Origin of the sequence: Pseudomonas sp. EpS/L25, assembly GCF_001512295.1 — a bacterium.
Classification (GTDB): domain Bacteria; phylum Pseudomonadota; class Gammaproteobacteria; order Pseudomonadales; family Pseudomonadaceae; genus Chryseomonas.
In genome coordinates this window covers 115513-217614 of record NZ_LNUP01000013.1, presented here as the reverse complement: position 1 = coordinate 217614, position 102102 = coordinate 115513, and the positions used below count along the sequence as shown (strand labels likewise).

Below are 102102 nucleotides of genomic sequence, written 5' to 3'. Positions count from 1 at the left end.
GCGTGGAAAACCCGCCAAGGTAGCCCTGATCGCCTGCCTACGCGTCTTGCTGATTCGGCTCAATGCCATGCTCAGGGACGGTACTCCTTGGCGATCTGAGCCCGCTTGAGAAGACAGTTGCTCCTACAGGAGGTGATGCTTTTGTAGGAGCGGCCCATGGCCGCGATCAGGGTTCCAGGACCGACCTTTGCCGCAACTGAAAACGAAAAAAGCGCCCGAAGGCGCTTTTTCTGCACGACCTAGAGACCTCAGGCCGGCGCGTTGACCAGCGCCTTGCAGGTATCGAGCATACGGTTGGAGAAGCCCCACTCGTTGTCGTACCAGGCCATGATCTTCACCAGCTTGCCGCTCACCTTGGTGTGATTGGCGTCGAAGATCGACGACAGGCGATTGTGGTTGAAGTCGATGGAGACCAGCGGCTTGTCGTTGTAGCCCAGTACCGGCGAAGCTTCGGCCGCGGCCTTCATGAAGGCGTTGATGGTCTTGGCGTCGGTTTCCTTGGCGGTCAGGATGGTCAAGTCGACCAGCGACACGTTGATGGTCGGTACGCGCACCGCCATGCCGCTAAACTTGCCTTGCAGCTCCGGCAGTACCAGGCCCACGGCTTCGGCGGCACCGGTCTTGGTCGGGATCATCGACTGGGTGGCCGAACGCGCGCGGAAGGGGTCGGAGTGGTAGACGTCCGACAGGTTCTGGTCGTTGGTGTAGGCATGGATGGTGGTCATCAGGCCATTCTCGATGCCCAGCTCGCGCTGCAGCACCTGGGCGACCGGCGCCAGGCAGTTGGTGGTGCAGGAAGCGTTGGAGATGATCTGGTGCGACTGACGCAGGATGTCGTCGTTGACGCCGTAGACGATGGTGGCGTCCACGTCCTTGCCGGGCGCGGAGATGATGACCTTGGCGGCGCCGGCTTCCAGGTGGGCGGCGGCCTTGTCGCGGCTGGTGAAGAGACCGGTGCACTCGAACACCACGTCGATCTTCATCTCCTTCCACGGCAGCTCGGCCGGATTGCGGATGGCCGTCACGGCGATGCGATCACCGTTGACCACCAGCTTGTCACCCTCGACGGACACCTCGGCAGGGAAGCGGTCATGAACGCTGTCATACTGTAGGAGATGCGCATTGATGGCGGCGTCGCCCAGGTCGTTGATCGCGACGACCTCCAGGTCCTGGCGATAGCCCTCGGTATACAGCGCCCGCAGCACGTTGCGGCCGATGCGTCCAAAACCATTGATGGCAATACGAATACTCATTGAGAGAAACCTCGCGATAGCTGGGTTTTGTTGTAAAAAACATTACACATGACGCGTGCTAAGCGGAATAATAGCGCCAATTTGGCTGTGAATGTTTTAAATAACAACAAATTTAGCCCGGTGGAGAATCAAAACCATGCATCCTCGCGTCCTCGAAGTCACACAGCGGTTGGTGGAACGCAGTCGTCCGACCCGTGAGCGTTACCTCGCCATGATCCGGGCCGCCGCCAGCGACGGTCCGCAACGCGGCAAGCTGCAATGCGCCAATTTCGCCCATGGCGTCGCCGGATGCGGCTCGTCGACGGACAAGCAACGCCTCCGTTTGATGGACCAGGCGAACGTCGCCATCGTTTCCAGCTACAACGACATGCTGTCGGCTCACCAGCCCTATGAACACTATCCGGAGATCATCAAGCAGGCCCTGCGCGAGATCGGCTCCGTCGGTCAGTTCGCCGGTGGCGTGCCCGCCATGTGCGATGGCGTGACCCAGGGCGAGGCCGGCATGGAGCTTAGTCTGGCGAGTCGCGAAGTCATCGCCATGTCCACCGCGGTAGCGCTGTCGCACAACATGTTCGATGCCGCGCTGCTGCTGGGCATCTGTGACAAGATCATCCCCGGCCTGATGATCGGCGCGCTGCGCTTCGGCCATCTGCCGATGGTCTTCGTCCCCGGCGGCCCCATGCCTTCCGGTATCTCCAACAAGGAGAAGGCGCGCGTACGCCAGGCCTTCGCCGAGGGCAAGGCGACCCGCGAAGAGCTGCTGGAATCGGAGATGAAGTCCTACCACAGCCCCGGCACCTGCACCTTCTATGGCACCGCCAATACCAACCAGGTGGTGATGGAGATCATGGGCCTGCACCTGCCGGGTTCCTCCTTCGTCAATCCCTACACCCCGCTGCGCGACGAACTCACCCGCGAAGCCGCCCGCCAGGTGACCCGTATCACCCGTCAGGGTGGCAACTTCATGCCGCTGGGCGAGATCGTCGACGAGAAGGCCATCGTCAACTCGGTGGTGGCCCTGAGCGCCACCGGCGGCTCGACCAACCACACCCTGCACATCCCGGCCATCGCCCAGGCCGCCGGTATCCAGCTGACCTGGGACGACATGGCCGAGATCTCGGCGGTGACCCCGACCCTGGCCCAGGTCTACCCCAACGGCAAGGCCGACGTGAACCACTTCCACGCCGCAGGCGGCGTCAACTTCATGGTCCGCACCCTGCTCGACGCCGGGCTGCTGCACGAAGACGTCAACACCATCATGGGCCACGGTCTGTCGCACTACCTGCAGGAACCCTTCCTGGTGGATGGCAAGCTGGAGTGGCGCACCGGCAGCGCCCAGAGCCTGGACGAAGACATCCTGCGCCCGGCCAGCCGACCGTTCAACGAGGAAGGTGGTCTGCGCGTGATGCAGGGCAACCTCGGGCGTGGCGTGATGAAGGTGTCTGCCGTGGCGCCCAAGCACCAGCTGGTGGAAGCCCCGGCGCGGGTCTTCCACGACCAGAGCGAGCTGGCCGAGGCCTTCAAGGCCGGCGAGCTGGAGCGCGATTTCGTCGCGGTGGTACGCTTCCAGGGACCCAAGGCCCTGGGCATGCCCGAATTGCACAAGCTCACCCCCTACCTCGGCGTGCTGCAGGATCGTGGCTTCAAGGTGGCGCTGGTCACCGACGGCCGCATGTCCGGCGCCTCGGGCAAGGTCCCGGCGGCCATCCATGTCTGTCCGGAGGCCGTCGATGGCGGTCCCTTGGCCAAGGTCTGTGACGGCGATCTCATTCGCGTCGACGGCCGTACCGGTGAACTGAAGATTCTCGTCGCAGCGGACGAATGGACGGCGCGCCAGGCGGTCGAAGCGCCCCAGGGCACCGGGGTGGGTTGTGGTCGTGAGTTGTTCGCCTTCATGCGCGGCGCCATGAGCACGGCCGAATCGGGTGCCAGTGCATTCACTTCCAGCCTGGAGGCGCTGAAATGAGTTTGGCTTTGGTCGGAGACATCGGGGGCACCAACGCGCGTTTCGCGCTCTGGCGCGAAGGTCGGTTGGAGGCCATCGAGGTCTTCGCCTGTGCGGATTACGCCTGCCCGGAAGACGCGGTACGCAAGTACCTGGCGCAGACCGGCGTGGCGCTGGACGACATCACCGCCGTCTGCCTCGCCTGCGCGGGGCCGGTGGGCGAGGGCGACTTCCGTTTCACCAACAATCACTGGGTGATCAAGCGCGAACAATTCTGCCGCGAGCTGGGCCTCACCCATCTGCTGCTGATCAACGACTTCACCTCCATGGCCTGGGCCATCGCCCGCCTGGACCCGGCGGACTGCGTGCAGGTGCGCGATGGTATCGCCTTGCCGACCCGGCCGCGCCTGGTGATCGGCCCCGGCACCGGCCTGGGCCTCGCCAGCCTGGTACCCAGTGGCAAGGATCGCTGGATCGTGCTGCCCAGCGAGGGCGGTCATGTCGACCTGCCGATCAATACCCAGCGCGAATTCGATATCTGGAAGATCCTCAAGCGCCAGTTCGGTAACCACGTCTCCGCCGAGCGGGTGGTGTCCGGCAGCGGCCTGGTCAACCTCTATCACGCCAGCTGCGAACTGGACGGCCGGACCGCCGCCCTGCACAGCGCGGCGGACATCTGCGAGCTGGCGCTCAAGGGTGATCCCTATGCCGACGCCGTGCTGGAACAGTTCTTCATCTGGCTGGCACGGGTCGCCGGCAACGCCGCCCTGACCCTGGGCGCCCTGGGTGGCGTCTACATCGCCGGCGGCATCCTGCCGCGCTTCGTCGAACGCTTCCAGAGCGGGGCCTTCGCCCATGCCTTCGCCGACAAGGGCAAGACCAGCAGCGCCTACCTCAAGGACATTCCCGCCTGGCTGGTGACCGCCGAGTACCCGGGCCTGTTCGGCGCTGGCGTCGCCCTGGATCAAACCATCGCCGAAGCGCGCCAGGTCTGATCCGCTGGAGCCGGGCGACTACTCAAGGTCGCCTGGCCCCGGTATGCTGCCGGCACTACCGGTAGCTGGCCCCTGGCCAGAACAACAAGAGCGAACATCGCCATGTCCACCTTGGGCAAATCCCTCCTGGTCGTCGATGACGACGGGGAAATCCGTGAGCTTCTCGACGCCTATCTCACCCGTGCCGGCTATCGGGTGCGCGCCGTTGGCGATGGCCGCGAACTGCGCCGTGCCCTGGGCGATTTCATCCCCGACCTGCTTATCCTCGACGTCATGTTGCCCGGCGAAGACGGCTTCGCCCTCTGCCGCTGGATGCGCGAGCAGTCGAGTTGCCGCCAGGTGCCCATCATCATGCTCACCGCCAGTTCCGACGAGGCCGACCGGGTCATCGGCCTGGAGCTGGGCGCCGACGACTACCTGGGCAAACCCTTCAGCCCCCGCGAGCTGCTGGCGCGCATCAAGGCCTTGCTGCGCCGCGCCGGCTTCGGCGAGACGCGTCCGGCGGCCACCGGTCTACTGACCTTCGACGACTGGCGTCTGGATCCGGTCAGTCATCGGCTGTTCCACCGCGATGGCGAAGAGGTGATTCTCTCCGGCGCCGACTTCACCCTGCTCAAGCTGTTTCTCGATCATCCCCAGCAGATCCTCGACCGCGACACCATCGCCAACGCCACCCGCGGCCGCGAGGTGCTGCCGCTGGAGCGTATCGTCGACATGGCGGTCAGCCGGCTGCGCCAGCGCCTGAGGGACACCGGCAAGTCGCCGCGGCTGATCCGCACCGTGCGTGGCTGCGGCTACCTGCTCGCCGCCGAGGTCAGCGGACTGGTCGCCGATGCGGTGTAGCTGTCTCCTGGCGCGGCTGGTGCCGCGTTCACTGCTGGCGCGGATGCTGCTGCTGACCTTGCTGGCGGTGCTGCTGGCCCAGGGGGCCTCGGCGCTGTTCTGGTCCGCGTCCCTGCGCAGCGATCGCAACCAGGGTCTGCAGACGGCGGCCCGCAGCCTGGGTTACTCCATCGCCGCCAGCGTGCGCTATTTCAGCCTGCTGCCGCCGGCCTATCGGCCGCTGGTGCTGGAGCAACTGCGTAACATGGGCGGCACGCGCTTCTTCGTCTCGCTCAACGAAAAGCCGCTGACCATGCAGGCACTGCCAGACACCCCCGGCCGCCGTGCGGTGCTCCAGGAGGTCGAGACGGTGCTGCGCGAACGCCTGGGCGCCACCATGCCCATGTATGTGGAATTCATCGGCCCGCAGCAACTGCGCCTGTTCAACGGCGCCGTGGCACTCGACGAACTGCCGCGCTCCTGGGCGCACTACGCCCTGAGCCTGGAGCCCCTGGAGCCGCCGGTGCTGGTGACCCAGATCCGCATCGGCGAGGGAGAGTGGGTATACCTGGCGACCCTGATGCCGGCGCCTTACTACAGCCTGGACGAGTCCTGGCTGCCCTTGCAGCAGCTGCTGTTCATGGTCTTCAGCAGTGCCTTCCTGCTGCTGTTCATCGGCCTGCTGATCCGCTGGCAGAGTCGTCCGCTCAAGCGGCTGTCGCGCGCCGCGCGGGAGCTGTCGCTGGAGGTCCATACGCCACCGGTGCGGGAGGAGGGCGCCCAGGAGATCCGCGAGGTCACCCGTGCCTTCAACGCCATGCGTGAACGCATCGCCCGCTACCTGGACGAGCGCGCCCAGCTGTTCAGCGCCATCTCTCACGACCTGCGCACTCCCATCACCCGGTTGCGCCTGCGCGCCGAACTGGTGGATGACGAGGTGATGCAGGCCAAGCTGGTGCGCGATCTCGACGAGCTGGACCTGCTGGTCAAGGGTGCCCTGCAGTGCGTCAAGGATACCGACATCCACGAGAACCTGGAGCCGGTCGATCTGCAGGCACTGCTCGAACAGCTGGTGGAGCCCTTCACCCAGGAGCACTCGCCACGGGTGACCCTCACCGGCGAGGTCCGCGGCAGCCTGCTGGGCAAGCCGCTGGCGCTCAAACGTTGCATCGGCAACCTGCTGGACAATGCCCTCAAGTACGGCCACCGCGCCCACCTGCAGGTGGACGACGACGGCCATACCCTGGTGTTGCACGTGGACGACGAAGGTCCTGGCGTACCCGAACAGGAGCTGGAGCAGGTCTTCCAGCCCCATGTCCGCCTGGCCACCGACCGCCAGGGCTACGGCCTGGGCCTGGGCATCGCCCGTAACCTGGCGCACGCCCATGGTGGCGAGGTAGAGCTGCGCAATCGCCGCGAAGGCGGGCTGCGGGTCACCCTGACCCTACCGCGCACCTGAACCAGAGCGACTGATAAAACTGCTGCGCGTCCGCCAGGCACGCGTGTGCGGTGCTCGAAGTCCTCATGTACCGCTCGTGCACTCGTGCACGAGCCTGGTGCTGTTCCTGCGCGCCGCGCGCACCTGCCCGCCATCCGCTCGCCACGTTTTCTCAGCCGCTCTCACCCCGGCGCTATGTCACCAGTCCGTGACAAATCTCTTTCCCTTCGTTACCCACAGCCGTACTCGTCTGACTAGACTCGGCCCAGCTCCAATACAAAAACAACAAGGAACGACCCCCATGAATGCGTTGAATCGTCTCGCTCTCGCCGTTTCCCTTTCCTGCGCCGCCATCGCCGCCCCCCTGACCGCCCATGCCGGTGAGGTCGAGGTGCTGCACTGGTGGACCTCCGGTGGCGAGGCTCGCGCCGTCGATGTCTTGAAGCAGCTGATGCAGAAGCAGGGCGATACCTGGAAGGACTTCGCCGTGGCCGGTGGCGCCGGTGAGGCGGCCATGACCGTACTCAAGACCCGCGCCGTTTCCGGCAACCCGCCGTCCGCCGCCCAGCTGAAAGGCCCCGACATCCATGAATGGGCCAGCATGGGCTTCCTGGCCGACATCAGCGACATCGCCAAGCAGGGCAACTGGGACACCATCCTGCCCAAGCGCGTGGCCCAGACCATGCAGCACGATGGCGAATACGTCGCGGTGCCGGCCGGCATCCACCGCATCAACTGGCTGTGGATCAACCCCGCCGTGTTCAAGAAGGCCGGCGCCAAGGTCCCCACCACCCTGGACGAATTCTTCGAGGCCGCCGACAAGCTCAAGGCCGCTGGTGTCGTACCCCTGGCCCATGGCGGCCAGAACTGGCAGGACGGCACCATCTTCGAATCCCTGGTCATGGCCATCATGGGCCCGGAGGGCTACGACAAGGTCTTCGTGCAGACCGATGCCGACACCATCCGCAGCGACAAGATGGTCGAGGTGTTCAAGACCTTCAAGCGCATCAAGGGTTACGTCGATCCCAACGCTGCCGGCCGCGACTGGAACCTGGCCACCGCCATGGTCATCGAGGGCAAGGCCGGCATGCAGATCATGGGCGACTGGGCCAAGGCCGAATTCGCCGCCGCCGGCAAGAAGCCGGGCGTCGACTACGAATGCGTGGTCATGCCGGGTACCCAGGGCGACTTCATCTACAACATCGACTCCCTGGCCATGTTCAAGATCAAGAACAAGGACAACCAGAAGGCCCAGGACGACCTGGTACGCACCGTCATCGACAAGCCCTTCCAGGAGGTGTTCAACCTCAACAAGGGCTCCATCCCGGTGCGCAACGACATCGACCTCGCCAAGTTCGACAGCTGCGCCCAGCAGTCCACCAAGGACTTCCAGGCCGCCAACGCCGATGGCAAGGCCGAGCCGAGCATGGCCCACAGCATGGCCAACACCAGCTACGTGCAGGGCGCCATCTTCGATGTGGTGACCAACTTCTTCAATGACGCGGGCGCCGATCCGAAGAAGGCCACCGAGCAACTGGTCGCCGCCATTCAGGCTGCCAAGTAAGGGCCACCCGTTTGTCGCAGCCATGGCGGTCCGCCGCTGCGGCCGCGCCTACAGGCACATGACCTCCTGTAGGAGCGGCCCATGGCCGCGATCCCCGAGAAACCCAGCCCCTGGATAATACCACCCCTGGAAACGCCCTCATGGCTCTTACCGAAACCCATCCCGTCGCGACCGTCAGGCGACGCCCGGACCGGCTGCAGCGCCTGCTGCCCAAGCTGGTGCTGGCGCCCACGGCCATCGCCATGGTCGTCTGCCTCTATGGCTACATGCTGTGGACGGCGGTGATCTCCTTCACCAACTCGCGCTTCCTGCCCAGCTACAGCTTCGCCGGCGTCGCCCAGTACGCGCGGCTGCTGGAGAACGATCGCTGGCTGGTGGCCTGCAAGAACCTGGCGATCTTCGGTGGCCTGTTCATCCTGCTGAGCCTGGCCATCGGCGTCTTCTTCGCCATCCTGCTGGACCAGCGCATCCGCCGCGAAGGCTTCATCCGCACCATCTACCTCTATCCCATGGCGCTGTCGATGATCGTCACCGGCACCGCCTGGAAGTGGCTGCTCAACCCCGGCCTGGGCCTGGACAAGCTGCTGCGCGACTGGGGCTGGGAAGGCTTTCGCTTCGATTGGCTGGTGGACCCCGACCGGGTCATCTACTGCCTGCTGATCGCCGCCCTCTGGCAGGCCTCGGGTTTCGTCATGGCCATGTTCCTCGCTGGCCTGCGTGGCGTGGATTCCTCCATCCTGAGAGCCGCCCAGGTGGACGGGGCAGGGCTGCCGACCATCTACTTGCGCATCGTCCTGCCGAGTTTGCGGCCGGTGTTCTTCAGCGCGGTGATGATCCTCGCCCACATCGCCATCAAGAGCTTCGACCTGGTGATGGCCATGACCGCCGGTGGCCCCGGCTACGCCTCGGACCTGCCGGCGGTGTTCATGTACCAGCACACCTTCACCCGCGGCCAGATGGGCCTGGGTTCGGCCAGTGCGGTGCTGATGCTCGGCGCGGTGCTGGCGGTGCTGGTGCCCTATCTCTACTCGGAATTGCGGAGCAAGCGAAATGGCTAAGGCTCTGAACGTCAATCGCTTGGCCATCCACGCCACCCTGATCGTCTCCTGCGCGGTCTATCTGGTGCCGCTGGTGGTGATGCTGCTGACCAGCTTCAAGACCCCGGACGATGTCCGCACCGGCAACCTGCTCAGCCTGCCGCTGGACTGGACGATCATCGGCTGGCTCAAGGCCTGGGACGCGGTCCACAGCTACTTCTGGAACTCCTTCATGATCACCGTCCCGGCGGTGCTCATCTCCACCTTCATCGGCGCGCTCAACGGCTACGCCCTGTCGAAGTGGCAGTTCCGCGGTTCGAACCTGCTGTTCAGCCTGCTGCTGTTCGGCTGCTTCATTCCCTTCCAGGTGGTGCTGCTGCCGATGTCCTTCACCCTCGGCCAGCTCGGCCTGGCCAACACCACCACCGGCCTGGTGCTGGTGCACGTGATCTACGGCCTGGCCTTCACCACACTGTTCTTCCGCAACTATTACGTGGGCATCCCCGATGCCCTGATCAAGGCGGCGCGGTTGGACGGGGCGGGCTTCTTCACCATCTTCTTCAAGATCCTGCTGCCGCTGTCCACGCCCATCGTGATGGTCAGCCTGATCTGGCAGTTCACCCAGGTATGGAACGACTTCCTGTTCGGCGTGGTGTTCGCCAGCGGCTCGTCGCAGCCCATCACCGTGGCCCTGAACAACCTGGTCAACACCAGCACCGGGGCCAAGGAATACAACGTCGACATGGCCGCGGCCATGATCGCCGCGCTTCCGACCCTGCTGGTCTACATCTTCGCGGGTAAGTATTTCGTCCGGGGCCTGACCTCGGGCGTGGTCAAAGGATAAGGAAGGCCACCATGGCAGCTCTCGAACTCAAAAGCGTACGCAAGACCTATGGCAACGCCGCCCAGGAAGCCCTCAAGGGCATCGACATCCGCATCGACGCCGGCCAGTTCCTCATCTTGGTCGGGCCCTCCGGCTGCGGCAAATCCACCCTGATGAACGCCATCGCCGGCCTGGAAGACATCAGCAGCGGCGCCATCTGCCTGGATGGCGAGGACGTCACCCAGGTCGAGCCCAAGGATCGGGACATCGCCATGGTGTTCCAGTCCTATGCCCTGTACCCGACCATGACCGTGCGCGAGAACATCGCCTTCGGCCTGAAGATCCGCAAGACCCCCAGGGAGCAGATCGACGCCGAGGTGGCGCGGGTTGCCAAGCTGCTGCAGATCGAGCACCTGCTCGAGCGCAAGCCGGCACAGCTCTCTGGCGGCCAGCAGCAGCGCGTGGCCATGGGTCGTGCCCTGGCGCGGCGGCCCAAGCTCTACCTGTTCGACGAGCCGCTCTCCAACCTCGACGCCAAGCTGCGGGTAGAGATGCGCACCGAGATCAAGCTGATGCACCAGCGGCTGCAGACCACTACCGTCTACGTCACCCACGACCAGATCGAGGCCATGACTCTGGGCGACCGGGTCGCGGTGATGAAGGACGGCGAGGTGCAGCAATTCGGTACCCCGGAGGAGATCTACAACGACCCGGCCAATCTCTTCGTCGCCAGCTTCATCGGCTCGCCGCCAATGAACTTCGTACCGGTACGCCTGGAAGCGCGCGAGGGCAGGGTGGTGGCCCGCGTCACCGGCGATACCGGCGACAGCCAGGTGGAATTGCCGGCGCTGGATCCGGCACTGGCCGGCAGAGAAGCTATCCTTGGCGTTCGTCCGGAACAGATCCAGTCCGCGCATCCGGCGGACAACGCCGTGCCGGGCATCCTCACCCGCGTCCAGGTGGTCGAACCGACCGGGCCGGATACCCTGCTCTATGCCGAGTGGAACGGCACCAAGGTCTGCTGCCGGGTAGCCCCGGGCGAGGCACCGCGCGCCGGCGACCAGGTGCTCTGGCGCATAGATCCGCGACGGGCGGTGCTGTTCGACCCCGCGAGCGGTCGTCGACTTTCTTGATGGGTGCTCATGGCTGAAACGTTACAGCAATGGTAAGGTCCGCCCGCCGCCGCGCCTGACGCCGGGTCGCGGCCCTACCAGAGACCAGGAGTAGCCCTGGTCGCCGTGACAGACAGGAGAACAACAATGGCACTACCCCGCGTCGTGGTCTTTGGCGAAGCTCTTACCGACATCGTCCAGGGTAATCCTGGCGAATGGCGCGGCTATCCCGGCGGTGCGCCCTGGAACGTCGCACGCGGCCTGGCCCGTCTCGGGGTGGAAAGTGCCTTTGGCGGTGCCATCAGCCAGGACGGCCTGGGCGACGAGATCGCCTGGCAGTCGGAAACCGCCGGTCTGGACTGCCGCTTCCTGCAGCGGGTCGCCGCCGACCCGCTGGTGGCCATCGTGCCGTCGAGCCGTCCGCCGCGCTATTTCTTCGCCGGCGAAGCCGATCTGCAATTCGATCCGGCGCTGCTGCCTGATGGCTGGCTGGAGGCCGCCGAGGTCTGTCATTTCAGCTGCATCAGCCTGGCCCGCTATCCGCTGGCCGACACCCTGCTGGAGCTCGCGCGCCAGGCCAAGGCCGCTGGTAAGCGGCTGAGCTACGATCCCAACTGGCGCAACCTGATGGACGAGCGCTATCGCCAGCAGACCTTTCCCGAGCTGGTGCGCCTGGCCGACGACATCAAGCTGTCCGACGAAGACATCCGCCAGATCTATCCCGGCCTCAACGAGCGCGCCGCGCTGGACGAACTGCGCGCCCTCAATCCCCAGGCGCGCATCCTCTTCACCCGTGGCGAGCACGGCCTGGTGCTCTACACTCCCGAGGGTGAGTGGCAGCAGGCCGCCATCGCCGTGGACGTGGCCGATACCGTTGGCGCGGGTGACGCCTGCATGGCCGGCTGGCTGGCCTCCGGCCTGCTGGGCCTGAGCGATATGCAGCAACGGCTCAGATTCGCCGCGGCCAGTGCCTCGGTCTCCTGCCGCCATGCCGGTGCCTACGCCCCGACCCGGGCCGACGTGGAGGCCCTGCTGCAGCTGAGCCCCTACTAGACGCTTTCCCCACAACAACAATAGTCGCCAAGGAAACCCGATGGACTTCCCCGATTTTCGTCGTCGCGAGACCCTGCTGGAGCACGTCCGCCAGACCCTGGCGTTCTACCACCCGCGTTGTGTCGATCCGCAGGGCGGCTTCTATCACTTCTTCAAGGACGATGGCACGGTCTACGACAGCCAGACCCGCCACCTGGTCTCCAGTACCCGCTTCGTCTTCGATTTCGCCATGGCCTATCGGCACTTCGGTGACCCGGCCTTTCTGGAGGCGACCCGCCACGGCCTGAGATACCTGCGCGAGCGGCATCGCCAGGCCAACGGCGGCTATGCCTGGCTGCTCGACGGCGACACCGTGGTGGATGGCACCAACCACTGCTACGGCCTGGCCTTCGTGGTGCTGGCCTACGCTCATGGTCTGCAGGCCGGCATCCAGGAAGCCCGCGGCTGGCTCAGCGAGGCCTGGGAATCCCTGGAAACCCATTTCTGGCGCGAAGCCGACGGCCTCTACGTCGACGAGATCAGCGCCGACTGGCAGACCGTCTCGCCCTATCGCGGCCAGAACGCCAACATGCACGCCTGCGAAGCCCTGCTGGCGGCCTTCGAGGCCAGCGGCGAGGTGCGTTACCTGGATCGTGCCGAGATCCTGGCGCGTAACATGACCCAACGCCAGGCCGAGTTGACCCTCGGGCAGGGTGGCGTGGCCGACCAGGTCCCCGGCGGCCTGATCTGGGAGCACTACCACAGCGACTGGTCCATCGACTGGGACTACAACCGCGACGATCCGGCCAACCTGTTCCGCCCCTGGGGTTTCCAGCCGGGGCACCAGATCGAATGGGCCAAGTTGCTGCTGATCCTCGAACGCCACCGTCCCCAGCCCTGGCTATTGCCGCGCGCCCAGGCGCTGTTCGACGTCTCCTGGCGGCTGAGCTGGGATGGCGAGAACGGTGGCCTTTATTACGGCTTCGCCCCGGACGGCTCGCCCTGTGACCCGGACAAATACTTCTGGGTCCAGGCCGAGGCCCTGGCCGCGGCGGCGCTGCTGGCCGAGCGCAGCGGCGAACCCCGCTACTGGGAGCATTACGAGGCGCTCTGGCGTTACAGCTGGGAACATTTCATCGATCACGAGCACGGCGCCTGGTGGCGTCTGCTTGACCGTCGGAACCAGAAATACTCCGACGACAAGAGTCCGGCCGGCAAGGTCGACTACCACACCATGGGTGCCTGTTACGAAGTCCTCAACGTCCTGCCGTAAGAAGCTGTCCACGATCTCGCGAACCGGAGCAAACAAGGCCTTTTCAACGCAGTTTGGCCGACGCGCGGCAGATCGTGAGCAGCTTCTAAGTAATAGAGACGCGGGTTTCGGGCCCTGGGTGTCATCACTTCAATAAAAAGGGATCTCAGTAATGAACAGTCAGAACCACAAGAATCGTCGGGGTATCGCACTGCCCCTGGTCTCCGCGCTCGCCCTCGCGGTAGCCGGTACCGTCCATGCCGCACCCCAGGCCAACCCGGGTGGCAACTTCAGCGGCGTCAACAACACCGAGGCCGCCTTCCAGCCGCTGGGCAACACCATGACCGGCGACTGGGGCGGCGTGCGCAAGGACCTGCGCGACAAGGGCTGGGACATCAAGCTCGAATACGTGGGCGAGGGCGCCACCAACCTGCGCGGCGGTTATGACGACGACCGCACCGGCCGCTGGAGCTCCCAGTACATGTTCGGCCTCTGGGGCGACATGAACAAGATCGCCGGTTGGGAGAACTCGGTGTTCAAGGTCGCCATCACCTCCCGTGACGGCCGCAACCTCACCGACGACCGCATCACCGATCCGCGCGTCGGCGGCTACTCCTCGGTGCAGGAAGTCTACGGCCGTGGCCAGACCTGGCGTCTGACCCAGCTGTGGCTGTCCAAGGGCTTCTTCGACGGCCGGCTGGACATCAAGGCCGGTCGCTTCGGCGAAGGCGAGGACTTCAACTCCTTCGAATGCGACTTCCAGAACCTGGCGTTCTGCGGCTCCCAGGTCGGTAACTGGGAAGGTGTCTGGTACAACTGGCCGGTCAGCCAGTGGGCCATGCGCGTCAAGTACAGCCTGACCCCCGAGCTGTTCGTCCAGGTCGGTGCCTACGAGCAGAATCCGTCGCTGCTGGAAACCGGCAACGGCTTCAAGCTCAACGGCAGCGGCACCAAGGGTGCGGTCCTGCCGGTGGAAATGGTCTGGTCGCCCAAGCTCAATGGCCTGCCGGGCGAATACCGCGTCGGCTACTACTACAGCACGGCCAAGGCCGACGACGTCTACGAAGACGTCAACGGCAACGCCGCGGCCCTCACCGGGCTGGACTACAAGGAGCACTCCAGCAAGCACGGCTATTGGGTCGTGGCGCGCCAGCAGATCACTGCCCACAACGATGACCCGAGCCGTGGCCTGTCGGTATTCGCCAACTTCACCGCCCATGCCAAGGACGTCAACAAGGTCAGCAACTACGTCCAGGCCGGCCTGGTGTACAAGGGCCCCTTCGATGGCCGTCCCAAGGACGACATCGGCTTCGGCGTCGCCCGTATCAGCACCAACAGCGACTTCCGCGACAACCAGCGCGCCCTCAACCAGGCCGCCGGTGCCACGGACTACGACGATCCGGCCTACACCCCGCTGCAGCACAACGAGTACGACGCCGAGATCTACTACGGCGTCCACGTGACCAACTGGCTGACCCTGCGTCCCAACCTGCAGTACATCAAGAATCCGGGTGGTGTGCGTGAGGTCGACAATGCCGTGGTGGGGGGCCTGAAGGTTCAAGCAGTCTTTTAAATAGCCCCCATAGCCCGCCTTCCAGCCGGATGGCGCTGGCCAAGGCCCTGCAGTCGTTATACTGCAGGGCCTTTTTCATTTCCGAGGTTGCCGTGGGTAAGGTCGAAAGTCCCTGCATCAGCCAGTGCAAGATCAAGGACGACGTCTGCCAGGGATGTGGCCGCAAACGCTCAGAGATCAAGGGATGGAAGGAGCTGAAGGACCGCGAGCGCAAGGAAGTCATCGACAAGTCCAGGAAGCGCCTGAAGAAGCTCAAGAAGGGGTGAGGCTATCGTAGAGGCCATCCCTGTCAGCGCGGCCATGGCGGTCCGCGGTTGCGGCCGCTCCTACAGCCTCTGATTTGACTGTAGGAGCAACTGTCTTTATCGCGGCCATGGGCCGCTTGTGTCTTGGCTTGCCGTTAGGATGGAGGTGAGAGCAGCAGGGGGCAGGCTGTAGGGCCGCAGTGTTTCGAGCACGTGTAGGAGCCGGTCCCGCCCCCTGCTGACCTCTGACGTCCCAGCGCGTGGAAAACCCGCCAAGGTAGCCCTGATCGCCTGCCTACGCGTCTTGCTGATTCGGCTCAATGCCATGCTCAGGGACGGTACTCCTTGGCGATCTGAGCCCGCTTGAGAAGACAGTTGCTCCTACACAGCTTCCCGGGTAACCGTAGGAGCGGCCCATGGCCGCGATAGTCCAAGCCAGAGCGGCCGCATCGGCGGACCGCCGTGACCGCGATAGATCGAGCGGGGCCGTTGGGCTTCGCGACGCTCAACCCAACCTAAGCAAGCCGCTGCGCCTCGAATAGCTCCCCTGGCCGCACGATCTGCTCACGCGCGGCGATCAGCGGCAGGTCGCGGCTGCCGGGTCCGGTGCGGGCGACCAGGGCATAGAGGGCGCTGACCGCATGGGACGCCGCGGCGGGCGTGGACTGGCCATTGAGCAACTGGCCCAGCAGCACCGCGGAGAAGACGTCGCCCATGCCGTTGGGCAGCGGCTGCAGATCCAGGTAGGGCGTCTGCACCAGCCAGGCATCCGCCGCCTCCACCACCAGGGTGCTGAGGACATCGGCGGGCAGGTCCGGGGTGCGCAGGCTGGTGATGACGATGGTCGTAGGGCCCGGCTGGCCGGGGCGACCGAGCAGCAGCCGGGCGGCACTCACGGCATCGTCGGTGTCGACCAGCGGCTGGCCGTGCAGCAGCTCGAATTCGTACTGGTTGGGGGTGATCAGGCTGGCCTGTTCGATGGCGCGGCGGCGCAGGAAGTCGGGGATGCCGGGACGCACGAAGATGCCGCGGCCGACGTCGCCCATCACCGGATCGCAGAGGTATTGCAGATCGCCACGCTGGCGACGGATCTCCTGCACTACGCCGAGGATCACCTCGCCGATGGCGGCATCGCCCAGGTAGCCGGAGAGCACCGCCACGCAGCGCTCCAGCACCCCGCGGGCGCGCAGGCCGTCGAGTACGTCGTGGATGTGCTCGGGCGGAAAGACCTGGCCCTTGAATTCGCCGTAGCCCGTGTGATTGGAGAATTGCACGGTGTTGACCACCACCGGCTGCAGGCCGAGCAATTGCAGCGGCAGGGTGGCGGCGGCATTGCCGACGTGGCCGTAGGCGACATGGGACTGGATGGACAACACCAGCGGCGGCTGGGCGGGCAGGGCGGCGGGCATGGCGATCTCTCGGGCGGCGGGCTCGGGGCAGGAGCCGGAAGGGTGGAGGCCTGCAGCTTACCCCAGCCCTTCCGGCGAACCCTAACCCACCTGCGGCGGTCTGCATCGGCAGTGCGGACCGCTACCGGCGCCGGGCGCTCCGCCTGGCTACACTGGAGCGGCTGTCATCCACCCACGGCCCCAAGGAGAAACGGGGAATGTCCGAGCTTCGCTTCGCACGTCTGGTGTTGGGTCTGCAGGCCCTGGTCTGGTTGGGACTCGCCCTGGCGCACTGGTTCTATCCCTACGAGATGGCCAATGCCCGCGGCATGGTACTGATGGATTCGGCGTCGGTGGCCGAGGCGCGGGTCTGGTACGGCGGCATGCAATTCGCCCTGGCGCTGTTCGCCGTGCTGGCCTTTCGCCGGGCGGAATGGCTGTCGGCCGGCCTGCTGCTGGTGGCCTTCGTGCAGCTGACGCTGTTCGTGGTGCGACTGGTCAGCGGCGTACTGGGCGAGTCGGCCACCGCCGAGCTGGATCTCTACTCCCAGGGCTATCGCCTGGTGATCGGCATCCTGGCCCTGTTGGCCCTGCGTGCCCACCGCCGCCACGAGCAGCGGGAGCTGGAGAATCGGCGGATCTACGAGGGCCAGTGATCGCACCAGTGCCAGCAGCTAGCGCTAGGGGCGGGGCCGCGCGGTGTCGATCTGATCGCTGCGGGCGAGGCCCAGGGTCAGCTGGCGGCAGAGGTCGAGGAATTCGACCATGGCCCCGGTCTGGTATTTCTGCTTGTGCCAGATGAAGCAGAACTGGCGGCGCAGGTCCAGGGTCGGGGTGGCGATGGGCACCAGGGTGCCGCGGGCGAAGGCATCGCGCAGCGCCAGCCGCGACAGGCAACCGATCCCCAGCCCCGATTCCACCGCGCGCAGGATGGCCTCGGTGTGCTCCAGCTCCAGGCGCACGTCCAGCGGCTGGGCGTGGTGGCGCATGGCCTGGTCGAAGGTCAGGCGGGTACCCGAGCCCTGTTCGCGCAAGATCCAGGCCTGGGCCTCCAACTCGGCTTGGCTGGCCTCGGTCTGGGCCAGGGGATGCCCGGGCGCGCAGAACACCACCAGTTCATCCTCGATCCAGGGCTGTACCTCCAGATCGGGATGCTGGCAATCGCCCTCGATCAGGCCGAGGTCGATGTCATGGTTGGCGATCCGTTGCACCACACTGGCGGTGTTGTGCACATGCAGGCGCACCCGGCAGTCGGGATGGCGCTGCATGAAGTCGCCTAGCAGCAGGGTAGCCAGGTAGTTGCCGATGGTGAGGGTGGCACCGACCTCCAGGGAGCCGAAGCCAGTCTTGCCGCGCAGCAGGTTTTCCACCTCGGCGCTGCGATCGAGCAGGGCCACCGCCTTGGGCAGCAACTGGCGCCCCAGGGCGTTGAGTGTCAAACGCTTGCCGGCGCGGTCGAATACCCGGCAGTCGAATTGCCGCTCCAGTTCGCCCAGGGCGGTACTGGTGGCCGACTGCGACAGACTGAGCGCCTCGGCCGCCCGGGAAACGCTTTCCTGGCGGGCCACGGCGACGAAGACCTCGAGTTGACGCAACGTGAATCTCATATCTGCCTTTTGGATAACCTATATTCGAATTATTCATTTCACGGATATTTTCCCCCTCTATAAACTGTCGCGCAATTTCTATCCAGCCCCGGGCTGTACCGATTTTTCCTGGAGTCATCGATGAGCAACCTGTACACCGAGCGCGTCCTGAGCGTTCATCACTGGAACGACACCCTGTTCAGCTTCAAGACCACCCGTAATCCGGGCCTGCGTTTCGAGAACGGACAGTTCGTGATGATCGGCCTGGAAACCGAAGGCGGTCGTCCGCTGATGCGCGCCTACAGCATCGCCAGCCCCAACTACGAAGAGCACCTGGAATTCTTCAGCATCAAGGTGCCGGACGGCCCCCTGACGTCGCGCCTGCAGCACCTCAAGGAAGGCGATAACCTGATGGTCAGCCGCAAGCCCACCGGCACCCTGATCCTCAGTGACCTGAAGCCCGCCAAGCATCTCTACCTGCTGAGCACCGGCACCGGCATGGCGCCCTTCCTGAGCACCATCCAGGACCCGGAAACCTACGAGCGCTTCGAGAAGGTGATCCTGGTCCACGGCGTGCGCTACGTGAACGAGCTGGCCTATGCCGACTTCATTACCAAGACCCTGCCCGAGCACGAGTTCATCGGCGACCTGGTGCGCGAGAAGCTGATCTACTATCCCCTGGTGACCCGCGAAGAATTCCGCAACCAGGGTCGCCAGACCGACCTGATGCGCAGCGGCAAGCTGTTCGCGGACATCGGCCTGCCGCCGATCAATCCGCAGGACGATCGCGCCATGATCTGCGGCAGCCCGAGCATGCTGGACGAGACCAGCGCCGTGCTGAACGAGTTCGGCCTGACCATCTCCCCGCGCATGGGCGATCCGGGCGACTACCTGATCGAGCGCGCCTTCGTCGAGAAGTAAGAACCTGTTCACGATCTGCTGCGCGTCGGCCAAACGGCGTTGAAAATGGCTTCGGAATGCTCATTTACCACTCGTAAACTCCGCTTCCTCAGCCATTTTCGCCTTGTTTGGCTCTAGCTCGCGAGATCGTGAACAGGCTCTAACGCCACTAGGCTCCCCGAAAACCCGCCCTCCGGCGGGTTTTTCGTTTCCGCGGCCCGGCGGGCTGAACTCCCACCGCGCCGGGCCGGTCGGTTGCTGCGAGGCGTGTCATGGCGACGCGCCATTGCCGGGAGCCTCCATGAAGCCCTATGTGATCTGCCATATGATGTCGTCGGTCGACGGTCACGCCCTTACCGATGGCTGGGATCGTGCGGTCAAGAAACAGGCCGATGCGACCTACGAGCGCCTGGCCGAGCGTTTCGAGTTCGACGCCTGGGCCTGCGGCCGGGTGACCATGGAAGAGATCGCCCATGGCGAGGGCTATCCCACCGGCGTCGCCCAGGCGCCCATCCCGCGCACTCACCATTTCGCCCAGCGCGACGCCGCCAAGTACGCCATCGCCATCGATCCCCAGGGCAAGGTCGCCTGGAAGAAGAACGAAGCCCTGGATTCCCATGTGGTGGCGGTGCTCACCGAGGGGGTGAGCGACGACTACCTGGCGCACCTGCAGAACATCGGCGCGTCCTATGTCTTCGGGGGCAAGGACGAGCTAGATCTGGCGGCGGTGCTGGAATTGCTGAACGCCGAGCTGGGTATCGAGCGCCTGGTGGTGGAGGGCGGTCCCCACGTCAGCGGCTCCTTCGTCGCCGCCGGGCTGGTGGACGAGATCAGCGTGCTGATCATCCCGCTGGTCGATGGCCGCGGCGCCCATCCGGCGTCCTTCGAGATCGCCGAGCAGGCCTGGCAGCAGCCGCTCTACCTCAAGCTGGATGTGGCCGAAGCCCAGGACGACGGCAGCGTCTGGCTGCGTTATCGGCGCGGCTAGCCGAGCGCCTTGGCCAAAGCCAGGGCGTCGGCGTCGACCTGGGCTTGGGCCTGCAGCGGACAGACCCCGGTGGCATAGCGGGCGATCACCTCGGGCACCTGGTTCAGCGGTACCGGCCGGCTGATGTGGTAGCCCTGGATGAAGTCGCAGCCCAGGGCGCAGAGCAGGCGGAGCTGCTCCAGGTGTTCGACGCCCTCGGCGGTGACCTTGAGCTTGAGCGGCCGGGCCATGCCGATGATGGCCTGGACGATCTGGTGGTCGGCATTGCCCTCGGTCAGCCCGGTGACGAAGGAGCGGTCGATCTTGAGGATGTCGATGGGCAACCGCTTGAGATAGGCCAGCGACGAATAGCCGGTGCCGAAGTCGTCGATGGAGACGGTCACGCCCAGGTCGCGGATGCGCTGCAGCAGCTCGGCGGTGGGCTGCACGTTCTTGACCAGGGCATTCTCGGTGACCTCCAGCTCCAGGCATCGCGGCGACAGCCGATGCTCGTCCAGGCACCAGGCGATCTGGGCCGGCAGCGCCTCGTTGCTCAAGCTTAGCGCCGAGCAGTTGATGGCTATGCGCAGCTCGGGAAGGCCCGCGGCCGCCAGTTCGGCGAGATCGCGACAGGCCCGTCGCAGTACCCAGGCATCCAGTTCCTCGATGAAACCATTGGCCTCGGCGACGCCGAGGAAGACGTTCGGTGCCAGCAGGCCGAGGCGGGGATGATCCCAGCGGATCAGCGCCTCGGCCTTGTCCAGCTGGCCGCTGGCGACGTCGAGGATCGGCTGGTAGTAGAGCTGCAGGCCGCGTTCCTCGACCAGGGCCTCGCGCAGTTCGGCCTCCAGCTCCAGCTGCAGCGAGATCTTCTCGCGCAGGGTCTCGTCGAAGAAGCTGAAGGTGTTGCGGCCATTGCCCTTGGACAGGTAGAGCGCGAGATCGGCGCTCTTGAGCAGTTCCTCGCAGCAGCCGCCGTCGCGGGGATAGAGGCTGATGCCGATGCTGGTGGTCATCACCAGGGTACGGCTGCCGATGGTGATGGGCTGGCGCAGCCGCTCCAGGATGCGCTGGGCCAGGTGACGCGCCTCGTCGGGGCCGGCGAGACTGGCCAGGATGCAGAATTCGTCGCCACCGAAGCGGGCCACCAGATCGCCATCGCGGACCGCATCGCGAATGGTCTTGGCCATGGCCACCAGCAACTGGTCGCCGGACGCGTGACCCAGGCTGTCGTTGATGCGCTTGAAGTGATCGATGTCGAGGAACATCACCGCCAGGCTGCGTCCCTGCTGGGCGTGCCGGGCGAGGATCTCGGCGAAGGCCTGATTGAAGGCGCGGCGGTTGTGCAGGTCGGTGAGGGGATCGTAGTGCGCCGCCTGCTGCAGCGAAGCACGGGCTTCGTCGAGCTGGCCGACCAGGGAATTGACCCGCTCCAGGTCGTTTTCCTTGCGCTGCAGCTGGCGATCCGCCCAGGCCGCGCCCAGGCCACCGACCACCAGCAGCAGGGCGATGATGGCGATACCCACGCCGAGCTGCCAGGAATTGCTGGCACCCTGCAGTGCGCCCTCGGGTTGCACCGGGGCGATCAGCACCATGGACCACATGCCGGTGAAGTGCATGGCGGCGATGGCCAGGCCCATCACCAGGGCGGTGGCTATGCGCAGCCAGCGATAGATGCCGGTGTAGTGGCGGCGAAAGATCTGGATCAGTTGCAACGCGGCGAAGCTGGCGCCCACGGCGATGAGGATCGACAGCAGGAAGGGGCCTGGACGATAGAGCACCACCGCGTCGGTGTGCACGGCGGTCATGCCGGTGTAGTGCATCAGCACGATGCCCACGCTCAGCACCGCGCCGGCCTTGAGGCGCTGGCCGAGGCTGAGGTCGGGCTGGCTGAGGGCCGGCATGGCCATGAGCCCGGCCAGCACCACGATCAGCAGCGAGGCCAGGGTGATCAGCAGGTCGTAGTGCACCTGGGTGGGCACGGTGAAGGCCAGCATGGCGATGAAATGCATGCCCCAGACACCGAAGCCGAAGCTCAGGGCGCCCATCAGGCTCCAGGCCCGCCGCCGCGACAGGGTGCGGGTCTGGCCGATGCGCTCGGCGAACACCAGGGTGACGTAGCAGGCGCTGACGGCGACCAGATAGGCGAGTGCCACCAGCCAGGCGTCATGCTGGCCGTGCAGGTGCACCTGGTCGTGGGCGAGAGGGGCGACGAGGAAGTCGAGTCCCAGCCAGTTATTCATTCCGTGGCCTCGGCAGGAAATCCGGCGTGACGGGGTGAAGCCGTTCCGGCGGGATCTCCGCCCCGGTCAGCATTCGACACGTCAGCCACCGCTTTGAGTTTAGCTTGCCTTGCCCTATCGGCGTGGTGAAGAGGGGCTTTAGCGCGGACCCCGGCAGTTAGCGCGCGAGGTTTTTTTCCGAATGCAGGGGGAGCGAAAACGAAGCATCGCTGTACCGAGCGAAGCGCTCTGGATAGCTGGCTAGCGATTGCCTGATATTACTTGGCCAGCTACCCGACCGTTCGTCGATCAGTAACAGATGAACGATCATGAAGGCGGAAAACCGGCCGAAGTGGCCGGTGGGAAAGGATTCAGCTCACCACACGATAGCAGGGCTCGTAGGCCGCGCCGCCGGGGAGCTTCATGCGGTGCTGTTCGACGAAGGCCTGCAGCAACTGGTCCAGCGGACGCATGATGGCGGGATCGCCATTGATCTCGTAGGGGCCTTGCTCCTCGATCAGCTGGATACCCTTGGCCTTGACGTTACCGGCGACGATGCCGGAGAAGGCCCGGCGCAGGTTGGCGGCCAGCTCGTGGGGCGGCAGGGCATGGGTCAGTTCCAGCGCGGCCATGTTGGCGTGGGTGGGATCGAAGGGCCGCTGGAAGCCTTCCTCGATGCGCAGCAGCCAGTTGAAATGGAAGGCGTCGTGGCGCTCGCGGCGGAACTGCTTGACCGCCTTGAGCCCCTGGGCCATCTGCCGGGCCACCTCGGCGGGATCGTTGACGACGATCTGGTAGTGGCGCTGGGCGGCCTCGCCCAGGGTCGCGCCGATGAAGGCGTGCAATTGCTCGAGGTAGGGCGCGGCGCTTTGTGGGCCGGTGAGCACCACCGGCAAGGGGATGCCCTGGTTTTCCGGGTGCATGAGAATGCCCAGCAGGTAGAGGAACTCCTCCGCCGTGCCGGCGCCACCGGGGAAGATGATGATGCCATGGCCGACGCGCACGAAGGCCTCCAGGCGCTTCTCGATATCCGGCAGGATCACCAGTTCGTTGACGATGGGGTTGGGCGCCTCGGCGGCGATGATGCCCGGCTCGGTGAGTCCCAGGTAGCGGCCACCCTGGATGCGCTGCTTGGCGTGGGCGATGGTGGCGCCCTTCATCGGGCCCTTCATCACGCCTGGGCCGCAGCCGGTGCAGATGTTCAGGCTGCGCAGGCCCAGCTCGTGGCCGACCTTCTTGGTGTACTTGTATTCCTCGGTGCTGATGGAGTGGCCACCCCAGCAGACCACCATCTTCGGCTCTACGCCGGCGCGCAGGGTGCGGGCGTTGCGCAGCAGGTGGAAGACGTAGTCGGTGATGCCCTCGGAGCTATCCAGATCGATGCGCAGGCTGCTCTGCTCGCTCTCGGTGTAGACGATGTCCCTCAGGGCGCTGAACAGCATTTCGCGGGTGCTGGCGATCATCTCGCCGTCGACGAAGGCGTCGGCCGGGGCGTTGACCAGTTCCAGGCGCACGCCGCGGTCCTGCTGGTGGATACGGATCTCGAAGTCCTGGTAGGCCTCGAGGATGGTCTTGGCGTTGTCGCTGTGGGCGCCGGTGTTGAGGATGGCCAGGGCGCACTGGCGGAAGAGTTGGTAGAGGTTGCCCGAGCCGGCGGCGCTGAGCTGCTGGACCTCGCGCTGGGAAAGGGTCTCCAGGCTGCCCTTGGGGCTGACCTGAGCGTTGATGACCTGTCTGCTTGGAGCCATAGATGTTTCCCTAATCGATCGGTGATACGGCCGAACGGCGACCGTAGCCGCGTGCGGATCGCCTCATGCGACCCGGCAGCCCCATTGTTGGGGCCTTGCGCGGTGGAATGCAAACCGGCCGCTCTCAGGACGCGGCGGTCACATCCAGAACGTGGATCTGGGTCGCCGTCGGATAATGCCAGTGCACTTCCACGTCCCACAGGCGTACCCCGTAGCGGCGCTCGGGTGCCGGCGCCTGGTAGGCCGGGCGCGGATCCTGGGCCAGGCACTGCTCGATCAACTCGGCCAGGGGTTCGCCCAGGCGCTGGCCATGGACTTCGGCCTGGCGGCGCGCCGCGTCCGCCCAGCTCACCGCCAGGGCCGGCGGCGGCGCCTCGGCGATGGCGTTGTAGGCACCCAATGGGCTGTCGGCGTAGGGCACATAGGGCTTGATGTCCAGCACCGGGGTGCCATCCAGCAGATCGATACCCGACAACGACAGCCGCCCCGGTTCGATGCCGTCCAGGCGGACCACCGACTGGCCGATCCCATTGGGCCTGTGGGTGGCGCGGGTGGCGAACACCCCCAGGTAGCGGTTGCCGCCCAGCCGCGGCGGACGCACGCGCAGGCGGGGTTCGCTTTCCAGCGCCTGGTGGAAGAGGAACAGCAGCCAGACGTGGCTCACCTGCTCCAGGCCCTGGACGGCCTCGGTGCGGTCGAACGGCGGCAGCAGCTCCAGCACGCCGCGGGCGGCCGGGGCCAGGGCGGGCTGCCGGGGGATGGCGAATTTCTCCTTGAAACAGGAGCGGACGTGGCCGATGGGGGAGACGCGGTAAGGCATGGCGGTGGGTCGTCTGACGCGGGGCCGGCCATTATGCCTGGCCCGAGCGCTAGGGAAGCGTCGCGGCGGCCGCGTCCTGGGCATTGCGCCGCACGCCGCGCAGGTTCATCGCCGCCAGGCCCAGTTGCAGCACGATCAGGGCATAGGCCTCGGCCTGCAGGCCCCAGGCGATCCACAGGCCATTGCTGAGCAGGAAGACCCAGAAGCCCAGGTTGCGCCGACCCTGGCGCTGGGAGGCCACCAGCCAGGCGGCGAGCAGGGTGATGGCCATGGCCGGCCATTGCAGCAGGTCGAGCACTTCCATGGAAAACCTTCGATTGCATGATTAATGAAGGTGAGTTCCTGGGAGCGATCAGAGTTCCTGAGCCTGTCCTCAGAACCTGTTCACGATCTGCTGCGCGTCGGCCAAACCGCGTTGAAAATGCCCTGGGGCGCCAGCCCGGTCGGAATGCTCATTTACCACTCGTAAACTCCGCTTCCTCAGCCCTTTTCGCCTTGTTTGGCTCTAGCTCGCGAGATCGTGAGCAGGTTCTCAGGGCGCCGGATGGTGCGCCCGGGCGTAGGCGATGAAGCCCTCGATGTCGCCGCTGCAGAGCTGCTTGCCGGCGGCGAGGATGTCCGCCTCCGGCCAGTCCCACCAGGCGATGTCGAGCAGCACCTCGCGGACATCTTCCGGGAAGCGCCATTTGATGAAGCGCGCCGGATTGCCGCCCACCACCGCATAGGGCGGCACGTCGCGGGTCACCACGGCACCGGCGGCCACCACGGCGCCATGACCGATGGTGACGCCGGAGAGCAACAGGGCATTGGTACAGATCCAGCAGTCGCTGCCGATCACCACGTCGCCGCGGCTGCCGCCGTAGTCGGTGATGTGCGCCAGGTCGTCGACGAAGGCGGGGAACGGATAGGTGGTCACCCAGTCCAGCCGGTGCAGGCCACCCAGGAGGATCTGCACGCCGCTGGCGATGGAGGTGTAGCAGCCGATCCTCAGGGTCGAGCCTTCCTGCAGGTCCGAGACCTCGGGCATGCCGTAGGTGCCGGCGCCGATTTCGTAGTTCGGCAGGGCATTGCGCAGCCGGGTGGTGCGCTGATGGAGCTTCGGCAAGGCCTTGATGGCCTTGCGCTCGCGTTTCTTGCGGAGTCGGTCGAGAAAACCCATGGGAGCGCCCTGGCGGAAAAAGTATCGGCGAGGATACCGAGCGCCCGGGCCCCCCTCAATCGACCTCAGAACCTGTTTACGATCTCCTGACCGTCGGCCATACGGCGTTAAAAGCAGCTTCGGAATGCTCATTTACGACCTGTAAACTGCGCTTCCTCAGCTGTTTTTGCCTTGTCTGGCTCTAGTCCAAAAGATCGTGAACAGGTTCTCAGGCCTCCGCAAGGTCCTCGGCATCGCTGGCGGGCAGGCCGAGCTGGTCGGCCAGGTCCTGCAGGTCGCTGGCCTCCAGATCCCAGCCGCCGCGCGATACCTCGCCCCCGGCAGGCCCCTTTTCCCGGGGTCGCTGGATGAAGGCGGTAGCCAGCCCCAATTCCTGGGCGGCCTGCAGATCGCCGTTGTGGGCGGCGCAGAGCATCACCTGTTCGGGTTGCAAGTCGAGCAGGGCGCAGGCGCCGAGATAGACCTCCGCCGCGGGCTTGTAGCGCCGGAACAGATCGGCGCCGAACAGCATGTCCCAGGGCAGCCCGGCGTGGCGAGCCATGTCCAGCAGCAGGCCGACGTTGCCGTTGGACAGGGCGCAGACCGGATAGCCCCGGCGCAGGCGCTGCAACCCCGGCACCGCATCGGGCCAGGGTGCCAGCTGATGCCAGCGGCGGTTGATCCAGGTCACCTCCGCCGCGGTGAGCCCGGCCAGGCCATGGCGCGGCAGCAGCTCGTCCAGCGCCAGCCGATGGACCTCGTCGAGGGGCAGCCAGGGCAGGGTACGGGCCTCGATCTGCGGCAGGATGGCCTCGTAGGCCTCGGCCCGCCAGGCGTCGGCCAGGGCGCCCCAGTCGGCCTGCACGCCGTGCTTGGCGGACAGGCCCTGCAGCTGGTCGACCAGGCTGCCGCGCCAGTCCACCACGGTGCCGAAGACATCGAAAAGCAGCGCACGAACGGTCGTCGTCATGGGTAGACTCCTGCAGATGATTGTTTCCACCAGACGGAGCGCGCAGGACGAGGGTTCCCCCCGTGCGCCCGGAGGTCACCCTTTTTCCCTGCAGGATACTGCCGATGACATTGCGCAAACGCCGCCACTGGGTGTTCGACCTGGACGGCACCCTGACCCTGGCCGTCCACGACTTCGCCGCCATCCGCCGGCACCTCGGCATCCCCGAACAGGCCGACATCCTGCACCACCTGGTCGACCTCCCGGCCACCGAGCGCGCGGCCAAGCACGCCTGGCTGTTCGCGCACGAGCGCGAACTGGCCGTCGCCGCCCGCCCGTCGCCTGGTGCGCTAGCTCTGGTGCTCCATCTGCGCGAGGGCGGCTGCCGGCTGGGCATCCTGACCCGCAACGCCCGTGACCTGGCGCTGCTGACGCTGGCCGCCATCGGTCTGGAAGACTGTTTCGAGCCGGCCGCCGTGCTCGGGCGCGACGAAGCGGCGCCCAAGCCCGATCCGGGTGGGCTGTTGCACCTGGCCGATCTATGGCAGGTGGCGCCGGCCAGCCTGGTGATGGTCGGCGATCACCGCTACGACCTGGAGGCCGGGCGGGCCGCCGGTTGTCGCACCCTGCAGGTCAACCAGCCCGGCGATCCCTGGCCGGCGGCGCGCGACCGGCGCTTCGAGGATTGCCATGAACTGCTGGCGGTGCTGCAGGCCGGAGACTAGCCGCCGAACAGCGCCTGGCGTCCTTCCGGCGAGGTGAAGATGGCATCGCCGTCGTGGCCCACGCCCGGCACCTCGACCAGACGCTGCGGCAGGCCTGGGTGTCGGCCTTGCAGATAGTGGTAGTAGTTCAACCCACGCGCCAGGCGGTAGGGCCCCTGGGCCTCGGCGGCGCAGCTCTTGTCCAGCGCCGGATGATTGGGGTTGGTGTCCTCGGCGCCGAGCAGATAGGTGATCGGCAGGGCCGCATAATGCCGCTCCAGCGTCGTCGCGTCACGGCCCTCGGCATAGGCGGGCAGCCCCTGCATGCCGTACTTCCAGGTATCGAAGTCCGGGCAGCTGGCCGCGTCGGCGAAGGCCGCGGGACGACCCTGGGCATCGGGCCGGCTGGCGTCGAAATAGGCATAGGACGACGGATTGGCGATCACGAATCTCAGACGAATGCCGCTGGCCGCCAGCGGGCGCTCGCCCTGGCCGAGGACGGCGTAGCGCTGCATCACCTGGCCCCCGCCGGAGTGACCGGCGATCACCACCTCCTGCAGGTTGGGCAGCAGGCGGCGATCCGCCAGGCGGGCGAGGAGGGCGTCGAATACCGCGAAGCTGCTCAGCGGCTGCGGCCCCAGGGCGGGTTCGCCGCCCATCCAGGCATTGCCCTGCCAGCGCAGTAGGTTGTCCGGCAGGTGATGACGCTTGACGTCGGCTGCATTGAGGAATTGCGGCGCGATCACCAGGGTATCGGCGCTGGCCCCCGCGGCCTGGGTGGCGGTCTGCCCGGAGCGGAAGTAGGTGGCGGCGTTGCGTAGCCGGCCATGGACGATGATCAGGGCGCGATGGATTTCCGGGTGGGGTCTATTCCAGTCGGTCGATAGCTGCAGCGCCGCCTGCGCCGAGCCGATCGGCAGGCGGTCGTCGACGATGCGGGCGACGCCGGCGTGGGGCGCTGCCAGGGTGGCGCAGGAGACCAAGACCAGGCACAGCGCGAACAGGCGACGCATCGAGGAACTCCTGGGCAGGTCAGAGCGCCTGCGTAGCGAAGGTATTGCAGCTTTCCACCTTGCCGCTGTCGAAGCCGGTGCGGAACCACTTCACCCGTTGCGCCGAGCTGCCATGGGTGAAGGAATCCGGCACCACGCGTCCCTGGGCCTGGCGTTGCAGGCGATCATCACCGATGGCATTGGCGGCGTTCAAGGCTTTCTCCAGGTCGCCCGGGTCCAGCCAGTTCAATCGCTGCTGGGCATCGTTGGCCCAGACCCCGGCGTAGCAGTCGGCCTGCAACTCCAGGCGTACCGACAACCCGGTGGCGCCCTCGGTGGGGATGCCACGGCGGCGCGCCGCTTCCATCTTGCTGGTGGTGCCGGTCAGGTTCTGCACATGGTGGCCGACCTCGTGGGCGATCACGTAGGCACGGGCGAAGTCGCCGTCGGCGCCGAAGCGCTGCTGCAGCTCCTGGAAGAAGGTCAGGTCCAGGTAGACCTTGCCGTCCACCGGGCAGTAGAAGGGGCCGCTGGCCGCCGTGGCGCCGCCGCAGCCGGATTGCACCTGGCCGTTGAACAGCACCAGCTTGGGCGGCTGGTACTGCTCGCCATGGGCCTGGAAGATGCGCGTCCAGGTGTTTTCGGTCTCGCCCAGCACCACGCGGACGAAGTCCACCTGGCGATTGTCGGCCGGGGCGGTGGTCTGCTGCTGGGTGGGGGCGCCCTGGCCGCTGAGGCTGATCAGGGTGCCGAGGATCTGCGTCGGGCTCTGGCCGCTGAGCAGGCCGAACACCACCACGATGGCCACGCCGCCCAGACCCAGGCCGCCGCCGATCTTGAGGCCGCGTCCGCCGCTGGCCTGCTCGACGTTGTCGCTACGTTGTCCCTTGTCCCATTGCATGGCGGCTGTCTCTTGGTTGTCGTCAACGCTAGGACCGCGAAGCGTAGCGAAAATGCGTTACCGGAAATGACAACGCCCGCGACGGGCGCGGGCGTTGTGGCTGGGGCGACGAACGCGGATCAGGCCGCGGTCTGGCCCTGCTTGAGGCTCTGCATGTCGATCACGAAGCGGTACTTCACATCGCTCTTGAGCATGCGCTCATAGGCGTCGTTGATGTCCTGGATGGCGATCTGCTCGATGTCCGAGACGATGCCATGCTTGGCGCAGAAGTCCAGCATCTCCTGGGTCTCGCGGATGCCACCGATGAGCGAGCCGGCCAGTTGGCGGCGCTTCATCACCAGGTTGAACACGCTGGGCGCGGGGTGCGGCTCGGCGGGTACGCCGACCAGGGTCATGGTGCCGTCCCACTTCAGCAGGGTGAGGAAGGCGTCCAGGTTGTGCGGCGCGGCCACGGTGTTGAGGATGAAGTCGAAGCTGCCTGCGTGGGCGGCCATCTCGTCCTCGTTCTTCGACACCACCACCTCGTCGGCGCCCAGGCGCAGGGCATCGTCCTTCTTGCCCGCGCTGGTGGTGAAGAGCACCACATGGGCACCCATGGCGTGGGCGATCTTCACGCCCATGTGGCCGAGGCCGCCCAGGCCGACGATGCCGACCTTCTTGCCCGGACCGACCTTCCAGTGGGCCAGCGGCGAGTAGGTGGTGATGCCGGCGCACAGCAGCGGCGCCACGGCGGCCAGGTTCTCGGTGTGGCTCACCTTGAGCACGAACTTCTCGTTGACCACGATGTGGTCGGAGTAGCCGCCCTGGGTGTTCTCGCTGCCACCGTAGAGGTTGCCGTTGTAGGTGCCGGTGAAGCCGTTCTCGCAGTAGGACTCCTCGCCTGCGTCACAGGGGGCGCAGTGCTGGCAGCTGTCGACCATGCAGCCGACGCCGACGGTGTCGCCGACCTTGAAGTTCTTCACGTGGGCACCGACCGCGGTCACCTTGCCGACGATCTCGTGACCGGGCACGGAGGGGTAGAGGGTGTTGTTCCACTCGTTACGGGCGGTGTGCAGGTCGGAATGGCAGACGCCGCAGAAGAGGATGTCGATCTGCACGTCGTGGGCGCCGGGTTCGCGCCGCTCGAAGGAGTAGGGCGCCAGGGGCTGGTCGGCGGACTGGGCAGCGTAGCCTTGGGCTTGGCTCATGGGATACCTCATCTAGGTGGTGGAACGGTACAGCCAGGTTGGCCTGGCCGAATGACAAACCATCGATCCTGCGGAGCCGAAGCCCGGGTCGCCAATCGATCGTCTCGATAATCGTCATGTCGCCCATCGATGGAACTTGGCAACTGTGCAGGTACGACGTTTTACGACTTGGGGTGGTGAAGGGATGTTCCCGTGTCGCGGGGCCGGCCTGAGGCCTTGGTCGACGGGCGAACGTCAGCGTGGAATCTTCGGCGCCACCGTCGCGAGCAGCCGGCTGGCCAGGTGGTCGAGCAGCACGCGTACCCGCGGCAGGGTCTCCCGGCTGCGCGGCCATACCAGGTTGATCGGCGAGCCCTCGACGCCATGCTCGGGCAGCACGTCCACCAGGGCACCGCTGGCCAGGTGCGTGGCGATCAGCCAGGTCGGCAACTGGGCGATGCCATGGCCGGCCAGGGCGGCCAGGACCTCGCCTTCGCCGTCGCCCACCACCAGCCGCGGCTGGAAGATCCAGCGTTCGCTGTCGCCGGGCTGCTCGCCGCGCAGTTGCCAGGGGCTGACCAGGCCGTCGGCCTGGCGAAAGCCGATGCACTGGTGATCGACCAGGTCGGTAGGGGTCCGGGGTCGCCCGTGTCGGGCGAGATAGGCCGGAGCGGCGCAAAAGACCTGGCGCTGGGTGCCCAGGAAACGATGCCCCAGGCTGGCTGGCCAGGCGTCGGAGCCGCCGATGCGCACCAGGATGTCGATGCCCTCGTGGACGGGATCGACGAAACGATCCGACAGCGACAGATCCGGTTGCAACAGGGGATAACGGTGCAGCAGTTCCAGGATCAACGGCAGCACATGCAGCCGGCCATAGGAGGCGGGCAGGTCGATGCGCACCCGGCCGTGGGGTTTCTCGTCCTGGGCGGTCAGCCCCAATTCGGCCTGTTCCAGCTCGGCCAGCACCTCCGTGCAGGTGCGATAGAAGCTGGCACCCGCTTCGGTGAGGCTCAGCCGCCGCGTGGTGCGCTGGAACAGCCGCACGCCCAGCCGGCTTTCCAGCCGCGCCACGCTCTTGCCGACGGCCGAACCGGTGAGATTGAGGCGCTCGCCAGCGGCGGTGAAGCTGCCGAGGTCGGCCACGGTGACGAAGACGTCGAGGCCCTTGAGGCGTTCGGAGGAATACAAGGCCGGCTCCTGATTATGGAATCTGATTCCTGTGAAAAAGGAATTTATACCCAGGATACGCCGTTAATTCTCCAATAGGCTGGAATCAACCCTGAGACAAGGCACTCCCTTATCTACAGCGCCTGCACCGCTGCAGGCCCCTTTCCTTTCCTATCTGGAGGTTTCATGCGCAAGGGCACCGCTCTCATCGTCGGCGTCACCGGCATTTCCGGCTACAACCTGGCCAACACCCTGGTCGCTTCCGGCTGGACCGTCTACGGTCTGGCGCGCAAGCCGGTGGCCCAGGAAGGCGTCATCCCGGTCGCCGCCGACCTGCTCGATGCCGAGTCCACCCGCCGGGCCCTGGCCGGCCTGCCGATCAGCCACGTGTTCTTCTGCACCTGGACCCGCCGTGCCACCGAGAAGGAAAACGTCGAGGCCAATGGCGCCATGATGGATAACCTCTGTCAGGCCTTGGACGGCGCGCCGCTGCAGCACCTGGCGCTGGTCACCGGCACCAAGCACTACCTGGGTTCCTTCGAGGAATACGGCAGCGGCAAGGCCGAGACCCCCTTCCGTGAAAGCGAACCGCGCCAGGCCGGCGCCAACTTCTACTACACCCTGGAAGACATCCTCTTCGCCGCCGCCGAGCGCCATGGCTTCGGCTGGAGCGTGCATCGCTCCCACAGCATGATCGGCCAGGCCAAGGGCACCAACGCCATGAACATGGGCCTGACCCTGGCGGTCTACGCCTCGCTGTGCAAGGCCACCGGCCAGCCCTTCGTCTTCCCCGGTTCCCGTACCCAGTGGGACAGCCTTACCGACGTCACCGACGCCGGCCTGCTCGCCGAGCAGCTGGAGTGGGCGGCCCTGGCGCCGGCGGCGCGCAACCAGGCGTTCAACACCGTCAACGGCGACGTCTTCCGCTGGCGCTGGCTGTGGGGCGAGATCGCCGCCTTCTTCGAGCTGGAACCGGCGCCCTATCCCGAGCAGCCCATGCCGCTGGAAGCGCGGATGAAGGACAAGGCGCCGGCGCAGTGGCGCCAGCTGGCCGAGGAGCACGACCTGGTGGAAGCCGACGTAGACAAGCTCGCCTCCTGGTGGCACAGCGACGCCGACCTGGGCCGCGAGCTCGAGTGCCTCAACGACATGACCAAGAGTCGTGACCTGGGCTTCTTCGGCTATCGCGACACCCGGGCGAGCTTTCTCGACCTCTTCACCCGGCTGCGGGCGCAACGCCTGATTCCCTAGGCCGCTCCCGGGGCGCAGAATGCGGCATCTCGTCGCAGGATGCGCCCCATGCTCGAAACCCTCGCTGCCCTTACTCCCGCCTTCAGCCCGCTCGACTGGCTGTTCATCGAGGCCATCGTGGTCCTGGCCTATCTGATCTTTGGCGTCGCCGGCTTCGGTAGCGCCCTGGTCGCCGGTCCCTTGCTCACCAGCTGGATGCCCCTGTCGCGCATCGTGCCCTTGCTGGTGATGCTGGATTTCCTCGCCTCCTTCCACAACTGGCTGCCGGATCGCCGCGCCATCGCCGGGCGCGAACTCAGGCGACTGCTGCCCATGCTGCTGCTCGGCGCCGCCCTGGGCACCTACCTGCTGATGCGCACCGATGCGCGGCTGCTGATGCTCTGGTTGGGGCTCTTCGTGGTGGCCTATTCCACCTACAGCCTGCTCACCCCCAAGGGCTTCCGCCAGCTGGCGCCGGCCTGGTCGATCCCGGCGGGCGGGGTAGGGGGCCTCTGCGGCGCCCTGTTCGGCAGCGGCGGCTTCCTCTATGCGCTCTATCTCAACGGCCGCCTGCAGGACAAGAACGCCATCCGTGGTACCCAGAGTTTCCTCATCGGCTGCAGCGCCTCCATCCGCATCGCCCTGCTGCTGATCGCCGGGGCCTACAGCGACGGCAGCCTGCTGCTCCTCGCGGTCTGCCTGCTGCCGGCCATGCTGCTCGGCGGCTGGATCGGCCGCCACCTGCAGCGCCGCCTGTCGCGGGAACGCTTCACCCGGTTGGTGACCTGGCTGGTGCTGGTGTCGGGGGTGACGCTGATCGGACGGTATCTGGCGGGGTAGCGGGGATATCGCGGCCATGGCGGTCCGCCGATGCGACCGCTCCTACAGGAAGAGGCACGCCGGTTTGACGTGATCTTGCCGTGGCTGATGAAACTGAACGCCTGCTCGGATAGCCCTCTGTCCCTCGGGGAGAGGGTTGGGATGAGGGCCTCCTCGCCACCAGGTCTCCAGTGGAAAAGGCTGCGCCGTTTTCCACGCTACGTGAGGTATCCCCGCAGCGATAAGACAGCCTGGTAGGGTGGAAAACCGCGCAGCGTTTTCCACGCGACGCTGCCAGGTCGGGAACTCCCTCCGTCCACACCGATCCGCTCTACAACGACCCCAGGCGGAGATCCCCATGCTCACCTCCATCCAGGCCGGCGTACTGGACGTGGCCTACCAGGTCCAGGGGCCGACAAATGGCCATCCGGTCCTGCTGCTGCACGGCTTTCCCTACGACGTCCACGCCTACGACGAGGTGGCGAATGAGCTGGCCACCAGTGGCTGCCGGGTCTATGTGCCCTATCTGCGGGGCTATGGCGCCACCCAGTATCGGAGCGCCGACACCCCACGCTCCGGTCAGCAGGCCGCCCTGGCCCACGATGTCCTGGCGCTACTCGACGCCCTGGGCCTGGACCGTGCGACGCTGGCCGGCTACGACTGGGGTGGGCGGGCCGCCGGTATCGTCGCCGCCCTCTGGCCGGCGCGGGTGAGCGGACTGGTGCTGGGCGACGGCTATCCCATCCAGGACATCGCCCGCGCCGCGACCCAGCCGGCCGCACCGGCAGCGGAGCTGCGCTACTGGTATCAGTACTACTTCCACGGCGAGCGTGGTCGTGCCGGCCTTGCGGCGCAGCGCCGGGAGTTCTGTCGCCTGCTCTGGTCGCTGTGGTCGCCCACCTGGCGCTTCAGCGATGCCATCTACGAGCGCACCGCGGCGGCCTTCGACAATCCCGACTTCGTCGAGACGGTGATCCACTCCTATCGCCACCGCTACGGCCTGGCGCCGGACGATCCGGCCTATGCCGAGACCGAAGCGCGCCTCGCGGCCCAGCCGCCGATCACGGTACCCACCACGGTGCTGGCCGGGGCGGACGATGGAGTGAGCACCTTGCAGGACGAAGCGGCGATGGCACGGCATTTCCGCGGCCCCTTCCGCTACCAGGTGCTGCCCCGGTGCGGGCACAACCTGCCCCAGGAAGCGCCCGCCGCCTTTGCCGCCGCGGTGCGGGAACGGCTGCCGTAGGTGGGCCATGCCAGGACAGTGGAAAACGCTGCGCGGTTTTCCACGCTACAAGGGTGCAAGCGTAGGGTGGATAACGGCGCAGCCTTATCCACGCGCACCAACGTCTACCGACCCAACACCTCTGGATTGGCGACGCCCGTGGGTTCGCCGGCGAAGAAGCCCACCAGGTTGGCGAAGGCCTCGCCGAAGTAAAGCTCGTAGCTGTGCTTTTCCACGTAGCCCAGGTGCGGGGTGCAGAGCACCTGCGGGTGGGCGAGCAGGGGATCGTCCGGCGCCACGGGTTCCTGGTCGAAGACGTCCAGCGCCGCCTGGCCGGGATGGCCCAGTTCCAGGGCGGTGAGCAGGGCGCCGGGCTCGATCAGGCCGGCGCGGGCGGTGTTCACCAGCAGGGCGCTCTTCTTCATGCGTGCCAGGTCCTCGGCGCGCACGCAGCCGCGGCTGCGCTCGCTGTATCTCAGGTGCAGGCTGACGACATCGGCCTCGGCGAAGAAGGCCTCCTGGCTAGTCGCCGCGCGATGGCCGTCGGCTTCGGCGCGAGCGCGCGAGTCCTCGCTGCCCCAGACCAGCACCGGCATGCCGAAGGCGTGGCCGTAGCGCGCCAGGCGCTGGCCGATCTTGCCGTAGCCCCAGATGCCGAGGATCTGCCCATCCAGCCGCTCGCCCAGGTTGACCTGCCAACGGCCGGCATAGAGCGCATCGATGGCCGGCTTGAGCTTGCGGCGGGCCATCAGGATCAGCGTCCAGGTCAACTCGGCGGTGGAGACCGGCGAACCGCTGCCTTCGCAGACCGCTATCCCCCGGTGGGTACAGGCGGCCACGTCGAGGTGGGCGGTGGCCTTGCCGGTCTGGCTGATCAGCTTGAGGCGTGGCAGGTGCGCCAGCAGGTCAGCGTCGATGCGGGTGCGCTCGCGGGTCAGCACCAGGGCATCGGCGTCGCGGAAGCGCTCCACCAACACCTTGGGGTCGCGCTCGGCGTCGTGGTAGAGCGTCACCTGGTGCCCGGCGCGCTGGAGCAGGGGATAGCAGTCCAGGGTTTCGACGACGTGCTGGTAGTCGTCGGGAATGACGATGTGCATGGCGGGCTCCGGTTGTTGTTCTCCAGCGCCAGTGGAGCACTTGCGAGGTCGTCCGACAAGCATGAAGCAGGGTAGTGGACAAGGCTGCGCCGTTGTCCACCCTACGCGTAGCCTGGAAAAGCGCGCAGCGTTTTCCGGGGAGGGACTAGTAGGGAATCACCAGCGGCGTACCCGCCAGCGGATTCTCGATCACCGCGCACCTGAGGCCGTACAACGCCTCGATCAGCGCGGGGGTGACGATCTCCGCCGGCGGCCCCTCGGCGAGGATGCGGCCGGCGCGCAGGGCGATGATATGGTCCGCGTAGCGGCAGGCCTGGTTGAGGTCGTGCAGCACCGCCACCAGCGTCCGGCCGCCGTCGCGATTGAGCCGGCAGAGCAGGTCCATCAGCTCCACCTGGTGGGCGATGTCGAGGAAGGTAGTGGGTTCGTCGAGCAGCAGCAGGGGCGTTTCCTGGGCCAGCGCCAGGGCGATCCATACCCGCTGGCGCTGGCCGCCGGACAGGCTGTCCACCGCCCGCTCGGCCAGTTCCAGGGTGTTGGTGGCTTCCAGCGCGTGCTGCACCGCGCGTTCGTCGGCATCCGTCCAGCCGGCGAAGGCCTGGCGATGGGGATGACGCCCGCGAGCCACCAGGTCGCTGACCCGGATGTCCTCCGGCGCTACCGCGCTCTGCGGCAGCAGGCCGATGCGGCGGGCCACCTCGCGGGTCGGCAGCTCCTGGATCAGCCGGCCGTCCAGGCGCACCTCGCCGGCCGTGGGGCGGATCAACCGTGCCAGGCTGCGCAGCAGGGTCGACTTGCCGCAGCCGTTGGGGCCGATGATGACGGTGAAGCGCCCATCGGGCAGGCGCACGTCGAGGTCGGCGCAGATCGGCAGGCCGCCGTAGCCCACGGTGAGACGGTGGGCAGCGAGGCGACTGGGGGAGGCGTCTTGGCTCATGAGGTCCGCCGCCATTCGCGGCTCAGCAGGAAGATCAGGTAGAGGCCGCCCAGGGCGCCGGTGAGCAACCCGACCGGAATCTGGAAGGGGGCCAGCAGCCGCTGGGCCAGCAGGTCGGCCAGGGCGGTGAGACAGGCGCCGAGCAGCGCGGGCGCGAGGATGCCGAGATCGGCGCTGCGGGTCAGGCGGCGCGCCAGCTGGGGTGCCGCCAGGGCGACGAAACCTATGGGCCCGGCGGTGGCGATGGCCAGGGCGGCCAGGGCCACCGCCACCGCCAGCAGCAGGTTCTGGCTGCGCAGCACCGGCAGGCCCAAGGCGCGGGCCAGGTCGTCGCCCAGCTCCAGCAACCGCAGGCGCCGGGCCAGCAGGGCGGCCAGCGGCAGGAGCAGCAGGCAGCCGGCGAGCAGGGTGAGGGTGCGGCTCCAGGTCATGCCGTCGAGGCTGCCGAACAGCCAGAGCCGGGCTTCCTGGGCTTCGTCCAGCTCGGCGCGGGTCAGCAGGTATTCGTTGAGCGAGGCGAGCAGGGCGCTGATGGCGATGCCGAGCAGGATCATCCGCTCGCCGCGGATGCCGGCCAGACCGGCGAGCCCGGCCACCAGCACCGCTGCCAGCAGGCCACCGGTGAGGGCCCCGAGCATCAGCGCCGCGCCGCCCAGTTGCAGCCATAGCAGGGTGACCAGGGCGCCACTGGCCGAGCCGACGGTGAAGCCCACCAGGTCCGGGCTGGCCAGGGGATTGCGCGCCAGCCGCTGGAAAATGGCACCACTGGCTGCCAGCGCGGCGCCCACGCCGAAGGCCGCCAGCAGCCGCGGCAGGCGCAGGTCCAGCAGGATCAGGCGGGTAAGGGCGTCGCCGTGGCCCAACAGGGTGGCGGCCACCTGCTGCGGCGCCGGCGCGAAGGCGCCGCCGGTGAGGGTCAGGGCGCAGACACCGACGGCTGCCAGCAGGAGCAGCAGCAGGCAGGCCTTGAAGCGGGCCGAGCGCCGCGGGGCGAAGCGCCGACGACTCAAGGTCGCACCCGCCGTGCGGAACGGATGACCAGTGCCAGCAGCACCGGGGTACCGAGCAGGGCGCAGACGATCCCGGCCTCCAGCTCACCCGGCAGCGCCACGCGGCGGCCCAGGGTATCGGCCAGCAACAGCAGATTGGCCCCGGCCAGGGGCGCCAGCGCCAGGATCCAGCGCCAGTCGGCGCCTACCAGCAGGCGCAGGGCATGGGGTACCACCAGGCCGAGGAAGCCAATGGGGCCGGCCACCGCCGTGGCGGCACCGCACAGCAGCACGATGGCGACGAAGGCCAGCACGCGCAGTTGTCCCGGCCGGGCGCCGAGGGCGCGACCCAGGTCGTCGCCCAGCGCCAGGGCATTGAGGCGGCCGCCCAGGGGTAGGCCCAGCGCCAGGCCGATCAGCAAGAGCGGCAGGATGCCGAGGGCGCCGCCCGGCGTCTGGCCGCTCAGGGCGCCCACTGCCCAGAAGCGGTAGCTGTCGAACACGGCGCTGTCGAACAGGGTGATGATGCCGGTGCAGGCGTTGAGGCTGGCGCTGAGGGCGATGCCGGCGAGGATCAACCGTAGCGGCTGGCCACGGGCCGGGGCGCTGCCGCCGAGCAGGTAGACCAGGCCGGCGGCCAGGGTGGCGCCCGTTAGGGCACAGGCCAGGCGCGTCGGCGCATCGTCCAGCCCCACCAGCGACAACCCGGCGACCACGGCGAAGGCCGCCCCGGCGTTGATGCCCAGCAGACCGGGATCGGCCAGCGGGTTGCGCGTCAGCGCCTGCATCAGGGCCCCGGCGAGGCCCAGGGCGGCGCCCACCAACAGGCCGAGCAGGGTGCGCGGCAGGCGCAGGTCCCAGAGCACCACGGCGTCGGTGGAGCCATCGGGGGCGAACAACAGCTGGAGAATACGCGGGGCCGACAGCGGCCGGGCGCCGATGCCGAGGCTCGCCACCACCGCCAGGGCCAGGGCGATCAGCAGCAGGACCAGCACCAGGCCACCCCGGGCGAAGGAGGTGCGGCGGACGACGGGCGCGGGGCGGGCCGGCTGGGTCATGCCACCCCCAGGGCGCTGGCCACGGTGGTCACCACCTGGCGCGCGGCCACCGGGCCGGCGTTGAGATAGAAGGCGTCGGTGTCCACCTGGATCGCCCGGGCCTGGCTCACTGCGGTCAGCCGTGGCCACAGCGGCTGTCGCGCCAGGCTGGCCAGAGCGGTGCCCTGCTCGGCGTAGAACAGCCAGTCGGCGTCGGCCAGGTCGAGCAACTCGGCGCTCACGTCGCGCGAGGTGCCCTTGAAGCGCTGGGCCGCCGGGCGGGTCACGCCCATGGCCTGCAGCAGGCCGCCGGCGAAGGAGTCCACCCCCATCAGGCGCAGGCGGGCGCCACTGGAAAACAGCAGGGAAGCGGAGGGCGGTTGAGCGCCCAGGCGCTGCGCCGTGCCGGCGAGCTGCCGGTCCAGCGCTGCGAGTTGCCCCTCGGCCTGTTGGCGCCGCCCCAGGGCGTCGGCCAGCAGCAGGAAGTCCGGTCGCCAGTTGCCGCCGGTGCCGCGAGCGACCACGGTGGGAGCGATGCGTGAGAACAGCCCGAAGCCACCCCCGCGCAGCACGGTACGGTTGAGCACGATGAGATCCGGCGCCAGCCGCGCCAGGGCTTCCAGGTCCGGTGCCTGGCGACTGCCCAGGTCGACCATGGCCTTCAGCTCGGCGGACCGGTCGGCGTAGGCCGCGCGCAGATAGGCCGGCGCCAGTTCCCGGTTGTCCACCCGACTGCTGCCCGCCGGGATCACGCCCAGGCTGAGGGCGGCGTCCAGCTGGCCGGTGGAGATCACCGCCACGCGCCGCGGCTCCCTCGGCACGAGGGTGCTGCCCGCCACATGCTCCACCTGCCGTGGAAACTCGCCATCGCCGAGCGCCGCACGTGCGAATAGCCGCGTGGGCAGCCCAGCGAGCAGCGCAGTACAACCGGCGAATTGAAGGAAGGCGCGACGATCGAGCATGGATGGCGACTGCTGACTGGCAGGAAAAGGCCCGCCTGGCGGGTCGAGGCCCCTGGCGGGGCGGCTAGGATAGAGCATCGCCGCCTGGCTGGCACTCATCCGCTATCTCACGCGGAATACCGTGCTAGCCATCGTGCACCATTGCGCCCCCTCTCCCTGAGGGAGAGGGCTGGGGAGCGGGATAGCGCAGCTGATCAGAAGCTGACGCTGGCACTCAGGCGCGCCGTGCGCGGCTCGCCCACGTACACCTGCAGCGGACTGTTGGCGCTCGACGGGTAGTACTGCTTGTCGAACAGGTTGTCGACGTTCAGCTGCAACCGGGTCTGGTAGCCGGTCACCGGCAGGTCCCAGCGCAGGAAGGCGTCGGCCACGGTGTAGCTGCTCATGTAGAAGCTGTTGGCCGGATCGCCAGCGCGTTCGCCGACGTAGCGGGCGCCACCGCCGACATGCCAGCCGCCGAGATTGGACGGCACCAGCAGGTGGTGCGTGAGGTAGAGGCTGCCACTGTGCTTGGGTGCCTGGGGCAGGCGATTGCCCTCGTTGGCCGGGTCGTCGAGCACCTCGGTGTGGTCGTAGGCATAGGTGGCGACCACGTCCCAGCGCTCGGCCAGGCGACCGGTGAGGTCGATCTCCAGGCCCTGCGAACCGACCTTGCCGATGGCCTGGCTGACGTTAGCGACGGGGGTGGCTACTACCACGTCGGTCTTTTCGATGTCATAGAAGGCGACATTCAGGTTCAGACCCGGAGTGATGTCGTACTTGGCCCCCAGCTCGTAGCTCCGACCTTTCGTGGGATCGAACGTATTGCCCGAGGCATCGGGATCGTTCGGCACGAAGGAGCGGCTGTAGTTGCCATACAGCGACAGGGCATCGGTCGCCCGGAACACCACGCCGGCCAGGGGCACGGCGGCATGATCGCTTTTGTCCAGATTGACGACGTAATCGCGGCCCAGGCCCTGGTCGCTGTACTGGTCGAAGCTCTGGTAGCGCCCGCCCAGCACCAGGATCCAGCGATCGTTCAGGTGCCAGTTGTCCTTGACGTAGAGCGAAGTGGATTTCAGGTTGCTGTCCTGGTCGCTCTGGGTCGTGCTCAGCTGGCTCGGCGGCGCCAGGTTGCCGTAAACCGGCGCATTGATGTTGAGGTTGCGCCGCGAGAGGTTGTTGTTGCGGTAGGTGTTGCCGCGGAACTGGTCGTTGTCCTCGTGATCGACGCCCAGCAGCAGGTCATGGCGTTGGCCGAAGAGCTCCTGGCGACCGATGAAGTCCCAGCTGGCGTACGTCGTCTCGTAGTCGTAGTCGGCACCATTGGCGACCCGCAGCAGATTGCCGTTGGCGGCCAGGGAGACCGGCTGGGCGAAGTCCAGGCTGTAGCGGTCGTTGTTCCAGGCATAGGTCAGGCGCGTCTTCCAGTCGTCGCTGAGCTGGTACTCGAAGCGGGCGCTGGCCGTCTCGGTGATGCCTTCGCTCTTCGCCCACTTCTCGTCGAGACGCTTGTCGTAGCTGGCGCTGCTGGGATGCCCATTGACGAACACCGTCCCCCGATCCACCGGACCGGTGTAATCGTTGTAGGAATAGGCCAGGGTCAGGCTGGCGCGCTCGCCGGTCCAGGACAGCGACGGCGCCACCAAGGTGTGCTGGTCCACCCCGTAGTTACGCCAGTAGTCCTCGCTCTGGCGCTCGGCGACCAGGCGATAGGCGAAGCCGCTGTCGCCCAGCGGGCCGGTGGTGTCCAGGCCGAGATTGCCGCCGCCCTCGCTGTAGGCCGAGCCGCTCAGGGTGGTAAGGGGCTGGTACTGCGGCTGCTTGCTGACCACGTTGATCAGGCCGCCCGGCTCCAGGGCGCCATAAAGCAGAGAAGCCGGGCCCTTCAGGACTTCCACGCGCTCGGCGGTGGCATCGAAGTTGTGCGACAGGTTGGAGCGCACGCCATCGCGGAAGATCGAACCGTCGGCATTGGTGCCGAAGCCGCGCTTGACGAAGGCGTCCTTGGTGCCGGCCAGGGTGTTGCTCTGGGTCACGCCGCTGACGAATTTCGAGGCATCGTCCAGGCTCCGCACGTCATAGTCCTGGATCAACTGGGGCGTCACGGTCTGCACCGATTGCGCCTCGTCCTTGAGTGGCACCTCGCTCTTGCTCGCCGTGGAGGCGGTGGTCGCCCGATAGCTGGCGTCCGCCTCGCTGGCCGTGGTGGAGATGTCCATCGGCGCCAGGCTGGTGCTCTCGGCTGCCAGCAGGGCGGGACTGGTCGCCAGGGCCAGGGCGCTGAGGGCGAAGGGAACGAAGCGGCTAAGGGCTCTGGGCTGGGCGTTCAAGGGCGGTCTCGGTGGGTGGGAAGGGGAGGGGCGGCGATTCTAAGTTGATAGCCATTCTCAAGTAAATCGATTCCCGAACCGTTGGTGTCCCGGCGCGTTGCCGCCCATCACAAAGCACAGGTATAATGTCGCGCTCCTAAATTTTCCCGCCCGGGAGCGCCCGCCATGCTGCGCATCAGCCAAGAAGCCCTGACGTTCGACGATGTTCTCCTCATCCCCGGCTATTCGGATGTCCTGCCGAAAGACGTCAGTCTCAAGACCCGCCTGACCCGTGGCATCGAGCTGAACATTCCCCTGGTGTCCGCCGCCATGGACACCGTGACCGAGTCCCGCCTGGCCATCGCCATGGCCCAGGAAGGCGGCATCGGCATCATCCACAAGAACATGACCGTCGAGCAGCAGGCCGCGGAAGTCCGCAAGGTCAAGCGCTTCGAAGCCGGCGTGGTGAAGGACCCCATCACCATCGACGCCGACGCCAGCGTGCGCGATCTGTTCGACCTGACCCGCCAGCACAACATCTCCGGCGTGCCGGTCCTCTCCGGTCGTGACCTGGTCGGTATCGTCACCTCCCGCGACGTGCGCTTCGAGACCCGCCTGGACATCCCGGTGCGCGACGTCATGACCCCTAAGGATCGCCTGGTCACGGTGCGCGAAGGCGCCGACAAGCAGGAAGTCCGCGAGCTGTTGCACAAGCACCGCATCGAGAAGGTGCTGATCGTCGACGCGGCCTTCGCCCTCAAGGGCATGATGACCGTCAAGGACATCGAAAAGGCCAAGGCCTACCCCAACGCCAGCAAGGACGACGCCGGTAGCCTGCGCGTCGGCGCGGCCGTCGGTACCGGTGCCGAGACCCCCGAGCGCGTCGCCGCCCTGGTCGCCGCCGGTGTGGACGTCATCGTCGTCGACACCGCCCACGGTCACTCCAAGGGCGTGATTGAGCGCGTGCGCTGGGTCAAGGAGACCTATCCGCAGGTGCAGGTGATCGGCGGCAACATCGCCACCGCCGAAGCCGCCAAGGCCCTGGCCGATGCCGGCGCCGACGCGGTCAAGGTCGGCATCGGCCCGGGCTCCATCTGCACCACCCGTATCGTCGCCGGTGTCGGCGTGCCGCAGATCTCCGCCATCGCCAACGTCGCCGCCGCCCTCGAAGGCACCGGCGTGCCGCTGATCGCCGACGGTGGCATCCGCTTCTCCGGTGACCTGTCCAAGGCCATCGTCGCCGGTGGCTACTGCGTGATGATGGGCTCCATGTTCGCCGGTACCGAAGAGGCCCCGGGCGAGGTCGAGCTGTTCCAGGGCCGTTCCTACAAGTCCTACCGCGGCATGGGCTCCCTGGGCGCCATGTCCCAGACCCAGGGTTCCAGCGACCGCTACTTCCAGGACTCCGCCTCCGGCGCCGAGAAGCTGGTGCCGGAAGGCATCGAAGGCCGCGTCCCCTACAAGGGCCCGCTGGCGGCGATCATCCACCAGTTGATGGGCGGCCTGCGCGCCTCCATGGGCTACACCGGTTGCGCCACCATCGAGCAGATGCGTACCAAGCCGCAATTCGTGCGCATCACCGGCGCCGGCATGGCCGAATCCCACGTCCACGACGTGCAGATCACCAAGGAAGCACCCAACTACCGCGTTGGTTGATGCCTAAACTGTTTGTACTTCTACGTTGCGCTTCGGGGCTGTCTAGACAGCCCCGAATCGTCTGAACCTAGCGCTCACCGAGACCTGGCCATGTCCCAAGACATCCACGCCCACCGCATCCTCATCCTCGACTTCGGTTCCCAGTACACCCAGCTCATCGCCCGCCGCGTGCGCGAACTGGGCGTCTACTGCGAACTGCACCCCTTCGACATGGACGACGCCGACATCCGCGCCTTCGCTCCGCGCGGCATCATCCTCGCCGGTGGTCCCGAGTCGGTCCATGAGGCCGGCAGCCCCCGCGCACCCAAGGCGGTGTTCGACCTGGGCGTCCCGCTGCTGGGCATCTGCTACGGCATGCAGACCATGGCCGAGCAACTCGGCGGCAAGGTCGAAGGCTCCAACATCCGTGAATTCGGCTACGCCAAGGTCGACGTGGTCGGCAAGAGCCGCCTGCTGCAGGGCATCGAAGACCACATCGACGACGACGGCGTGCTCGGCCTGGACGTCTGGATGAGCCATGGCGACAAGGTCGGCAAGCTGCCGGAAGGCTTCCACATCGTCGCCAGCACCCCCAGCTGCGCCATCGCCGCCATGGGCGACGACGAGCGCGGCTGGTACGGCGTGCAGTTCCACCCCGAGGTGACCCACACCAAGCAGGGCGGTCGTATCCTCTCGCGCTTCCTGAAAGAGATCTGCGGCTGCGAAGCCCTCTGGACCCCGGCCAATATCGTCGAGGACGCCATCGCCCAGGTGCGCGCCCAGGTCGGCAGTTCCAACGTGCTGCTGGGCCTCTCCGGTGGCGTCGACTCCTCCGTGGTCGCGGCCCTGCTGCACAAGGCCATCGGCGACCAGCTCACCTGCGTCTTCGTCGACAACGGCCTGTTGCGCCTGCACGAGGGTGACCAGGTGATGGCCATGTTCGCCGAGAACATGGGCGTCAAGGTGATCCGCGCCAACGCCGAGCAGCGCTTCCTGACCAACCTGGAAGGCGAAGCCGACCCGGAGAAGAAGCGCAAGATCATCGGCCGCACCTTCATCGACGTCTTCGACGCCGAGGCCAGCAAGCTCGACAACATCAAGTTCCTGGCCCAGGGCACGATCTACCCCGACGTCATCGAGTCGGCCGGCGCCAAGACCGGCAAGGCCCACGTCATCAAGTCCCACCACAACGTCGGCGGCCTGCCCGAGGAGATGAACCTCAAGCTGGTCGAGCCGCTGCGCGAACTGTTCAAGGACGAAGTGCGCAAGATCGGCCTGGAGCTGGGCCTGCCCTACGACATGGTCTATCGCCATCCCTTCCCCGGCCCGGGCCTGGGCGTGCGCATCCTCGGCGAAGTGAAGAAGGAATACGCCGACCTACTGCGCCGCGCCGACGACATCTTCATCAGCGAACTGCGCAAGGCCGACTGGTACCACAAGGTCAGCCAGGCCTTCGTCGTCTTCCAGCCGGTGAAGTCCGTCGGCGTGGTCGGCGACGGCCGCCGCTACGCCTGGGTCGTCGCCCTGCGCGCGGTGGAAACCATCGACTTCATGACCGCCCGCTGGGCCCATCTGCCCTACGAGCTGCTGGAAAAGGTCTCCAACCGCATCATCAACGAAATCGACGGCATCTCCCGCGTCACCTACGACGTCTCGAGCAAGCCGCCGGCGACGATTGAGTGGGAGTGATGCTGCGGCTGGTGTAGACCGGTACGCCTCGCAGAAAAAGCCAAAAGCCCGCGTAATTGCGGGCTTTTGTTTTTTTGATGATAGTGAATCCTGGCAATCATTCATGACCGACCGCTAGCGGGCAGAAGCTGCCATTGGCGCAGCCAGCGAACGAATTAAAGCAGGCGTGGCGAAGAATAAAAAATTATGCACTTGGTTGTAGAGGCCAGTTTCGAATATCTGCAGAGGCAACTCGCTAGACGGCGGGTTTCAAGTGCTATCCATCTTCGTGCTTTAGTAGTCAGATAGCCTAGCCTCACTTACGCTTCCTATTTACGTCGATTATTTCCCCGCGCTCCTCATAGGTGCTCACAGTATTTTCCAGTTTAAGACGATTCAAAAGCGCCCGATCAGCAGGCGTGTTCGAAACTCGTAGTTTATTGCGGCCCACCTCAGTGAGTTCAGGATAATCACCGTCAATTGCTTGCAGGATAGTGAAAAGCTGCTCACGATTGATTACATCTAGGTGTGGTTTCAATAGCGGCAATATCTGCTGTCTTGAGACATTCCCTTGCGCCATTATCTGCACCACATTCGCCGGGAGTTCGCACCTAGACTGCGTAGCGAATCGTGCCAGTTCGTTTAACCCTTGTGGGCTGGCTACCTCCGCATACGTCGTTGCTTGCTCGATAACTATACCCTTGATCGCTAAATCGATCCCATCGTCCGTCAAAAGCTCCGCCAGATCGGTGCCTACCATAGCCGGAGTCATAAAGCTCGAAAACTTCCGCGACTCTTGTATAAAGGCCTTCCGCGTCGGCCAATCCGTCGCTGCAAGGTGCTTGTAAGTCGCTGCATCATCCGCAATGATGTTGTGCTTTAGCAGTAGCGCGAAGAGGTCCCCGACTTCCGCCGCGATGTCGTCAACACTGAGATAGTCAGCTAGCCTCAGGCTCGCGACCAGCTCCGCACGCAGCGTTGCGGATGGGATTTGATCCTTTGCCGCCAGGATTGCGGTCGCCAATGCGATCTTCGACTCTTCGTCAGCGGCGTTGGCATCGGCGATCTTGGCGGCGGCCTTCAAGATGTTCGCTAGCTGCGCATCGACCGACCCGAAAGTTTCGACGTAGCGGCTGACGTTACTGAACGTTGCTGGGACGCGCCTATGTTCGGCCAATGTCGGCCACGCACCTTTAGAGACCTCCGAGAGATCTGCAGCCTCACAATCCGGAGCAGCACGCTCGATCACATCATCAAGGAGAGCTGCTTCATGTGCGAGCACATCCTCAATCACCGCGATGAAGTGCTCATTCGCATCTATCGTCGCGGACGCGCCATTAATCGCGTCCAAGTACTTGCTCAAATTTTCTAGTACGTAGTCGTACACCGTCTCGCTCCCAGCACGGATGACGTCGAGCGCCACGGTTGCCGCGTTGTCGATAGCGATTACGAGGTTCTCGTACGTGATTTCATACAAGTTGCGTGACACGAACAACGAACGTACCTGCTGGCTAAGCGGTTCCAGGCAAGGCACGGTGACGCCGGCGTCCCCGAAGAGCACAGTGATACGTTCGGCCTGGGCCAGCGTGGTCGCATCGGAGCTAAGTGCCGTGAGCTCGGAGTAGTGCGCCATCAGATACGAGGAAACGGCAGAATCTATCCGCTGCTTCGACAGCGGCAGGTAGGCTAGTGCCACATCCACCAGCTCTAGCCGTGAAGCCTCGTCCAGGTCTGCCTGGCTTACGAGATAGGTAAGCACTCGTGTGGACACGACCGTGAAGCGTTCGGTAAACCGTTTGCGCTCGTTCCCCGCGGCGAGGTACGCCTGCAGAAAACCTAGCTGACTCTCCCCGAGGCCTACCAGGGAGCGGATCATGATGTCGGCCGTGTAGACGTCTGTTGCCAAAAGACGGTCGAGGATGGCGATGTTGTAAAGCGCAGGTTCCTTCAGCGCATTCTTGCCTCGCTCACGGACAACTGCGTCCACGTCCTCCGGAGCAAGCTCGAAGTGCACGTCCATCAGATCTCGGTCAACGTGGTGGATGATGAAGTTCGTGGCAGCGGAACCCACGCGATCACCATGGAAGGTTGAGGTGTAGAGTGTGAAGTTGCGGTTGATGTAGCTAGCACGGACGATCTGGTAGGCCAAGCCTGGTCTCAAGATCGTCTTGGCAATAGCCTCGAAGGACTGCTTGCTACCCTCGTACTCGACTAAGAACTCCGGTCGTCTCAGGAGATCGCCAAAATCGGCGCTTCGCAGGAACTTGATGTCGCCCGTCTTTTCATCGATCTGCTCGGTGAGCGCATTACGATCCGCTTCGCTCCAGCTGTCGGCGTCGAGGGGATCATCAAGCGCAGCCACCAGACTGTCACGAGTGAACGACATCGTCTGACGGTAGTTGTTGTTGTTACTCCATTGGAGTGGCGAATCTACGTCTGGCGAGACAAAGTTTTTCCAGAATTCCTCGCCCTTGAGGTCCTCCGGGGAGATGTTTGCGTGCGCGAGGGAGTAGGTAGAATACTGGGTCTGGAAGCCCACAGCCTGAGCTGTACGCTGCACATGCGCTAGCAGGCGCTCGCCCAATTGGATGCTGCGGGGGGCGGCCCCGTTGATCCGTCCGATTCGCTGGTGAAGCAGGCGAAGTTCGCCTTCGATTCGCTTGATGTTCTCAGTCACCAAATCACGGCTGAGCTTGTATAGTATGTCCAACTTGCTCTTTCCAAGCCGGATTGTTTCGAAGTCAGCGAGGTGCGTGCTCTTATAGAGCATCATCGCAAACAGGTCGGTTTCACTCAGGTTGAGCTGCTCGCCGTCGCCGGAGAAGATTCGGTCGCGGAAGACGATGAATTCGTTGCGAACGTTCTTGAGCAGCCGCATATCAGGGACATACTGCGCCGCTAAGTCGAGTAGCTCCGGAGCTACCTCATGCTCGATCTGAGCAAGTAGCTGTACAGCCAAGTTGCGCGCGCTTCGATGCGTAATAAAGGGAACCACCGGGATGACCAGATCGAAGAATTTCGTGCGGTTGGAACGTACAGCCTCGACCTGTGCCGGATCGCCCGTCGCCAGCACTTCTGCATCACGCTTGCGGCCGTCAGCCTCGAGGCCGATGCGGTCGAAGATGCTGTCTTTAATGGCATAAATAAAGCGGATCGGCTTTTTGATCTGAGGTGAGACGTTAAGCAAAGTGTTCAGCGCCCGGAGAGTCTCGAAGATGTGTGAGTCGTTGAACCGGTCGATGTCCTCAAAGATGACAACATCGCGATCCGAAACCTCAAAGAAGTAAACGATCTCGTCGAGATATTGGTCAAAGTACGAAACGGAGCTGTCGTCGAGCGTGACAGTTGCCGGTCCTGCCGAGAAGTGCCTGATACGCAGCTTCCCATAGAGTAACCAACTTACGAGTAGGGTAACGAGCGCCGCCGCGCTCCAGATGGCTGTGTGGGCCCAAACACCACTATCTACATATGGCTTGAACACGGAGGCGATCTGCGCCGTCCATCCAGTCAGCAGGAAGATTACGGCAAAGACAAAACCCAGCAGTACCGACGTTCCGATAGCCCGCCACCATTGAAAACGCTCAATACGTCGGAAGCGTGAGCCAGGGGTTCTGCTTGGGTATTCTCGATAGAGCAGCTGTTTGACGATCTCCTGCTGGATGCGGTTAGTCGGGGTTGTGGCCTGGATAGGCACCGAATCATCAAGCTGGGACAGCTCGATAGGCGCAAGCGTAGAGAGCGAAAGTTCCACGATACGATTGTCCTGCCGCCGCGCGACTTCCCGCAAGATGCTGCTCTTACCGACTCCGTAGTTGCCAGATAACGCTATGTTGCGAATTTGATCGTCCGCTATCGCAGCTTCGATAGCGGCAGCATAGCCACCATGCTCTTCCGCTAGGTACTTAGGGGTAAGTGGGACCAGCTTCCACGGTTCCTTGGCAGGCTCCTGTTCAAAACAGAAGCTGCTCCGAAAATGTCTACCTATGGCGTGCAAAAAATGAAAGACCACATGTTCTCCTGACGATATTTCCTTGTTCGCAGCAATGTCACAAATTTTGCCAAATACCGAACGTATCCCCTGGTACTGATGCGCTCGCATTCGTAGATAACATTCATACCCTGAGTTATCGGCGACTATGGCAACTGCTTGAATGCTACGAGCGGGCGTCACGGTCCGCTTCTGGCCGTTTCCGCCTCGGCGGCCGGATGATGGGTCGGATAGCTCCGTCCCATGGTCTGGCCCATGCTTGTACTCCCTCACTGAGGAGAACAAGCCATGAAAGCGATATCAGTCTTCAGACACGAGCCTTGGAACAAGGGAAAGCTCGTTGGTCAGAAAGCCCCGCTACGGATAAGGGATATCTGGGCTATCCGCATCAGACTCCAGCTTGCGCAGAAAACCAGGGACTTGGCTCGCTTTGACCTGGCAATCGATAGCAAGCTGCGCGCCTGTGACCTCACCAGGCTGCGCGTGCGGGACATAGCCCACGGGGAGCACGTCTCACCGAGAGCTATCGTGATGCAGCTAAAAACTCATCGTCCGGTGCAGTTTGAGATCACAGAGCAGACACGCTCAGCGGTGGAGGCTTGGATACGCCATGCCGAGCTTCGAAGCGAGAACTTCCTGTTCCCAAGTAGACTTGCCTACTCCGAGCATATTTCCACCCGGCAGTACGCACGGATCGTCAAAGCCTGGGTGACAGCGATTGGTTTGGATCCAACCTTGTACGGAACCCATACCCTGCGGCGAACCAAGGCGTCGCTGATCTACCGCAGGACAAAGAACCTCAGGGCCGTACAGCTCCTACTGGGCCATACGAAGCTGGAAAGCACTGTCAGGTACCTTGGCATCGAGGTAGACGACGCTCTGAAGATGGCCGAACAGACAGAGGTATAGCCGCATGACCTGGCGACGGCTGCGGGGCCGTCGCTATCCGGCCAGAAGCGACCCTAAGCTACCGTATCGCCGTAGGGCCGCTGGCGGCCAAGATCTGTCAGTATCCGCGAAATCGGGGGCTATTCAGCGGCTAGCTTTTTTCGACAGCTGTCACTTCGAGTAAAGCAGCCGGTATGATGAGGCGAAACGGATGTGACCTATTAGTGATGGGGACTGCTATGAACGTGTTTATCAGTTCTGTAGTACGTAATTTTGAGCACTATCGTGCGGCTGCCAAAAAAGCAGTTTCTCTGTTGGGGCACACCCCAGTGATGTGTGAGGATTTTGGCGCCAGACCCTATTCCTCTGAAGTTGCATGCATGACTGAGGTTGACCACGCTGATGTAGTGGTGCTGATTCTAGGCGCGGACTTCGGCTTCAAAACTCACACAGGTGAGTCCGTCACTCAGCAGGAATTCCATCGCGCCAAAGCTGCCAATAAGCCAATCCTGGCTTTTCTGGAAGAGGTTCCGGTCGAGGATGACCAAAAGCGCTTCCACTGGGAGGTTTCCGATTACGTCGACGGCCTTTTCCGCTCCACCTTCACAGATGATCGCGATCTCTCAGACAAAATCATCCAGGGGCTAAGCCAACTTGCAGCCGCTCGCAGTGCCATTTCCGAACAGGAGTTCGTTCAGCACCTGCAGAATCGTAGCAACAGCCGAAATTGGAATAGCCGGCCTCGTGAAGATCGCCTCGAGCTAGTGTTTCTGCCGCAGCCCATTCTCTCCGGTACATTGCGTTCCATGCACACCCAGCATGATGAATTCTTTATCAAGCTTTCTCAGGCGGGCTTGGTTTCTATCAAAGGCGGTTACAAGTCATTTAACGAGGGAGACGTCACCGGCCTAGACGCGGAGGAGGCCTCTTGGCGGCATCACGATAATGGGATGAGCTGGCTCTCTATTCCTCTGGCAGCCCCAGGAAAGGGCGGCGAATATTTTGCCTCCTATTACATCTCGCCCAGCCGGCTAAAACGCTTTGCGGAAGAAGCTTTTAGTTTGATTAGCCGAGGTAAGGGAGGCTGGTTCCAGCTGGGGATCTACGGAGTTTCTCATCAAGTCTACGCAGAGCCGCCGATCACTCCTGCCTCGTCGATCTCCATGCCTTACCGCAGTGAGAAAAACATTGAGGAAAGAAAACTGCTAATTCCAGCATCGCAGGGCGTTTTCAACCAGTGGCTGGAAGACGCTTTGTTCCGAATTGGACGCAAGCTTTCCTAGAGACTTGCTAGCTAGCCTTCGGGCTAATGAAATGCAGAAATCTACGCCAAGATGGTCAACGCGCTTTTGGACTTCTTCTGCTTGAGGACACTCTACTTTTAGCCGATTTCTGCCAATGCGAACGTCTGCTTTGGGTTGTGGATTCAACCGGTGAACGCAACACACTAAATCCTGCGTAAGCAGGAGGGTGTTGCAGATGAAACAAAGACCTCGGATCTACTACACCGAAAGCCAGAAAGCGTTGATGTGGGATCGCTGGAAGGGGTTTCATTCCCCGGCCCACCCCCTTGAGCAGTGCCAAGCATTGCCCACCTCCACCTGATTGCGAATCGTGCTCCGGCCCTAACGGCTCGGCTCACTAAGGACGTTGTTGCTTGGCTGCTGCAGCCCGTATCGGCTGCAGCCTCAGTTGATCGAGCAGTCCCCCCACGGACGGGGACTGACAAGGAGAAAGGGATGAACATCGAGGGCCTTGGCCTGCTCTACCGTTGGCTGCTGCTCAGCCTGCTGCTCTTGGTCGCCCCATCGCTCCTGGCGGCGCCAGGGCTGGACCATCAGTACGCGCCGCCGCACTACAACACCGAAGCCCTGCAACTGGAGGTGCTCGATCTCCAGGTACAGGCCATCGGTGGGCCCATCCGCATCCTGCGGACCTGGAAAGACGGCCAATGGGTATGGAACGAGCGCTGGGCGGATCTGCAGGTACTGGGCGCGGCCGACCCCAGCGCCCCCCAGGGCGCGGCGGATTCCATCAATGCCGACCGCCCCTATGCGGTGATCCGGGCGGCGCAGACCTACCTGCGGGCCAGCAGCACCGTGCGGGGGCAGGACGTCACCTTCAACAACATGCCCAGGCGTACCCTGGTCGCCCTGCAACGCGGCCTGGCCGGCTATCGCTGGCAGGACGCCGCCGGCAACAGCATCACCTACGATGCCCAGGGTCGGATGACGAGCTACAGCCAACGCAATGGCGTCACCGTCAGCGTCGAGCGGGATGCCCAGGGCCGCATCGTCACGGTCAAGGATCACAACGGCAAAGCTGTGATCACCCTGACCTATGAAGGCAACCAGCTCGTCCGCCTGCAGGACTACAGCGGTCGCAAGGTCACCTACGAATACAGCGGCGACAACCTCAGCGCCGTGACCGATGTCCGTGGGCAACGCTGGCTCTACCTTTACGACGGCAACGGCCTGGCCGGCTACACCGATCCCCTCGGGCAGCGCACCACCTATGTCTTGGTCAACAAGGGCAGCGTTCGGGAATATCGCCTGCCCGACGGCCGCACCTACACCTACACCTACGGCTTCGACCAGAACACCGAACTCTTCTATGTGCGTCAGGTAGACCAGTCCGGGCTGATCGAAGAAACCTGGCATGACCGCCTGGGCCAACTGGTCCGGCGCGCGGTGAACGGCGAAACCCAGCTGAGCCGAACCTATCTGCTCTCGGATCGCTCCAGCGATGTCGCCAAGCTCGCCGAAGCCTACCGGATCACGGGCCGCAGCCTGGCCGTCACCCGCGAGATGTCCGAGCGCCAGGGGCGGGCGCCTTCCCCCTACATCGCCCAGATGATCGAGCAGGACGCCCACGGCAACAAGACCGTCACCGACTACAACCGACTGGGCCAGGTCACCCGCGTCCAGTATGCCGATGGGGGCGAGCAGACCCGCCGCTACGACCCTACCTCCAACCTGCTCACCGAGCTCAAGGATGAAGTGGGGAGCGTTACGCGCTACCGCTATGACGCCCAAGGCAACCTGCAACAGGTGATCCGCGCGGCGGATAGCGCCGAGGCCCTGACCCTCGACTATCGCTACGACGCCTTTGGCCAGATCGTCCAGGAACTGCGTCCCTCGGCGTCCGGGAGTAGCAGCAACCGCTGGGCCTATGCCTATGACGTCCAGGGCAACCGCACCTCCGTCCAGGATCCCCTCGGCCACGAAACGCGCTACACCTACGACGTGTTGGGCAACCCGACCCAGCGCACCGACGCCCTGGGACACGTCTGGCTCAGCACCTACGACCCTGTCGGCAATCGCCTCACCGCCAAGACGCCCCTAGGCCGGGAAACGCGCTACACCTACGATGCCCTGGGACAAAGCATCTCGACCACCCTGCCCAATGGCAGCACCACCACCCTCGAACTCAATGCCGCAGGTCAGCCGCTCAGCCTGACCGACGCCCTCCAGGCCAAACGCCTGTTCCGCTACGACGCCTCGCAACAGCTCACCGAAGTCGTCGATGCCCTGGGCAACACCCGCCAGTACCAATACGACGAGCGTGGCCGCCGCAAGGCGGATGTGGACGAACTCGGCAACCAGACGCTCTTCCAGTACGACCAGGAACGCCTGAGCCAGATCCGCTACCCCAATACCACCCAGGACAGCTATCGATATGACGCCCGCAACCGCCTGACCGCGCAGCGGCAACAGTTCGCCAGCCTCGAGACGACCCAGACGCGCCTCGAACAGTGGGACTACCGCCGTGATGGCCTGGTCGAGCGTCGCCGTGATCCCGCCGATAACGCCCAGCAACGCAGCTATAACCTCCTGCAGCAGCTGGTCTCCGAGACCGACGCAGCGGGCGGCATCACCCGCTTCGCCTACGACGCCCAAGGCAACCTGGCCCAGGTCACCGACCCCGAGGGCCGTATCACCCGGTACCGCTACGATGCCCTCGACCGACTCATTAGCGAAACGCAAGTGGGAGACAGCAGCGCAGGCAATACCACCCGCCTGTACGCCTACGATGCGGTCGGCAACCTCACCCAGGAAACCAGCCCCGACGGACGCACCTACCGCTACCAGTACGACCGCGACAACCGCCTGATCGAGACGCGGCAAGCCTTCCAGAACAGCGAAACCACCACCCAGTACGGCTACGATGAGCTGGGCCTGCTCGCCAGCTACGAAGACGAAACCAGCCGCGGCGCCTACACCTACGATGCACTGGGCCGGCTCACCGCCACCACCGTCACCTACAAGAGCGCGCCCACCGCCTTCAGCAAGACCTTCAGCTACCGCTACGACGCCAATGGCCGGGTGACGGGCTACACCAACCCGGAAGACCAGACCTACGACTACCGCTACACCGCCCACGGCCAACTGGCCGCCCTCAGCCTGCCCAGCGAAGGCACCCTCAGCTACCAGGACTATGCCTGGCTCACCCCACGCGCCGTGCTCTTTCCCGGCGGCAGCGCCTGGGAACTCACCTACGACGGCCTGCTGCGCCAAGTCCTGCGCACCCTGAAGGACCCAGCAGGCAGGACGCTGCTCGACTACCGCTACACCTACGACGCCGCCGGCAACCTCGTCACCCTCGGTAGCCCCCAGGGCGACACCCGCTACCAGTACGACACCCGCTACCACCTGACCGAGGCGCGCTACCCCAGCGGCGATGGCCGTACCGCCGAAGCCTACGCCTACGATGGCGTCGGCAACCGCCTGGATCAGCAAGCGACCACGGCCGAACTGGACCCGAGCCGCTGGCGTTACAACGCCTTCAACCAACTGGTCAGCCGCAACGGCATCGGTTACCGCTACGACCAGGACGGCCACCTGCTCGAACAGGGCACCCTTCAGGCCAATGGCACCCTGGCCCAAGGGAGCGCCAGCCCCTACTGGACCTACCGCTACGACAGCCGCGGCCGCCTGGCCGAGGTGCGCAAGAATGCCACCCTGGTGGCCACCTACCGCTACGACCCCCTGGGGCGTCGCCTCAGCAAGACCCTGCCCGACCAAGGGCTCACTACCTTCTACCTCTATAACCAGCAAGGCCTTGCAGCGGAATACTCGGCGACAGGGGCACTGATCCAGGAATACGGCTACGACCCCACCGCCGCCTGGATGAGCCAGCCACTATTCACCCGCGCCAAGCGCAAGGACAGTGGCGCCTGGACGGTGAGCTACTTCGGCACCAGCCACCTCGGCACCCCGGAAGTGGCCTTCGACAAACGCGGCACCCTGACCTGGCAGGCCACCGCCCAGGTCTTTGGCGCCACTCGCGTCAGTCGCTCGCTGATCGACAATCCGCTGCGCTTTCCGGGGCAGTACTGGGATGCGGAGACGGGGCTGCACTACAACTACTTCAGGGATTACGATCCACAGACTGGGCGGTATGTGCAGGGGGATCCGATTGGGCTAAAGGGAGGTATCAATAGATACGCTTATGTAGGTAGTAATCCGCTTATTGATGTGGATTTGAAAGGGCTCTTTAGGGCGCCAAGGCCGAGGGTCGCAACGCCGGATGGTACCATATTGCCCTACATGGCACCTTGCTTGCTCTGCTCTACTGCCGACATGTATCCGTCAATTGGACCAGAGGTTCGCGATAGTAGTCCTCAAGCATCTATCAATGTTCCTTATCCGGAATGGGTTCCGGCGGGAGGTGAAAGTTGGCCTGATAGAGAAGAACAAAAAGAGGCGCGTTCCTGTAATCCTGATGATCATAATTGTTATGATTTGGCAGTGCAAATTGATATTTTAGTAAGGACAATAAAGATGCGTAAAGAGCAGAATGGTTGGTATGGTGGAGGGGATAAGGGACATAAAGATATTCTTAAGGATCTTCGTGTGGTTCTCGGGAAGTTAGTACGTGCGGCGCGAGCCAGGCATTGCCCCTACAATCCTGAGGCTGATAGGTTGATGTTATGAGAAAAAGGCGGATAGCGCGAAATAAATATTATACGGTAACATATGACTCTAAAAAGTCGTATGCGAATGGTTTTTTGTTGGCAGTATTAAGGAATGATACAGCTGAGCTTGTGTCGACTTGGCGAGTAGGTCAGGATTCAATGCAAAACATAGGTGTAATGCTTGAGGAACTTCCCCCTCCAGAAGACTGGCGCGAGCCATACAGAAAATGTCTAGGTTATTTTATAAATAAGAATGAAATGATCCAGGGGATGATAAATTATAGAGAAAAAGAATCTATTGATTTGCATAAGTTGATTTGTCGTAGGGGTAATTATTACTTTCATGCTCTTAGGATGTTGCATGATTTAGACGCGGAGCAAATAAAAAAGCTGCTTTCGCTGACCGATAGAGAGAGATGTGTGGCTTCATCCAATGCATTGGTTGCCTCAGCTGATATCGAGGTTACATTTGGGAGGGTTAGACTTTATCATATGCTTTTCAAAAAAAGCTTATGGCATAAGAAAAGATTTGCACGATTGATGGGTGAGATTGAAAGAATTTATCCAAGTTGAATTTTTGCAGGTATGCCTAATCTTTATTTGGTATTAATGACGCTGGTCATATGACTGAGATTGAGAATGCTAGAGGGGCTCCTGAGGATTTGAAAGATTTTTACGGAGGTCCTGTGGTGAACAGTGCAGCTGAGAAAAAGCTTGCTCTCTTGCTGAAGGAGTATTCCACTCTTCCTGAGTATAGCTGCATAGAATGCAACGATGTTAATAGTCTAAGCTTGTTCGGGGATAGGCCTATTCATATTGCTGCAACCAGGGGGGATGTTGATGCGCTCAAGTTGTTATTGGATTATGGTGCCAATATTGACTGTAAGGGTGAGCATGGATGTACACCTCTGCATTTTGCAGTCGAGCAGGGTAAAAAAGATGCGGTTGCTTATCTTTTAATGCAAGGTGCAAATGCTGAGATCTTAGACGATGATGGCCTTTCACCAGTTGGGGTTGCTAGTTTGTTAGAGGAAAACGAAATTTTGGATTTGTTTAAAGAAGGTAAGGTTGCTATTTTTGATAAAATAAGCCTATCAAGAGGTCATTGATTATGCGGAGCGCAGAAAGCGTGAGGCTGATACATGTGATCGGCCCTATAGGGTAATAACAGATAACTGTAAAGCTTTTGGTCGTGAGGCAGCGGGCCGATGAATGTGAAAATTTTGCTTATCGTTATTTTGCTTTTTCTTATTGGGTAGCTTGGATGGACCACGCTCAACCTAGCAATCGAAAACGATGGTTTGAGACAGGTTGCCGCAGGACATAGGCAATCGATTGAGTCACTGCTCGACTATGCGAGTGTGGCTACCAAGTGCGACCTGACGCCTCAAGAGCTTAGTGCTGCTTTAGGGGCTGTGCCTCGAAATGGCTCGGCGAATGTGGTATCGCACCTAGCGTTTCAAGCACGCTTTAATGATCGAGGGATCGCTGAGGTTGGTGTCGTGGGCGTGAAAAGGATCTTTGTATGCTAGGCAAAATAGTCCCGCTAGATTTTGCCGCTTTTCTTAGAGGCAAATCGTGCCTTCGTTCGAGTATGAGGAAAGAGTAAAGTTGCTCAAGCTGCAGATGCTTGCGTTTCTGGTTATTGCTTATTTTTCGTTTAAAGGTATGGCTAGTTGGCGACAAGGGTATTCTTGGAATGAAATGGATTGGAGTCAGAAGGGTAGTACTTCGATAGCGGACTTTTTCGCTGCGAGTGACATCGGAAAGAAAGATGTTCAGATAAATGGCATATTGTGTGTCGAGTACTATTCATACAAAGACGGCCTTCCTGTCAAGCAGGTTTGCCCCAAGTAATGTAGGTGTGGCTGACGGCTGACTCAATGCTCTAAGTCTTTGAGGGTCTAACGTAAAATAGTGCGTGAGCACGATATGTAGTGAGGCATATTAATAGAGTGACTAGGGCGGGGATTTTAGATGGCGAGTGGGGCTTGAGGTTTGGATCATTTATTCTGAGCTTATAGTTTAAGGCTCTAGTAGGATCGGCTGGCGCGAAAATAAATAACCTTATCGGGTTTGGGCGAAAAAATGATGAAGCAATGGATTGCAGCACTACTTACCCTCTGGTGCCTGGGCGCCCACGCAGAAGACCAACTCTGCGCCGTGGTCCTGATCGAGATCGCCCAGGAGGCGACCTTCGAGCGCCAGGGGTTCGAAGCCACGATGCGGATCAATAACGGTCTCGATTCGGTGGCCCTGAGCCAGCTCAAGATCCAGGTGTCCTTCGAGGATGACTCGGGGCATGTGGTCAAGGCCAGTTCCGATCCGGACGCGACCGATGCCAGCTTCTTCATTCGCCTGGACGACAGCCAGAACGTCGACACCCTCCAGTCGGGAGCCGATGGTGCCCTGACCAATGGCGTGATTGCCGCCAAGGCCAGCGGGGTGTTGCGCTGGGTGATCATCCCCACCGCCGGCGCGGCGGGTACCAGCCTGGGCGGCAAGCGCTACGACGTGGGCGCCAGCCTGAGCTACAACGCCGGCGGCAAGGTCGAGTCCCTGTCCGTGGCGCCCGACACCATCATTGTGAAACCCCAGCCGCAACTGACGCTGGACTATTTCCTGACCAAGGAAATCATCGCCGATGACGCCTTCACGTCGGTGATCGAGCCGCCCGAGCCCTATACCCTGGGTATCCGCATCCGCAACAGTGGTCGCGCCGCGGCCCAGAGCGTGAAGCTGGAATCCAGCCAACCCCACATCGTCGGTAACGACATGGGCCTGGCCATCAACTTCAAGATCACCCAGAGCTTCGTCGACGAAGCGCCCGCGGCACCGACCCTGCTGCTGGATTTCGGCACCATCGCCCCCAGCCGTAATCGCGTGGGACGCTGGCTGATGGAAAGCTCCCTCTCCGGGCGTTTCATCGACTTTTCCGCTTCCTTCAGCCACCCCGACGAGTTGGGCGGCCGCATGACCTCCTTGGTGGAGGCGACCAATGCGCATTTCCTCGTGCACGATGTCCTGGTCGATCTGGCGAACCGGGATGCGATCCGCGACTTCCTGGCCTTCGTCGGCGATGACCTCTATGTCTTCGAGTCCGACAGTACCGGGCAAGCGAGCAACGCGCCCTGCCAGGACTGTTCGGCGGTGAAGCCGCTCGCCGCCCAGCTCTCTTCAGGAGCGGGGCAACTGACCCTGAGCGTGACGCCGCAAGCCGGCTTCGGCTTCATCAAGGTGCGCGACCCCTTCAGCGGCAGCAAAGGCCTGCAGCGCGTCGCGCGCGCGGATGGCCGCACGCTGTCGGCCAGCAATGCCTGGCTCAGCAAGGAGCGCGCGGCCGATGGCCGTTCCTTCGACTACTACCTGAACGTCTTCGATACCCAGCCGGCGAGCAGCTACAGCGTCGATTTCGGCGAGCTGAGCGCTGAACCCCGCCCCCCGGTCTTCATGCCCTTGGCGGACCGCTCCATTCAGGAGGGCGGGCAGGTCGGCTTCCTGGTCCGCGCCAGCGATCCCAATGGCACCGTGCCGGCCCTCTCGGTGGCGAACTTGCCCAGCGGGGCGACTTTCGTCGACCGTGGCCAGGGTGAGGGCGCCTTCAACTGGTTGCCCCAAAGCGGGCAGGCTGGCCATTACGTGGTCAATTTCAAGGCCAGCGATGGTCGACTCGAAACCACCTTGCCCGTCGGCATCACCGTCTTGAGTCCTGGTGATAGCGGATCGGGAGGCGGCTCCGGCGGTAATACCGGCGGTGGTAGCGGCGGTAGTTCGGGAGGCGGCTCGGGTTCAGGCTCCGACGGTAGCGGCGGTTCGGGGGCGGACGATACCACCCCCTTGCCGCCGACCCTGCTCGAACCCGCGCTCGATGCCCATGTGGCCCTGCGCTATCCCGCCCTGCGGGTGACCAACAGCACCACGCGGCTGAGCAAGGGCACCTTGAGCTACTGGTTCGAGCTCTACGAGGACGCCGCCATGACCACCTTGCTGGCGAAGTCCGCGGCCGTCGAGGAGGGCAGCCGGACGACCGAGTGGCTGGTCAAGGCCGAGCAGTTGCAGTCGGGTAAGGAGTTGCTCGACAACCATCGCTACTACTGGCGGGTCAAGGTCAGTTCGCCCAAGGCGAGCAGTGTCTGGCTCAACGGCAGCTTCTTCATCGATACGGCGAACGATGCGCCCAGCGCTCCGCTGTTGCTCAAACCCACCCCCATGGGCTTGGTGGCCGACCTCAAGCCGGTCTTCAGCTTCAACAACAGCCAGGACGTGGATGAAGACGCCATCACCTACAATATCGTCGTCTACGCCGAGCAGGATGATCACTTCCAGAATCCGGTCGTGAAAGCCACCGGCATCGCTGCGGGCGAGGGCGGTGTCACCTCCTGGCATTCCCCGGAAAATCTCGAAGAGGGTAAGTTCTACTTCTGGCGAGTCGATGCCGTCGATGCCCGGGGCGCCATCACGCCCAGCGAGCCCAGCCTGTTCGGCGTGAGCCTGGCCAACAAGCCGCCCACTGCACCGGGCCTGGCCTGGCCTACCAACGGCCAGCGCCTCTCGCGGACCCAGGGATTGACGCTACGCCTGGAGGCTGCCACGGACCCCGAGCGGCAACCGCTCAAGTACCGCATCCAGGGTTCCGTCGATACCCGCTTCGCACCGGAAAGCAGCATGGATTCCGGCTGGTTCACGGCTCAGAATGGTGTTCTTCAGTGGAGCATACCGGCGACCTTGGTGGGCAATCAGACCTACTACTGGCGCGCCCAGGCCTCCGATGGGCAGCTGGAATCGGATTGGCGGGTAGGCAGCTTCTACATCGAGCCGGAAGGTCCGCCCGCCACGCCGGTGGTCGACAACCCAGGGCAGAACGCCTGGGTGGATACTCCGAGGCCGCCGCTTGCGCTGCACGCTGTCAGCGAAGGGGAAAACCAGGTCGGCTACGAGATCGAACTCTATAACGGGAGCGGTAGCCAACTGCTGGCCGCCCGTAAGGTGTTGGTCACTTCCTGGACTCCGGAACAGGATTTGCCGAACCATAGCTGGTACAGCTGGCGTGCCAGGGCAGTCGATGGCGCGGGACGTTTCTCGCCCTGGACCGATTCCCAGCGGTTCTACGTGAATCAGAACACCGGCGACCGACTGCCGGGAGTACGGTTCATCTACCCGGTCAAGGATCTGAGTGTGGCCGAGGGGGCTATCACCTTCCAGTGGGAAACCACCGATCCGCAAAGCACCGCGGTAATAGATATCTATGCCAATACCACCCAGATCGCCAAGGATTTGCCGGTCACCCGCGGTCGCTATACGCAAACGCTGAATGGCATCCCGGCAGGCAGCTACCAGATCAAGGCTGTGGTCAGGGATGCCAGTGGGATGCGCATCATCGACTCGTGCTGCTCGATAACGGTTGCACCGGCCAGTTCCAAGGTGCAGGTGCGGCCCCTCGATCGTCTCGATGTGGATGAGCAGGGCGAGGCGGTCGCGACCTTCGACGTCAGCCTGACCGAGGCGCCCGCCTCGGGCGGTAGCCTCACCCTGGATGTGAGCCTCGACGACCCCGGCGAGGCACGGCTGCTCAATGAAAAGCCCTATCTGCATTTCGACTCGAGCAACTGGTCGCAGCCGCAGCGGATCTACGTGCAGGGCGTCGATGATTGCAAGATCGATGGTGATCGTTCCGTGGCACTCAGATTGGCTCCCCAGGCGAACGGCGATCAGATCTCCGATATCGGCATACGGGACATCCTGTTGGTCAACAAGGATAACGAGGTACCTGGTCAGAAACTCTTCGTTTGCGATTACCAAATCGTCTCCCGCAGCGCTACGCCGTCGAACCCAGGCATGGTGGATATCGTGGTGCGCCCGGAGCTGCGTAACCTCGGAGAGGCGTTGGCGGGCGCGACGGCTAGCGTTGCTGTAAACGGGGGAGATATCCGGCTATCAGCGCCCGACGTGTTCGTATTTGGCAAGGCGAGCTACAACCAGAAAACGCCTGCCGGCCAAACGCTGACAGTGACGCAGCCCGCCAATATCCCTCTGCAACTAGGACGTTTGCGGTGGACGATAACTGCAGGTACGAAAACCCAATGATGCTAAGGCCTGGGACAAGCATTCCGCTGTTACCCCAGGCCACGCCTTTGGCCGATGGAAGCGTCCGTAGATGTTGGGGGCCGTATGGAAATGCTTGAGGGTAGACCTGATCTTGTTCCACCCCAGGACTTCCGGCGCCTGCCTTATTCGTTTGCCAAACGCCATGGCGTGCTGCTGACGAAGGGACAGGCGCGTATGGAGTTGTGGGTGAGAGAAGGCGCCCTGCTGACCGCCATACAGGAGGCGAGGCGCTATGCCAGTGGGCCGGTCCTGATGCATTCGCTGAGCGATGCGGAATTCGATCAGCAACTGACCCTGCATTATCAGAACGATTCTTCGGCTACCAAGCAGATGGTCGAGGGAATGAGTGCCGATGTGGATCTGGCCAGTATCGCCGAGCAACTGCCCGAGGCCGAAGACTTGTTGGAGCAGGAGGATGATGCCCCCATCATCCGGCTGATAAACGCCGTACTGGGAGAGGCGATTCGGGAAAATGCGTCGGATATCCACATAGAAACCTTCGAAAAGCGGCTTTTGATTCGCTTTCGGATCGATGGAGTGCTCCGCGAAATCGTGCAGCCCAAGCGCGAGCTGGCCGCCTTGTTGGTTTCACGAATAAAGGTCATGGCCAAACTGGATATCGCCGAAAAGCGTATCCCGCAAGACGGCAGAATAGCGCTCCGGATCGCTGGCAGAGAGGTGGATGTCCGGGTGTCGACACTGCCTTCGGTGAACGGCGAGCGTGTGGTGCTGAGGTTGCTGGATAAACAAGCCGGCCGCTTGGACCTCAGCAAACTCGGCATGGGCGAAAACGACTGCAGGCTCATGCTCGACATCATCCAAAGACCGCATGGAATCCTGCTGGTCACGGGGCCTACCGGCTCCGGCAAGACGACGACGCTCTATGCCAGTATCGCTCAGTTGAATGATGGGCGCCGGAACATCCTGACGGTCGAAGACCCGATCGAATACAACATAGAGGGCATTGGTCAGACCCAAGTCAATACCAAGGTCGACATGACCTTCGCTCGGGGCCTGCGCGCTATCCTGCGGCAGGATCCGGATGTGGTGATGATCGGTGAGATTCGCGACAAGGAAACTGCGGAAATTGCCGTGCAAGCCTCTCTCACCGGCCACCTCGTACTGTCCACCTTGCATACCAACAGCGCGATCGGTGCGATAACTCGCCTGGTGGATATGGGGATAGAGCCGTTTCTATTGTCATCTTCCCTCGTTGGGGTCCTGGCACAGCGGCTGGTGAGAACGCTTTGTCCTTCATGCAAGCTCCCCTATGAAGCTACGACGGCTGAGCAGCAGGTCCTGGGAGTATCGGCAGCATCCAAAACCCTTCTCTATCGCGCCGTGGGATGCGAAAGCTGTCGGCAATTGGGCTACCGAGGGCGAACCGGCATCTATGAACTCATCGTCTTTGATGAGCGTATGCGCAGTGCGATTCATAGCGGAATGCCCGAACAGGAATTGCTGGCCCTGGCGAGGCGGACGAGCACGAGTATCCGCTTTGATGGCGTACGCAAGGTATTGGAGGGCAGTACGACCTTGGAGGAGGTGATACGTGCAACGCAAGAGGATTGACGGCACCCTCCCACATGACGCGCAAGGGACGGCGGACGAGTAGATGGCAGCTTTCGAATTCCTGGCGTTGGATGAGCAGGGACGGCAAAAGAAGGGCGTGCTCGAAGCGGACAGCTCACGCCAGGCTCGCCAGCTCTTGCGCGAGCGGCAGCTCGTACCTCTGGACGTCAAGCCTGCAACCATCCGTGCTGCCAATAAGCCGAGCCTATTTTCAAGGGGATTATCGGCGGCCGAGCTTGCCCTGGTCACCCGGCAACTTGCCACGCTGATACAGGCATCGCTACCGGTGGAAGAGGCCCTGCGCGCTGCGGCTGCGCAATCCAAGGAGCGACGCATCAAGTCGATACTGCTGGCCATCCGCTCGCGAGTCCTGGAGGGACACGGGCTCGCCGCGAGTCTTGCCGAGTATCGCTCATCTTTCCCCGACCTTTTCCGCGCTACGGTGGCTGCTGGGGAGCACGCCGGGCATCTGGGTACGGTTTTGGAGCAGTTGGCGGACTATACCGAACAGCAGCAGGCGTCACGGCAAAGAATCCAGATGGCCCTGGTATATCCCTCCATATTGGTCTGCGTATCGATACTGATAATAGGTTTTCTGCTGGGCTCCGTGGTACCCGACATCGTCAAGGTGTTCGTCAATACGAAGCAGGAGTTGCCATGGTTGACTCGCGCCTTGCTCTGCTTGAGCGAAATAGTACGTACATATGGTGTGCTGATAGCTTTTTTCCTGTCGCTGCTTTTTTTAGGAGGTCGCGCGCTCCTGAAGAAAGAAAAAGTCAGACACGAGTTTCATGGGGTGATGCTGAAACTGCCCCTGGTAGGTGGTTTGATCCGGGCTGTCAATACTGCTCGATTCGCTTCGACACTTTCCATCCTGTCGCGCAGCGGTGTGCCTTTGGTCGAGGCGCTAGCCATTGCTGCTGAAGTAATAGGCAATGTCAGGATACGGGGAAGAGTCATCCAGGCCTCTCAGAAAGTCCGAGAAGGTGGCAGTCTGACGCGTGCGCTAGAAGCGACCGAGGAGTTTCCCCCAATGATGATGCATATGATTGCCAGTGGTGAAAGATCAGGTGACCTGGACGGAATGCTGGCACGCAGCGCTTTGAATCAAGAGAACGACCTGAAGACGAAATTCACTATGTTGGTTGGGCTCTTTGAGCCCTTCATGCTGATTTTTATGGGCGGGGTCGTTTTGCTGATTGTGTTGGCAATCTTGCAGCCCATCCTTTCTTTGAATCAACTGGTAGGGTAAAAGCGGTGAGAAAAAGTAGACAACAAGGCTTCACGCTGATCGAGATCATGGTGGTGGTGGTCATCATCGGAGTGCTTGCTGCCTTGGTGGTGCCTCAAATCATGAATCGTCCTGATCAGGCCAAAATAGTAGTGGCCCAAGGGGATCTCAAGGCTATATCGGCTGCCTTGGAAATGTACCGGCTTGATAATGGAGTCTATCCTGGCACCCAGCAAGGATTGGCCGCCCTTGTTACTAGGCCTGCCGGTAATCCCATACCGCGCAACTGGAACAAGGATGGTTATCTGAAGCAGGTTCCGAATGATCCCTGGGGTAACGAATATCTATACCTTTCGCCCGGTCAACACGGTGCCTTTGATTTGTACTCTTTAGGGGCGGACGCGAAGCAAGGGGGCGAAGGCGCGGACGCTGATATCAATAATTGGAGTAAGTGAAAATGCCGCTATCCCCTCGCCAGAGGGGGTTCACATTGGTGGAGATCCTGATCGTCCTCCTATTATTGGGCATTGTAACCTCGCTGGCGGTTGTGAATGTTGGGCCTCCCTCACTGCAGCGAATGGGAAAGCTGGAAGGGAGTAGGCTGGCTAGCTTGCTGGAGTATATGCAGGATCAGTCGCTGCTGGAGTACAGGTATTACCGCTTGAGCGTGACTCCAGATGAGTACCAGGTTTTCATCTTTGATGAAGCCAAGGAGCTGTGGGTAATGGACTCTGCTGATAAGTCGCATCGGCTCCCCGAGGGCTTGAAGCTGCAGCTCAGTTTAAAGGATGACAGCGTGGCGACTCTTGGCACACTCGTCGATGGTCGCGGAGAAAGCATGGCAGTAACTAATGTTTTAGTGGCACCCGACGGATCCTTGTCGCCATTTTCTTTAGCGCTATATGAAAATGAGTCAAAATTAGTGGTTTTTAGTTTGGCCAGTGATGGCTTGAATATATCAAGCGCCGAGGGGCGCAAGGAGTAAGAGATGAAAGGTAGCCGAAGCCTTGCCGGCGGCTTCACTCTCGTGGAGATTCTGGTGGCTTTGGCTATCTTGGCCGTCATTGCAGCTGCTGTCTTGGCCGCTTCACAGCAGGTTTCGAGCAATCTTATCCATCTACAGGAGCGAAGCTTTGCGATGTGGATTGCGGAAAATCGACTCGTCGAAATGAGGATCGCGACCGGCCCCCTCGTCAGCAGCCGTGAAGTGCGAGAAGTGGAGTTCGCCAATCAGCGCTGGGATACCCTCAGTGTAGTTGAGAATACCCAAAGGCCAGGTTTACGAGGCGTCACCATCTGGGTGGCAGCGGAACCCGATGGTTTTTCCAGTTTGCCCCTAGAGCAGCGCTCCTCAGCTCGGCTGGCCACTTACCTATATTGGGAGCGTTGAGGGTGCAGCGTTCGCGCGAAGGGCAAGATGGATTCACCCTTCTTGAGCTGTTGATTTCTCTTGTCATCTTTTCCTTCATAGCACTGGCCGCCTATCAGGCGCTACGCGTGATGATCGAGGGGCGCGAGGTCACCGCGAAGCATTCTGCGGAACTTAGGTCGTTGATCAGGGCTGTGAATATGCTGGAGACAGATATGCAGCAGATTATGCTGGAGTCTTTTCGGTATCCACCGAAAGGTCAAGATGTTCCAGAGTCTTTGAGGGGCAACCTCCATGCAAAAGGGTCATTGGACTTTATCCGTCGAGGAGGGAGCAGTCTTGCAGGTGACGGACAAGCCAAGGTCATGCATATAAGGTGGCAGTTACAGGATGGCAGGTTGCAGCGAAGTTACTGGGGCTTATCTGACGGTGGACCTGTACAGCCTCGGGTACAGGAGGTTTTGTCCGATGTTTTGGTATTCAATGTCAGATATTTGGATTCGAAAAGTGTGTGGCGAGATGATTGGAAGTCTCCCGTGGAGCCAGGAAGAGAGCCAATGTTCAGTGTGCCGAGGGCTATCGAAGTGAGTCTGCAGCACAAGCTGTTTGGCCGTATTCATCGTCTTTTTCTATTGCCAGAGCCTACTGATGATGCAAGGGATGAAAGCGACAGGGCCGCGACTCACTCAGAGGGTGCTGGGTAGGAATGGCCGGGCAGCGACAAAAGGGTGTTGCTCTTATCTTGGTGCTTGCAATAGTCGCTATCGTCTGTGCCTTGGCGAGCGAAATGCTTTTCAGGCAAGTCCTAATGATCCGCCTCGCCTCGGCCAGCGTTTCATCGGGGCAGGCATGGAGTTACATGCTGGGGGGCGAAGCCTGGGTGACACAGCTGCTCACTGAAGACTGGCGACAGTCAGAAGCTTCCAAAACATACATTGATCATTCGGGAGAAACATGGGCCAAGCCCATTAAGGATTTTCCTATTGAAAACGGCAAGATGATCATTGTAGTGGAGGATCTGCAGGGACGGTTGGACCTCAACCGGGCGCTCACTGGAGACGATGGGGAGTTGACGCGTGTCAAGAATTTATTGGCTCTGTTCAGTGTCGATCAGGTCTACGTCGAGCGCTTGCTCGTTCGGCAAAGGGCGAAGGCGTCTGCAGATAAATCGAACGAAGGACAGGTTGCTGCGCCCACTTCGAATGCGGAGGATGCCAGTACTGCTACGTTGCTCAATGATACTTCTGAGTTTTTGATGGTTGGCATGAGCAGGTCCGACTACAAGAAAATAGAGCCCTATGTAGTGGCTTTACCGGCGGGGGCTACCGGTCTGAATGTCAATACTGCCTCGGATACAGTGCTCGCGTGCTTATCGAGTAACTCGGATGCGAAGACTGGCTCCGCCTTGACGGGAAGCCATAATGATCATGGCTATTCACGTCTGAGTGAGTTTTTGGGTGGCGCCTCTGGGGATGCGGCCATATACCCTGGGGGGTTGACGGTAAATAGTGAATATTTCAGGGCGACCTTTTATATGCAGTGGGCAGGGTATAGCAGGACGATATTCTCCACGTTTCATAGGAATGCCAAAGGGGAAGTACGCGTGATAGGCCGTGAGCTCTCTCAGCCACAGGCGGTGGCTGTGCAAACAGGTAGTGGGCGAGCGCTTTAAATGGATGCCCTCTTTTTGTCTGCATTGTCCAACGCTGACGAACTATCAGATGAGCTACCTGTAGTCTACGTCTCTTCAGCCCGTGAGGTCGTCACCGGGACTCTAGGAGAGCAAGCCTCGACCTGTTCGGGAAAGTCGATCGTTTTTAGTAATGCCGGCAAGCTTCTTTAGTTTTTTTGTCGTAGACCTTCCTGCGGTAAAGCCACATTGGCTACGTCAAGCTGTGACTTATGCTCTCGAAGAAATGGTTGCCGAAAGTGTGGAGGAAATGCATTTCGCTATTGGCCAGAAAAAGGGCATGGGCTCCTATGATGTCATCGCGGTACGAAAGAACATTCTGGCAATGTGGCTGAGTTTTTTCGAAAGTCGAGGGGTTGTTGTTACGGCTATATACGTGGATGCCGATTTGCTTCCTAAGGATGGTGATTTCCTGTTTTGTCGGGATAACATGATTTTTTCAGGAAGAGACGGAGTGCGGGGCGGCTTTGGGTATGCTGAGTATTCGGCCTTCCATAGCTATCTTGCAGGATTCATTGTTTTGAATTCATCCCCCTTGCTGATAGAAAATGCTCCCCAGGCATCTTCAGATTTTGCGTCTTCGGACGGCATTGAACGCTCGAATCCTTATGCTTATCTTGCAGCTAATTTTCATCTGGGTACAGATGTTGCGCAGGGTGAGTTTTCTTTAAATAAGTCTAGTAAGGTAATGAGCGCGTGGCGAGGAGTGTTTTTGGGCGGTATTTTCTTGCTGCTGCTTTGGGTGATATTTAATTATTGTACTGTGCGGTACTTTGATGGTCTGTCGCGTGAGCTGTATGCTGATAGCCTTGCCATCTACAGAAAGGCTTTTCCGGAAGACTTGCGGATAGTGAATTTGCGAGCTCAGCTGGATAGCCACGTGAATGATACGAAACGAGAAGGTCGTGAAAGTATTATCTCTATAATTTCGATAATCAATGATCGGGTGGCGACTATACCCTCGTTGGAAGTGGTGAGTTTTGCTTGGAGTGCTGAAAAAGGCGTGGCATCCTTGGACATGAAGTCCTCGGAGTTTTCTGATCTCGAGCTGCTAAGAAAGAAGCTTGGTGAAGAGGGCTATACTGTGCTGATGGGATCGGCCAGTAAAGAAGAAGGAAAAGCGATGGCGCATTTTTCCGTCAGTGGATTCGGGAAATGAGGGCGACGACTCGTCTCATGGATAGGCTGGCGCTCCAGTCGCTAAAGAACAAAGGCGCTGAGCAATGGGGGCGGCTGTCCGCTCGCGAAAGAATTTCCCTCGGAACTTTGGTTTTGTTTTTAGTGGGAGTGCTGATTTATAGCTTGATAGTGCTTCCCGGCTTAAGGGGCTTCGAGAACTCTTTGAGCGAGTTGCAGTCGAATCGCGAGCTTAATAATTATGTTAGAAGCAAGCTTGGGGGGTTTGTCGCTGCGGGGCCATCAGGCCGTGGAAAGAGTTCTGCCAGCATACAGGATTTAGTCATTAGAACTGCTAAGTCTGAGGGGGTTGATATCGAGCGGTACGAGCTTGCGCCAAGTGGGATGTTTTCTGTCAGTATCCCTCGAGTGGACTTTTACAAGCTCGTTGGCTGGATTGGTTATCTTGAGAGGAATGATGTTCAAGTAGAGGGTTTGACGTTGTCCCGTGTCGAGCAGGGAGTTGTATCATGCTCCTTGGTTGTTAAATATTAGGTTATTTGGGGCGTGCCGACTGAAGCATGGTTTTAGGAGGTGTTTTTACACCTGACTTGCTTTTGCCCGTACAATTTAGTGTGACGCGTCAAGTCCTGCTTCGAGAATCAGTTACTCCCATGGAAAACCTCCCGCTCTTCGATCTGCCCCCTGCCGCACCGGTGGAAAAACCCAAGCCCAAGCGTGCTCGCAAGGCCTCTCCCGCGGGTGGCCTGCGCCTGTTGCACACCTCCGACTGGCACCTGGGGCAGCATTTTCTTGGCCGCACCCGCGAGGCCGAGCATCGGGCGTTTCTGACCTGGTTGGTGGGCCAGGTGGAAGAGCAGCAGGTGGACGTGGTGCTGGTGGCGGGGGACATCTTCGATACCGCTACACCGCCGAGCTATGCCCGCGAGCTGTACAACGGCTTCATCGTCGCCCTGCGCGGCACGGGTGCCAGCCTGGTGGTGCTGGGTGGCAACCATGATTCCGCCGCGGTGCTGGCCGAGTCGCGCGAGTTGCTGGCCTGTCTGGATACCCGGGTGATTCCCTGCGTCAGCGCGACGCCGGCCGATCAGTTGCTGGAACTGCGCCGCCGCGATGGCGAGATCGGTGCGCTGCTCTGCGGCATTCCCTTCGTCCGCCCGCGCGATGTGGTGCAGAGCCAGGCGGGGCAGAGCGCCGATGACAAGCGCCAGGCGCTGCAACAGGCCATCCAGGGTCATTACGCCGAGCTGTACGCCCTGGCCGAGGCGCGGCGTGCCGAATTGGGCGGCGGCCTGCCCATCATCGCCACCGGGCACCTGACCACCGTCGGGGCCAGTACCAGCGAGTCGGTACGGGAGATCTACGTCGGTAGCCTGGATGCCTTCCCCACCAGCGCCTTCCCGCCGGCGGACTACATCGCCCTCGGCCATATCCATAGACCCCAGCGAGTCGGTGGCCTGGAACAGGTGCGCTACAGCGGTTCGCCACTGTGCCTGAGCTTCGACGAGGAGCGCGCCAAGGAGGTCCTGCTGGTGGAATTCGGTGCAGGCCTGGAGCGGGTGACACCCTTGGCGGTACCCTGTTTCCAGCCCCTGGCGGTGGTGCAGGGTACGCTCGACACCCTGGGCGAGGCTTTGACGCGGGCGGCGGCCGACGGCAGCGCCGAGTGCCCGGTATGGGCCGAGGTGGTGGTGGCGGGAGACGACTACCTGGCCGATCTGCAGCCGCGCATCACTGCCCTGGTGGCCGAGTTGCCGCTGGAGGTACTGCGGGTGCGCCGGGCGCGCAGCGCAGCGGCGCCGACCTTGCAGGGCACCCAGCGCGAGACGCTGGAAGAACTCAGCCCGCTGGACGTCTTCCAGCAGCGCCTGGCCGAGGAGCAACTGGACGATGAACTGCGTACCCGCCTGGAAGGGCTTTACCGCGAGGTTCTCGGCGAGTTGCCCGCCTGATCGCCTTGTAGATTCCAGGCTCCGGCCAGCTCTGGCGCCAACTGTTCCGCCAGGAAGTCGAGCAATACCCGCACACGGGCGGGCAGGTGCCGCCCCGGACCGACGAAGATGGCCCGGATCTCTTCGCGGTCGCGAGGATTCCACCCTTCCAGAAGCGCCACTAGCCTGCCCTCTGCCAGATCTGCGGCTATGTGATAGCGCGCGAGCCGGGCTATGCCCAAGCCTGCCAAGGCCATCTGCCGCAGACTTTCGCCATCGCCCAGGCGTAATGGGCCTCGCGGGGTGATGAGTTGCCTGTTGCCTTGGGCGTCGACGAACGGCCAGGCGTCCAGATGCCGTGCGTAGGTCAGGGCCAGTCCCCGATGTTCGCGTAGCTGCTCGGGGCAGCGCGGTATGCCGGAGCTTTCGAGATAGGCAGGGGAGGCCACTAGTGCCAGATCGCTGGCACCGATCCGGCGCTGGCTCAGGCGCGAGTCCGGCAGTGGGCCGGTGCGGATGGCGACGTCGCAGCGCTCGGTCAGCAGATCCACCACCTGATCGCTCAGCACCACATCGAGCTGTACCTCCGGATAACGAGCAAGGAATACAGGTAACTGGGGCAATAGGTAATGAGTGCCGAAGGCAACCTGGCAGTTGATGCGCACACGACCACGGGGCGAGCCGCGTTGGGCAGCTTCGTGCTCCGCGCAGTCGATGTCATCGAGAATACGGAGACAGCGCTCGTGGAAGAGGAGGCCTTCCGGTGTGGGCTGGAGCCTGCGCGTGGTGCGATGCAAGAGCTTCACCCCCAGGCGAGCTTCCAGGCGGCTGACGAGCTTGCTGACGGCCGAGGTGGTCAGGCCGAGGGTCCGGGCAGCAGGAGTAAATCCCTCGGTTGCGACGACAGTCTTGAAAACCTCCATCTCGAAGGCCCGGTTGATATTCTGGCGGGACATCCTGTGAATCCATTTCAACAATGAATGGAACTCACCCTAGCTATTTCATCGAGTTCTTTCTACCTAGTCTGGCACGCACCGTCCTATCGCTTTCCCAGGGGGTTGTCATGTCCGCTATTCCACGGCGTGCCTTGCCGGCGTTGTTGTCCATGATGGTGGGTGGCTTCGCCATAGGCACCACCGAATACGCCGCTGTTGGCGTACTACCGCAGATCGCTGCCGAGTTCGAGATCAGCCTGGCCCGTGCTGGCATGGTGGTCAGCGGCTATGCGCTGGGCGTCAGTCTGGGGTCTCCCGTTTTGGCAGCCCTGACCGGCGAGCTATCGCGCAAGGCGCTGATGCTGGCGATCATGGCGCTTTTTGTGCTGGCCAATGTCATGGCGGCTCTCAGCGCCAGCTATGAAGTCCTCCTGCTGGCCCGCGTTCTGTCAGCGTTGCCCCATGGGGTGTTCTTCGGGGTCGGCGCGGCCATTGCCGCGAGTTTCGTGCCCCCTGACCGCCGTGCCTGGGCGGTGGCTCTGGTGTTTGCCGGGCTGACGGGAGCGGTGGCCGTAGGCGTCCCCCTGGCCACCCTGATCGGCCAACGCCTGGGATGGCCCCAGGCTTACTGGTTCATCGCGACGCTCGGCCTGGTTTCTTTGCTGGCGATGGCCGTCAGCTTGCCGCGGCGGATCGAGCTTGCTCCCGCCAGTGGTCTGCGCGAGCAGTTCAGGGTGCTCAATAGCGGTCGCCTGCTAGTGGCGTTCGGCATGAATTTCTGCGCCTGGGGGGGCACCTTCGTCACCTTTGCCTACCTGCCCAACATCCTGACCGACATCAGCGGCTTCAGTGCCACGGGCGTTGCTTGGATGCTAGCGCTCTACGGGGTTTCCGTGATCCTTGGCAATGTCTTGGGCGGACGGGTGAGCGAGGATGCCGTACTACCGGCCTTGGCGCTGATGTTTGCCGCTCAGGCGTTGGTGCTCTGGCTGTTTTCTTTCACGGCGTCGTCCGTACCTGGGGCCGCGCTCACCCTCGCTATCCTGGGCGCGCTGATGTTCTGCAACGTCCCGGGCCTGGCGCTGTATGTGGTGCAACTGGCTCAGCGTTATCGGCCGGGCGGTGTGGACGTCGCCTCTACACTCAATGTCTCGGCCGCCAATGCCGGCATCGCCCTGGGCGCGCTCATGGGCGGGTGGGTAGCCGATTCTCGCCTGGGCTTGGGCGCCACACCCTGGGTAGGAGCCTGCCTCGTCGCGGTGGGGTTGGTGTTGACCCTGGTGAGCGGCTGGCTCGACCGGCGGGAGACAGGTGCACTGCGGCAGCTCGATTGAGCTCGCACGCGCCTGGAAGGGCTTTACCGCGAGGTTCTCGGCGAATTGCCCGCCTGATCGCAGCGAAACGCTTCTATCGGACCGATTTTCCCCACCGGAACAAGCTCCGCTGGCATGGGGTCACCCTCTCTATGTAACCCATACCGGAGGAGACCCCATGCACGACCTATCCCAACCCCTCGCCGCTACGCGCCATGAGCGCACCGACAACCAGGTGCCCAACGTCCAGGGCACCGAACGCCTGGTGTCCCTGCTGGGCGGCGGCCTGCTGATCCTTGGCGGTTTGCGCCGCGGCGGCTTGACTGGCTGCGTGAAGATGGCGCTGGGCGCCATGGCGCTCAGCCGAGGAGTACGGCAGCGTTGCGAACTCAAGGCCGCGCTGCAGCCGTCACCCTTCGAGCAGGCCCTGGGCGAACGTTGGGGCTGGCGCAATCCCACCGCCATCCAGCGCAGCGTGACCATCGCCCGGCCGCGCGAAGAGGTGTTCGCCTACTGCACCGACCTGCAACACCTGCGCGAGCTGCTGCCCTTCGTCGACCGCATCGAGCTGGGCGCCGACGGTGACAGCCACTGGCACGCCTCCGGTCCCCTGGGTCGTACCCTCAGCTGGACCCTGGAACAGAGCGAGCGGCGCGACAACGAATTCCTGCTCTGGAGCACCGTGCCCGGCACGATTATGGCGCACAAGGCTAGCCTGACCTTCAGCGATGCGCCTCAGGGCCGTGGCACCCTGGTGCAGGCCGTCCTGGCCTGCGAAGCCCCTGCCGGTCTGCTCGGCCATGCCGTCACCGAGGGCATCAGCCGCTTCACCGGCAAGGCGGTCAACCTCGGCCTGCGCCGGCTCAAACAGCAATTGGAAACCGGCGAGATTGCCACGCCCGAGGTCACCCGCAGCGGCCGACCGCTGGCGCCTACCCATCCGCCGGTCACCCGGCCGGCCGATGAGCCTCCAGCCGATATCGATGCCGGCCTCGGTACCCCGGGGAGGGCGAACTGATGCGTGCCCTGACCTGGCAAGCCCCCAACCATCTGCAGGTGGAAACCGTTCCCGACCCGGAAATCCTCAATCCGCGTGACGCCATCGTGCGCGTCATCATGTCCTCGGTGTGCGGCTCGGACCTGCACCTGCTCGGCGGCTACGTCCCCGCCATGAAGCCCGGCGACATCATCGGCCACGAATTCCTTGCCGAGGTCGTCGAGCTGGGCAGCGGCCTGCGCAACCAGGGCCTGGCCATCGGCGACCGGGTGATCACCATCTCCATCATCGGCTGCGGCGACTGCGAGCACTGCCAGCGCGAGGATTACAACTGCTGCGACAACAGCAATCCCAAGCCCGAGTTGACCGACCTGGCCTATGGGCAGCCCTGTACCGGCATCTTCGGCTATAGCCACGCCTTCGGCGGCTATGCCGGCAGCCACGCCACCTACGTGCGGGTGCCCTATGCCGACGTCAACCTGTTCAAGGTGCCCGATGGCGTCAGCGATGCCCAGGCGGTGTTCGTCTCCGACGCCGTGCCCACCGGCTACTACGCCGCCGACATCGCCGACATCCAACCCGGCGACACCGTGGCGGTCTGGGGCTGTGGCGGGGTCGGGCAGATGGCCATCCGCAGCGCCTACCTGCTGGGCGCCGAGCGGGTCATCGCCATCGACCGCTTCAGCGATCGCCTGCAACTGGCGGCGCAAAAGGCCGGCGCCATCACCCTCGACTACGAGACCACCAACATCCACGAAGCCCTGCTGGAACTGACCGGCGGCCGCGGGCCGGATCGCTGCCTGGATTGCGTCGGCATGGAAGCCCATGGCACCCAGCTCGACTACACCTACGACAAGACCAAGCAACTGCTGCGGCTGCACACCGAACGTGGCTCGGCGCTGCGCCAGGCCATCCGCGCTTGCCGCAAGGGCGGCACGGTCTCGGTGATCGGGGTCTATGGCGGGGTGATCGACAAGTTCCCCATGGGCGCCATCGTCAACAAGGCGCTGACCCTGAAGTCCGGTCAGCAACCGGGGCAGCGCTATGTGGAGCGGCTGTTCGAGCACATCCGCCAGGGTGAGCTGGACCCGTCCTACCTGCTCACCCACCCGATGAGCCTGGAAGAGTCGCCCTACGGCTACGAGCTGTTCAAGTCCAAGGACAAGAACTGCATGAGGGCGGTGTTCATGCCTTGAGGGGCAGCCCGGTGAACCTGAGGTCGCCGGGCTTTTTATCGTTCACACCCACCCGCTTGCCAGCGACTGCACCAGCGCAGCGACCCGCTGGCCGCCGCTGCAACTGACCAGCGCCAGGGTGCCCAGGCCGATCAGGATGGGCATGCCGAGGAAATCGAAGGGAGAAAGGGGCGAGTGCACGAGGATTCCTCCCGAAAGGCGGTTGCAGAGCGGTCGTAACCAGTTGAGAGCCGAGGAGGGCGCAAGTTCAGCGGCGAGGGCGACCATAGGTCGAGTGGTCGGTTGCCATGGGCGAGCGGGCGCAACAATGCCAGAATTGGCGGTTCGCCGAGTCGTCCTGGAAAAGCCCGATGAAGATCCTCACCCTGCGCCTGAAGAACCTCAATTCCCTCAAGGGTGAGTGGAAGATCGACTTCACCGCCGAACCCTTCGCCAGCAGCGGCCTGTTCGCCATCACTGGGCCCACCGGGGCGGGCAAGACCACCCTGCTGGATGCCATCTGCCTGGCGCTTTATCACCGCACCCCGCGCATGAGCAAGGTGGGCGGCGAGAGCAACGAGCTCATGACTCGCCACACCGGCGACTGCCTCGCCGAGGTGGAATTCGCCGTGCGTGGCGAGCGCTATCGGGCCTTCTGGAGCCAGCGCCGGGCCCGCGACCGCGCCGATGGCGCCCTGCAGCCGCCCAAGGTCGAATTGGCCAGGCTGGACGGCAGCATCCTTGCCGAAAAGACCGGCGACAAGCTGCGCCTGACCGAAGAACTGACCGGCCTGGATTTCGAGCGCTTCACCCGCTCCATGCTGCTGGCTCAGGGTGGCTTCGCCGCCTTTCTGGAGGCCAGCGCCAGCCAACGCGCGGAATTGCTGGAGGAGCTCACCGGTACCGCGGTGTACGGCCAGATCTCCCAGCGGGTGTTCGAGCGGGCGCGGGAGGCCAAGGTGGTGTTGGAAGGCTTGCGCCAGCGCGTCGCCGGGGTCGAGGTCCTGGATGACGAACGCCGCCAGGCGCTGACCGCCGAGGGCGCCAGCCTGGCGGCGCGCGAGGTGCAGCTGGGCGAACAACTGGCCACCTGGCAGGCGCAACGCCAGTGGCTCGCTGCGCTGGAACAGGCGGCGACCGCGGCGCAGATGGCCGAGTCTCGCCTGACCGAGGCCCAGCAGGCCTGGGACGCCGCCGAGCCCCGGCGCCAGCGCCTGGCGGCGGCCGAGCCGGCGGCGCGCCTGTTGCCGGTCGAGCAGGCCTGGCGCGAGGCCCAGGCGCGCGAGCGCCAGAGTCGTGACGAACTGACGCAGCTCGACCAGGGCCTGCAGGCCCTGAGCGCTCGCCGTGAAGCCGCCCTGGGCCAGGCGCTGGGCGCCAGTCTGGAACAATGGCGCCAGGCCGAGACGCAACAGGCACGTACGCTCGACGAACAGCAGCGCCTGGCTGACAGCCTGGCCGAGCGGACCCGCCATGCCGAGCTGGGCGAGCGCCTGGGTGACTGGCGCAGCCGGCTGGCGCTGCGTGACGAGCGCGGCGAGGCTCTGGCGCGGCTCACTCGGCGCCAGGAGGAACAGACACAGCAACTGCAGCTGCTGGCCGAGGAACGCGAGGCCCAGCAGGTAGCGGTGCAGCGGGCGCGCGACCAGGCAGCCCAGGCCGAGGCAGCGGAGCAGGCCCAGGCCGAGCGCTGGCAGGCCGCCCTGGACGGCCGCGATGAAAAGGCCTGGCGCGGCCTCTGGCAGGCGGCGCTCGGACGGGTCAACGAAGTCGACCAACTGGACCAGTTGGTCGAGCGTCGCCGTCAGCTGCAGACGCAGCTGGAGCGTCTGGCGCGCAGCCAGGGCGAGCGCCAGCGCCAGCATGGCGAGCAGCAGGTGCGGCTGGACGTCTTGCGCGGTCGCTATCGCGAGGTGGCCCAGCAGGTCCGCGAGCGGGAAAAACTGCTCGAACAGGAGCGGGTCATCCGCAGCCTGGAGGCCCAGCGCGCCGAACTGCGCCCCCATGAACCCTGCCCGCTGTGCGGCTCGCGCGAGCATCCGGCGGTGGCCGACTACGCTGCCCTGGACGTCTCGGCCACCCAGACCGCCCTGCAGGACGCCAGGACCGAACTGGAGCGCTTGACCCAGGAGGGCAAGGAACTGGGCGAAACCCTGGTGGCGCTCAAGACGCAACTCGACCAGACCAGCGAACAGCAGGCCGAGGCCGGCCAGCAGCTGGAGCAACTGGGCGAACTCTGGCGCCAGCGCTGCGTGGCCCTGGGCGCCGACCCCGAGGCACCCGGTGCGGTGGCCGAGCTGCGCCGTCGGCAGGACGCCGAGCTGGCCCGCATCCAGCAGGTATTGGCCACCCTGGACGGCCTGCGCCAGCAGGGCGAGGAGAGTCGCCAGGAGGCCCAGCGCGCGGCGCGCCAGCAGGCCGATGCCGAACAGCGCCTGGCCCTGGCCGAGGCGGCCTGGGAGCGCGCCCGCCAGAGCCTGGGCGAAGGCGCGCAGGAATTGCTGGAGGCGCAGCGCCAGCAGGCCGAGGCCGAGCGCGAGCTCGCCGCGGATCTCGCCGCCGCCGGCTACGAGCTGCCCAGCCGCGCCGCCGAGTGGCTCACCCTGCGCGATCAGGAATGGCGTACCTGGCAGGCCGACCGCCAGCGCGTCCAGGAACTGCAGCAGGGCCTGCGCGACGCAGAGCAGCGCCTGGCCGCCCTGGCGCCGCTGGTGGCGACCTGGCGCGAACGGGCGGCGGGAATCGCCGCGGCGCCGGTCGAGCCGAGCGCGGCGGCGACCGTGCTGACCGAGGCCACCGCGGCCTGGGAAGACTGTCGCGAGCAGGGCGCGGCGCTGCAGGGCACACGGCTGTCGCTGGCCGCGCGACTGGACCGGGAGGCGCAGCTGGCCGAGGAAGCCAGCGCCCGCTGGGAGACGGCCCTGGCCGCCAGTGCCTTCGCCGATGTCGAGGCCTGGCGCGCCGCGCAGCTGGACGACGCCGAGCGCAGCGCCCTGGGCGCCGAACTGGCGCGCCTGGATACCACCCTGGCCGAAGCCCGCGCCCTGGCCGGGGCCGCCCGGCAGCACCATGCCGCCCTGGGCGCGCAACCGCTCACCGAGAGATCCGCCGCCGAGCTGGATACCGCGCTGGCCGCCGCCAGTGCCGAGTTGCGTACCCTGGGCCAACGCCAGGGCGAGGTGGGCGCCGCGCTGCGTGACGACGAACGCCGTCGCGAGGGCCTGCAGGCGCTGCTGGCGGAGATCACCGCCCAGGAGCGCGACCACGACCTCTGGCAGCACCTCAACGGCCTGATCGGCTCGGCCGATGGCGCCAAGTTCCGCAAGTTCGCCCAGGGGCTGACCCTGGATCACCTGGTGCACCTGGCCAATGGGCAACTCCAGCGTTTGCATGGTCGTTACCAGCTGATCCGGCGGCAGGCGGCGGAACTGGAGCTGCAGATCCTCGACACCTGGCAGGCCGATGCCCTGCGCGATATTCGCACCCTGTCGGGCGGCGAGAGCTTCCTGGTCAGCCTGGCCCTGGCCCTGGCGCTGTCGGATCTGGTCAGCCAGCGTACCGGCATCGATTCGCTGTTCCTCGACGAAGGCTTCGGCACCCTCGACGGCGAGACCCTGGAAGTCGCCCTCGATGCCCTGGACCAGCTCAACGCCGGCGGCAAGACCATCGGTATCATCAGTCACGTGGAGGCGCTCAAGGAGCGCATTCCGGTGCAGCTCAGGGTGCGCAAGGGCGTCGGGCTGGGGCACAGCGGTCTGGAGCGGCGCTACGCGGTGGAGAAAAGCTCAACCGATTGAGTATTTCTCCTGCGCGAGTGGTCGAAGGCCGGCGAAGCGAAACGTCAAAACTGTTAATTTAGACGGGTTCGCTCCGTTCACCGCGTCGCGGTGACGTCTTTTTCCCTACCGGCCTCCCTCACCATGTCCCAGTTCCTTGCCGTTGGACTGTTCGAATATGACGCCAGCCGTGCCGAATGGCGGGGTGACGCAGCCTGCGCCGCCATGCTGGAGCGGGACGCCGAACGGCTCGCCCGGGGCCTGCCGCTGGCCGAGCTGGTGGCCGACTTGCAAAGCCGCACCGCGGCACCGGCAGGGCTGCTGCCCGGTGCCGGTGAGCGCTGGGAGGCCTGGCGCCTGGGGCAGGATGGCAAGGCACGCTACCTGCAGTTCCAGCGCCGCGAGAGCGGTGGCGTGCTGCTCGACGTCACTGCCCAACGCCGTCACGAAGCCGAGCTCTGGCAGGGGGAGGCCTTCAAGCGCAGTGTCATGGTCTGCAGCGTCGACTGCATCAAGCTGATCGACCTCGAAGGTTGTCTGGAATACATGAACCCGGGCGGCCTGGTGGTGATGGAGATCGACGACTTCGTGCCTTTCCATGGACGGTCCTGGGCTGATCTCTGGCCGCAAGAGCAGCGCCACGAGGTGTTCGCCGCCATCGAGGCGGCACGCCAGGGCGGCACCGGTCGTTTCACTGGCCTGGCGCCCACCGCCAAGGGCACCCGCCGCTGGTGGGACGTGGTGGTGACGCCGATCCTCGGTGACGACGGCCTGCCGCTGCAGTTCCTCTCCATCTCCCGCGACGTGACCGAAACCGTACACGCCCGCGAGGCGCTGGACGAACTCAATCGCAACCTGGAGGTACGCATCGAGGCACGCAGCCAGGAGCTGCTGGCGCTGGAGGAAGAGCTGCGCCAGGCGCAGAAGATGGAGGCCATCGGCCAACTCACCGGCGGCATCGCCCACGATTTCAACAACCTGCTCACCGGCATCGTCGGCTCGCTCGATCTGATGCGGCGGCGGGTGCAGCAGGGGCGCATCCAGGAGCTGGAGCGCTACCTGGACACCGCCACCCGCTCGGCGGAGAACGCGGCGGCCCTGACTCAGCGCCTGCTGGCCTTCGCCCGTCGCCAGGTACTGGAACCCCGGCCGGTGGACGCCGGCCAGCTGGTGCAGGGCATGCACGAACTGCTGCGCCATAGCCTGGGCCGCAAGATCCGCAAGGAAGTCCAGCTGGACGAGGACCTCTGGCTGCTGCACTGCGATCCGCACCAGTTGGAAAACGCCATTCTCAACCTCGCCATCAACGCCCGGGACGCCATGCCCGAGGGCGGCAGCCTGAGCATCCGCGTGGGGAACGTCCAGGGACCCCTGAGCGTTGCCCTCTCGCCCGAGACGCTGGAGGGCGACTTCGTCCGTATCCAGGTCTGCGATACCGGTACCGGGATGGACGCCGACACCCTCAAGCGCGCCTGCGAACCCTTCTTCACCACCAAGCCCAGTGGTCGCGGTACCGGCCTCGGTCTGTCGATGATCTACGGCTTCGTCCGCCAATCCGGTGGCCAGGTGGAGATCCATTCGGTCTTGGGCGAGGGTACCTGCATCAGCCTCTATCTGCCGCGTTTGCTGGCCGAGCCCGTGGTGACCATGCCACTTCGCGCTGCCGAAGGCTCGGAGCTGCCGGAGGTGTCCGGTGACTGCGCCCTGATCGTCGAGGAGGAGCGGGAGGTGCGGGTGATCATCAGCGAGGCCCTCGCCGAGCTGGGCTACACCCCCCTGGCGGTGAGCGACAGCGCCACGGCCGTCGCCCTCATCGCCTCGGGCAGCCTGCGCATCGACCTGCTGGTGACCAGCCTCGGCCTGTCCGGGCTGGATGGCCGGCAACTGGCCGAACAGGCGCGCGCCACCACCCCCGGCCTGCCGGTGCTCTACCTGTCCGGCCAGGCCGATCCGGCGATGCTGCCGGAGCTGGCCGAGGAGGGCGTCGAACTCATCGGCAAGCCCTTCGGCCTGGACGAACTGGCGCGCTGCGTGAAGCGACTGCGCCCAGGCGTCTGAGCCGCCGCGGCGAACTGTCGCGGCCCTCCAGGGTCGATCCTTTCGTGTCGCAACGCCCGTTGCGACTGCTGTCGTGTCGACAAGAAAAGGAGCGCTTCATGAAACGCCTGCCACCTGCGCCGCCCGCGCGGATGCTCGTCCTGTCCCTGTCCATCGCCTTCCTCGCCGCCTGCGCCCACGAGGGCAGCAAGCCGGAAACCCCGACCTGGAGTTGGCGCGACGCCAGCAGCGCCCGCGCCGTGCCGCCGGACCAGGCCTATCCCGAGCTGTTCGTCGCGGTGCAGCAGGGCAAGCTGTTCAGCGACCAGAAGCATTTCGTCGACGCCCTGCCCAAGCGCAACCCTGCGGACATCCGCCGCGACTACCTGGCGCAACGCGACCAGCCCGGCTTCGACCTCAAGGCCTTCGTCGCCACCAACTTCGAGGAATCCGCGCCGATCAAGGCCGACCCACCCAAGGCCGGCGCCGACCTGCCCACCCACGTGAAGGACCTCTGGCCGGTGCTCACGCGCCACTACGAAGAGGTGCCGGCCTACAGCAGCCTGCTGCCGTTGCCCAAACCCTACGTGGTCCCCGGCGGTCGCTTCCGCGAGGTCTACTACTGGGATTCCTACTTCACCCTGCTGGGCCTGGCCAAGGATGGACGCACCGATCTGGTCCGCGACATGGTGGACAACTTCGCCAACGAGATCGACGTCTACGGCCACATCCCCAACGGCAATCGCAGCTACTACCTGAGCCGCTCGCAGCCGCCATTCTTCGCCTACATGGTCGACCTCCAGGCCAGCCTGGAAGGGGATTCGGCCTATCGCCGCTACCTGCCGCAGCTACAGAAGGAATACGCCTACTGGATGGCCGGCGCCCAGGGGCTCCAGGCCGGCCAGGCCAATGCCCATGTGGTCAAGCTGGCCGATGGCACCCTGCTCAATCGCTACTGGGACGCCAGCGATACCCCGCGCCAGGAGTCCTACATGGAGGACCTGGCCACCGCGGCCCAGGCCAAGGGCCGTCCCGCTGGCGAGGTCTATCGCGACCTGCGCGCCGGTGCCGAGAGCGGCTGGGACTTCTCCTCGCGCTGGCTCGGTGACGGCAAGACCCTGGCGACCATCCGCACCACCGCCATCGCTCCGGTGGACCTGAACAGCCTGCTGTATCACCTGGAGCAGACCATCGCCAAGGCCTGCGAGAAGACCGGTGAAGCCAGCTGCGTCCAGGCCTACAGCCAGAAGGCCAAGACCCGCCAACAGGCCATCGACCGCTACCTGTGGAATCCGGCCGGCTACTACACCGACTTCGACTGGCAGGCCAAGCGCCGGACCGACAAGGTCACCGCCGCTACCCTGTTCCCGCTGTTCGTCGGTCTCGCCAGCCAGAGCAGCGCCGACCAGACCGCGGCCACGGTCGCGAACCAGCTGCTGCGTCCCGGCGGCATCGCCACCACCACGGTCAAGACCGGCCAGCAGTGGGATGAACCCAACGGCTGGGCACCGCTGCAGTGGGTCGCCGTCGACGGCCTGCGTCGCTACCAGCAGAACAGGCTGGCCGCGGACATCGGCACCCGCTTCCTCACCCAGGTGCAGAACCTCTATGCCCGGGAACAGAAGCTGGTGGAGAAATACGACCTCACCGGCGGCCAGGGCGGCGGCGGCGGCGAGTACGAGCTGCAGGACGGCTTCGGCTGGACCAATGGCGTGACGCTCAAGCTGCTCGAGCTCTATGGCAAGCCGCAATCCGGCGCCCTGTGAGCCAAGGAAAAGGTCCGCGACGGCGGACCTTTTCGTGAGGGGGGAGTCCGGCTGCCCCAACGGTGCCCAGCCTGATCCCGGAACCCACCGATCAGCTTTCCGAAGCTGATCGGTGGGGCAGTGTCATCGCTGCCACCGAATCCGCCCTCTCTCCCTTTGGGAGCGGGCTAGGGTGAGGGAAACCAGGCTCCGGACATCCGATATCACAGCGGATCCACCGGTGGCGCATCGTCCTCGTCGGCGGGCAGCTCCGCCGGGTGCAGGCCATCGGGATCTTCATCCTCTGGCAGCGGCATGATGACGTTCATCAGCTGTACTCCGGATTGCGTGGATTCTTCTGCGGCAGGCGCTCCTCGACCGGCTTTTCTGCCGGATCCTCGCCTACGGGCTCTTCGGGATCGGGCGCGATGTCCGGATCGATGTCCAGGTCGTCGGGGTTTTCCTTGATTTGATCGTTCATGTGGCCTCCGCGAGTGGTTGTTAAGCCTTGGGCAGAGCCCTCCATGCGAAGTTCGCCACCGGCGATCAGCGATAGCCCCGCGCCTGCAGGTCGAACAGCTGGGCATAGCGGCCACCACCGGCCAGCAACTGCTCGTGATCCCCTCGCTCGCGGATCTCGCCGTCTTCCAGTACCAGGATCTGGTCGGCGTTGCGCACGCTGGAGAAACGGTGCGAGATCAGCAGGGTCATGCGCTGCTGCGCCTGGGCGCGGAAGCGTTCGAAGATCACCGCTTCGGCGGCGGCATCCAGCGCGGCGGTGGGTTCGTCCAGCACCAGGATGTCGGCCTCTTCACGCATATAGGCCCGCGACAGGGCAATCTTCTGCCACTGCCCGCCGGACAGCTCCTGCCCACCCATGAACCAGCGGCCGAGTTGCGTCTGGTAGCCCTCGCGCAAGCCGGCGATGACCTCGTCGGCCAGGCCCTGGGCCGCCGCCTTGTGCCAGCGTGCCTCGTCGGCGAAGGCGGCCGTATCACCCACGCCCAGGTTTTCCCCGGCGGTCAGCTGGTAGCGGATGAAGTCCTGGAAGATCACCCCGATGCGCCGGTGCAGGGCCGCCGGCTGCCAGTCCTGCAGGTCGCTGCCATCGAGCAGGATGCGGCCCTGGGTCGGCGCATGGAGGCGAGTCAGCAGCTTGATCAGGGTGGTCTTGCCCGAGCCGTTGGCGCCCACCAGCGCCAGGCTCTGGCCCGGTGCCAGGTGAAAGCTGATGTCCTTCAGAGTCGCTGTCGTGGCGCCCGGGTAGGTGAAACCGACCCCCTCGAATCTCAGGCCGTCGCCGGGCTGGCTGCCCGCGGTCAGGCTGCCTCCCTCGGCGGTGGTCGGCTGGCCGAGATAGTCGTAGAGGTTGCTCAGGTAGAGGCTATCCTCATAGAGCCCGCCGAGGGCGGTAAGGCTGGCGCTGACCGCGGCCTGGCCCTGGCGGAACAGGGTGAGGTAGAGGGTCATCTGGCCCAGGCTCAGGCGACCGCGCACGGTGTCCAGCACCACCCAGGCATAGGCGACGTAGAAGGCCAGGGTACCCAGCAGGCCGAAGACGAAGCCCCAGCCGTCGCGTCTGAGGGTGAGGCGCCGGTCCTCGGCATAGAGCTTGGCGAAGGTGCTGCGGTAGCGCTCCAGCAGCAGCGGCGCGAGGCCGAACAGCTTGACCTCCTTGATATAGGCCTCGTGGGAGAGCAGCGTTTCCAGGTAGGTCTGGCGGCGGGTCTCGGGCGCGCGGCGACTGAACAGACGGAAGGCGTCACCCGAGAAGCGCGCCTCGGCAAGGAACACCGGCAGGGCACCTACCACCAGCAGGAGCAGGGCCCAGGGCGAGAAGTGCACCAGCAGCACGGCGAAGCTCACCAGGGAGATGAGGTTCTGCAGCAAGGTGAGGGACTTGGTCACCAGGGCCAGCGGCCGCACCGAGGCCTCGCGCCTTGCTCGCACCAGCTTGTCGTAGAAGTCGGCATCCTCGAACTGCGCCAGCGACAGGGTCTGGGCCTTTTCCAGGATCAGCAGGTTCACCGTTTGCCCCAGGCGTACCCGCAATAGCGATTGCTGCACCGACAGGAGTCGTTGCGCTGCGGCGAGGGCCGCCAGCACCCCGGCTTCGGCCAGGACGAATTTCAGCACCGGCCACAGCGGCGCCTGGCCTTGCTCGGTATGCAGCCGCATGGCCGCCACCACCGCATCGACGATGCGCTGCCCCAGCCAGGCGGCCAGCGCCGGCAGCAGGCCCGCCACCAGGGTGGCCAGTACCAGCCCGATCAGCAGGGCCGGCGAAGTGCTCCAGACCAGGCGAGCCGCGCGGCGCATCTGCAGTTGGACGATGGCGAAAGAGGTGGAGAGGGCCATGAGGAGATCTTCGACGGAGGTCAGCGTTAGTGGGGGCGTCGGGCGCGACGTTCCCGACGGTATGGCAAAAGGCTTACACGAGGTGCTGTCACCTGGCCATGTTCGCCTCGACGCGGGTTGCGTACTCTACTTCCATCAGCCGCGCAGGATGCGCAGCCCAGAGGTCAAGGATGATGACCAGGCCAGGATGGCGCCTGACAGGACGTTGGGATGGTCGCAACAGAGAACCCGCTTCGGCGGGTTTTTTGCTGTCGCTCATCCTCCATGTGAAGGAGGCACGACGATGGCCCAGGCAGCACAGTGCGGACGCTTTCTCAGGAGATCTTCGCCATGCACTCGCTGTCCAACCGGAGCGGTGCAGAATCACTATCAAGAAGTGCCGGGACGCTCAGCCAGCCACGCGATTGCGCCCTGCGGCCTTGGCCGCGTAAAGCGCCTGGTCGGCCGCCTCGGTGAGGTCGTAGGCGGTCATGCCAGGTTGATGGGTCGCCACGCCGAGACTCAGAGTGATCGGGCGCCGTGACCAGGGATGCTGGGCCACCACCAGGCGACAGCGCTCGGCCACCTGCTGGGCAGCCACGCCATCGGCACCCGGTAGCAGGATGGCGAATTCCTCGCCGCCGTAGCGGAAGCTGGCGTCGCCATCCCGGCAACTCTGCAGCAGCAGGCGGGCGATGTCCTGCAGGGCGGCGTCGCCTACGGGGTGCCCATAGGCGTCGTTGTAGGCCTTGAAGTGATCCACGTCGATCAGCAGCATGGACAGCGGCCGGGTACCTTCCTCGGCGCGCTGGAGCTGTTCCGCCAGATGCAGGTCGAAGGCGCGACGGTTGTAGAGGCCGGTCAAGGCATCCGTGACGCTCCGCTGCTCGGCGGCCTTCATCATGTCCAGCAATTGCCGCTGGGAGGCTTCCAGCAGGTGCTGCTGCTCGATATGTTCGGTGACGTCCACCGAGAGGCCCGCCAGGGCGATACCGTGGCGGGTTGCCAGGGGAAACTTGTAGGACTGCCAGAAGAAGTGGCGGCCATCGGGGGTGACGAGGCGCTCGATCTGCCGGCTCGGCTTGAGTTCGCGCATCACCTGTTCGTCCATCTCGCGCAGGCGGGGCGCGGCCTCCGGCCAGAGGGTGAAGTCGTCCTTGCCGAGAATGTCGTCGCGCGTCAGCCCCAGCTGTTGCAGGCAAGGTTCGTTGACATAGGAGTAGTGCCAGTCGCGATCCTTGATGTAGGCGACGAAGGGGCCATTGTTCATGAAGGCGGAAAAATTGATATCCAGCTCTTCCAGCCGATTCAGGGTTTCGCGCTGCTGCAGCAATAGCGTGATCTGCCGTGCCAGGCGCTGCAGGCTCTCGATCTGGTCGGTCTCGAAGCGCCGTACCCGGTCGTCCAGTACGCAGAGCGTGCCGAGGGCGATGCCCAGGGGGGCGAGCAGGGGGACCCCCAGGTAGGCCCGCATCCTCTCCATCCCTGGCGCCACCGCAAGGTGAGCGACACGGGGATCGCTGCGCAGGTCTTCCACGATGAAGGGCTGCCGAGGTGTGAGGATCGCCAGGTGACACAGCGAAGACTCGACCGGAACCTCGTTCATCACCAGGCCCTGGCAGGCCTTGAACCAGAGCCGATCCCGATCCGCCAGGGTGACGAAGGCCACCGGCGCTCGGGTGAGCTGGCAAGCCAAGGCCACGAGATCCTCGTAGGCGGACTCCACGCCACTGTCGAGAATCCGCAGCTCACTCAGGGCGTGGAGACGTCGGGCGTCGTCGAATGGGGTCATGCAAGCTCGCGAGAACGGTGTCCTGTCTGGAGCATAGTACCCATGCCCGGCCAGGAAAGCCGCACCGGCTGCGCAAATCGTGGCGAGATCTGCGCAACGGCGAGCCCGCCGGGCCCCTCTATCGCCGCGGTTGCAGCAGGAGGGCGACCAGGGCACTCCAGCCGGTCTGGTGGGAGGCGCCGAGCCCGCGGCCGTTCTCGCCGTGGAAGTATTCGTGGAACAGCACCAGGTCGCGACTGCGCGGGTCGTTCTGCAGTTGCGGATAGTCCACCATGCTCGGCCGCTTGCCGTCGGCATCCTTGAGGAAGAGCCGGGTCAGGCGCTCGCTGAGGCCAACGGCGACCTCTTCCAGATTGGCCAGGTAGCCCGAGCCACTGGGGTATTCCACCGAGAAGTTGTCGGCGTAGTAGCGGTGGAACTCGTGCAGCGACTCGATGAGCATGTAGTTGATCGGCATCCATAGCGGGCCGCGCCAGTTGGAGTTGCCGCCGTACAGGCGCGAATCCGACTCGGCCGGCTGGTAACGGGCGCTGAGCAGGTTGCCGTCGGCCTGGCGCATCTCGAAGGGCTGCTGCTCGTGGGCCTTGGACAGGGAGCGGATGCCGTAGTCCGAGAGGAATTCATCGTCGTCCAGCATGCGCTTGAGCAGCAGCTTGGTGCGATGGCCGCGCAGCAGCGACAGCAGGAATCTATTGCCCTGGCCGGGTTCGGTCCAGCGGGAGACCAGGCGGGCGAGATCCGGACGCTGCCGCAGGAAACCGCGCAGGCGACCGCCCAGGCCGGGCAGGCCCTCGTGTTCGCGCTGTTCCAGGACCTGCACGGCGAACAGCGGGATGAGACCGACGATGGATCTCAGGCGCAGCGGCTCGGCGCTGCCATCCGGCTTGTGCAGGACGTCGTAGAAGAATTCGTCCTGCTCGTCCCAGAGGCCGTCCTCACGATCGTCGCTGTGGTTGATGGCGTTGGCGATGTGCAGGAAGTGCTCGAAGAACTTGATGCCGAGGTCGACGTAGACCGGGTTTTCCTTGGCCAGCTCCAGGGCGATGCGCATCAGGTCGAGGGCATAGGCGGCCATCCAGGCGGTGCCGTCGGCCTGGTCCAGGTGATAGCCCGGCGGCAGCGGCGCCGAACGGTCGAACAGGGCGATGTTGTCCAGGCCGAGGAAGCCGCCCTGGAAGATATTGCGGCCCTCGGCGTCCTTGCGGTTGATCCACCAGGAGAAATTCAGCAGCAGCTTGTGGAAGACCCGCTCGAGGAAGACGCGGTCACCGACGCCGGTGAGGGATTTCTCCTGCAGATAGACGTGCCAGGTGGCCCAGGCGTGCACCGGCGGGTTGGCGTCCTCGAAATTCCACTCGTAGGCCGGCAGCTGGCCATTGGGGTGCATGAACCTGTCCTTCACCAGCAGCAGCAGTTGCTGCTTGGCGAAGCCGGGATCGATCAGGGCATAGGCCACCGCCTGGAAGGCGAGGTCCCAGGAGGCGTACCAGGGGTACTCCCACTTGTCCGGCATGGAGACTATGTCGAAGTTGAGCAGGTGCCGCCAGTGGCCGTTGCGGATGCCCTCGCGCTGTTTCGGCGGAGTGGGTTGGGCGGGATCGCCGTTGAGCCAGCGATTCACCTCGAAATAGTAGAGCTGCTTGGACCACAGCAGGCCGGCCAGGGCCTGGCGCTGCACCAGGCGGGCGTCGGGGTCGGCGATCTTTTCCTGCAGGGCGGCGTAGAAGGCATCGGCCTCGGCGATGCGCTCGGCGAAGATCGCCTCGGCATCCACCGCGAGGGCGCTGGTGGGTGCCAGGCGCAGGTAGACCACCGCCGTGGCGCCGCCGTCCAGTTCCACGGCGAAATGGGCCGCGGCCTTGCTGCCGAAGTCACGGCGGACCGCTTCTCGGGCGCCCTTGACCACGTAGTCGTTGATGCCGTCCTTGAAGGGGCCCTCGGCGGGCTCGCCGGTGAGACGGGGCAGGTTGGTTTCGTTGTTGCAGAACAGCCACTCGACGTCCTGCGGGCCCCAGGCGCTGACGACCAGGTCGGGCCGGTCGAAGTAGCTGGCGCGGACCTGCTCGCCTTCCAGGCTGAGCATGGAGCGCGGCGGGGTCCCGGTCCAGGCCCAGGTGTTGCGCGACCAGACCTGCGGCAATACATGGAGGCGGGCCCGTTCGGCGCCGCGGTTCTCCATGGTCACCCGCATGAGGATGTCGTCGGGGGTGTGCTTGGCGTATTCGACGGTGACGTCGAAGTAGCGGTCCTGCTCGAAGACGCCGGTATCGAGGAGCTCGTATTCGCGATCCTCCAGGCCGCGCCGGGCGTTCTCTTCCACCAGTTGGGCATAGGGGAAGGCCGCATGGGGATACTTGTAGAGCATCTTCTGGTAGGCATGGCTCGGCACGCCGTCGAGGTAGAAGTAGAGCTCCTTGACGTCCTCGCCGTGGTTGCCTTCGGCGTTGGTCAGGCCGAACAGGCGTTCCTTGAGGAAGGGGTCGCGTTCGTTCCACAGGGCGATGCCCAGGCACCATTGTTGGGCCTGATCGCAGAAGCCGGCGAGACCGTCCTCGCCCCAGCGATAGGCACGGCTGCGGGCATGATCGTGGGGAAAGTAGCGCCAGGCATCGCCGTCGGCGCTGTAGTCTTCACGGACCGTGGCCCACTGGCGTTCGCTCAGGTAGGGGCCCCATTGGCGCCAGGCGGCGGCGTCGCTGTCGGCCAGGCGCTGGCCTTCACGGGTATGCAGGATGCCCGGGGCGGGATGTGCCGTCATCGTGTCTCCAGAGTCAGGTAACGGTTAGGGCTCGAGAATAGAACACCATTGTGGCGTGCAAAGGCTCTCGCTGGCGCGTCGTTGCACTTTTAGTGCCTGATGGCGCTGAAAAATTCACGTCCTTGCGGTTTCCGTCACAGCACTGCGCCTGGCGTACCCAGCGACCGATCCGGGGCGAAAAAAAGCCCCACGCCCGGATCGGGGTGGGGCTCGTGCGTCTGGCGCGACCCGGCGGGGGAGCCGGGTCGACAGGCGATCAGAGGGCCATGTCGTTGGCGGCCTTTTCCGCGCGCGGAGCGGCACCGGCAGTGGCCTTGGCATCGGCGTTCTGGGCAGCGGTGGCGACCGGCGGGGTAGCCAGTTGCAGCACCTCGGCGGTGTAGTTCCACTCCTGCTGCACGCGCGCGGGATCGCTGTTCAGCTTGGTGCCGTAGCTGGGCACGATCTGGTGCAGCTTGGCCTGCCACTCGGGTGTGGCGACCTTGTCCTTGAACACCTTCTCCAGCACGCTCAGCATGATGGGCGCGGCGGTGGAGGCACCCGGGGAGGCGCCCAGCAGGCCGGCGATGCTGCCGTCCTTGGCCGCGACGATCTCGGTGCCCAGCTTCAGCACGCCACCCTTGTCGGCGTCACGCTTGATGATCTGCACACGCTGACCGGCCTGCCACAGGCGCCAGTCTTCCTTCTTGGCATTGGGGAAGTATTCGCGCAGCGCCGCCAGGCGGTCGTCATCAGACAGCATCAGCTGGCCGGCGAGGTATTCCACCAGCGGGTACTCGGCCACGCCCACGCGGACCATCGGCCAGGCGTTGTGGGTGTTGGTGCTGGTCAGCAGGTCGAGGTAGGAGCCCTGCTTGAGGAACTTGGTGGAGAAGGTGGCGAAGGGCCCGAACAGGATCACACGCTTGCCATCGAGCATGCGGGTGTCCAGGTGCGGGACCGACATCGGCGGCGCGCCGACCGAGGCCTTGCCATAGGCCTTGGCCAGGTGCTGCTGGGCGATCGCGGGATTGTCGGTGACCAGGAAGGAACCGCCCACCGGGAAGCCGGCGTAGTCGTTGGCTTCGGGGATGCCGGACTTCTGCAGCAGGTGCAGGGCACCGCCGCCGGCGCCGATGAAGACGAACTTGGCGTCGGTCTCGGTCTTCTTGCCGTCCTTGAGGTTCTTGTACTCAACGCGCCAGCTGCCATCGGCATTGCGGGTGATGTTCTCGACTTCGCTGGACAGGTTCAGCTTGAAGTTGGGCTTGGTCTGCAGGTAGCCGGCGAACTGGCGGGTGATCTCGCCAAAGTTCACGTCGGTGCCCAGCGGGCTCCAGGTGGCGGCGACCTTCTGCTGGGGATCACGGCCTTCCATCATCAGCGGGACCCACTGCTTGATCTGCGCCGGGTCCTCGGAATACTGCATGCCGGAGAACAGCGGGCTGGCCTTGAGGGCTTCGTAGCGCTTCTTGAGGAAGGCGATGTTGTCGTCACCCCAGACGAAGCTCATGTGCGGGGTGCTGTTGATGAAGCTCTTCGGGTCCTTGAGGACGCCGTTCTTCACCTGCCAGGACCAGAACTGGCGGGACACCTGGAAGGCCTCGTTGATCTCGATGGCCTTGGAGATGCTGACCTTGCCGTCCTTGTCTTCGGGGGTGTAGTTCAGCTCGGCCAGGGCGGAGTGGCCAGTACCGGCGTTGTTCCAGCCGTTGGAGCTTTCTTCGGCGACCTGGTCCAGGCGCTCGACCATTTCCATGGTCCAGCTCGGCTCCAGCTCGTTCAGCCAGATGCCCAAGGTGTTGCTCATGATGCCGCCGCCGATCAGCAGGACGTCGACTTTCTTGACGTCGTCCGCGTGGGCGGTGCCCAGGGCGGAAGCGATAGCCACGCCGAGCAGCGCGCCAGTCATTTTCTTCAACATGTGGTCTCTCAATCGATAGAAGCTGGGGTCTGCTTATCGAGTTTCGGTGCGGTGCGGCACCATGGCACATGGGTGGATGTGCGCTGGGCAAGGCAGAATGCAGCCGGAACACGCAAGGGCAGGTTCTTGTCCCTCCCCCCGCCCTTCTCTCGTGAGTCACCGGAAGGGTCGGAGCAAAAACGCGATACGCGCTCAGGCGGCGGCTTACCGAAGACGAAGGTCTCGGGAGCGGCTGCGTGCGCATGCGTTTTTGTTGCCGGGTATTTTAAAGGGAAGGATGTCGCGTGCCTAGCCCGGAATAAATCGTATTTGGCTATTAGCCTTTGGTCTAATCCGGTCGCTTCCGATCCGAAGGGCGCTTTCCAAGGGCGTTCGCACGGCCGATGCTGGCGCTTCGCTGGCTGGATGCCTGGCCTTTCCTGGGCCGCCGCACGCCGACGAAACTGGCCGGAAAGCCGCCGAAGGGTCGCTTCCCGGTCTTTTCAGGGTATTGATATCCGTCGGCGGGCCTCCGCTCGAAGGGCCCAAGGGGCGCTTCAGACGAAGCGCCAGGCCAGGAAACGGCTTTGCTTCTGGCCCTGGGCCATGGACACCACCCGAATCTCACTGGCCTGCTCGCGCCGCAGCGCCGCCTGTAGCAGGGGCAGGTTGCTGGCCCTGGAGACCAGGCAGGTGAACCAGCCGACCTGGCTGGCGAAGGTGCGACTCTCGTGGATCATCCGCTCGATGAAGGCCGCCTCGCCACCGGGGCACCAGAGTTCGGCCGCCTGGCCGCCGAAGTTGAGCAGGGGCGCCTGCTTGCCGGTGGTCTTGCCGAGGTTCTTCCATTTGCGTTTGCTACCGCGCACGGCATCGTCGGGGCTGGCGTGGAAGGGCGGATTGCACAGGGTGGCGGCGTAGCGCTCGCCGGGCTGCAGGATGCCAGCGAAGATCGCCTGGGGATCGGGCTGCAGGCGCAATTCAATGGCGGCAGCGCAATCCGGATTGGCGGCGAGGGTGCGCCCGAAGGCAGCCAGCGCCGCAGGGGCGATGTCACTGCCAACGAAGTGCCAGCCGTATTCCTTGAAGCCGATCAGCGGATAGACGCCGTTCGCCCCGGTGCCTACATCCAGCAGCCGGACCGCTCCACCGCGCGGAAGCTGGCTGCCGTTGCCTTCGGCCAGCAGGTCGGCCAGGTGGTGCAGGTAGTCCGCCCGGCCGGGAATCGGCGGGCAGAGGAAGTCGGCGGGGATGTCCCAGTCGCGTACGCCATGGTGCGACGCCAGCAGGGCGCGGTTGAGCGCGCGCACGGCCTGGGGATCGGTGAAGTCGATGGACAGATTGCCCCGTGGCGTCGGCGCCACGAACGGCTTGAGCGCGGGACTCACCCGCATCAGCGCTGGAAAGTCGTAGCTGCCCTGATGGCGATTGCGGGGATGCAGGGGCGCGGGGCGGCCAGGCAGGGGACGACGGGGCGAGGTCATGGCGACGGGCAGGGTGGAAAAGGGGGCGGCAGCCTAGCACAGCCGCGCCCCTGGACTCACGGGGGGACTCACGCCGGCGTCGGGGCATCTTCTGGCAGCACACCGATCTCGCGCAGGTTACGCCAGAAGGCGGCGGGAATGGGCGCGCGTAGCAGTTCGGCGTTCTGCCGCGCCCGCTCCGGCTTGCTGCTGCCAGGGATGGTGGCGGCCACCGTGGGATGGGCGAGGCAGAACTGCAGGGCCGCGGCGCGGATGTCCACCCCGTGATCGCGACAGACACCCTCGATCAGCTCGACCTTGCGGCGCAGCGCCGGCTCCGCCTCGGCATAGTTGTAGTGCTTGCCGCCGGCGAGCAGGCCGGAGTTGAAGGGCCCGCCCACTACGATGCCCACGCCCCGGCGTTCACACTCCGGGAAGAGGGTGTCCAGGGCTTCGCGGTGGTCCAGCAGCGAATAGCGACCAGCCAACAGGAAGGCGTCGGGATCGCTTTGCTCCAGGGCGAGGCGGCAAGGCTCCACCAGGTTGACGCCCAGGCCCCAGCCCATGATCAGGCCTTCTTCGCGCATTTCGGTGAGGGCCTTGGCCGCGCCCTGCATGGCCTGGGCGAAGTAGTCGCGCCAGGCCGGGCCGTGCTGGTCTTCCGAGAGATCGTGAATCCAGACCAGGTCGAGGCGGTCGGTCTTGAGCCGTTCCAGACTGGCTTCGATGGAGCGGCGGGCGCCGTCGGCGGAATAGTCGAGCACGCGCTTGAAGGGCAGTTCGTTGACGAACGGCGGGGCGTTTTCCGGCTGATCGGCGGGTTCCAGCAGGCGGCCGACCTTGCTGCAGAGGACGAAGTCGTCGCGTGGCTTGTCGGCCAGCACTTCGGCGAAACGGCGCTCGGACAGGCCGGCGCCATAGTGCGGCGAGGTGTCATAGAGGCGGATGCCGGCGTCCCAGGCGGCTGCGAGAGTCGCTCGGGCGTCGGCGTCGCTCACCTCGTGGAACATGTTGCCCAGGGGGGCGCCGCCGAAACCCAGGGAGGGGATGTCGATACGCATGGGAAGTCTCCGGATGGTGCGTGTCTGCATCCCGACCGACGCTCCCGAGGTCCTGTTCCCCTAGTCCGCCGGACGTAGCAGGGCCACCTCGTCGGCCGTCAGAGAGCGATAGCTGCCTTCGGCCAGCGCCGGATCCAGGGCCAGGGCGCCGATACGGTCGCGGTGCAGGGCGATGACCTCGATGCCGAAGCGGCCGAACATGCGCTTGACCTGGTGATAGCGGCCCTCGACCAGGGTCAGGTAGGCGCTGCGCTCGCCCAGCAGCTCCAGCTGGGCGGGCTGGGTGGTGAGGTCTTCGTAGGCGAAGTACAGCCCTTCGGCGAAGGCCGCGACCAGCTGCGGCGGGATGACCTCGGCGGTGGTGACGAGATAGCGCTTGGTCTGCTTATGGCGCGGGTGACTCAGGCCACGCGACCACTGGCCGTCGTTGGTCAGCAGCAGCAGGCCGGTGGTGTTGAAGTCCAGCCGGCCGGCCAGGTGCAGGTCGGCGCGCTCCTCCGCCGCTAGGCAGTCCAATACCGTGGCATGGCGGGCGTCGACGGTGGCGCTGACGCAGCCGCGCGGCTTGTGCAGCATCAGGTAGCGACCGCCGGGGCCGTCCTGCAGCAGGCGGTCGTTGGCCTCGATGCGGTCGAAGGCGAACACCTCGCGCGCGGCCTGCAGGGTGGTGGCGCCGTTGACCCTTATCCGGCCTTCCGCGAGCAGGCGGCGGGCCAGCTGGCGGCCCAGCTCGGATCTATTGCCCAGCCAGCGATCCAGGCGCATCAGCCGTTCTCGGGCCTGACTCCCGCCGCGCAGGCCGGGCACAGGCAGCGTTGATGGCGCTCGTCGTCGGGCAGGCGCGCCAAGGCCGCCGGATCGACCGGTGCCTGCAGGCACCAGCAATCCTGGATCTCGCCGCCCGCGGCCAGCACGCAGCGATTCGTACCGCCGCACAGGGGGCAGCGGGTGGGATCGAAGGGCGTGGGCGCTGCAGTCATGGTGATCTCGTCGGGCGAAGCGGGCGGCAGAGTACCGGAAATTGCGACCTGGATAACGTCTCCTGCGCCGGATGTCTGCGTACTGTCGCATCCGGAGTGCAAGCTGCATCCAAGGTTCTGTACGAAAAGTCGCCGAGCGAAGGTCAGGCGAGGCGAAAAAGGCTGAGGAAGCGGAGTTTACGAGTGGTAAATGAGCATTCCGAGGCCTTTTTCAACGAAGCATCACCGAGCGCAGGCAGTTTTCGTACAGGACCTAGCTCCGATCATCGGACCACTGAGGAACCCATGACAATAACGGCACTGCGCACCCTGATCCGTACCCTCATTCCCGGCACCCTGCTGGTCAGCCAACTGGCCCTGGCCACCGAGGCCGACGTCGGCCAGACCCTGGCCCGCCAGGCCGGCATTCCCTGGCCGGCGGTGATCGCCCATCGCGGCGCGTCCTTCGATGCCCCCGAGTCCACCGCTCCGGCCTACCTGGTGGCGCGGGAACTGGGCGCGGACTATCTCGAACTCGATCTGCAGCGCACCAAGGACGGCCAGCTCATCGCCCTGCACGACGACACCCTCGAGCGCACCACGGACGTCGCCAAGCGCTTCCCGGATCGCGCCAAGGCGCCGGTCAGCCAGTTCACCCTGGCCGAGCTCAAGTCGCTGGATGCCGGCAGCTGGTTCAACCAGGCCCATCCGGACCGTGCCCGCCCGACATTCGCCGGACTCAAGATCCTCACCCTCGACGAGGTCATCGATATCGCCGAGGGCGGGCGCAACAAGCCGGGTCTCTACATCGAGACCAAGCAGCCCAAGCTGTTCCCCGGTATCGAGCGCGATCTCAAGGCCAAGCTGGCACAGCGCGGCTGGCTCGGCCAACCCAAGGCCGGCGCCACGGGCGTAGCGGCCATGCCTGGGCGGGTGATCCTGCAGACCTTCGAGAAGAGCAGCCTTGAGCTGTTGCAGAAGGAGATGCCGACGACGCCGAAGATCCTGCTGCTGTGGCTGGGCGACGACTACATCCCGGCCAAGCCCGGGCCGAGCTACGCCGAGTCGGGCGAGGCCAGCAAGGCGGCCTACTATGCCAAGCAGCAGGTACGCTCCGAGGGTGACTTCACCGCCTGGGTGGAATGGGCCAAGGCCCATGGCGCCATCGGCATCGGCCCGTCGGCGGCGCTGGAGGAAGGCGGCGACCAGAGCTACGCTGACCTGGTGAAGCCCTGGATGAACGACGTGGCCCACGAGCGCGGCCTGCTGGTGCACGCCTATACCGTGGATTCGGCGGTGGACTACGCCCGCCTGGCGCCGCGTGGTGTGGATGGCTTCTTCACCAACCGCAGTGCCGAACTGCTGAAGTTCTACCAGCGGCCGGTCAAGCAGGAGCCGGGTGCGCTGCTCAAGCAACTCGGTTATTGAGCCCGGACGGAGAGGCCTGGGGTCTCCCCGTCTTAGAGCCTGTTCAAAATCTGCTGCGCGTCGGCCAAACCGCGTTGAAAATGGCCTGGGTCGCCAGCCCGGTCGGAATGCTCATTTACCACTCGTAAACTCCGCTTCCTCAGCCATTTTCGCCTTGTTTGGCTCTAGCTCGCGAGATTATGAACAGGCTCTTAGAGCGGCCAACAAAACTACTGCGCGTCCGCCAGACGGGCGCGTGCAGTGCTCGGAATCCTCATGTACCACTCGTACACTCGTGCGCGAGCCCGGTGCGGTTCCTGCGCGCCGCGCGCACCCGCCTGACAACCGCTCGCTACGTTTTGTTAGCCGCTCTTAACCGGATGGACCTTCCACCATGCCCAGCGAACCCTTCAACGGCGCCAAGCTGGCGCTGCTCTGCGACGATCAGGTACTGGTCTATCAGCGTGACGACAAGCCGGACATCCCCTGGCCGGGCCTCTGGGATTTGCCCGGCGGCGGCCGCGAAGACGGCGAGACCCCGGAGCGCTGCGCCCTGCGCGAGCTGGAAGAGGAATTCGGCCTGGTGCTGGAGGAAGCCCGGCTGACCTGGGGCCGCCGTTATCCACCGCGCCAGCCCGGCTACCTGCCCAGCTGGCTGTTCGCCGGTGAGCTGCACCCGGCCGAGATCGCCGCCATTCGCTTTGGCGACGAGGGTCAGCACTGGCAGCTGATGCGCCTCGCCGACTTCCTCGCCCATCCCCAGGGTGTGCCCCATCTGCAGACGCGGGTGCAGGACTACCTGGCCGAACGCCAGGGCTCCTAGGACTTCGTCCGCGCCGCCAGCCAGGTCCGCCAGCCGCCGTGGACGGTGATGTCTTCGGCCCCGACGAGGCCATAGGGCTCGCAGATGAAGCCGGTTTCCCAGCTGCCGTCGGCCAGTTCCACCTTGCCCAGGCCGAGCGGGGCGGGGATGCCGGTGAGGAAGCTGCCCAGTTCGCTGCTGGGTAATTCCCAGACCTCCACCTCGATGGCCGCGCCATCTTCGGCGACCCGGACCATGCCCGGGCGTAGCGGCGGTCCGCCGGCCAGGGCGTAGAGGCGATAGTGCGGGGCACTCCGGGTCAGGGCCAGGCGCCGGGCGCCGCGGGCGAGGAGCTGGCCGTTGAGCGGCAAGCCCTGCAGATGGGCACCGCAGACCACCAGGCGCGCGCGGTCATGGCGGGCGGTACGGGCCGGCAGGCTGGCGCTCGGCCGCGCACCGCCCACCAGGGGCAGGTCCTGGGCCTCTTGCAGCGCCGCCGCCAGGCTCAGCAGGTACTGGTCGGTGAAGACCCGGCCGAACAGGGTCACGCCCCAGGGCAGGCCGTTGGCCATGACGCCCGCCGGCACGGCCACGGCGGCGTAGTCCAGCAGGTTCATGAAATTGGTGTAGTAGCCCAGGTCGGCGTTGCGGGCGACGGGCTCGGCGGCCAGCTCGGCCAGGGTGACCGGGCGCGGATAGGTGGGGGTGAGCACGCCATCCAGTTCGGCCAGCAGGGCATCGCACTGGGCTTTCAAGGCCTGCAGGCGATAGCCGGCGCGAAAGGCCTCCACCGCCGTGGCGCCGGGCGCCTTTTCCAGCACGGCGCGGATCACCGGCAGCACCGCGTCCGGCTCGGCCTCGATCAGGGCGCCGGCCACGCTGTAGCGCTCGGCCACCCAGGGGCCTTCGTAGAGCAGGCGGGCGGCCTCCAGGAAGGGGGCGAGATCCAGCGGCACGGCTTCGCCCCCCAGGGCTTCCAGGCGCGCCTGGGCCGCCGCGAATAGCGCCGGGCTTTCCGGGCAGCCGAGGAATTCCAACTGGGTCGGTACGCCGAAGCGGAAGGGCCGTGGGCGGCCGAAGGCGCTGGCGTCGTTCCACTGCGGATTGGCGCGGCTATAGGGATCGCGGGGATCGAGGCGGGCGGTGAGGGCCAGCAGTTCGCTGGCCTCGGCGGCCGTGGCGGTGAAGAAGGTCACGCAGTCCAGGGTCTGGCAGGCGGGCACCACCCCGGCGGTGGAGAGCAGGCCCTTGCTGCCCTTGAGTCCCACCAGGTTGTTCAGCGCCGCCGGGACGCGCCCGGAGCCGGCGGTATCGGTGCCGAGGGCGAAGCTGGCGACGCCCAGGGCCACGGCCAGGGCCGAACCGGCGCTGGAGCCGCCGGCGGGGTAGTCCGGGTGGACGCTGTTGCGGCAGGCGCCATAGGGCGAGCGGGTACCGTTGAGGCCGGTGGCGAATTGGTCGAGGTTGCACTTGCCCAGGGGCACGGCGCCCAGCGCGATCAGCTGCTCCACCAGGGGCGCGGAGCGCTCGGGCACATAGGCATAGGCCGGGCAGGCAGCGGTGGTGGGGATGCCGGCGAGATCGATGTTGTCCTTGAGGGCGAAGGGGATGCCGTAGAGTGGCAGCCCGGCTGGATCGCGGTCGTCCAGGGCGGCGAGATAGGGCTCCAGCTCGGCGGGCGTCAGCAGGTGGATGAACAGGTGGTACTCAGGGGCGAGCTGGGCGGCCTTGTCGCGCAGCGCGGCGATGAGGGCGCGCGGGGTGAGGGTGCCGGCGGCGTAGGCCGCGCGCAGGGTGTCGAGACGCAGATCGAATGTCATGGTGGCTTCCTTCAAGTCTTGTCGATCACCAGCAGGCGCTGGCCGGCGCGGACCGGCGAGCCGGGCTGGACGTGGAGGTCGGCGATGCGCCCGCGGCAGGGGGCGAGCAGCGGAATTTCCATCTTCATGGACTCCAGGATGAGCAGGGGTTGACCGGCTTCCACGAGGTCGCCGAGCTGTGCCTGGGCCTGCCAGAGATTGCCGGCCACCGGGCTTTCCAGCGCCAGTTGGCCGGCGGCGAGGGGCGTCTCCTCGGTAGGCTCGACCGGAGCCTCCTGGCTGTCGAAATGCGCCTGGCCGGAGTCGATCCAGCGTTGCCGCTCGGCGGCGAAGGCGCTTTGCTGGCGCGCGCGGAAGCTGGCGATGCCCTCGGCTTCGCGGGCGAGGAAGGCCTGGTAGTCGGCCAGCGACAGCTCGCTCTCTTCGATGCGCAGCGGCACGCGACCCAGGGGGAAGTCGGCGCGGATGCGCAGCAGTTCGTCCGCCGAGACTTCATGGAAGCGGATCTGGTCGAAGAAGCGCAGCAGATAGGGTTGGCCGTGGAAGGCTGCCACCTCGCGATAGCGATTCCACATCTGCAGGGTGCGCCCGACGAACTGGTAGCCGCCGGGGCCCTCCATGCCATAGACGCAGAGGTAGGCGCCGCCGATGCCCACCGAGTTTTCCGCGGTCCAGGTGCGCGCCGGGTTGTACTTGGTGGTGACCAGCCGATGGCGCGGATCCAGCGGCGTGGCCACCGGGGCGCCGAGGTAGACGTCACCCAAGCCCAGCACCAGGTAGCTGGCGTCGAAGACGATGCGCTTGACCGCCTCCAGGGAGTCCAGGTCGTTGACCCGGCGGATGAATTCCAGGTTGCTCGGGCACCAGGGGGCATCCTTGCGCACCGTGGTGGCGTACTTCTCGATGGCCAGGCGGCAGGCCGGGTCGTCCCAGGACAGCGGCAGGTGGACGATGCGCGAGGGCACCCGCAGATCCTGGGCGTCGCCCATGGCCTGCCAGCAGCGGGTGACCGCCGCCAGCAGCTCGGCCAGGGGCAGCGCCTCGGGCTGGTAGTGCACCTGCAGCGAGCGGATGCCGGGGGTGAGTTCGCACAGGCCGGACAGCGCCAGGGCGGCCAGGGCCTGCATCAGGCCGTGGCCACGAAAGCGCAGGGCCAGGTCCAGCTCGGGCGGGCCGATCTCCAGCAGCAGGTGGGTGTCACCGGAGAGCCGAGCCACCAGCCGCTCGGCGCCGCTGCCGAGGTCCAGCACCACCGGATCGCCCAGGTGCGGAATCACGGCGGTCGTCGCTACCGGCTGCAGCGTGCGTTCCTCGACCAGGCGGTCCTGTTGCAGGCGGCGGGCGGTCGCCAGGTCCACCGGCAGGAAGCGCACCCGGTCGCCGGCCTTGAGCTGGCCCAGTTGCCAGAGATCGGCCTCGATCACCGTGACCGGGCAGACGAAGCCGCCCAGGCTGGGGCCGTCCGGGCCGAGGATGACCGGCATGTCGCCGGTGAAGTCCACGGCGCCGACCGCATAGGGATTGTCATGGATGTTGGAGGGGTGCAGACCGGCTTCGCCGCCGTCTTCACGGGTCCATTCCGGCTTGGGACCGATCAGGCGCACGCCGGTGCGGCTGGAGTTGAAATGCACCTCCCAGTCGGTGGCGAGGAACAGCTCCAGATAGGCCCGGCTGAAGTAATCCGGAGCGCCATGGGGGCCGTAGATGACGCGCAGCGTGCGGGTAGCGGGCAGCCGGGTGGCCAGGGCCTCCGGCAGGCGGGCCCCGACCGCTGGATCGCTCAGGGGGTGCAGGTGCAGCACGTCGCCGGCGCGCAGGGCGCGGCCGCCGTGGCCACCGAACTGGCCGAGGGTGAAGGTGCTGCGGCTGCCCAGGTATTCGGGCAGGTCCAGTCCACCTCTCAGGCAGAGGTAGCTGCGTGCCCCGGCGCCCGTGACGGCGCCCAGTTGCAGCACGGCGCCGGCCGGCACCCGGAAGACGCTGTCCATGGCCTGGGGGTGGTCGTCCAGCAGGATCGCCAGGGGCGCGCCGGTGACGGCCACCACGGCGTCGGTGTTGAATCTGAGGGTGGGGCCGGCCAGGGTGATTTCCAGGGCGGCGGCGTCGCTGGCGTTGCCCAGCAGGCGATTGCCCAGGCGCAGGGCGCGGTCGTCCATGGGGCCCGAGGGCGGAATGCCCACCGCCCAGTAGCCGAGGCGACCGGGCGCGTCCTGCACCGTGGTCTGGGTGCCGGCGCTGAGCACCTCCAGGGTGGTCGCCCGATAGACGAGGTCTTCCAGGCAGCGGGTCCAGGGTTGACCCGAAGCGAAGGGCGCGGCGGCGAGGATCTGCCGCAGGTAGTCGCGATTGGTTTCCACGCCGTAGAGACGGGTCTCGGCCAGTGCCT

At 64.5% G+C, this 102102-nt stretch carries 78 protein-coding genes, 1 other RNA gene and 2 pseudogenes (1 of these 81 only partly in view); 48 read left to right on the top strand and 33 right to left on the bottom strand.

Going from position 1 to position 102102, the window contains the following annotated elements:
• A pseudogene (locus AR540_RS26100) lies at window positions 1-109 on the top strand (IS110 family transposase); the annotation flags it as partial.
• 139 nt (window positions 110-248) lie between these two features.
• Here AR540_RS26100 and gap read toward each other — a convergent pair.
• The gene (gene gap / locus AR540_RS14885; protein ID WP_059229982.1) at window positions 249-1253 is read right to left on the bottom strand and encodes a type I glyceraldehyde-3-phosphate dehydrogenase; all 1005 of its coding nucleotides are present in this window, start codon (window positions 1251-1253) and stop codon (window positions 249-251) included.
• 136 nt (window positions 1254-1389) lie between these two features.
• Between gap and edd the strand changes: the two genes are divergently transcribed.
• The 13 genes and pseudogenes from edd to AR540_RS26095 form a co-directional block, all read left to right on the top strand.
• Window positions 1390-3219, top strand: coding sequence for a phosphogluconate dehydratase (gene edd, locus AR540_RS14880; protein ID WP_059229981.1), 1830 nt, complete (start codon window positions 1390-1392; stop codon window positions 3217-3219).
• A complete protein-coding gene (locus AR540_RS14875) occupies window positions 3216-4193 on the top strand; it encodes a glucokinase (RefSeq protein ID WP_059229980.1) in 978 nt (325 codons plus the stop codon). Before edd ends, AR540_RS14875 begins: the two co-directional genes overlap by 4 nt.
• 102 nt (window positions 4194-4295) lie before the next feature.
• The gene (locus AR540_RS14870; protein WP_059229979.1) at window positions 4296-5036 is read left to right on the top strand and encodes a response regulator; all 741 of its coding nucleotides are present in this window, start codon (window positions 4296-4298) and stop codon (window positions 5034-5036) included.
• The gene (locus AR540_RS14865) at window positions 5026-6474 is read left to right on the top strand and encodes an ATP-binding protein (RefSeq protein WP_059229978.1); all 1449 of its coding nucleotides are present in this window, start codon (window positions 5026-5028) and stop codon (window positions 6472-6474) included. The genes AR540_RS14870 and AR540_RS14865 overlap by 11 nt, the downstream gene beginning before the upstream one ends.
• A 280-nt stretch (window positions 6475-6754) precedes the next feature.
• A complete protein-coding gene (locus tag AR540_RS14860) occupies window positions 6755-8017 on the top strand; it encodes an ABC transporter substrate-binding protein (RefSeq protein ID WP_059229977.1) in 1263 nt (420 codons plus the stop codon).
• Between the two features lie 140 nt (window positions 8018-8157).
• Window positions 8158-9075 (top strand): carbohydrate ABC transporter permease, encoded by a 918-nt coding sequence (locus AR540_RS14855; RefSeq protein WP_059229976.1) that lies wholly within the window; start codon window positions 8158-8160, stop codon window positions 9073-9075.
• Window positions 9068-9898, top strand: coding sequence for a carbohydrate ABC transporter permease (locus AR540_RS14850; protein WP_059229975.1), 831 nt, complete (start codon window positions 9068-9070; stop codon window positions 9896-9898). The genes AR540_RS14855 and AR540_RS14850 overlap by 8 nt, the downstream gene beginning before the upstream one ends.
• 11 nt (window positions 9899-9909) lie before the next feature.
• Window positions 9910-11010, top strand: coding sequence for an ABC transporter ATP-binding protein (locus tag AR540_RS14845; RefSeq protein ID WP_059229974.1), 1101 nt, complete (start codon window positions 9910-9912; stop codon window positions 11008-11010).
• A gap of 126 nt (window positions 11011-11136) precedes the next feature.
• Window positions 11137-12042 carry a carbohydrate kinase family protein gene (locus tag AR540_RS14840; RefSeq protein WP_059229973.1) on the top strand — a complete coding sequence of 302 codons (906 nt, stop codon included), beginning with the start codon at window positions 11137-11139 and terminating at the stop codon, window positions 12040-12042.
• Window positions 12043-12082: 40 nt separating this feature from the next.
• The gene (locus AR540_RS14835; protein ID WP_059229972.1) at window positions 12083-13294 is read left to right on the top strand and encodes an AGE family epimerase/isomerase; all 1212 of its coding nucleotides are present in this window, start codon (window positions 12083-12085) and stop codon (window positions 13292-13294) included.
• Between the two features lie 151 nt (window positions 13295-13445).
• Entirely contained in the window at window positions 13446-14846 is a 1401-nt protein-coding gene (locus tag AR540_RS14830) for a carbohydrate porin (protein ID WP_059229971.1), read from the top strand.
• Between the two features lie 92 nt (window positions 14847-14938).
• Entirely contained in the window at window positions 14939-15112 is a 174-nt protein-coding gene (locus tag AR540_RS14825) for a DUF1289 domain-containing protein (protein ID WP_081594595.1), read from the top strand.
• A 235-nt stretch (window positions 15113-15347) separates the two neighbouring features.
• Window positions 15348-15458: pseudogene (locus tag AR540_RS26095) on the top strand (IS110 family transposase); the annotation flags it as partial.
• 148 nt (window positions 15459-15606) lie between these two features.
• Here the strand turns inward: AR540_RS26095 and pdxY are convergent.
• Window positions 15607-16500, bottom strand: a complete 894-nt coding sequence (gene pdxY / locus AR540_RS14820; RefSeq protein WP_059229969.1) for a pyridoxal kinase PdxY — start codon at window positions 16498-16500, stop codon at window positions 15607-15609.
• 197 nt (window positions 16501-16697) lie between these two features.
• Here pdxY and AR540_RS14815 point away from each other — a divergent pair, with 197 nt between their 5' ends.
• Entirely contained in the window at window positions 16698-17135 is a 438-nt protein-coding gene (locus tag AR540_RS14815) for a DUF4345 family protein (RefSeq protein WP_059229968.1), read from the top strand.
• 24 nt (window positions 17136-17159) lie between these two features.
• Here the strand turns inward: AR540_RS14815 and AR540_RS14810 are convergent, their stop codons facing one another.
• Entirely contained in the window at window positions 17160-18086 is a 927-nt protein-coding gene (locus AR540_RS14810; RefSeq protein WP_059229967.1) for a LysR family transcriptional regulator, read from the bottom strand.
• A 120-nt stretch (window positions 18087-18206) separates the two neighbouring features.
• On the opposite strand from AR540_RS14810, the gene fpr reads away from it, so the two are divergent.
• Both fpr and AR540_RS14800 read left to right on the top strand, forming a co-directional pair.
• Window positions 18207-18986 (top strand): ferredoxin-NADP reductase, encoded by a 780-nt coding sequence (gene fpr / locus AR540_RS14805; RefSeq protein WP_059229966.1) that lies wholly within the window; start codon window positions 18207-18209, stop codon window positions 18984-18986.
• Between the two features lie 280 nt (window positions 18987-19266).
• Entirely contained in the window at window positions 19267-19953 is a 687-nt protein-coding gene (locus AR540_RS14800; protein ID WP_059229965.1) for a dihydrofolate reductase family protein, read from the top strand.
• On the opposite strand, the gene AR540_RS14795 is transcribed toward AR540_RS14800, so the two are convergent.
• The 6 genes from AR540_RS14795 to AR540_RS14770 form a co-directional block, all read right to left on the bottom strand.
• Window positions 19950-22175, bottom strand: coding sequence for a putative bifunctional diguanylate cyclase/phosphodiesterase (locus tag AR540_RS14795; protein WP_059229964.1), 2226 nt, complete (start codon window positions 22173-22175; stop codon window positions 19950-19952). The two genes, AR540_RS14800 and AR540_RS14795, sit on opposite strands and share 4 nt — an antisense overlap.
• 350 nt (window positions 22176-22525) lie before the next feature.
• Window positions 22526-23902, bottom strand: coding sequence for a nucleotide 5'-monophosphate nucleosidase PpnN (gene ppnN / locus AR540_RS14790; RefSeq protein ID WP_059229963.1), 1377 nt, complete (start codon window positions 23900-23902; stop codon window positions 22526-22528).
• A 124-nt stretch (window positions 23903-24026) separates the two neighbouring features.
• Entirely contained in the window at window positions 24027-24722 is a 696-nt protein-coding gene (gene tsaA, locus AR540_RS14785; RefSeq protein ID WP_059229962.1) for a tRNA (N6-threonylcarbamoyladenosine(37)-N6)-methyltransferase TrmO, read from the bottom strand.
• A 49-nt stretch (window positions 24723-24771) separates the two neighbouring features.
• The gene (locus tag AR540_RS14780; RefSeq protein ID WP_059229961.1) at window positions 24772-25026 is read right to left on the bottom strand and encodes a hypothetical protein; all 255 of its coding nucleotides are present in this window, start codon (window positions 25024-25026) and stop codon (window positions 24772-24774) included.
• 228 nt (window positions 25027-25254) lie between these two features.
• Window positions 25255-25881 (bottom strand): CatB-related O-acetyltransferase, encoded by a 627-nt coding sequence (locus AR540_RS14775; protein WP_059229960.1) that lies wholly within the window; start codon window positions 25879-25881, stop codon window positions 25255-25257.
• A 208-nt stretch (window positions 25882-26089) separates the two neighbouring features.
• On the bottom strand, window positions 26090-26830 hold the full coding sequence (locus AR540_RS14770; protein ID WP_059229959.1) for a haloacid dehalogenase type II: 741 nt from the start codon (window positions 26828-26830) through the stop codon (window positions 26090-26092).
• Window positions 26831-26934: 104 nt separating this feature from the next.
• On the opposite strand from AR540_RS14770, the gene AR540_RS14765 reads away from it, so the two are divergent.
• Window positions 26935-27534, top strand: a complete 600-nt coding sequence (locus AR540_RS14765; RefSeq protein WP_059229958.1) for an HAD family hydrolase — start codon at window positions 26935-26937, stop codon at window positions 27532-27534.
• On the opposite strand, the gene AR540_RS14760 is transcribed toward AR540_RS14765, so the two are convergent.
• The 4 genes from AR540_RS14760 to AR540_RS14745 form a co-directional block, all read right to left on the bottom strand.
• Window positions 27531-28526 carry an alpha/beta fold hydrolase gene (locus AR540_RS14760; protein WP_059229957.1) on the bottom strand — a complete coding sequence of 332 codons (996 nt, stop codon included), beginning with the start codon at window positions 28524-28526 and terminating at the stop codon, window positions 27531-27533. The two genes, AR540_RS14765 and AR540_RS14760, sit on opposite strands and share 4 nt — an antisense overlap.
• A 19-nt stretch (window positions 28527-28545) precedes the next feature.
• Window positions 28546-29406: a KPN_02809 family neutral zinc metallopeptidase gene (gene ypfJ / locus AR540_RS14755; RefSeq protein WP_059229956.1), complete on the bottom strand. Its 861-nt coding sequence runs from the start codon at window positions 29404-29406 to the stop codon at window positions 28546-28548.
• 119 nt (window positions 29407-29525) lie between these two features.
• The gene (locus AR540_RS14750; RefSeq protein ID WP_059229955.1) at window positions 29526-30593 is read right to left on the bottom strand and encodes an NAD(P)-dependent alcohol dehydrogenase; all 1068 of its coding nucleotides are present in this window, start codon (window positions 30591-30593) and stop codon (window positions 29526-29528) included.
• A 234-nt stretch (window positions 30594-30827) separates the two neighbouring features.
• Complete coding sequence (locus tag AR540_RS14745; protein ID WP_059229954.1) at window positions 30828-31760, bottom strand: LysR family transcriptional regulator; 933 nt, start codon at window positions 31758-31760, stop codon at window positions 30828-30830.
• A gap of 165 nt (window positions 31761-31925) precedes the next feature.
• Here AR540_RS14745 and AR540_RS14740 point away from each other — a divergent pair, with 165 nt between their 5' ends.
• The 3 genes from AR540_RS14740 to AR540_RS14730 all read left to right on the top strand — a co-directional run bounded on the left by AR540_RS14740 (window position 31926) and on the right by AR540_RS14730 (window position 35034).
• Window positions 31926-32990: an SDR family oxidoreductase gene (locus tag AR540_RS14740; protein WP_059229953.1), complete on the top strand. Its 1065-nt coding sequence runs from the start codon at window positions 31926-31928 to the stop codon at window positions 32988-32990.
• A 48-nt stretch (window positions 32991-33038) separates the two neighbouring features.
• Entirely contained in the window at window positions 33039-33809 is a 771-nt protein-coding gene (locus AR540_RS14735) for a sulfite exporter TauE/SafE family protein (RefSeq protein WP_059229952.1), read from the top strand.
• A gap of 337 nt (window positions 33810-34146) precedes the next feature.
• The gene (locus AR540_RS14730) at window positions 34147-35034 is read left to right on the top strand and encodes an alpha/beta fold hydrolase (protein WP_059229951.1); all 888 of its coding nucleotides are present in this window, start codon (window positions 34147-34149) and stop codon (window positions 35032-35034) included.
• Between the two features lie 104 nt (window positions 35035-35138).
• Here the strand turns inward: AR540_RS14730 and AR540_RS14725 are convergent, their stop codons facing one another.
• The 6 genes from AR540_RS14725 to AR540_RS14700 form a co-directional block, all read right to left on the bottom strand.
• Window positions 35139-36110 carry a D-2-hydroxyacid dehydrogenase family protein gene (locus tag AR540_RS14725; protein WP_059229950.1) on the bottom strand — a complete coding sequence of 324 codons (972 nt, stop codon included), beginning with the start codon at window positions 36108-36110 and terminating at the stop codon, window positions 35139-35141.
• A 145-nt stretch (window positions 36111-36255) separates the two neighbouring features.
• Window positions 36256-37062, bottom strand: a complete 807-nt coding sequence (locus AR540_RS14720) for an ABC transporter ATP-binding protein (RefSeq protein ID WP_059229949.1) — start codon at window positions 37060-37062, stop codon at window positions 36256-36258.
• Entirely contained in the window at window positions 37044-38057 is a 1014-nt protein-coding gene (locus AR540_RS14715; RefSeq protein WP_059229948.1) for a FecCD family ABC transporter permease, read from the bottom strand. The genes AR540_RS14720 and AR540_RS14715 overlap by 19 nt, the downstream gene beginning before the upstream one ends.
• Entirely contained in the window at window positions 38054-39031 is a 978-nt protein-coding gene (locus AR540_RS14710) for a FecCD family ABC transporter permease (RefSeq protein WP_059230005.1), read from the bottom strand. The genes AR540_RS14715 and AR540_RS14710 overlap by 4 nt, the downstream gene beginning before the upstream one ends.
• A gap of 59 nt (window positions 39032-39090) precedes the next feature.
• Window positions 39091-40035 carry an ABC transporter substrate-binding protein gene (locus AR540_RS14705; RefSeq protein ID WP_059229947.1) on the bottom strand — a complete coding sequence of 315 codons (945 nt, stop codon included), beginning with the start codon at window positions 40033-40035 and terminating at the stop codon, window positions 39091-39093.
• 194 nt (window positions 40036-40229) lie between these two features.
• A complete protein-coding gene (locus tag AR540_RS14700; RefSeq protein ID WP_442963796.1) occupies window positions 40230-42236 on the bottom strand; it encodes a TonB-dependent siderophore receptor in 2007 nt (668 codons plus the stop codon).
• Window positions 42237-42512: 276 nt separating this feature from the next.
• Here AR540_RS14700 and guaB point away from each other — a divergent pair, with 276 nt between their 5' ends.
• Window positions 42513-43982: an IMP dehydrogenase gene (gene guaB, locus AR540_RS14695; RefSeq protein WP_059229946.1), complete on the top strand. Its 1470-nt coding sequence runs from the start codon at window positions 42513-42515 to the stop codon at window positions 43980-43982.
• Window positions 43983-44072: 90 nt separating this feature from the next.
• Window positions 44073-45650, top strand: a complete 1578-nt coding sequence (gene guaA / locus AR540_RS14690; RefSeq protein WP_059229945.1) for a glutamine-hydrolyzing GMP synthase — start codon at window positions 44073-44075, stop codon at window positions 45648-45650.
• Window positions 45651-45945: 295 nt separating this feature from the next.
• On the opposite strand, the gene AR540_RS14685 is transcribed toward guaA, so the two are convergent.
• Complete coding sequence (locus tag AR540_RS14685; RefSeq protein ID WP_236712073.1) at window positions 45946-49800, bottom strand: YobI family P-loop NTPase; 3855 nt, start codon at window positions 49798-49800, stop codon at window positions 45946-45948.
• A gap of 105 nt (window positions 49801-49905) precedes the next feature.
• On the opposite strand from AR540_RS14685, the gene AR540_RS14680 reads away from it, so the two are divergent.
• The 16 genes from AR540_RS14680 (at window position 49906) to sbcD (ending at window position 71478) form a co-directional block, all read left to right on the top strand.
• Window positions 49906-50526, top strand: a complete 621-nt coding sequence (locus AR540_RS14680; RefSeq protein WP_059229943.1) for a tyrosine-type recombinase/integrase — start codon at window positions 49906-49908, stop codon at window positions 50524-50526.
• A 218-nt stretch (window positions 50527-50744) separates the two neighbouring features.
• Window positions 50745-51788, top strand: a complete 1044-nt coding sequence (locus AR540_RS14675; protein WP_082707020.1) for a DUF4062 domain-containing protein — start codon at window positions 50745-50747, stop codon at window positions 51786-51788.
• A gap of 456 nt (window positions 51789-52244) precedes the next feature.
• Complete coding sequence (locus tag AR540_RS14670; RefSeq protein ID WP_059229941.1) at window positions 52245-56441, top strand: RHS repeat-associated core domain-containing protein; 4197 nt, start codon at window positions 52245-52247, stop codon at window positions 56439-56441.
• Between the two features lie 140 nt (window positions 56442-56581).
• Window positions 56582-56995 carry a hypothetical protein gene (locus AR540_RS25425; RefSeq protein ID WP_153014250.1) on the top strand — a complete coding sequence of 138 codons (414 nt, stop codon included), beginning with the start codon at window positions 56582-56584 and terminating at the stop codon, window positions 56993-56995.
• A gap of 50 nt (window positions 56996-57045) precedes the next feature.
• Window positions 57046-57531, top strand: coding sequence for an ankyrin repeat domain-containing protein (locus tag AR540_RS24900; RefSeq protein ID WP_082707018.1), 486 nt, complete (start codon window positions 57046-57048; stop codon window positions 57529-57531).
• A 982-nt stretch (window positions 57532-58513) separates the two neighbouring features.
• Complete coding sequence (locus AR540_RS14660; RefSeq protein WP_153014249.1) at window positions 58514-62506, top strand: calcium-binding protein; 3993 nt, start codon at window positions 58514-58516, stop codon at window positions 62504-62506.
• A 90-nt stretch (window positions 62507-62596) separates the two neighbouring features.
• The gene (gspE, locus tag AR540_RS14655; protein ID WP_059230002.1) at window positions 62597-64099 is read left to right on the top strand and encodes a type II secretion system ATPase GspE; all 1503 of its coding nucleotides are present in this window, start codon (window positions 62597-62599) and stop codon (window positions 64097-64099) included.
• 43 nt (window positions 64100-64142) lie between these two features.
• On the top strand, window positions 64143-65351 hold the full coding sequence (gene gspF / locus AR540_RS14650) for a type II secretion system inner membrane protein GspF (protein WP_059229939.1): 1209 nt from the start codon (window positions 64143-64145) through the stop codon (window positions 65349-65351).
• Window positions 65352-65356: 5 nt separating this feature from the next.
• Window positions 65357-65785 carry a type II secretion system major pseudopilin GspG gene (gspG, locus tag AR540_RS14645; protein WP_082707017.1) on the top strand — a complete coding sequence of 143 codons (429 nt, stop codon included), beginning with the start codon at window positions 65357-65359 and terminating at the stop codon, window positions 65783-65785.
• A gap of 2 nt (window positions 65786-65787) precedes the next feature.
• Window positions 65788-66315: a prepilin-type N-terminal cleavage/methylation domain-containing protein gene (locus AR540_RS14640; protein WP_059229937.1), complete on the top strand. Its 528-nt coding sequence runs from the start codon at window positions 65788-65790 to the stop codon at window positions 66313-66315.
• Between the two features lie 3 nt (window positions 66316-66318).
• Window positions 66319-66720: a type II secretion system minor pseudopilin GspI gene (gene gspI / locus AR540_RS14635; RefSeq protein ID WP_059229936.1), complete on the top strand. Its 402-nt coding sequence runs from the start codon at window positions 66319-66321 to the stop codon at window positions 66718-66720.
• A 2-nt stretch (window positions 66721-66722) separates the two neighbouring features.
• Entirely contained in the window at window positions 66723-67403 is a 681-nt protein-coding gene (gspJ, locus tag AR540_RS14630; protein WP_059229935.1) for a type II secretion system minor pseudopilin GspJ, read from the top strand.
• A gap of 2 nt (window positions 67404-67405) precedes the next feature.
• Entirely contained in the window at window positions 67406-68371 is a 966-nt protein-coding gene (gene gspK / locus AR540_RS14625) for a type II secretion system minor pseudopilin GspK (protein ID WP_059229934.1), read from the top strand.
• A gap of 151 nt (window positions 68372-68522) precedes the next feature.
• A complete protein-coding gene (gspL, locus tag AR540_RS24895) occupies window positions 68523-69548 on the top strand; it encodes a type II secretion system protein GspL (protein ID WP_082707015.1) in 1026 nt (341 codons plus the stop codon).
• Between the two features lie 17 nt (window positions 69549-69565).
• Window positions 69566-70060, top strand: coding sequence for a type II secretion system protein M (locus tag AR540_RS14615; RefSeq protein WP_160328345.1), 495 nt, complete (start codon window positions 69566-69568; stop codon window positions 70058-70060).
• Between the two features lie 212 nt (window positions 70061-70272).
• Complete coding sequence (gene sbcD / locus AR540_RS14610; protein WP_059230001.1) at window positions 70273-71478, top strand: exonuclease subunit SbcD; 1206 nt, start codon at window positions 70273-70275, stop codon at window positions 71476-71478.
• Here the strand turns inward: sbcD and AR540_RS14605 are convergent.
• The gene (locus tag AR540_RS14605) at window positions 71445-72413 is read right to left on the bottom strand and encodes a LysR family transcriptional regulator (RefSeq protein ID WP_059229931.1); all 969 of its coding nucleotides are present in this window, start codon (window positions 72411-72413) and stop codon (window positions 71445-71447) included. The genes sbcD and AR540_RS14605 overlap by 34 nt on opposite strands.
• A gap of 107 nt (window positions 72414-72520) precedes the next feature.
• On the opposite strand from AR540_RS14605, the gene AR540_RS14600 reads away from it, so the two are divergent.
• The 3 genes from AR540_RS14600 to AR540_RS14590 all read left to right on the top strand — a co-directional run bounded on the left by AR540_RS14600 (window position 72521) and on the right by AR540_RS14590 (window position 75898).
• Window positions 72521-73726 carry an MFS transporter gene (locus tag AR540_RS14600; protein WP_236712072.1) on the top strand — a complete coding sequence of 402 codons (1206 nt, stop codon included), beginning with the start codon at window positions 72521-72523 and terminating at the stop codon, window positions 73724-73726.
• A gap of 157 nt (window positions 73727-73883) precedes the next feature.
• Entirely contained in the window at window positions 73884-74723 is an 840-nt protein-coding gene (locus AR540_RS14595) for an SRPBCC family protein (RefSeq protein ID WP_059229930.1), read from the top strand.
• A complete protein-coding gene (locus AR540_RS14590; RefSeq protein WP_059229929.1) occupies window positions 74723-75898 on the top strand; it encodes a zinc-dependent alcohol dehydrogenase in 1176 nt (391 codons plus the stop codon). Before AR540_RS14595 ends, AR540_RS14590 begins: the two co-directional genes overlap by 1 nt.
• Window positions 75899-75940: 42 nt before the next feature.
• On the opposite strand, the gene AR540_RS25645 is transcribed toward AR540_RS14590, so the two are convergent.
• Window positions 75941-76078, bottom strand: coding sequence for a hypothetical protein (locus AR540_RS25645; protein ID WP_160328344.1), 138 nt, complete (start codon window positions 76076-76078; stop codon window positions 75941-75943).
• A 170-nt stretch (window positions 76079-76248) separates the two neighbouring features.
• Between AR540_RS25645 and AR540_RS14585 the strand changes: the two genes are divergently transcribed.
• The 3 genes from AR540_RS14585 to treA all read left to right on the top strand — a co-directional run bounded on the left by AR540_RS14585 (window position 76249) and on the right by treA (window position 83456).
• On the top strand, window positions 76249-79674 hold the full coding sequence (locus AR540_RS14585; RefSeq protein WP_059229928.1) for an AAA family ATPase: 3426 nt from the start codon (window positions 76249-76251) through the stop codon (window positions 79672-79674).
• 123 nt (window positions 79675-79797) lie between these two features.
• Window positions 79798-81711 (top strand): hybrid sensor histidine kinase/response regulator, encoded by a 1914-nt coding sequence (locus AR540_RS14580; protein WP_059229927.1) that lies wholly within the window; start codon window positions 79798-79800, stop codon window positions 81709-81711.
• A gap of 98 nt (window positions 81712-81809) precedes the next feature.
• Window positions 81810-83456 carry an alpha,alpha-trehalase TreA gene (treA, locus tag AR540_RS14575; protein ID WP_059229926.1) on the top strand — a complete coding sequence of 549 codons (1647 nt, stop codon included), beginning with the start codon at window positions 81810-81812 and terminating at the stop codon, window positions 83454-83456.
• Between the two features lie 307 nt (window positions 83457-83763).
• Here the strand turns inward: treA and AR540_RS25755 are convergent, their stop codons facing one another.
• The 9 genes from AR540_RS25755 to AR540_RS14535 form a co-directional block, all read right to left on the bottom strand.
• Window positions 83764-83916, bottom strand: a complete 153-nt coding sequence (locus AR540_RS25755) for a hypothetical protein (protein WP_177339239.1) — start codon at window positions 83914-83916, stop codon at window positions 83764-83766.
• A 65-nt stretch (window positions 83917-83981) separates the two neighbouring features.
• Window positions 83982-85793 (bottom strand): ABC transporter ATP-binding protein, encoded by a 1812-nt coding sequence (locus AR540_RS14570; protein ID WP_059229925.1) that lies wholly within the window; start codon window positions 85791-85793, stop codon window positions 83982-83984.
• Window positions 85794-86181: 388 nt separating this feature from the next.
• Window positions 86182-87564, bottom strand: a complete 1383-nt coding sequence (locus AR540_RS14565; RefSeq protein ID WP_059229924.1) for a GGDEF domain-containing protein — start codon at window positions 87562-87564, stop codon at window positions 86182-86184.
• A gap of 118 nt (window positions 87565-87682) precedes the next feature.
• Window positions 87683-90322 carry an MGH1-like glycoside hydrolase domain-containing protein gene (locus AR540_RS14560; RefSeq protein WP_059229923.1) on the bottom strand — a complete coding sequence of 880 codons (2640 nt, stop codon included), beginning with the start codon at window positions 90320-90322 and terminating at the stop codon, window positions 87683-87685.
• Between the two features lie 256 nt (window positions 90323-90578).
• Window positions 90579-92225 carry a malate dehydrogenase (quinone) gene (gene mqo, locus AR540_RS14555; RefSeq protein ID WP_059229922.1) on the bottom strand — a complete coding sequence of 549 codons (1647 nt, stop codon included), beginning with the start codon at window positions 92223-92225 and terminating at the stop codon, window positions 90579-90581.
• Window positions 92226-92761: 536 nt separating this feature from the next.
• Entirely contained in the window at window positions 92762-93688 is a 927-nt protein-coding gene (rlmF, locus tag AR540_RS14550; RefSeq protein ID WP_059229921.1) for a 23S rRNA (adenine(1618)-N(6))-methyltransferase RlmF, read from the bottom strand.
• Between the two features lie 68 nt (window positions 93689-93756).
• The gene (locus tag AR540_RS14545) at window positions 93757-94728 is read right to left on the bottom strand and encodes an aldo/keto reductase (protein ID WP_059229920.1); all 972 of its coding nucleotides are present in this window, start codon (window positions 94726-94728) and stop codon (window positions 93757-93759) included.
• 60 nt (window positions 94729-94788) lie between these two features.
• Complete coding sequence (locus tag AR540_RS14540) at window positions 94789-95493, bottom strand: 16S rRNA pseudouridine(516) synthase (protein ID WP_059229919.1); 705 nt, start codon at window positions 95491-95493, stop codon at window positions 94789-94791.
• Window positions 95493-95708 carry a cysteine-rich CWC family protein gene (locus tag AR540_RS14535; protein WP_059229918.1) on the bottom strand — a complete coding sequence of 72 codons (216 nt, stop codon included), beginning with the start codon at window positions 95706-95708 and terminating at the stop codon, window positions 95493-95495. The genes AR540_RS14540 and AR540_RS14535 overlap by 1 nt, the downstream gene beginning before the upstream one ends.
• Before the next feature lie 285 nt (window positions 95709-95993).
• Here AR540_RS14535 and AR540_RS14530 point away from each other — a divergent pair, with 285 nt between their 5' ends.
• The 3 genes from AR540_RS14530 (at window position 95994) to AR540_RS14520 (ending at window position 97917) form a co-directional block, all read left to right on the top strand.
• A complete protein-coding gene (locus tag AR540_RS14530; protein ID WP_059229917.1) occupies window positions 95994-97115 on the top strand; it encodes a glycerophosphodiester phosphodiesterase in 1122 nt (373 codons plus the stop codon).
• A gap of 255 nt (window positions 97116-97370) precedes the next feature.
• A non-coding RNA gene (locus AR540_RS14525) (sX9 sRNA) lies at window positions 97371-97462 on the top strand.
• 26 nt (window positions 97463-97488) lie between these two features.
• Window positions 97489-97917, top strand: coding sequence for an NUDIX hydrolase (locus AR540_RS14520; RefSeq protein ID WP_059229916.1), 429 nt, complete (start codon window positions 97489-97491; stop codon window positions 97915-97917).
• Here AR540_RS14520 and atzF read toward each other — a convergent pair.
• Window positions 97914-99716 (bottom strand): allophanate hydrolase, encoded by a 1803-nt coding sequence (gene atzF, locus AR540_RS14515; RefSeq protein ID WP_059229915.1) that lies wholly within the window; start codon window positions 99714-99716, stop codon window positions 97914-97916. The genes AR540_RS14520 and atzF overlap by 4 nt on opposite strands.
• 11 nt (window positions 99717-99727) lie before the next feature.
• Window positions 99728-102102, bottom strand: partial view of an urea carboxylase gene (gene uca, locus AR540_RS14510; RefSeq protein WP_059229914.1) — the 3' portion only. It continues 1225 nt past the right edge of the window; 2375 of the gene's 3600 nt are visible here — the last part of the coding sequence; the start codon falls outside the window, past its right edge; the stop codon is at window positions 99728-99730.

Coding starts and splice junctions, on each gene's coding strand:
- AR540_RS14760 (WP_059229957.1), bottom strand. CDS start 28,526: ATGCGTCGCCTGTTCGCGCTGTGCCTGGTCTTGGTCTCCTGCGCCACC.
- AR540_RS14855 (WP_059229976.1), top strand. CDS start 8,158: ATGGCTCTTACCGAAACCCATCCCGTCGCGACCGTCAGGCGACGCCCG.
- pdxY (WP_059229969.1), bottom strand. CDS start 16,500: ATGCCCGCCGCCCTGCCCGCCCAGCCGCCGCTGGTGTTGTCCATCCAG.
- gspK (WP_059229934.1), top strand. CDS start 67,406: ATGGCCGGGCAGCGACAAAAGGGTGTTGCTCTTATCTTGGTGCTTGCA.
- AR540_RS14700 (WP_442963796.1), bottom strand. CDS start 42,236: ATGGACATCTCCACCACGGCCAGCGAGGCGGACGCCAGCTATCGGGCG.
- AR540_RS14540 (WP_059229919.1), bottom strand. CDS start 95,493: ATGCGCCTGGATCGCTGGCTGGGCAATAGATCCGAGCTGGGCCGCCAG.
- AR540_RS14670 (WP_059229941.1), top strand. CDS start 52,245: ATGAACATCGAGGGCCTTGGCCTGCTCTACCGTTGGCTGCTGCTCAGC.
- AR540_RS14740 (WP_059229953.1), top strand. CDS start 31,926: ATGCGCAAGGGCACCGCTCTCATCGTCGGCGTCACCGGCATTTCCGGC.
- AR540_RS14640 (WP_059229937.1), top strand. CDS start 65,788: ATGCCGCTATCCCCTCGCCAGAGGGGGTTCACATTGGTGGAGATCCTG.
- gap (WP_059229982.1), bottom strand. CDS start 1,253: ATGAGTATTCGTATTGCCATCAATGGTTTTGGACGCATCGGCCGCAAC.
- AR540_RS14565 (WP_059229924.1), bottom strand. CDS start 87,564: ATGACCCCATTCGACGACGCCCGACGTCTCCACGCCCTGAGTGAGCTG.
- AR540_RS14770 (WP_059229959.1), bottom strand. CDS start 26,830: ATGACGACGACCGTTCGTGCGCTGCTTTTCGATGTCTTCGGCACCGTG.
- AR540_RS14875 (WP_059229980.1), top strand. CDS start 3,216: ATGAGTTTGGCTTTGGTCGGAGACATCGGGGGCACCAACGCGCGTTTC.
- AR540_RS14765 (WP_059229958.1), top strand. CDS start 26,935: ATGACATTGCGCAAACGCCGCCACTGGGTGTTCGACCTGGACGGCACC.
- guaA (WP_059229945.1), top strand. CDS start 44,073: ATGTCCCAAGACATCCACGCCCACCGCATCCTCATCCTCGACTTCGGT.
- AR540_RS14535 (WP_059229918.1), bottom strand. CDS start 95,708: ATGACTGCAGCGCCCACGCCCTTCGATCCCACCCGCTGCCCCCTGTGC.
- AR540_RS14725 (WP_059229950.1), bottom strand. CDS start 36,110: ATGCACATCGTCATTCCCGACGACTACCAGCACGTCGTCGAAACCCTG.
- AR540_RS14840 (WP_059229973.1), top strand. CDS start 11,137: ATGGCACTACCCCGCGTCGTGGTCTTTGGCGAAGCTCTTACCGACATC.
- AR540_RS14520 (WP_059229916.1), top strand. CDS start 97,489: ATGCCCAGCGAACCCTTCAACGGCGCCAAGCTGGCGCTGCTCTGCGAC.
- AR540_RS14720 (WP_059229949.1), bottom strand. CDS start 37,062: ATGGCGGCGGACCTCATGAGCCAAGACGCCTCCCCCAGTCGCCTCGCT.
- AR540_RS14615 (WP_160328345.1), top strand. CDS start 69,566: ATGGATAGGCTGGCGCTCCAGTCGCTAAAGAACAAAGGCGCTGAGCAA.
- AR540_RS14560 (WP_059229923.1), bottom strand. CDS start 90,322: ATGACGGCACATCCCGCCCCGGGCATCCTGCATACCCGTGAAGGCCAG.
- AR540_RS14580 (WP_059229927.1), top strand. CDS start 79,798: ATGTCCCAGTTCCTTGCCGTTGGACTGTTCGAATATGACGCCAGCCGT.
- AR540_RS14605 (WP_059229931.1), bottom strand. CDS start 72,413: ATGTCCCGCCAGAATATCAACCGGGCCTTCGAGATGGAGGTTTTCAAG.
- AR540_RS14800 (WP_059229965.1), top strand. CDS start 19,267: ATGAAGCCCTATGTGATCTGCCATATGATGTCGTCGGTCGACGGTCAC.
- AR540_RS14570 (WP_059229925.1), bottom strand. CDS start 85,793: ATGGCCCTCTCCACCTCTTTCGCCATCGTCCAACTGCAGATGCGCCGC.
- AR540_RS14870 (WP_059229979.1), top strand. CDS start 4,296: ATGTCCACCTTGGGCAAATCCCTCCTGGTCGTCGATGACGACGGGGAA.
- AR540_RS14865 (WP_059229978.1), top strand. CDS start 5,026: ATGCGGTGTAGCTGTCTCCTGGCGCGGCTGGTGCCGCGTTCACTGCTG.
- AR540_RS14780 (WP_059229961.1), bottom strand. CDS start 25,026: ATGGAAGTGCTCGACCTGCTGCAATGGCCGGCCATGGCCATCACCCTG.
- AR540_RS24900 (WP_082707018.1), top strand. CDS start 57,046: ATGACTGAGATTGAGAATGCTAGAGGGGCTCCTGAGGATTTGAAAGAT.
- AR540_RS14795 (WP_059229964.1), bottom strand. CDS start 22,175: ATGAATAACTGGCTGGGACTCGACTTCCTCGTCGCCCCTCTCGCCCAC.
- AR540_RS14600 (WP_236712072.1), top strand. CDS start 72,521: ATGTCCGCTATTCCACGGCGTGCCTTGCCGGCGTTGTTGTCCATGATG.
- AR540_RS14860 (WP_059229977.1), top strand. CDS start 6,755: ATGAATGCGTTGAATCGTCTCGCTCTCGCCGTTTCCCTTTCCTGCGCC.
- AR540_RS14590 (WP_059229929.1), top strand. CDS start 74,723: ATGCGTGCCCTGACCTGGCAAGCCCCCAACCATCTGCAGGTGGAAACC.
- AR540_RS14530 (WP_059229917.1), top strand. CDS start 95,994: ATGACAATAACGGCACTGCGCACCCTGATCCGTACCCTCATTCCCGGC.
- gspE (WP_059230002.1), top strand. CDS start 62,597: ATGCTTGAGGGTAGACCTGATCTTGTTCCACCCCAGGACTTCCGGCGC.
- atzF (WP_059229915.1), bottom strand. CDS start 99,716: ATGACATTCGATCTGCGTCTCGACACCCTGCGCGCGGCCTACGCCGCC.
- mqo (WP_059229922.1), bottom strand. CDS start 92,225: ATGTTGAAGAAAATGACTGGCGCGCTGCTCGGCGTGGCTATCGCTTCC.
- AR540_RS14845 (WP_059229974.1), top strand. CDS start 9,910: ATGGCAGCTCTCGAACTCAAAAGCGTACGCAAGACCTATGGCAACGCC.
- AR540_RS14810 (WP_059229967.1), bottom strand. CDS start 18,086: ATGAGATTCACGTTGCGTCAACTCGAGGTCTTCGTCGCCGTGGCCCGC.
- AR540_RS14675 (WP_082707020.1), top strand. CDS start 50,745: ATGAACGTGTTTATCAGTTCTGTAGTACGTAATTTTGAGCACTATCGT.
- AR540_RS14735 (WP_059229952.1), top strand. CDS start 33,039: ATGCTCGAAACCCTCGCTGCCCTTACTCCCGCCTTCAGCCCGCTCGAC.
- AR540_RS14595 (WP_059229930.1), top strand. CDS start 73,884: ATGCACGACCTATCCCAACCCCTCGCCGCTACGCGCCATGAGCGCACC.
- AR540_RS14815 (WP_059229968.1), top strand. CDS start 16,698: ATGTCCGAGCTTCGCTTCGCACGTCTGGTGTTGGGTCTGCAGGCCCTG.
- AR540_RS14545 (WP_059229920.1), bottom strand. CDS start 94,728: ATGCGTATCGACATCCCCTCCCTGGGTTTCGGCGGCGCCCCCCTGGGC.
- AR540_RS14660 (WP_153014249.1), top strand. CDS start 58,514: ATGAAGCAATGGATTGCAGCACTACTTACCCTCTGGTGCCTGGGCGCC.
- AR540_RS14835 (WP_059229972.1), top strand. CDS start 12,083: ATGGACTTCCCCGATTTTCGTCGTCGCGAGACCCTGCTGGAGCACGTC.
- AR540_RS14730 (WP_059229951.1), top strand. CDS start 34,147: ATGCTCACCTCCATCCAGGCCGGCGTACTGGACGTGGCCTACCAGGTC.
- AR540_RS14830 (WP_059229971.1), top strand. CDS start 13,446: ATGAACAGTCAGAACCACAAGAATCGTCGGGGTATCGCACTGCCCCTG.
- gspL (WP_082707015.1), top strand. CDS start 68,523: ATGCCGGCAAGCTTCTTTAGTTTTTTTGTCGTAGACCTTCCTGCGGTA.
- ppnN (WP_059229963.1), bottom strand. CDS start 23,902: ATGGCTCCAAGCAGACAGGTCATCAACGCTCAGGTCAGCCCCAAGGGC.
- gspI (WP_059229936.1), top strand. CDS start 66,319: ATGAAAGGTAGCCGAAGCCTTGCCGGCGGCTTCACTCTCGTGGAGATT.
- AR540_RS14680 (WP_059229943.1), top strand. CDS start 49,906: ATGAAAGCGATATCAGTCTTCAGACACGAGCCTTGGAACAAGGGAAAG.
- AR540_RS14850 (WP_059229975.1), top strand. CDS start 9,068: ATGGCTAAGGCTCTGAACGTCAATCGCTTGGCCATCCACGCCACCCTG.
- AR540_RS25755 (WP_177339239.1), bottom strand. CDS start 83,916: ATGAACGATCAAATCAAGGAAAACCCCGACGACCTGGACATCGATCCG.
- fpr (WP_059229966.1), top strand. CDS start 18,207: ATGAGCAACCTGTACACCGAGCGCGTCCTGAGCGTTCATCACTGGAAC.
- tsaA (WP_059229962.1), bottom strand. CDS start 24,722: ATGCCTTACCGCGTCTCCCCCATCGGCCACGTCCGCTCCTGTTTCAAG.
- AR540_RS14585 (WP_059229928.1), top strand. CDS start 76,249: ATGAAGATCCTCACCCTGCGCCTGAAGAACCTCAATTCCCTCAAGGGT.
- edd (WP_059229981.1), top strand. CDS start 1,390: ATGCATCCTCGCGTCCTCGAAGTCACACAGCGGTTGGTGGAACGCAGT.
- AR540_RS14750 (WP_059229955.1), bottom strand. CDS start 30,593: ATGAGCCAAGCCCAAGGCTACGCTGCCCAGTCCGCCGACCAGCCCCTG.
- gspF (WP_059229939.1), top strand. CDS start 64,143: ATGGCAGCTTTCGAATTCCTGGCGTTGGATGAGCAGGGACGGCAAAAG.
- AR540_RS14705 (WP_059229947.1), bottom strand. CDS start 40,035: ATGCTCGATCGTCGCGCCTTCCTTCAATTCGCCGGTTGTACTGCGCTG.
- treA (WP_059229926.1), top strand. CDS start 81,810: ATGAAACGCCTGCCACCTGCGCCGCCCGCGCGGATGCTCGTCCTGTCC.
- guaB (WP_059229946.1), top strand. CDS start 42,513: ATGCTGCGCATCAGCCAAGAAGCCCTGACGTTCGACGATGTTCTCCTC.
- ypfJ (WP_059229956.1), bottom strand. CDS start 29,406: ATGCAATGGGACAAGGGACAACGTAGCGACAACGTCGAGCAGGCCAGC.
- AR540_RS25425 (WP_153014250.1), top strand. CDS start 56,582: ATGCAAAACATAGGTGTAATGCTTGAGGAACTTCCCCCTCCAGAAGAC.
- rlmF (WP_059229921.1), bottom strand. CDS start 93,688: ATGACCTCGCCCCGTCGTCCCCTGCCTGGCCGCCCCGCGCCCCTGCAT.
- AR540_RS14775 (WP_059229960.1), bottom strand. CDS start 25,881: ATGGGTTTTCTCGACCGACTCCGCAAGAAACGCGAGCGCAAGGCCATC.